A 113,987-nucleotide genomic window follows, 5' to 3' on the forward strand; every position below is an offset into this window, starting at 1 on the left:
CGGTCAGCGAGGTCAGCGGCTACGGCCGGCAGAAGGGCCACACCGAGGTCTACCGAGGCGCGGAGTACGACATCGCGCTGGTCCCCAAGATCCGGATCGAGATCGTCGTCGACGACGCCGACGCGGCCGACATCGTCGGGATCATCACCAAGACGGCCCACACCGGCCGGATCGGTGACGGCAAGGTCTGGGTGAGCCCGGTCGAGTCCGTGGTGCGGGTCCGCACCGGCGACACCGACACCGCCGCGCTCTGACTCCCAGCGCAACGTCATTCGTTCCGTGGGCGATCGCCCACGGAACGAATGACGTTGTGTTGCGGCACCGGCTTCACCCGCGCGTAACCGGTGCCGGGAGACGCGTTACACGTGCGAAACAAAGTCCCCGCACAGTGTCGGGGTGCCCGATCTGCTCCTCGTCACCGCCGCCGCACCTGCCTCGGCGGCCGGTGACACCGCCTGGCTCCTCGCCGCGGCCGCCCTGGTCCTGCTGATGGCGCCGGGCCTGGCCTTCTTCTACGGCGGCATGGTCCGCTCCAAGAGCGTCCTCAACATGATGATGATGGTCTTCGGGGCCCTCGCGGTCGTCATGGTGGTGTGGGTCCTCGTCGGGTACTCGGTGGCCTTCGGCGACGGCCTCGGCGGCGGGCTGGTCGGCGACCCGACCCAGTTCCTCGGGTTCAAGGGGATGCTCGAGGCCGACCCCGACGCGTCGTACCCGATCACCCTGTTCGCCGCCTTCCAGGGCCTGTTCGCGGTCATCACGGTGGGTCTGATCGCCGGCGCGATCGCCGACCGCACCCGGTTCGGGACCTGGCTGCTGTTCGCGGCGCTGTGGACCGTGCTGGTCTATGCCCCGGTCGCGCACTGGATCTTCGGCGGCGGCTGGATGGCCGGGCGGCTGGGCGCCCTCGACTTCGCCGGAGGTACGGCGGTCGAGATCAACTCCGGCGCCGCGGGACTCGCCGCGGCGCTCGTGCTGGGACGCCGGGTGGGCTTCGGGCGCGACCCGATGAAGCCGCACAACCTGACCCTGGTGATGGTCGGCGCGGGCCTGCTGTGGTTCGGTTGGTTCGGCTTCAACGCCGGCTCCGCGCTCGCGGCCGACAACACCGCGGCGATCGTCTTCGTCAACACGCTGCTCGCCGGCTGCACCGGGCTGCTGGCCTGGCTCGGCGTGGAGCGCTTCCGCGACGGCCACGCCACCTCCTTCGGCGCCGCGTCCGGCGTGGTGGCCGGTCTGGTCGCGATCACGCCGTCCTGCGGCTCGGTCACCCCGTTCGGCGCGATGCTCGTCGGCGTCGCGGCCGGCTCGATCTGCGCGCTGGCCGTCGGGCTCAAGTACACCTTCAAGTACGACGACTCCCTCGACGTCGTCGGCGTCCACCTCGTCGGCGGCCTGGTCGGCACGATCCTCATCGGCCTGCTGGCGTCGTCCTCGGTGACCGGCGTCGACGGCCTGCTCTACGGCGGGGGAGTCGACCAGCTCGGCAGGCAGCTGGTCGCGGCCGGCGTGACCCTCGTGTTCTCCTTCACCATGACCGCGCTGCTGGTGTGGGTGCTGGAGCGGACCGTCGGCTTCCGGGTCGACGCGGAGCACGAGGTGGCCGGCGTCGACCTGGCCATCCACGCCGAGACCGCCTACGACCTGCACACCGCCACCGGCGGTGCCCGCCCCCACTTCGGCCACGGCCAGGGATGACCGCAGCCGAGCGGGCCGCCCGGACCGAGGCGGCCGACGCCCTGTGCCTGGGTGCGTACGACGCCGCGGGCGGCCCTGACACCGGCGTCGCCCTGGTGGCGGTCGGCGGCTACGGGCGGGCCGAGCTGGCGCCCCACTCTGACCTGGACGTGGTGCTCGTGGCCGACGAGGGCGTCGACGAGGAGCGCTGGCACGAGCTGGCGAGCAAGGTCTGGTACCCGCTGTGGGACTCGGGGGAGAACCTCGACCACGCGGTCCGTACGCTGCCGGAGATGCTCGCGGCGGCCGAGGACGACGTGCGGGTGGCGTCCGGGCTGCTCGACGTGCGCCACATCGCCGGTGACCACAGCCTGGCACTGCGGCTGCGGACCACCACGCTCGCCCACTGGCGGCGCCAGGCCCGTGAGCGGCTGCCGGAGCTGCGTGAGCTGGTGCGCAGCCGGCACCGGCTGGTCGGCGAGCTCGCCCACCTCTCGCTGCCCGACCTCAAGGAGGCCGAGGGCGGGCTGCGCGACGCGACCGTGCTCAAGAGCCTCACCGCGACCTGGCTGGTCGACGTCCCGGCGGCCGACCTGGAGCGCTGCCGCCAGCAGCTGCTCGACGTCCGCGACCTGCTGCACGCCGCAGCCGGCCGGGCCTCCGACCGGATCGCCCCCGAGCACTGGGGTCCGCTCGCCGAGGCCCTCGGGCTGTCCGACGAGGCATCCGCGCAGCGCTACGTGCGCGAGCTCGGGCGACGGGTGACCCACCTGTCGCGGCTGGCCTGGCGCCGTGCCGACGACGCCGTACGACGCACCCCGGCGGCCCGGCCGCGGCGCCCGGAGCTGGAGCGGGTGGCGCCCGGCGTCGCGCTCTCGCGGGGCGAGATCGTGCTCCAGGCCGGCGTGAAGCCGGCCGCTGACCCGGTGCTGCTGCTCCGTGCGGCCGCGGAGGCGGCGGTGCGCGACGTCGTGCTCGCGCCGCCGACCGCGGCCCGGCTGGTCCGCGAGTGCCCGCCGCTGCCCGAGCCGTGGCCGGAGGAGGCACGCCGGCAGCTGGTGCGGCTGCTCGCGGCCGGGCCCGGGCTGCTGCCGGTGTGGGAGACGCTCGACGAGACCGGCGCCCTGGACCGGATCCTGCCGGAGTGGGAGCGGATCCGGCTGCTGCCGCACGCCTCGACCATCCACCGCTTCACCGTCGACCGGCATGTCATCGAGACCTGCGTCGAGGCGGCCGCGCTGATCCGCGACGTGTCGCGGCCCGACGTGCTCGTCGTGGCCGCGCTGCTCCACGACATCGGCAAGGGCGAGCTGACCGAGCACAGCGTGGCCGGCGCCCCGATCGCGCGCGCGATCGCCACCCGGATGGGCTTCGAGCCCCGCGAGGTCGAGCTGATCGCTCTGCTGGTGCGCTGGCACCTGCTGCTCGCCGACATCGCCACCACGCGCGACCCCGACGACCCGGCCACCATCGACACCCTCCTCGAGCACGTCGACGGCCCCGACGAGCTGGCCCTGCTGACCGCGCTCACCGAGGCCGACGCGAAGGCGGCCTCGCCCAAGGCCTGGTCGTCGTGGCGGGCCGGCCTGGTCCTCGACCTGTCCCGCCGGGCCCGGGCCGCTCTGGAGCGGGGGAGTGCGCCACCGGCGTTCACGGTCGAGGAGGTCCCGGTCCCGCCCGGCGTCGTCGACGGCGACGTCTCGATCGTCGTGGAGCCGGTGGTCGACGGCTCGCGGGTCACGGTCGTGGCCCAGGACCGGGTCGGCCTGCTCGCCGACGTCGCCGCGGTGTTCGCGCTGCGCCGGGTGACCGTGCGCGCCGCCCGGCTGTGGTCGCAGGGGGAGTTCGCCGTCTCGATCTGGGACGTCGCCGAGAGCAGCCTCGACCCCGGTGCCCTCGGCGACCAGCTGGACGCGGTGACCTCGCGTCGGGTGGACCCCGCCGCCCGGCTGGCGGCACGGCAGGTGCCCGGCGAGCTGGATCCGGCGGTCGTCGTTCGCCCGGAGGCGAGCGATCACGCGACCGTGATCGAGGTCCGGGCGGCCGACCGCCTCGGCGTGGTCCACCTCGTCAGCGCGGCGCTGGCGGCCCTCGACATGACGGTCCGTTCCGCGCACATCTCCACCCTGGGACCGCAGGCCGTGGACGTGTTCTACGTCCAGGAGGTCGCCGCGGGCGCACTGTCCGAGACCCGGGCGGCCGCGGCCGCCCATGCGGTACGCCGGGCGGTCGGCGGGGCCGGCGTACCTTCGCCACGCCCGCGCTGAGGTCGACCCGGACCGGTCATGCCCGTCGGCGAGTCATCTAGAGTGGAACCTGGCCGTTTTCCGTCTCCCTCGAGGACTCGCTCTTGTTCGCCACACTGTCCGACCGCCTCGCCGCGACCTTCAAGAACCTCCGCGGCAAGGGCCGGCTCTCCGAGGCCGACATCGACGCGACCGCCCGGGAGATCCGGATCGCGCTGCTCGAGGCCGATGTCGCGCTCCCGGTCGTCAAGGAGTTCGTCGCCGCGGTCAAGGAGCGCGCCCGGGGCGAGGAGGTCAGCCAGGCGCTGAACCCGGCCCAGCAGGTCGTCAAGATCGTCAACGACGAGCTGGTCGCGATCCTCGGTGGCGAGACCCGCCGGCTGCGCTACGCCAAGTCCGGCCCGACGGTCATCATGCTCGCCGGCCTGCAGGGCGCCGGCAAGACCACGCTCGCCGCCAAGCTCGCGCTGTGGCTCAAGGAGCAGGGCAAGACCCCGATGCTGGTGGCCTGCGACCTGCAGCGTCCCAACGCCGTCCAGCAGCTCCAGGTCAACGGCGAGAAGGTCGGCGTACCCGTCTATGCGCCCGAGCCGGGCAACGGCGTCGGCGACCCGGTCTCCGTGGCCAGGGCCTCGATCGAGGAGGCCAAGCGCAAGCTCCACGACGTCGTCATCGTCGACACCGCGGGTCGCCTCGGCGTCGACGCGGAGATGATGGGCCAGGCCGCCGCGATCCGCGACGTCGTGCAGCCCGACGAGGTGCTCTTCGTCGTCGACGCGATGATCGGTCAGGACGCGCTGATCACCGCGCAGGCCTTCCTCGACGGCGTCGGGTACGACGGCGTCGTCCTCACCAAGCTCGACGGCGACGCCCGCGGTGGCGCCGCGCTGTCCATCCGCCAGGTCACCGGCAAGCCGGTCATGTTCGCCTCCTCGGGCGAGAAGATGACCGACTTCGACGTCTTCCACCCCGATCGGATGGCCTCGCGCATCCTGGACATGGGCGACGTCCTCACCCTGATCGAGCAGGCCGAGAAGGCCTTCGACCAGGACGAGGCCCTCAAGGCCGCCGAGAAGCTCACCCAGGGCGACTTCACCCTCGACGACTTCCTCGCCCAGATGCAGCAGCTCAAGAAGCTGGGCTCGATGCAGAAGATCCTCGGGATGCTGCCCGGCATGGGCCAGATCCGCGAGCAGCTCGAGAACTTCGACGATCGCGAGATCGACCGGATCGAGGCGATCATCCGCTCGATGACGCCCGCCGAGCGCGCCAACCCCAAGCTGATCGACGGCTCGCGCCGGGCCCGCATCGCCAAGGGCTCGGGCCGCTCCGTCTCCGACGTCAACGGCCTCGTCGACCGCTTCTTCGAGGCGCGCAAGATGATGATGCAGATGGCCCGCGGTGGCGGGATGCCCGGGATGCCGGGCATGCCCGGCATGGGCGGCCCCGGGGGCGGGAAGCGGGTCAGCGCCAAGCAGAAGGCGAAGCAGGCCAAGGGCAAGGGCGCGCGCCGCTCCGGCAACCCGGCCAAGGCGGCGCAGGAGGCCGCGGCCGCCAAGGCCAAGGCCGCCGAGGCGAAGCCGAACCCGTTCGGCATCGGCCAGGACATCGACTACGAGGCGGCGGCCGAGAACCTGCAGCTGCCGAAGGACTTCTCCAAGTTCCTCAAGTGAGGGCCGGCGAGCCGAAACCGAGTAGGTCAGGAGACGAGATGTCCTCCACGCTCATCGTCGACGGGGCGAACGTCGTCGGCGCGCGTCCGGACGGCTGGTGGAAGGACCGGTCGGGCGCCGCGGCCCGCCTCCACGAGCAGCTCCTTGTCGCCGACATCGAGTACGACGTCGTGGTCCTGGTCCTCGAGGGTCAGGCCAAGGGAGGCGTACGCGCGGGCCGCGACGCCCATGTCCGCACCGTGCATGCGCCCAAGGACGGCGACGCCACGATCCTCGCGGAGGCCCGCAAGGCGGCCGAGAGCACCGGTCGGGTCGTGGTGGTCACGGCCGACCGGGCGCTCGACGCGCGCGTGCATGGGGTCGGGGCGACGACGCTCTCGCCGACCTGGCTGCTCTCGCGGCTCTGATGCGGCGCCCGGTAGCGTCGGCCACGTGAGTGCGCTGCGGTTCTCCGGTCCGGTCCTGCCCGACGGCGAGACGCGGGAGGTGTACGTCGTCGACGGCCGGATCAGCTACGAGCGCCCGGCCGGGCTGGCGGGTGCCGAGAGCGCCGGCGAGGGCTGGATCGTGCCGGGCCTGGTCGACGCCCACAACCATCTCGGCCTCGAGGACGGGGGAGCGGTCGACGACGCCGAGATCGAGCGGACGGCCATCGCGGACCGCGACAACGGCGTGCTGCTCACCCGCGACTGCGGCTCGCCGGCCGACACCCGCTGGGTCCACGAGCGCGAGGACCTGCCGCGGCTGATCCGCTGCGGGCGCCACGTCGCCCGCACCCGCCGCTACCTGCGCGGCTACGGCGTCGAGGTCGAGCCCGACGGCCTGGTCGCGACCGTGGCGGAGCAGGCGCTCGACGGCGACGGCTGGGTGAAGCTGGTCGGCGACTGGATCTCTCGCGAGGAGGGCGACCTGATGCCGTCCTTCCCCGCCGACGCGGTCATCGCCGCGATCGAGGTCGCCCACGCCCAGGGGGCGAAGGTGACCGCCCACTGCTTCGGGGCCGACTCGATCGCCCCGCTGCTGGCTGCCGGCATCGACTGCATCGAGCACGGCACCGGGCTCACGAGCGCGCACATCGAGCAGATGGTCGCCGGCGGTGTCGCGCTGGTCCCGACCGTGCTGCAGACCGACAAGTTCCCGGAGTTCGTCTCCGCCGCGCGGGACAGGTTCCCGGCGTACAGCACCACCATGGAGTCGCTGCACGCCCGCCGGCGCGCGGTCCTGATGGATGCGTACGACGCCGGGGTGGCGCTCTACGTCGGCAGCGACGGCGGCGGGTCGGCGCGCCACGGCGTGCTCCACGAGGAGATCCTGGCGATGGCGGCGATGGGCCTGCCCAACGAGTACGTCCTCGGCGCCGCCTCGTGGCGCGGCCGGGCCTGGCTCGGCTGGAACCCGGGCCTCGACGAGGGCGACCCGGCGGACTTCGTGATCTACCCGCGCAACCCGGTCGAGGATCTCTCGGTGCTCATCGAGCCGTCGCGCGTCGTCCTGCGAGGTCGGGTCGTGGCCTGATTTCGGTCCGGCCGCCGAGCCGTGGCAGACTGTCCGACTGAGTTCTGCGACGTCCGGTCCCTCTCAACCGGTGGTGGCAGGACCCGTCCGAGTCCGGGCGCCGGTGTTCCCCACCTGGCCGTCCTGGCTCACCCACCACCAGTTCTCAAGGAGACACCACAAACGTGGCCGTCAAGATTCGTCTGAAGCGCCTGGGCAAGGTCCGGGTCCCGCAGTACCGCATCGTCATCGTCGACTCGCGCAAGAAGCGCGACGGCGCGGTGATCGAGGAGATCGGCAAGTACCACCCCAAGGAGGACCCGTCGTACATCGACGTCGTCTCCGAGCGGGCGCAGTACTGGCTCGGCGTCGGCGCGCAGCCGTCCGAGGCCGTCGAGGCCATCCTCAAGATCACCGGTGACTGGCAGAAGTTCAAGGGCGTCGGCGGCGCCGAGGGCACCCTCAAGGTCAAGGAGCCCAAGCGCGACAAGCTCGAGATCTTCAACGAGGCCCTCAAGGAGGCCGCCAGCGAGCCGAAGGCCTCGGCGACCACCGCGAAGAAGAAGGCCGAGAAGAAGGCCGACAAGGTCGAGGAGAAGGTCGAGGAGGCGCCCGCCGCGGAGACCGCCGAGACCCCGGCCGCCGAGAACGCCGAGGCCTGAGCCGATGCTGGCCGACGCGCTGGAGCACCTCGTCCGCGGAGTGGTCGACCACCCCGACGACGTGGTCGTGCGCGACAAGCAGCTGCGCCGCGGCTCGGTGCTCGAGGTCCGGGTCCACCCCGACGACCTCGGCAAGGTGATCGGTCGCAGCGGTCGCACGGCGACCGCCTTCCGCACCGTGATCTCCGCGATCGCCGGGAACAGCGGCACTCGGATCGACTTCGTCGACACCGACCGCCGCTGAGCTGAACAGTCCGAGCGACCCCGCACCGATGTGCGGGGTCGCTCGCATCTCCGGGAGAATGCCCACATGGAATCGCTCGAGGTCGTCGTCGGCCGGATCGGCAAGCCGCACGGCATCCGCGGTGAGGTGACCGTCGACGTGCGCACCGACGAGCCCGAGCGCCGGTACGCCGACGGCGCGGTGCTCCAGGTCGAGGCGCCGCGCGGCTCCGCGTTCGCCGCCCGCACCCTCACCGTGAGCCGCACCCGCTGGCATCAGGGCGTGCTCCTCGCCAGCTTCGAGGAGCTGCCCGACCGCACGGCCGCGGAGTCGGCGCGCGGCGCGGTGCTGCGCGCCGTCGTACCCGCTCACGAGAGCCCGGAGGACCCCGACGAGTTCTACGACCACCAGCTGGTCGGCCTCGCCGCCTACGACCTCGCCGGCACGCACCTCGGCGAGGTGGTCGGCCTGACCCACGGCGCCCAGGACCTGCTCCGGATCTCGACCCCGGACCGCCGGGAGGCACTGGTGCCGTTCGTGAGCGCGCTGGTGCCCGAGGTCGACCTCGCCGGAGGCCGTGTCGTCATCGCCGACCGGCCCGGCCTGGTCACGCCCTTCCCCGACGACGGGGACGACGCGTGAGGCTCGACTACCTCACCATCTTCCCCGACTTCTTCGCGCCCCTGGAGCTCTCGCTGCCGGGCAAGGCGGCGGCGAGCGGGCTGCTGGAGCTCGGCGTCCACGACCTGCGGCGGTGGACCCACGACCGGCACCGCACCGTCGACGACACGCCGTACGGCGGCGGCGCCGGCATGGTGATGAGGCCCGAGCCGTGGGGTGAGGCGTTCGACGAGCTGCTCACGCCCGGCACGACCGTCGTCTTCACGACCCCGTCGGGGGAGCGGTTCGACCAGCGGCTGGCCGAGGAGCTCGCCACCCGCGAGCGCCTGGTCTTCGCGTGCGGGCGCTACGAGGGCATCGACCAGCGGGTGATCGACCACGCGCGCGAGGTCGCGGAGGTGCGCGAGATCAGCCTCGGCGACTACGTCCTCAACGGCGGCGAGGTGGCGGCCCTGGCGATCACCGAGGCCGTGGTCCGGCTGCTGCCGGGCTTCATGGGCAACGCCGCGTCGCTGGTGGAGGAGTCGCACGCCGAGGGTGGGCTGCTGGAGTACCCCGTCTACACCAAGCCGCCGCAGTGGCGCGGCCACGACGTGCCCGCCGTGCTGCGCTCGGGCGACCACGGCAAGATCGCGGCCTGGCGCCACGAGCAGGCCCTACGACGCACCGCCGAGCGCCGCCCCGACCTGCTCGCGCCGTGCGTGCTCGACGACGGGACCCCGATCGTGCGGGCCACCCCCGGCGACGCGGGGGAGATCCTCACCCTCCAGCGGGCCTGCTGGGTCCAGGAGGCCCAGGCCAACGACACCCTCGACATCCCCGCCCTGCAGGAGTCGCTCGACGACGTCCGTGCCTGGATCGGGGAGTGGGACACCTATGTCGTACGCCGCGCCGGGCGGCTCGTCGGCGCCGTGCGGGGCCGGCTCGAGGGCGAGCACACCTGGGACATCGGCCGGGTCATGGTGGCGCCCGACCTGCAGGGCAGCGGGCTGGGGCGGATCCTGCTCGAGCACATCCAGGCGGTGGCGCCGGCCGGGGTGAGGTCGTATCTGTTGTTCACGGGGGCCGCGAGTGCCCGCAACCAGCGGCTGTACAAGAAGGCGGGGTTCCGGCTGCGCGCCGGTCTGCCCGGACCCCCGCACACGGTCACGCTGACCAAGAAGGTGCCGACCGGGGACGCCCGCCGTCACCCGGCCGTCACGCAACCGGGCGACCTGTAACCGGTCCGAAACCTACGCCGCACCCCGGCGAAACTCCGCGCCGCGATGCTCTCCTCGGATGCCGGCAGCAGGGCTGCTGCCTCGCGCCACGTTTCCCGAGTAGAGCAGAGGTTCGCTTATGACTACCGATCTCGCATGGCAGCTGCTGTGCGCCGCCCTGGTGCTGTTCATGACCCCAGGCCTGGCGTTCTTCTACGGCGGCCTGGTCAAGCAGAAGTCCGTCGTGTCCATGATGATGCTGAGCTTCGGCTCGATCGCCGTGGTCGCCCTTCTCTACGTCCTGATCGGCGGTACCGGCATCGCCGGCAACGGGACCAGCGGCGGAAGCAAGCTGTTCGGCAACCCGTTCCAGGACTTCGGCATGAGCGACCTCATGTCCGGTGTCGGCGGCGGTGAGGCGGGCAACGCCTTCGGTGGGCACGCCTTCCTGGTGGCGTTCTGCATCATCACGGTCGCGCTGGTCTCCGGCGCTGTCGCCGACCGTGCCCGGTTCTGGCCCTGGATGCTGTTCGCGACGCTGTTCACCACGTTCGTCGTGTTCCCGACCTTCCGCTGGATCTGGGGCGTCGACGGCGAGGGCACGTTCTACGGCTGGCTCGCGAACGACGTGTGGGGGCTGGGCCAGGGCGCGCTCGACTGGGCAGGTGGCACCGTGATCCACCAGTCGGCGGGTGCGGCCGCGCTCGCCCTCGCGCTGGTCCTGGGCAAGCGCAAGATCGGCTTCTCCAAGGAGGAGACGGTCGCTCACAACGTCCCGCTGGTGCTCATCGGCGCCGCGATCCTGTGGTTCGGCTGGTACGGCTTCAACACCGGCGTCTACGGCGCCGACGAGGGCCAGACCTCGCTGATCTTCTTCAACACCCTGGTCGCCCCGGCTGCCGCGCTGCTCGGCTGGATCGCCGTCGAGGCGTTCAAGGACGGCAAGGCCACCGCGGTCGGCGCCGCGTCCGGCATCGTCACCGGCCTGGTCGCGATCACCCCGGCCTGCGCCTTCCTGACGCCCGTCTGGGCCATGGTGCTCGGTCTCGTCTCCGGCGCCATCTGCGCCTTCGCGGTCGATCTGAAGTTCAAGCTCGGCTTCGACGACACGCTCGACGTGGTGGGCATCCACCTGGTCGCCGGCTTCATCGGCTGCCTGTGGGTGGGCATCTTCGGCGCCGAGGCGCTGACCGGCGGCAGCCTGCTGTTCGGCGGCGAGGTCAAGCTCTTCCTCGCCCAGCTGCTCTCGTCGGTGACCGTCATCGCCTTCTCGTTCGTGGTCACCTTCGTGTTCGCCACGGCGATCGAGAGGACGATCGGCTTCCGCGTCAAGGAGGAGGACGAGATCGCCGGCATCGACCTCGTTCTGCACGGCGAGGGCTACGCGCTCGACTGAGAGCCGTCTGCGCGTCGCGGCAGGCCCGTCCCGGCTCCCGGGGCGGGCCTGCCGTCGCGCTATGACTCGCGCATCCGGCGCGACGACCCCTGGATCCGCGTGCTCAGGTCCGCCACCTCGTCGAGGACTGCGCCGGCCAGCCACACCGGAGCCCGGTGCGAACGCGGTGCCCGGCGCAGCACCCCGGCGCTCGTCAGCCTGTCGATCGCCGAGGCTGCCTCCGAGACGGGTACGTCGATGCGCTCGGCCACCGATGCGGCGTTCACGATCGGCGCCTCGGTCAGCAGGTCGAGCGCCCGGTGCAGGGTGGTGCCGGGGCGCGAGCCGCCCACGGTGTCGGCCCAGTCCTCGCGGATCGCGTGCAGGCGGGTCGCGGTCGCCCAGGACTCGGCCGTCGCGATCCGCACCGCCGAGGCGAGCATCGCGATCATCGTGGCGGCCGTGCCGCGGCGATAGTCGACGAGTGCCGCGAAGTACCGCTCGCGGTGCGCCACCAGGGCGGACGCGATCGGCACGGTGAGATGACGGGTGGCTCGCCGTCGGCGCAGCACCGCATGGATCAGGGCGCGTCCGATCCGGCCGTTGCCGTCGATGAACGGGTGGATCGACTCGAACTGCGCATGCACGATCGCGGCCTGGACCACCGGCGGCATGTCGTCGCGGTCGGCGTAGGCGACGAGGTCGTCGAGGTAGCCCGGCACCGCCTCCGGGGGCGGCGGCACGTGCAGCGCCCCGAGCGGGGACCAGTCGCTGCCGCCGACCCAGTTCTGCGTCGTACGGAACGTCCCGGCCCGGTGCGCCTCCGACGGGTTGCGCCGGAACAGGTCGTGATGGGCGCGCAGGATCGCCTCGGGCCGGATCGATCGGGTGGCGTCGGCATCCCGGATCATCCGGGTGAGCGCTGCCGTCGCCGACGCCATCGAGACCGCCGACGCGTTGGCCCCGACCCCCAGCAGCGCGCGGCCGTAGTCGGCGAGGCTCGCGTCGACGTTCTCGATCTTCGAGGAGTCGACCGCCTCGGTGCGCAGCTGGAGGTGGTTGAGGGCGCGCAGGGTGCGGCCATGCACGAGGTCGAGATGGCTCAGGTCGCCGACGCTCGCGGTGGTCATCGCGCTCAGCGACCGGTCCAGGGGCAGCTCGAGGTCGCGCACGTACGGCGGCAGGGCGACGTCGATCTCGCGCACCAGCCGGTCCGCACGCGGCCCCCGGGGCACCCGCTGCCGCCAGGGCCGTGGCTCGTACGTGTGCGGCGCCCAATCCATGGGGCCATCCTCTCCGGTCCGTGTCACGAGCGGATTTCGTCCCGCGCGTCGGGCTGTGGGAGGATTGCTGGTCGGTGTCACGGACGCTTCTGCCACAGGGGAATCGCCGACCGGGACGCCTGATCCGATCCATCACCGTCAACCGCGGCTGACCTGTGCGCATTCGCGAGGAGAGCAATGAGCAACCCCACCCCCGCCGTGGTCACCGACCTCGGCAACGCCGCCAAGCGCGACGACGTCCCGGCCTTCCGTGCCGGTGACACCGTCAAGGTCCACGTCAAGGTCATCGAGGGCAGCCGCTCGCGTGTCCAGGTGTTCCAGGGCGTCGTGATCCGCATGCACGGCTCCGGCATCGGCCGGACCTTCACCGTCCGCAAGGTCTCCTTCGGCGTCGGTGTCGAGCGGACCTTCCCGCTCCACTCGCCGATCTTCGAGTCCATCGAGGTCGTCACCCGCGGTGACGTGCGTCGCGCGAAGCTCTACTACCTGCGCAACCTCACCGGCAAGAAGGCCAAGATCAAGGAGCGTCGCGAGGTCTGACCTCCGCTCCAGCGCTACCACGAAGGCCCGACCGGCACGGTCGGGCCTTCGTGCGTTCGGTCTGGGACGTGCTCCTAGACTCCTACCTCGTGACGACCGACGACTCCGCCCCGGACTCCGCCGAGGTCCCTGACCCGAAGGCGACCGACGAGGCGGACTCCCGGTCCTCGTCCGCGCAGCGCAAGCACCTGCCCGTGTGGCAGGAGAGCATCCTGCTGCTCGCGGTGGCGCTGGGCCTGGCGATCGTGATCAAGGCGCTGTTCGTGCAGGCCTTCTACATCCCGTCGGAGTCGATGGAGCCGGGCCTGGTCAAGAACGACCGGATCCTGGTCCAGAAGGTGTCCTACTGGTTCGGCCGTACGCCGAAGCGCGGCGACGTCATCGTGTTCCGGGACCCTGGCGAGTGGCTCGGACCGAGCGACAGCCAGGGCCCGACCGGCGTCGCGAATCTGCTGTCCAAGGTCGGCCTCTACCCGACCGGCGGGCACCTCGTGAAGCGCGTCATCGGCACCGAGGGCGACGTCATCGAGTGCTGCGACGACCAGGGTCGGATCAAGGTCAACGGCAAGGCCATCGACGAGTCCGGCTACCTGGGCCCCGATCCGGGTCGGTGCAACGCCGAGATCGACGACTTCATCGGCGCCCGTGAGGGTGGTCAGTCGCAGCCGTGCGACTGGGTGATCGGGCCGATCCCGAAGGGCAAGCTGCTGGTCCTCGGCGACAACCGCGGCCACTCCGCGGACTCCCGGGCGCATCTGTGCAGCCGCGACGAGGACCCCTGCACCCAGAGCCCGTGGGTCGACACCGATCTGGTCGTCGGCAAGGTCTTCACCCTGATCTGGCCCCGCGACCGCTGGCGTTGGATCAGCCGCCCCGAGGTGTTCGAGGGCGTTCCCGACAACCCGTCGGCCGACCTGCTGGAGAAGGCGAAGAAGGCCGACGCCGTCCCCGGGACCTAGGAGGCGCCGGGCATGTCCACGCTGCCCAGGGGAGCGACGGTCCGGCGCGACGCCGGCATCTACGGCTACGAGCGTGCGCTGCGGCGCCACGGCTTCGAGCCGGTCGCCGGGGTCGACGAGGCCGGCCGCGGCGCCTGCGCCGGCCCACTGGTGGCCGGCGCGGCGATCCTGCCCGCCGGCAAGGCGGGGATCGTCCCCGGCCTCGCCGACTCCAAGCTGCTGACCGCCGCCGCCCGGGAGCGCTGCTACGACCAGATCGTGCGCCGGGCGCTGGCCTGGTCGGTCGTGGTGATCCCGCACGACGAGTGCGACCGACTCGGCATGCACGTCGCCAACGTCCAGGCGCTGCGGCAGGCGGTCGCCAAGCTGGACCTGCCGGCGTCGTACGTGCTGACCGACGGGTTCCCGGTCGACGGCCTCGGCGCCCCCGGCCTCGCCGTGTGGAAGGGCGACCGGGTCGCCGCCTGCGTCGCCGCCGCGTCGGTGCTCGCGAAGGTCACCCGCGACCGGATCATGCTCGAGCTCGACGAGCAGTGGCCGGCGTACGACTTCAAGACCCACAAGGGCTACATCACCGCCATCCACGCCGCGGCGCTGGAGGAGCACGGGCCTTCGCCGATCCACCGGATGAGGTTCGTCAACGTGCGACGCGCGGCGGGACTGGAGCCGCTGCCAGGGGGAGAGGGCTAGAGTCGATGCCGTGAGTGCCGAGGAGCTCGAGAAGTACGAGACCGAGCAGGAGCTGAACCTCTACCGGGAGTACCGCGACGTCGTCGGCATCTTCAAGTACGTCGTCGAGACCGACCGCCGCTTCTACCTGTGCAACTCGGTCGACGTGAAGGCCCGCTCCGAGGGCGGCGACGTGTTCTTCGAGGTCACCATCGCCGACGCGTGGGTGTGGGACATGTACCGGCCCGCGCGCTTCGCCAAGAACGTCAAGGTGCTCACCTTCAAGGACGTCAACGTCGAGGAGCTGGCGACCTCCGACCTGGAGCTGCCCAAGCCCTGACCGCGGCGGGACTTCGTCCTGATTCTCCGCGTTGTCCTCCGCTCGGCACGCCGTCCGCCGTACTTCTGGGACGGAGGGTCGAGCAGCTGCCCTCTGCGTGACGGCGCACTGGGGAGGACGCCTTGGGGCTGCGGGCATGGCGCAGGGGGCCGAACGGTCCGGACGAGCGCGGCGCGGTGACGCTGCTGGCGAGCCTGCTCGTCGTCGTACTGATGGTCAGCGCCGCGTTCGCGGTCGACCTCGGCGCGATGCGGGTGTCGCGCTCCGACGTCCAGGCCGTCGCCGACGTGGTGGCGCTGGACCTGGCCCGCGAGCTGGGCGGTCGCTCGGTGGCCGAGCTGACGCCCGTCATGACCGAGCGGTCACGGACCGCGCTCGCGCGCAACCGCGGCGTCCTGGGGCGCGACGTACGTCTGGCGGTCGAGCTCGGGGACGTGGGCGTCGGCGGCGGGTTCCACCCGGTCGCGACGGGCGTGCCCACCGCCGTCCGGGTGCGCGCCACGGCCACCGTCGACTTCGCCTTCGCCGGCGTCCTCGGTGACAGCTCGGGGACCGTGAGCCGCACCGCTGTCGCCAACGCGGTCCAGTCCGCCTGCTATTCGGTCGGCTCCTACGCCGCCGCCGTCGACACGCGCAGCTCCGCGGTCCTGGATCCGCTCATCGACAAGCTCGCCGAGCAGACCGGCGTCTTCTCCAACGGGTACGGCGTGGGCCAGGCGATCGGCTACCAGGGACTGGTCGGCGCCACCGTCGCGCTCGGGCCCGTGGCCACCGCGCTCGGCCTCGCCTCGGTCAGCCAGCTCGCCACCGCGACCGTCGACCTCGGGGCCTACTACAACGCGCTGAAGGTGGCCGTCGGCCCCGGCAACGCCGTCGCGTTCCAGATGCTCGCGACGATGGCGAGCCTCACCAACGCCGGGCGCACCGTACAGCTCGGCAGGATCCTCGGCATCGACTCCGGCTCGGGCGCGCTCGCCGCCCTGCGGGCCAACGTCTTGGATCTGGTCGTCGGCTCGCTGTACGCCGTCAACGGCACCAACGCCGTCGACCTGTACGTCAACAACGTGCTCGAGCGGCTCAGCTTCCTCGGCGTGAAGGTCAAGGTGATCCAGGGACCGCACCTGTACTGCGGGCGGCCGGGGTCGTCGTTCACGACCGGGTCCGCGGCCGACACCGAGCAGATCAACGTCTCCGGTCAGGGCATCTTGAACCCGGTCACCGTGACGACGCAGGTCCCCACGATCGCCGGTGTCACCCTCGCTCCCGCGACGTTGACCGCACCGATGTGGAGCAACATGCCGTTCACGCTCTCGGTCGCCTCGACGGAGAGCACGCTGACCTCGGTGCGCTGTGGGGAGAGCCCGGGCATCGGCCTCGACGTCAGCAACAAGCTGGCCAGCCTGACCCTGCGCGACGTCCAGTTCTCCGAGGCGGCGTTCGACTCGACGGTGCGGGTCAGCGTGGCCGGTATCGGGCTGCTCGACGTCGCCGTGCGAATCACCGTGCGCAACGCGAACGCCTCGACCATCGACGTGACCCTGGGGCGGACGGCGAAGGTGCCGTTCGCGATCGACGTACCGCCGCAGTCCTATGACACGCCGTACGCCACCCAGTCGGCCAGCCTGAGCGCGTCGACCACGCTGAAGACGGGTGTCTCGGTCAACGTCGCGGCCAAGGCCAGCATCCCGCTCGCCGGCATCTGGGCCGGCGCCGACCTCGGCCTCCTGGTGCCGGATGCCAGCCGCCTGCTGATCGCGAAGACCGTCGTCGACGCGGTCGTCAACGCCTCGTTCTCCCTCGCCGATCCCGCCAGTCTCACCCACAAGGTGTTCGCGCCACTGCTCTCGCTGGCGGGGCTGCGGCTCGCGGGTGCCGACGTGGTGCTCCTCAGCCAGCCTCCGATGGACTGCGGGCGGCCGGCGCTGCGGGGCTGATCCGGGCGTAGTCCGAACGAACTAGGACCCCTCCTCCGGGCGGCTCGAATGAACCCTGTTTCGTTCCCCCGCCGCCGCGGTTGCCACTACTGTGAGCCGCACGCCACTCGGGGGCGACATGGGAGGCGAGTCGGGGAGGCCGGCTGATGAGGCATTGTGTGCTGGGGACGGGTGCGTCTGCGCGCCGTGACCGGGGAGCGGCCGCGGTCGAGTTCGCGCTCATCTTGCCGATCCTGGCGGCCTTGGTGTTCGGCATCATCAACTTCGGCGACATCCTGAGTGCCCGTCAGTCGGTGAGCCAGGCCGCGGCCGAGGGCGCCCGTGCCGGTGCGGTGTCCCAGAAGTCCACGGACGCCGACAAGGTGGTCGACGCGCAGACGGCAGCCGAAGCCGCACTGCGTTCGCAGGGAGAGTTGAAGAACGGTCAGTCCTGCGGCTCCTGCGACATCAAGATCGGCACGACCTACCGGCCACCCGGCGCCAAGCCGACAGACCCGGACATGGAGTGCGGCCCCGGGGCCACGTGCGTGTGGGTCACCGTCATCGTCGATCATAAGGCGCTCGTCCCCGGGTTCACCTTCGGGTTCGGCGGCAAGCTTCGTTACACCGCCAGTGCGAGGGTGAGCTGAGATGCGGATCGGCGGCGGGCCCGGGGGGCCCGGCGACCCCGACGAGCGTGGAGCGACCGCCGTCCTGGTGGCGGCGCTGATGGCCGGTGTGCTCGCCGTGTCGGCCGCGTTCACGATCGACCTCGGTCAGCAGCGGGCCGTCCGCACCGACATGCAGTCGGTGGCGGACGTGGCCGCGCTCGACCTGGTCAGACTGCTCACGGACAAGCCGATCGGCGACTACGTCCTGAAGGACTTCACCGACGGACTGACCGCGTCGATCGAACGCAACAACACGACGCTCGGGGACGAGATCACGACGACGGGGTCCTGCTATCGCAGCCCGGGGAACGCCGGCAGCGGCAGCCTGGACCTCAAGTCGGTCGACGTCGGCGCCTGCTGGGAGTTCCTGGACGGCGACGGTGAGGTCACCTGGGACGCGGGCGTCGTACCGAAGAAGGTCAAGGTGTATGCGAAGTCGCGCACCGGCTTCGCCTTCTCCGGCGTCACCGGAGTCTCCGGGGGCGGCGGCATCCGGAGTGCGGTGGCTGAGCTGCCGGACCGGACGATGTGCTTCGAGATGGGCTCGTACGCCGCCGCACTGTCGCTCGGCGACAGCATCCTCGGCCCGCTGGCCAACTGGCTCGGCATCGCCACCGACCTCAAGGTGCTCAACTACAAGGGTCTGGCGACCGGGAGTGTCTCCCTGCTCGACCTGATCGAGGCCGATCCCAGCATCGGTACGCCTGAGGCGTTGCTCTCGCCGACCGGGATCAGCGTCGGAACCCTGCTGAACGCCACGCTAATCGCGCTGGAGAAGAAGCAGGGCAGCGGCTCCACCAACACTGCTGCCGCGATCTCGGTGCTGAAGGGTCTGCTCGACGTCGGCGCCGGACTGGCGCTCGATGCCACGGTGGTCATCTCCGACGTGATCAGCATCGACGCCGGCGATAGGGCGTCGCTGGCCACCGAGATCAACGTCCTCGAGCTGATCACGCCGTCGCTGGCCATCGCCAACGGCAAGAGCTTCGTGACCTCGGAGATCCCGTTCAACCTGGCGCCCGTCCTCCCGCTGGCCGGGAAGATCGAGCTCTCGGCGATCCAGGGGATGCAGAAGGCGTGTGGGCACCCCTGGCCGAACGCCACCGACGACTGCGCGGTCATCAACGACACCGCGAACCCCATGTACGGCGCCTGCATCAACCAGTCTCAGGTCCGCGTCACCCTGCGTCTCGACAAGACGACGCTGCCGGTCGTGAACGCGACCACGAACCCGCTCGTCCAGGGCCAGCTCAACGCCTCAGTCGGCCCGATCGTCTTGTCGGGTGGCGTCGGCAACGCGAAGGGCGTGCTGACGAGCATCGACCAGTGCGGTCCGCCCGACAAGACAACGGTGGACGCGGTGGCTGGCCTGCTCGGCATCGACCTCAGCGTGCCGTTGGGAGTGGACGGATCGTTGAGCGTGCCGATCCTGAACGACGTCCTCAACCTATTGAACGACGTGCTGCACCTGCCGATCCTGTCGAACGTGCTCGACATCCTCGGTGGCCTCCTCCTCGGGGGGAAGAAGTACGACACGAAGGACTACGCGCTGACGGTCACGCTCAACAACGTCCGCGCCGATCTCGTCTCGGACTCACCCGGCATGACGGGGCACGGCACGCCCCAGCTGGTCAGTCCGGCCAACGACCGCTCGACCGACCTGGCGACCGACAACCCGGTGAGCGTCCCGGACCCCGCGCAGCCGATCTCGCTCGGCAACCTCCCGCTCCCGTTGCCCAAGCTCAGCGGGAAGGCCCAGGTGTCGCTGACCTACAAGTCGCGGTGGCGCGACACGTTGTTGGGGTTGCCGACCGGGCCCTGGCATCCCAGCACGGGCTACGACACCGTCACGAGCCACCTTGTGGACCTGGACCTGAAGGATCTCGGGACGCTGCCGGGGCTGGGTGCCGTCGGCGGGGTTCTCCAGTCCGCGCTCAACGGCATCGTCTCGGGTCTGAACGCCAACCTCGTCACGCTGCTGAACAACCAGCTGGGTCAGCTGATGCCGCTGCTCGGGCTCTCTGGCGCCGGCGCCGACCTCTACAGCGTGAAGCGCGGGGCGGGCGTCGGCTGCGGCGGGATTCCCAAGCTCATCGGCTGACGCGGTCGTCATCAGCTGTCGTTGCCCCATCCGCCTCTCGGGTGGTGCAACGACGCGTCGTGCGTCCCCAGGCCCGGGCGGGACGCACCATCGTCCACAGCCTGCTCGCGCGTGCCGCGGCCTGCCGAGCCACCGTGGACCAGGCTGGGGCGATGACGACAGGACGAGCCCGCCGAGCGATCGGCGCGTACGGCGAGGACGTGGCCACACGCCACCTGACCGCGCTCGGCATGGTGCTCCTCGAGCGCAACTGGAGCTGCTCCGAGGGCGAGATCGACATCCTGCTGCGCGACGGTGTGACCCTGGTGGTGTGCGAGGTCAAGACCCGCACCTCCCTCGTCGCCGGCACCCCGCACGAGGCGATCACCGACGCCAAGCTCGAGCGGCTGCGACGACTGGGGGAGCGGTGGGTGCACGAGCGCGGCGTCCGCCCCGACGGCATCCGCATCGACCTGGTCGCCGTGCTGCGACCGGCGCGCGGCGCGGCGGTCGTCGACCATGTGCGAGGACTGTGCTGACCAGGTCGAGTCCTACCCTCCCGCGGACCACGCCGGGGAGCTCGACCACTTCCTCGCCGGGGCTCCGGCGACCGTGAGGCGGCCAGCCTTCTCCGCAAGCCCCGTGTGTCACCTGCATCCCAGGTGGTGACGTCGGCCGTCCACAGCCGGCAGGAACGACGCGTCCTTCCACAGCCACGCCGCCGTCAGCGACCCGGCGTCGGGGCTGCGAGGCATCGTGCCGGTCATGTCCACATCTGCAGCGCGATCCGCGTACGACGACCTCCGGCCTCACCGTGGGGGGTGGGTCTGATGCCCTTCGCGACCGCCAGGTGCGTGGCGCTCGACGGAGCGGTCGGCCACCTCATCGACGTGCAGACCGACGTCTCGGTCGGGCAGCCGACGACGGTCGTGGTCGGCCGGGCCGACACCTCGCTGCGCGAGGGCGTGGACCGGGTGCGGATGGCGTTGATCAACACCGACCTGCACTGGCCCGCGACCAAGCGCTGCACGTTCCTGTTCTCGCCTGCCGACCTGCGCAAGTCCGGCACCCACTTCGACCTTGCCATGGCGGTCAGCCTGCTGGCGGCGGACGGACAGCTGGAGCCGGGCTGGCTGGCGGAGCGGGCCTTCATCGGTGAGCTGACCCTCGCCGGTGGGTTGCGTCCCACGCTGGGTGTGCTGCCCATGACCCTGGCCGCGGCCGCCGCGGGGATCCGTCGGGTCTACGTTCCCGAGCCCCAGGTGGCCGAGGCGACCATGGTGCCCGGGATGGAGGTGGTCGGCGTGCGCTCGCTCGGACAGGTCGTCGCCGAGCTGGGTGGCGACGACCTGCCGCTCGCCCCGCCGGTCGCGGCCTCGACCGGTCTGCCGCTGATCGCCTGGCGCGGCGACGAGCGCCTCGACGACCTCGACTTCGCCGACCTGCGCGGGATGCGTGAGGAGAAGTACGCCGTCGAGGTCGCGGCCGCCGGCGGTCACCCCCTGCAGCTCTCGGGACCGAAGGGGTGCGGCAAGACCAGCCTGGCCGAGCGGATCCCGACGATCCTGCCGGACCTGACCCCCGACGAGTCGCTGGAGCTGACCGCGCTGCACTCGCTGGCCGGCGACCTCGAACCGGGGGCCGGCATGATCGTCCGTCCGCCCTTCGTGGCTCCGCACCACGACGCGAGCAAGGTCAGTGTGATCGGTGGCGGATCGGGCCGGGTGCAGCCCGGCGAGATCAGCCGCGCTCACGGTGGGGTGCTCTTCCTGGACGAGTTCCCGCACTTCCGCTCCGACATCATCGAGGCGCTGCGCCAGCCTCTCGAGAACGGCGACATCACCATCGCCCGTCGCGACGAGTCGGTGACCCTTCCCGCCCGGGGGTTGCTGGTCCTCGCGAGCAACCCGTGCCCGTGCGGCAACTGGTCGGCGCTCGCCCGGGCCAACCGATGCACCTGTGCGGAGACGGTCCGCCGGGCTTACCGGGCGCGGATATCGGGCCCGATCGTCGACCGCATCGACATCGTTCGCAACGTCCACCCGTCCGGGCCCTCCAGCCACGACCCCTTCCGCACCGTCGAGTCATCGGCCGAGGTGCGTCTGCGGGTGGCCGCGGCCCGGCGACGACAGCACGAGCGGTACGACGGCCGGGCCTGGCGCCTCAACGGCCAGGTTCCGAGTCCGCGGCTCAAGGACACCTGGCCGCTGCCGCCCGATGCCCAGCGGGTGATCGACGCCGAGCTGCTCGGCGGGCGGCTGAGCGCTCGCGGTGCGGTCCGCGTGCATCGCCTGGCCTGGACGGTCGCCGACCTCCGGTCAGTGCGCACGGGTCGCGACGTCACGCCCGGCGTCGACGAGGTCCGCACGGCCCTGCGGCTGCGCACCGGCCAGTCGCTCGACCTGGCCATGTTCCGCGCCGACGCGGGCGACGCGGGCGACGAGGGCGTCGCGTGAGCGACCTCGAGCGGGAGCGGCTCGCCCGCGCCACGATCAACCTGGTCACCGAGCCCGGCGACCTGCGCTGCCTGGGACTGACCCGCGAGCTCGGCGGCGCCCGGTTCCTCGAGGTGCTGCGCGAGCAGCCCGACCTGCGCCCCGAGCTGACCGCCGCGGCCGGCCGACTCTCGAGCGTGCAGCCCGAGCGGGTCCTCGAGCACGCCGCCCGCCGCGGCATCCGGTTCCTGATCCCCGGCGACGACGAGTGGCCGGCCTCGCTCGGCGACCTGGCGGGCGCCGGTGTGCTGCACGCCCGTGGCGAGGTCCCGGTCGGACTGTGGGTGCGGGGCCCGCTCCGGCTCGACCGGCTCGACGCCGCCGTGGCGGTCGTGGGCTCGCGCTCCTCGACCGGGTACGGCGACCAGGTGGCCGGTGAGCTGGCCGCCGTCCTCGGCCGAGCCGGGCGCCCGGTCGTGTCCGGCGCCGCGTACGGCGTCGACTACGCCGCCCACCGCGGCGCCGTCACCGCCGACGCGCCCACCGTGGCGGTGCTCGCCTGCGGGGTGGATCGTGCCTACCCCGTCGGCCACCGCCAGATGCTCGACCACCTCGCCGAGCACCACGCAGTCGTGTCCGAGGCTCCGCCCGGCGCCGCTCCGTTCCGGATTAGGTTCCTCTCGCGCAACCGGATCATCGCCGCCCTCACCCGCGGGACCGTCGTGGTCGAGGCCGCCATCCGCAGCGGCGCGCTCAACACCGCCTCCTGGGCCGACCAGCTCCATCGGATCGTGATGGGGGTCCCCGGCCCGGTCACCAGCACGGCCTCCGAAGGCGTCCACGAGCTGATCCGGGTCGGCGCCGCCTCGCTCGTCACTCGTGGGGAGGACGTGCTCGAGCTCCTCGGCGCGTCCGGTGAGGACCTCAGCGAGGTCGCCCGGGCTCCCGCCGGCCCCCGTGACCGGCTCTCCGTGCGCGCCCGCCAAGTCCTCGACGCGGTCCCGGTGGCGGCGCCGGCGCCGACGGCCTCGGTCGCGGTGGTCGCGGGGCTCGGCACGGAGGAGGTCGAGCGGCTCCTCGGTGCCCTGGCCGCCGACGGGCACGTCGAGCGGCTCCCGGCGGGTTGGCGTCTGGGAGGAGGTGATCGACCTACGATCGACCGGTGAGTGCTGACGCCGAGGAGGCGGCCGCGGACCAGGCGGCTGGAGACCAGGGGGACGCCCTGTCGGAGGCGTTCACCCGGGTGCTGGGCGACTACGAGCGCCACCTGGTCGCGGAGCGCGACCTGACCTCCCACAGCGTCCGGGCCTATCTCGGCGACATCGCCGGGCTGCTCGACCACGCCGGCCGGCTCGGCCTGGTCGGCGTCGACGAGCTCGACCTGCGGACCCTGCGCAGCTGGCTGGCCAAGCAGCAGACCCTCGGCCTGTCCCGTACGACGCTCGCTCGGCGAGCCACCGCCGCGCGCGTGTTCACCGGGTGGCTGGCCCGCACCGGCCGGACGCCCACCGACGTCGGTTCGGCGCTCGGGTCGCCGCGCCCGCACCGCACCCTGCCGGACGTGCTGCGCGTCGACGAGGCCGCGCGGCTGATCGGCGCGGCGACCGAGCTCGCCGACGACGGGAGTCCCGTCGGGCTGCGCGACGTGGCGATGCTCGAGCTGCTGTACGCCACGGGCATGCGTGTCGGTGAGCTCTGCGGGCTCGACGTCGACGACGTGGACCGTGACCGCAACGTCGTGCGGGTCTTCGGCAAGGGGCGCAAGGAGCGCACGGTGCCCTTCGGCCACCCCGCCGCCGGCGCTCTCGACCACTGGCTGGGTCGGGGTCGGCCGGGCCTGGCCCGGCCGGGGTCGGGGCCGGCCCTGTTCCTGGGGGCCCGCGGCGGCCGGATCGACCAGCGCGCGGTCCGCACGCTGGTCCATCGCCGGCTCGCCGACGTCCCCGGCGCCCCGGACCTGGGGCCGCACGGCCTGCGCCACACTGCCGCCACCCATCTCCTCGAGGGCGGCGCCGACCTGCGCTCGGTCCAGGAGCTGCTCGGGCACGCGTCGTTGGCGACCACCCAGCGCTACACCCACGTCACGACCGACCGACTGCGGCGGGCCTACCAGCAGGCGCACCCGCGAGCCTGATCGCGGGTCAAGCAGGCGAGGTGAAGGGTGAGCCCCTGCCGCTCGGCTGCTCCCGATCGTCGTCGCGCTCATCGGCTCGCTCCGAACTGCGTAGCAATCGTGGCAATCCCACGACGGGCGGGCATCGCGACCGATGCTCGTCCGGGAGCGGGAACGTCCCGCCACAGGGGGAGCAGGCGGACCGGGCCGGCGCCGACGAGACGGAGCGGATCGAGGTACGTCGAAGCGGCCAGCCAGCCCCAGTGCAGGCAGGCGCGGCGGAAGCAGTGCGACCCGGGCAGCTCGAGGGTGCCGATCGCCGCGCCGGCGGCGAGAGTGGCGCCGACGGCGACCGTGGCGGCCACCGGCTCGTAGGTGGTGCGGGTGGCGCCGTGGCCGACGACGACCACACCGCGACCGGCGATCCGGCCGGCGAAGACGACCGTGCCGGGCAGGGCGGTGCGGACCGGCTGGCCAACCTGCCCGGCGAGGTCGACGCCGCGGTGGCCGGCGCCGTAGGGCGTCTCGGGCGGGTCGAAGTAGCGCACGACGTCGGGGTCCGGCTGGAGCGGCCAGACCCCGACCGGGTCGTCGGCGCGGGCGGCGTGGGCGGCGCGGGCCGGGGCGGGAAGCAGGAGCAGGACGAGGAGGAGGGGGAGGAGCAGGGCGGAGGGCGAGCGGGTCATGGGGACAGGGTGCGGCGGAGATGCGACAGGGGTGGGGAGGGAGCGTGGGGCTGTGGAGAAGAGGTGGGGTGGGAGGGGGCTGTGGAGAGTCCAGGTCACGGATTGGTACGACGAGCGCCCGACGCCGTACGCTTGGAGGCACCGGTCCGCCCTGGACCGGAATTCGCTCGTCCGCAGACCACGACGGGGCCGCTCTCGCCAGAGACAGTGCCGCGATCGCCCGTGGGCGTCGATCCTCAGTCCGTCAGGCCTCCCGGTCCGGCGGTCGGATCGCGTGCAGACGACAGGACCAACTGAAAACAACAGCAACAGGAGAAATCATGGCTGTCGTGACCATGCGCCAGCTCCTCGAGAGCGGCGTCCACTTCGGACACCAGACCCGTCGTTGGAACCCGAAGATGAAGCGATTCATCCTCACGGACCGCAACGGCATCTACATCATCGACCTGCAGCAGTCGCTGGCCTACATCGACCGCAGCTACGCCTTCGTCAAGGAGACCGTGGCCAAGGGCGGCACGATCATGTTCATCGGCACCAAGAAGCAGGCCCAGGAGGCGATCGCCGAGCAGGCGACCCGCGTCGGCATGCCCTACGTCAACCAGCGCTGGCTGGGCGGCATGCTCACCAACTTCGCGACCATGAACCAGCGGATCAACCGCCTCAAGGAGCTGGACGACGTCGACTTCGACGACGTGGCCGGCTCGAACCGCACGAAGAAGGAGCTCCTGCAGATGAAGCGGGAGCACGCCAAGCTCGAGAAGACCCTCGGCGGCATTCGCGAGATGTCCCGGGTCCCGTCGGCCGTGTGGATCGTCGACACCAACAAGGAGCACCTCGCCGTCGAGGAGGCGCGCAAGCTGCGCATCCCGATCATCGCGATCCTCGACTCCAACTGCGACCCCGACGACGTCGACTTCCCGATCCCTGGCAACGACGACGCCATCCGCGCGGTGGGTCTGCTGACCCGCGTCATCGCGGACGCCGCGGCCGACGGCCTCATGTCCCGCTCGGGCGCCGGCTCGGCCTCCAGCCCCGCCGCCGAGGAGCCCCTCGCCGCGTGGGAGCGCGAGCTCCTCGAGGGTGACGCCGCCGCTCCGGCCGCCGAGGCTGCGACCGAGACCCCCGCTGAGGAGGCCCCGGTCGCTGTGGAGGCTGCGGTCGCCGACGAGGCCCCGGCCGCCGACGAGGCGCCCGCTGCCGCTGCCGAGGAGACCCCCGCGGCCGACGCTCCGGCCGAGGCCTGAGCCCCCCTCCCGTCCACCCCTTCGAGAAATCAACGAGGATCCATGGCATTCACTGCTGCTGACGTCAAGAAGCTCCGTGAGCTGACCAGCGCCGGCATGATGGACTGCAAGAAGGCGCTCGACGAGACCGACGGCGACTTCGACAAGGCCGTCGAGCTGCTGCGCGTCAAGGGTGCCGCCAAGGCGGCCGCCCGCGGCGCCGAGCGCGAGACCTCGGCCGGCCTGGTGGCCAACGCCGGTGGCGCGCTCATCGAGCTGAAGTCGGAGACCGACTTCGTCGCGAAGAACGAGGAGTTCATCAAGGCCGCTCAGCAGATCGTCGAGGCGATCGACGCCGGCAAGGCCACCGACACCGAGTCGGCCAAGGCGCTGCCGCTGGGCGACAGCACCGTCGGCGAGGTCGTCGAGGGTCTCGCGATCACCATCGGTGAGAAGATCGAGCTCGGCAACGTCGCGTACTTCGACGGTCCCGTCGCGGTCTACCTGCACAAGCGCGCGGCCGACCTCCCGCCGGCCGTCGGCGTCATCGTCGAGTACGACGGCGACGAGACCGCTGCCCGGGGCGCCGCCATGCAGGTGGCCGCCCTCAAGGCGCAGTACCTCACCCGCGACGAGGTCCCCGCGGACATCGTCGCGGCCGAGAAGGACGTGCTGACCAAGAAGACGATCGAGGAGGGCAAGCCCGAGGCTGCCGTCGCGAAGATCGTCGAGGGGCGTCTGGGTGGCTTCTTCAAGGAGCTCGTGCTCCTCGAGCAGGAGTCGGTCTCGGAGTCGAAGAAGACCGTCAAGGCCGTCCTCGACGCCGCCAACACCACCGTGAAGCGGTTCGCCCGCTTCGAGGTCGGCGCGTAGCCGATCGACAGACGGCCGGCGGTCACCCTCGGGTGACCGCCGGCCGTCTGCGATTTTTCACCTGTGCTGCCACGGACCACGCGGTAGGTTTGTGCCGCCCGGCCATCGGACATGTGTCGGACCTGCAGCGCTCGTACTCGCGGGCGCACCTCGATGTCAGAAGGAGACGTCAGTGGGACTCATCCAGGCTGCAATCGGTGCGATCGGCGGCACGCTCGCCGACCAGTGGGTCGACTTCTACGGCGTCCCGGACGGCGTCGGCTCGACGGTCGCGATCTTCCCGGCCGTCGTCAAGGGCCAGAACGCCGGCCGCGGCAGCAACACCCAGGGATCCGAGGGTGTGATCACCAACGGCTCCAAGATCGTCGTGCCCGAGGGCTACGGCCTGGTGCTGATGGAGGACGGCGCCTTCACCGGCTTCGCCGCCGAGCCGGGCGCCTACATCTGGAACTCCGAGGACCCGGCCTCGCAGTCGATCTTCACCGGCGGTGGCCTGGTCGACTCGCTGATCAAGCAGAGCTGGGAGCGCTTCAAGTTCGGCGGCCGCCCCTCGGCCCAGCAGAACGCGATCTTCGTGACGCTCAAGGAGCTGCCCAACAACAAGTTCGGCACCCAGTCGGAGATCTACTGGGACGACGCCTTCCTCAACACCCAGGTCGGCGCGATCACCCGCGGCACCTACACCCTCAAGATCACCGACCCGCTGACCTTCATCCGCAACTTCGTGCCCGCCGAGGTCATCGGCGGGCGCAGGCAGTTCGACTTCACCGACATGGACAACCCGGCCGGTGAGCAGCTGTTCAACGAGGTCGTCGGGTCGCTGGCGCCGGCGTTCTCGATGTACACCAACGACCCCGCCAAGGGGAACCGGATCTCCCGTCTCCAGCAGGACTCGATCGGGTTCGCCCAGTCGCTGTCCGCGGCGGTCGAGCAGAACTACCAGTGGCGCACCGACCGCGGTCTGGAGATCGTCAAGACCGCGATCATCTCGATCGAGTACGACGCCAACACGCGTGAGCTCCTCAAGAACGTCCAGCGTGCCGACGCGCTGTCCGGTTCGCGCGGCAACTCCAACCTGCAGGCGTCGGTCGCCGCCGGCTTCGAGGCCGCCGGTGAGAACGCCGGTCCCGGTGGGCTGATCGGCATGGGGATGGCGGCGGGTGGCGCGGGCCTCGGCGGCCTGCAGCAGCCGGTCCCGCCGGCCCAGGCTCCGGCTGCCCCGGCGGCGGCCGCGCCCCCGGCCGCGCCGGCAGCGCCGGCCGCTCCGGCAGCCCCCGCGGCGGACGACCCGATGGCGGTGCTCAAGCGGGCGAAGGAGATGCTCGACGCCGGGCTGATCACCCAGGAGGACTACGACGCGGCAAAGGCGAAGGCGCTCGGGCTCTGAGATGACCCAGGAGTCCGCTGAGCCGAAGCAGCCCACCTTCGACGGGCCGCCCCTGTCGCTGGAGGAGGAGCTTGCCGCGGCCAAGGCCGAGCCCGAGCCGGGCCCGAGCATCGAGACCGTCAACGAGTCGCTCAAGGACGGTCTCAACCGCTGCCCGAAGTGCGGCTCGACCGACGTCCAGCTGCGCGGCTCGACGGGCATGCTGGTGTGCCTGTTCTGCCGCAACGAGTGGCAGGAGGCGCGGGTCGAGGAGGAGTTCGGGCTCGGTGAGGGCATCGACCAGCTCCAGGGCACCGTCATCGCGAGCGGTGCCGGTGACATCCAGGCCGACGCGGCCGACCAGCTCACCTTCAAGTGCGAGGCGTGTGGTGCCGAGGTCGTCGTCGACACGGCTCATGCGCTCAACGCGCGCTGTCACTGGTGCCGGCACACGCTGAACGTCAACCAGCAGATCCCCAACGGCGCCGTGCCCGACGCGGTGCTGCCGTTCCGGTTGACCAAGGACGAGGCGGTCGAGAAGATCCGCGAGTTCGCCTCGAAGCGGCGGCTCTTCGCGCACAAGCGGTTCAAGAAGGAGTTCGTGCCGGAGAACGTCCTCGGCGTCTACCTGCCCTACCTCGTGATCGACGCGCGGGCGGAGTCCCAGTACTGGGGCAAGGGCGAGGTGCAGACCCGGCGCTGGACGGAGAAGCAGGGCGACAACAACGTCACCTACTACGCCGCCGACGTCTACCAGGTGGCTCGCCAGGTGTCGTTCACGGTCGACGACCTGACGGTGGAGGGCTCCTCGGAGCGCGCCCAGATCGGGCCGGCGAACACCAACAACATCATCAACACGATCCTGCCGTTCGACACGAAGAACGCGGTCAAGTGGAACGCCAGCTACCTCGTGGGCTTCACCAGCGAGAAGCGCGACCTCAACGTCGAGGCGGTCCGCCCACACCTCGAGGACCAGCTGCTCTCCATCGGTCGCTCGCAGGTCCGCTCGTCGCTGGGCCGGTTCGACCGGGGCGTGCGCTGGGAGCAGGAGAAGCTCGAGGTCGGCGGTTCGCGCTGGGTGTCGATGTACCTCCCGGTGTGGCTGTACTCCTACCGCCAGGAGAGCAACGGCATGCTCCACTACATCGCGGTCAACGCCCGCACGGGGGAGACCATGGGCAGCATCCCGGTCTCCCAGCCCAAGCTGCTCCTGGCGGCATTCACGGTCGGCACCTTCCTCGAGGGCATCGCCGGCGCGATCCTGGTGGCGATGGCATGACACTCGACCTGATCACGGCGCTCGTCCCGGCGCTCATCTCGATGGCCTCCGACGACGACGGCGCGGTCTGGCTGCTCGCGGCCGGGCCGGCGGGCGGCGCGGCGACGTACTGGGCCTTCTACCGCTACTACCGCAACACCGACAAGTCCCATCAGTTCGAGCGCGACACGATCATCGAGGCGCAGCCCGTCCAGGGGGGCGAGGAGAAGGTGGGGCACATCTCGAAGACGCGGAACTCCGACATCGACGGCGACAACAGCGGGAACTACCGCAAGCGGGTGCAGCGGGTGCAATGAGGGGGTGACGCGCCAACCCCGGTAAGGTCGCTTCGTGCCCGGTTACAAGCGCGTCCTCCTGAAGCTCTCCGGTGAGGTGTTCGGCGGTGGCAAGGTCGGGGTCGACCCCGATGTCGTGCAGGCCATCGCCCGCGAGGTGAAGGCGGTCGCGGACGCCGGCGTGCAGATCGCCGTCGTCACCGGTGGCGGCAACTTTTTCCGCGGCGCCGAGCTCCAACAGCGCGGCATGGACCGGGTCCGGGCCGACTACATGGGCATGCTCGGCATCGTGATGAACTGCCTCGCCCTCCAGGACTTCCTGGAGAAGCAGGGCGTCGAGACCCGCGTGCAGACCGCGATCACGATGGGCCAGGTCGCCGAGCCCTACATCCCGCGGCGCGCGATCCGGCACATGGAGAAGGGCCGCGTGGTCATCTTCGGCGCCGGCATGGGCCTGCCGTACTTCTCCACCGACACCGTCGCCGTGCAGCGCGCGCTGGAGAGCCGGTGCGACGTCGTGCTGGTCGCCAAGAGCGGAGTCGACGGCGTCTACAGCGCCGACCCGAACGTGGACCCGACCGCGACCAAGTACGACGAGCTGACCTACGACGACGCGATCGCCCAGGGCCTGCGGATCATGGACCAGACCGCGTTCGCGCTGTGCGGTGAGAACAAGCTTCCGATGATCGTCTTCGGCATGGCGCCCGAGGGCAACATCCTGCGGGTCGTGCAGGGTGAGAGGATCGGCACGCGGGTCAGCGCAGGCTGAGGTCTCGCCCGATCGGCACAGGCTCGACCAGCACCAGACGAAGGAGAACCGGTGATCAACGACACCCTCAACGAGGCCGACCAGAAGATGGGCAAGTCGGTCGACGCGACCCGTGAGGAGTTCGCGGCGATCCGCGCGGGCCGTGCGCACCCGAGCATGTTCAGCAAGATCATGGTCGAGTACTACGGCACCCCGACGCCGATCCAGCAGCTCGCCTCGTTCACGGCTCCCGAGCCGCGCATCATCATCGTCGCGCCGTTCGACGTGAGCGCGATCGGCAACGTCGAGCGGGCGATCCGTGACTCCGACCTGGGCATCAACCCGTCCAGCGACGGCAAGCAGCTGCGCTGCGTCTTCCCCGAGCTGACCGAGGAGCGCCGCAAGGAGTTCATCAAGCTCGCCAAGGAGAAGGCGGAGGGCGGCAAGGTCGCCGTACGCCAGGTGCGCCAGAAGGCCAAGCAGGGCCTGGAGAAGCTCGAGAAGGACGGCGAGGTCGGCAAGGACGACGTCACCGGTGCCGAGAAGCGTCTCGACGGTCTCACCAAGAAGCACACCGACGCGATCGACGAGCTGCTGAAGAACAAGGAAGCCGAGCTGCTCGAGGTCTGACCTCGACCACGCTCCCACCCTCGATGTCCTCGACAACGCCGTCGAACCCTGCCCCGCAGAAGGACCACGGTCGTGCCGGCCGGGACCTGAAGGCGGCGGTCGGGTCCGCGGTCGTGCTGCTGAGCGCGATCGCGGCCTCGCTGCTGTTCTGGAAGCCGGCGTTCATGGCGATCGTCGCGCTCGCCGTGGTCGTCGCGGTGTGGGAGCTGCGCAAGGGGCTGCTCGCCAAGGACATCGACCTGCCCGAGCAGCCGCTGATGATCGGCGGCGTCGTGATGGTCGTCGTCGCCTACCTGTGGGGCTCGGCCGCCCTGGTGACCGCGACCGCCGTGAGCGCGCTGGTCATCATGCTGTGGCTGTTGCGTCGTGGCATCGACGGCTACGTCAAGAACGCCACCGCCTCGGTCTTCGCGCTGGTCTACGTGCCCTTCCTGGGCTCGTTCGTGGCGCTGATGCTCGCCGAGGGCGGCCGTGACGGCGGCGGTCTCGACGACCCGGGCGTGAAGGGCATCATCACCTTCATCCTGGTCACGATCGCCTCCGACATCGGCGGGTACGTCGCCGGCGTGCTCTTCGGCAAGCACCCGATGGCGCCGGTCATCTCGCCCAAGAAGTCCTGGGAGGGCTTCGCGGGCTCGACGCTGGCCACCGTCGGCGCCGGCGTCGCACTGGTGGTCTACCTCCTCGACGGCGACTGGTGGATCGGCGTCGCTCTCGGCCTGATCGCCGTCGTGATGGCCACTCTCGGCGACCTGTGCGAGTCGGTCATGAAGCGCGACCTCGGCATCAAGGACATGAGCCAGGTCATCCCGGGCCACGGCGGTCTGATGGACCGCCTCGACTCGCTGCTCGCCACGATCGCCCCGATCTGGCTGCTGCTGCACTACGGCATCTTCACCTGACCGTCCCGGCCACCTCGCCGAGCACCGTCATCGCCGAGCCCAGCTGCTCGTCGCTGAGGTACGGCGCCGGCCCGAACCGCAGGTACGGCCCACGGCTGTCCGTCAGCACGCCGCGCTCGGCGAGGGCGGCCTGCAGCCGCGCCGCCTCGGGCGTGAACAGCGTGAGGAAGCCGCCGAACCGGTCGGCCGGCGTCTCCCGGTCGCGGGTGATGAGCTCGTCGGGCAGGTCGAGGCCGTCGAAGGCGGCGGCGAGCAGACCGCGCTGGTGCAGCGAGATCTCGCGCAGCCGTGGGGGAGTCAGGCCCTGCTCGGCGAAGAAGTCCAGGACGCGGGCGGCGCGGTAGTGGCTCGTCGGGTCGTACGTCGATCCGGCGAACCGGTCGCTGCCGCGGGCGTAGGCGATGAGGCCGGCGGGGGTGTCGCTGAGGTCGCCGAACTCGGCGTACCAGCCGGTGATCACCGGCCGCAGGTCCTCGGCGTGGGCGGGGAGGCGTAGGAAGCAGTTGCCCTCGCCGAGCTGGAGGTACTTGTAGCCGCCGCCGACGACCCAGGCGTCGCCGAGGCTCGCCTCGGCGAGCGAGAGGGGGACGACGCCGAGCTGGTGATAGGCGTCGACGAGCAGCTCGGTGCCGGTGCGGGCGCAGGTGGCGGCGACGAGGTCGAGACCGGGGACGCGCTGCGAGGTCTCGAAGAGCACCGAGGAGACCACGACGGCGGCGGTGCGGTCGTCGACGGCGGCGGCGATCCGCTCGGCCAAGGTGGCGACCGGCCGGGTGGGCACCTTGACGACCTCGAGCCCGGCCTCGGCGAGCCGGTCCAGCTGGCGGCGCGCGGAGTGGAACTCCCCGTCGGTCGTCACCAGCCGTGGCCGCGAGCGCAGGTCGAGGGCGGACAGGAAGCGGACGACCAGCTCGTGCGTATTGGCCCCGAGCGCGACCGCGGCGTCGGGGTCGCCGAGCAGCGAGCGCACCCCGGAGCGCAGCCGCTCGGCCCGTTCCTGCGCGCGCCCCCACTTCTCGTCGACCGCGAGCGCCGCGTCGTCGTACGCCTCGAGGACGGCGTCGCGGGCGACATCGGGCCAGGCCTGGTGGGAGTGCCCGGTGAGCAGCAGCCGGTCGGCGACCCGGAACCGGGTGTAGTGCTCGGCGAGGCTCACATCTCGCTCCGGTGCGGATCGGTCACCGACCCACTCTCACAGAGGGTCGACCTCGCTGCCAGTACGACGCGCTCGGCGTCGGTTGAGCGGCGGATATCCGATCGTTGGTGCCTGGCCGCTACGATCGCCCGGACATGAGTGACGCAGGTGAGGGCCGCGCGGGCGGCGAGACGGCCGCGCCGGACGAGAGGTCTCGGCGCCCCGACTGGTTCCACCGCGGGCACCCCGTCTTCTTCCCGCTCGCCGGGTTCTTCACCGGCATGGTCGCTGTCATCGTGGTTCCGGGGCTGTACGCCGCGATCATCAAGTGGGTCGCCGGCTACAAGCGGGTCGAGGAGCTGTTCCCGTTCGTGCTGCTGATGTTCGTCGTGCCGATGGGGATGCTGGTGCCCCAGCACACCCGGCGGTTCGGGCGCTACATGCTGCTCGGGATGCTCTCCACGCTGCTGGTCGTGGTGGGCGTCGGCGTCGCCGTCGTGTGGTTCCTGCTCAACAAGGACGCCTGAGCGGACCTCGGGGGATTGGGTCCCCGCGTGCGCGGGTGGGAGAATCGTCGCGATGTCCGACCAGCCCGACGCGCAGCCGCGCTCGCTTCCTCTCGTCCTCGCGGAGCCGCGCGGACGCAAGAAGCCACCTCGGCACCTGGCGGACCTGACTCCGGCCGAGCGCAAGGACCTCCTGGTCGAGATGGGGCTGCCCGGGTTCCGGGCCAAGCAGCTCGGCATGCACTACTTCGGCCGACTGATCCACGACCCTGCCGAGATGACCGACCTGCCGGCCGCCCAGCGCGCCGAGCTGGTCGGTGCTCTGCTGCCGGACCTGATGGACCCGATCCGAGAGCAGAGCGCGGACCGGGGCAAGACGGTCAAGACGCTGTGGAGGCTCTTCGACGGCGCCCTGGTCGAGTCGGTGCTGATGCGCTACCAGGACCGCGCCACGATCTGCATCTCGAGTCAGGCGGGCTGCGGGATGGCCTGCCCGTTCTGCGCGACCGGCCAGGGCGGCCTGCAGCGCAACATGTCGACCGCCGAGATCGTGCATCAGGTCGTCGTCGGCGCCCGCGCCATGGCCAACGGTGAGGTCGCGGGTGGACCGGGGCGGCTCTCGAACGTCGTCTTCATGGGCATGGGCGAGCCGCTCGCCAACTACAAGGCCACCGTGGGCGCCGTACGCCGTCTCACGGAGCCGGCACCCTCCGGGCTCGGCCTGTCGGCCCGCCACGTGACGGTCTCGACCGTCGGCCTGGTGCCCCGGATCAGGCAGCTCGCGGGCGAGGGCATCCCTGTCACGCTCGCGCTGTCCCTGCACGCCCCCGACGACGAGCTGCGCAACGACCTGGTCCCGATCAACACCCGCTTCTCCGTCGCCGAGACGGTCGACGCCGCCTACGAGTACTTCGCGAGGACCGGTCGGCGGGTGTCGATCGAGTACGCCCTGATGCGCGACATCAACGACCAGGGCTGGCGGGCCGACCTGCTCGCCGACGTGTTGTCCGCGGACGGCCGTGGCACGGGCTGGGTCCACATCAACCCGATCCCTCTCAACGAGGTGCCGGGGTCGCGCTTCACCCGGTCGCGCGAGGAGGACATGGACGAGTTCGTCCGCCGCCTCGAGGCCAAGGGCATCGCGACGACCATGCGGGACACCCGGGGCAGCGAGATCGACGCGGCCTGCGGGCAGTTGGCCGCCGCGGAGTAGCGCGGCGTCGATAGCCGGACATCTGGCCGATCGAGCATGATCGACGTCATGACAGATCCGGCTCCGCAACGGGTGCGAGCCGCGAGCGCGGCGTGGGTCTTCGTGCCCGCGGGAGCGCCGCGGGTCGAGACGGAGGAGTACCTGCTCGTCCGGCACCCCGACTGGAACGAGCGGCCGGTGCAGGTGGCCTGGACCCGGGCCGGGCGACCGGTGGCCGAGGTCGTCGACGACGTGCTCACGCGGGCCCGGGGCCTGGTGGACCCGGCGGTGCCGGCGACGGCTGAGGTGGCGTGGTGGGTGCGGCTGGACGCGCCGGAGGGGCTCGAGCGGGAGCTCGTCCGCCGGGGAGCAGTGCTCGACGAGACGGTCGACGTACTCGCGCTGGACCTCGCCGACGCCGACCCGGCGACACCCGCGGCCGGCGTCGAGCTGCGCTGGAGCGACGACGTGGAGGTGTTCGTCGACGCCGTCGGCCTGACCACCGAGGTCCTGGGCGGCACGCCGACCGACCACGCCTCGCTGGAGACGGTCTTCCCGGGCGAGCGGGCCAAGGTCCGCGGCGGGGGCGGCGGAGCGGTGGTGGCGTACGTCGAGGGCCGGCCGGTCGGGTCCGGCGGCCTCACCGTCGTCGGGGCGGACGGGCGGCTGTGGGGTGGGGCGGTGCTGCCCGAGTCGCGGGGGCGGGGCGTCTACCGGGCGCTGCTCGCCGCCCGACTGGGGTACGCCGCGGACCACGGCGCCGACCTCGCCCTCGTGAAGGGCCGGGTGCAGACGTCCGGACCGATCCTGCGCCGGGCGGGCTTCACCGCGCACGGGCAGGAGCGTTCCTGGCTGCTGCCGGTCCACTGACCGGCCGGGCAGCCGGGGCCGGGACGGGGTCACGCCAGCGGGTTGCCCACCACCAGCTCGACGTTGCGGTCCTCGGCGGTGCCGAGCCCCGCGCCGTGGTCGTGCCAGTCGTTGGCGGCGAGCTCGCGGGCCAGGCCGGCGAGCTGCTCGGCATCGGCGGTGCCGGCGCCGGCGGACGCGGGGCCGGCGTGGTCGACCATGGTGGTGAAGATCGACAGGGTGCCGTCGCGGTTGTCGGCGACCTCGATGATCCGGGCCTGCTGCGGCCAGTCGATGTGGGAGGCGGTGGTGATCTCCCACAGGCCGCCGCCGGCGGGCCGGGGACGCGGAGTGATCTTGTTGCGGTGGGTGTGGCCGTTGACCCAGGCGATGACCGACGGGGTGGCCAGCAGGGTGTCGAGGACCGTGGCCCCGGTGACCCGGGTCTCCAGCGAGCCGCCGGTGGCGACGAGCGGGTTGCCCATGGTCTCGGAGGTGTGGTGGCTGAACACCAGCACCACCTTGTCCGAGGACTGCGCGAGCAGGGTCTGCAGCCAGGCGAACTGGGCCTCGTCGAGCGAGCCGTCGGCGTACCCGTTGGGGTTGACGGTGTCGAGGACGACGAAGCGGAACCGGCCCTGGTCGAAGGAGTAGAACGCCGTGCCCTGCTGCCGGTTCGCGCTGGTGAAGCCGTGGCCGAGGGGCGCGCCGCCGAGCAGGAAGTGCTGCTCGACGATCTGCTGGCGGGTGAGCAGGCGCCGGTTCAGGTCGGGCGTGACGACCCGGACGCCGCCGTTGAGGACGCCGCCGAGCAGGCCGGTGAGCACGGCGCCGGGATCGGCGGTGAGGTCCTGGAGCAGCTGGCCCGGGTCGAGGCCGAGCGGCGGCGAGACGATCTTGAGGGCGCCGAGGGCGATCAGGTTGAGCTGCAGCGTGGAGGCGGGGAAGTTGCCCTGCGAGAGGCCGTCGTGGTTGCCGAACACGGAATACCACGGGAACCTCAGGCCCTCGGCGGTGAACGGGCGGCGGGCGGCGCCGAGCAGGCCGGGGACGACCGGGAAGCCGTACTCCGAGCGCGGACGGTCGACCGGCTTGCCGATGGGGTTGCCGTCGGGATGCCAGTACGCCGGGTCGTAGGTCGCGCGGCTGCTGTCGGCCACGCCCTCCCAGGTGCCGAGGTTGCCGGAGTCGAAGCGGACCTGCCCGCCGTTGAGGACGCTGATGTTCCAGCGGACCTCGTTGAGCTGGGAGTTGTCGGAGTTGTCGCCGGTCTGGATCGCGAGGGCGAACGGCCTGCCGGTCACCGGGCCGCTGCCGATCCGGTTGATCGCCTTGACCATCGAGTCGGCGACGTGACCGGTGAGCATCTCGTGGGGGCGGTACGACGACGTGAACAGTCCGGTGGAGGGCAGCGGGCTCGGGTCGTCGAGCCGGTCGGTCCACTCCAGGCGCAGCGGCGACTGCGCGTCGACGATGTGGACGTCGCTGAGCTGGACGAACGAGATCAGTCCCTGGCGGCGCGCGGCTCGCCCGGCGTCGCTGAGGACGCCGAGGGCGGTGCGGGCGACGTGCGGCTCGCCGGAGGCGGCGATCACGGTGCGGTAGCCGCGGGCGCCGGCGGGAGCGGTGGCGTAGGTCCGGCCGAGGGTCGCCGGTGCGAGCGGGTCCGCCGAGGCGGGGGAGCGGAGCACGCCCGGGAGCGTGGTGGCGGCGGCCGCGAGACCGCCGGCGGCGATGGCGTTGCGGATCAGGTTCCGACGAGAGATCTCCACGAAGCAGGCAACGACGCGGAGGCGAGCCGGGTCACGTCGTACCCCAGGCGTTCACGAACGGGTCGCCGGACACTCGCGCAAAACCCAACCTGCCGTTGACGGGCGGTGCCTAGCGTCGCTGCCATGAACGAGGTCATGGGGGAGCAGCGGAAGCTCCGCGTCCTGGTGGTCGCCGAGTCCTTCCTCCCGCAGGTCAACGGGGTGACCAACTCGGTGCGCCGGGTGCTCGAGCACCTCGCGGCCGAGGGGCACCATGCCGAGCTCGTGGCGCCGACCGGCCCGGACACGTACGCCGGCTTCCGGGTCCGTCGCGCCCGCGGCGCCAACCTGCCGTTCTACCCGGACTTCCGGCTCGGCCTGGAGCCCCGCCGGCGGCTGCGCCAGCGGATGCTCCGGTTCCGGCCGGACGTCGTCCACATCGCGTCGCCCGCGACGCTCGGCTACCAGGCCGCACGTGCCGCCGGGGAGCTGGGCATCCCGACCGTCGCGATCTACCAGACCGACCTGGTCGGCTTCGCGCAGCGATACGACGTCCCGGGGGGCGTGCGGGCGGCCGCCGGCCTCACCCGGCGCATCCACCAGCAGGTCGACCGCACCCTCGCCCCGTCGACCGCGAGCATCGACCAGCTCCGGGCCCTGGGCGTCCCCGAGGTGTACCGGTGGGGCCGGGGCGTCGACCTGGTGGCCTTCCACCCGCGGCACCGCGACGAGGCGTTGCGGAGCCGGATCGCGCCGGACGGCCGTCTCCTGGTCGGGTACGTCGGCCGGCTGGCCGCCGAGAAGGAGCTGGACCTGCTCGTCCACCTCGTCACCGACCGGCGCTACGCGCTCGTGGTCGTGGGCGGCGGCCCCGAGGAGCAGCGGCTGCGCGGCCTGCTCGGCGACCGGGCGAGCTTCCTCGGCCTGCTGCACGGCGACGAGCTGAGCCGGGCCTACGCCTCGCTCGACGTGTTCGTCCACACCGGCCGCTACGAGACCTACTGCCAGTCGGCGCAGGAGGCGCTGGCGTCCGGTGTCCCGGTGGTCGCCCCGGCCGCGGGGGGACCGGTCGACGTCGTCGCGCACGGCGCCACCGGCCTGCTCTACCGTCCCGGTGACGGGGCGGCGCTCGCGGCCTCGGTCGACCGGCTGGCCCGCGACGCCGGGCTGCGCGGCCGGATGGGGGCGACCGCGGTCCGGGCCGTGCAGGAGCGGTCGTGGCACGCGATCAGCGAGCAGCTCGTCGCGCACTACCGCGCGGTGGTCGGCGACCAGGTCAGCGCGCGGGCGGCCTGACGGTCACGAACAGCGCCGCGGCGTCCTCGACCGTGTCGACGAGATGGACGTGTTGCTCCATCGCGCGACCCCGGGAGAGCGCCTGCAGCAGTGGCCAGGCGGGCAGCTCCTCGGTCCAGTACCGCCGGCCGACGAGCACCATCGGCGCGACCGCGGCGTCGGTGGCGTAGTAGTTCTCGCACGCGTCCTGGAAGATCTCCTGGACCGTGCCGCCGGCGCCGGGCAGGAACACGATCCCGGCGTCGCACACCATCAGCAAGATGGCCTCGCGCAGCGCGTTGCGGAAGTACTTCGCGATCGCGGTCGCGAACAGGTTCGGCGGCTCGTGGCCGTAGTGCCAGGTCGGGACGCCGAGCGAGGGGCTCGGGTCCGCGACGAGGGCGAGCGCCGCGCGGGCCGCGGCGACCCAGTCGTCGACCGAGGGCCGGAAGGACGGTACGTCGGCCAGCCGGCGCAGTGCCTCGGCGAGCGTCTCCGGCGGTGCCGTCGCCATCCGGCAGCCGAGGTTGGCCGCCTCCATCGCGCCCGGCCCGCCACCGGTCGCCACGACATGGTCGCGGCCGAGGAGGGCGCCGAGACGGGCCGCTTCGTCGTACGCCGGGGTGCCGCGGTCGGCGGCGTGCCCGCCCATCACGCCGACCAGGCCGCGGCCGACGCCGGCGACCCAGGCGCCGAGCGCGGTGTCGATCGCCTGGTCGTGCAGCACTTCGGCGAGCGCCTCCGCGGGGCCCGAGGTCGCCAGCGCCCAGTGGTAGGCGCGGCCGTCGAGGGTGTCGGCGTAGCGCGGCGCGTCGTAGAGCTCGTCGGGGGTGTAGAGGTGGGTGCGGGTGATGTCGAGCCCGGCGACGTGGGTGCCGGCGACGGCTCCCGCGCCGGCCTCGAGGGTGTGGTCGTCGTCGGTGCGGCACTCGACGACGACGCTCCGGGCGCGGGTGCTCCTCACGGTGCGTGACGCTACCGTGCCGGTTCCGCGCTGCCTGTCTGCCTTGTGAGATGAGGTTTGTCTATCGATTAACTTGACTTTAACCTTGGTGAGACATCGCCCCGAGTGATCGAGGGGCCACCGACAGGAGCCACCGATGACCTACCGTCCCGAGACCCTCGCCGTCCACGCCGGCCAGGAGCAGGCCGACCCCGCCACCAACGCGCGCGCGGTGCCGATCTACCAGACGACGTCGTACGTCTTCAACGACACCGAGCACGCCGCGAACCTGTTCGCGCTCGCCGAGCCGGGCAACATCTACACGCGGATCATGAACCCGACGCAGTCGGTCTTCGAGGAGCGGCTGACCCAGCTCGAGGGCGGCGTGGGCGCGCTCGCCACCGCCTCCGGCTCCGCGGCGACGACCTACGCCGTGCTCAACCTGACCTACGCCGGCGACAACATCGTCGCGCTGTCCACCCTGTACGGCGGCACCTACGCGCTCTTCGCGCACACGCTGCCCCAGTTCGGCATCGAGGTCCGCTTCGTCGACCCCGAGAAGCCCGAGGACCTCGCCAAGCACGTCGACGAGAAGACCAAGCTGGTCTTCGCCGAGACGGTCGGCAACCCCAAGATCAACGTCGTCGACGTCCGGGCCTGGGCCGACGCGGCCCACGCGCAGGGCCTGCCGCTCATCATCGACAACACCGCGCCGACGCCGTACCTCGCCCGCGTCTTCGACCAGGGCGCCGACGTCGCGGTGCATGCCGCCACCAAGTACATCGGCGGACACGGCACCTCCATCGGCGGCATCATCGTCGACTCCGGCAACTTCGACTGGGCCGCCCACGCCGAGCGCTTCCCCGGCCTCACCCAGCCCGACGGTGCCTACCACGGCGTCGTGTGGACCGAGGCGGTCGGCAACCTCGCCTACATCATCCGGGCGCGCACCGTGCTGCTGCGCAACACCGGCGCCGCCGTCGCACCACTCAACTCCTGGCTCTTCCTGCAGGGACTGGAGACCCTCCACCTGCGCATGGAGCGGCACAGCGCCAACGCGCTCGCCGTCGCCGAGTACCTCCAGGCCCACGACGCGGTCTCCTGGGTGAGCTACCCCGGCCTCGCGGACAGCCCCTACAAGGCCGTCGCCGACCGCACCTTCACCGGCAAGGGGTACGGCGGCCTGGTCAGCTTCGGCGTGAAGTCCGGCCGCGACGGGGGCAAGCGCTTCGTCGAGGCGCTCGGCCTGTTCAGCCACCTCGCCAACATCGGCGACACCAAGTCGCTGGCGATCCACAACGCGACCACCACCCACTCCCAGCTCACCCCGGAGGAGCTCGAGGCGGCCGGCGTGCCGGAGGACATGGTCCGGCTCTCGATCGGCATCGAGAACGTGGACGACATCGTCGCCGACCTCGAGCAGGCCCTCGCCGCGTCGAAGTGAGGCGGAGGTAGGTTCATCGCCCGTGGGGACGATGGGATACGTCGAGACCCAGCGGGTCGTGCTCGCCACCGAGCACGACCCGCTGGTCCTGACGGGTGGTTCGGTGCTGGAGCACGTCGAGGTCGCCTACGAGACCTATGGCGAGCTGAACGCCGCGCGGGACAACGCCGTGATGGTGTGCCACGCCCTGACGGGCGACGCCCACGCGGCCGGCCTGCACCTCGGCGCCAAGCGGCGCGGCTGGTGGGACAACCTGATCGGCCCCGGCAAGGCCGTCGACACCGACCGCCTCTTCGTCGTCAGCGCCAACCTGCTCGGCGGCTGCTCCGGCACGACCGGTCCGTCCTCGACCGACCCGGCCACGGGGCGGGCCTACGGGCCGGACTTCCCGGCGCTCGACATGGCCGACCTCGTCGCCGTCCACCGGCGGCTGCTCGGCCATCTCGGCATCGACCGGCTGCACGCGGCGGTCGGTGGCTCGATGGGTGGGATGCAGATCCTCGAGTGGGCGCTGCGGGAGCCGGACCGGATCGACCGGGCCGTCCTGGTCGCGGCCAGCTCGCGACTGACCACCGAGAACATCGCGTTCTCCGCGGTCGCCCGGGCCGCGATCCTGGAGGACCCCGACTTCCACGGGGGCCGGTACGCCGAGCACGGCGTCACGCCGCGACACGGGCTCAAGATCGCCCGGATGATGGCTCACATCACCTATGTCTCCGGGACCTCGCTGGCCGAGAAGTTCGGCCACGCCCGCGACACCTCCGGGTCCGAGAAGCGGCTGGCCGCCGACTTCGAGGTCGAGCACTACCTGCAGCACCAGGGGGAGAGCTTCCTGGATCGCTTCGACGCGCTGTCGTACCTGCACCTGACCCGGCCGATGGACTACTTCGACCCGTTCGGCACCCACCCGGACGTCGTACCGTCGACCCGGTTCCGGCTGGTCTCCTTCGACTCCGACTGGCGCTTCCCGACCGCGCACTCGCTGCGGATCCGCGACCGGCTCGCCGCCCGCGGCGTCGCCGTGGACCACACCGAGGTGGCCTCGCGGTGGGGACACGACTCGTTCCTGCTGGAGCCACCCGGCTACCACGACCTGGTGCGCTCCTTCCTCGACTGAGGGCCGCCGCCCTACCATGGCGAGATGACGCCCCGGCCGGTGCTCGACAGGTTCTCGGTGGTCGACGCCGACGACCTCGACGAGTTCCGGGCGTCGGTGTCGCGGGCGCTCACGCCCCACCGGCTGGTCCCTCTGGAGCCGTCGGGCCGGGTCGCCCGGGCGTCGGTCGCCGTCGCGCCCCTCGGTTCCCTCTCCCTGGTCTACGGCGAGCACCGGGGCGCCGAGCTCGGCGCCACGCTGACCGAGCAGGTCGACTACTACGACGTGAACCTGTCGTGGGGCGGGCGCAACCTGATCGCCTGCGGTGACGACGAGGTGGTCGTCGACGACGTCACGGCTGGGATCATCTCGCCGCGGATGCAGGCCCGGATGAGGCTGAGTGCCGACTATCGCCAGCTGCACGTGCGCTTCGAGAGGTACGCGCTGGAGCGACACCTCGAGCGGATGCTGGGCCGGACCGTGGTCGCGCCGATCCGGTTCCGGATGGCCATGGACCTGCGGGGACCGGCCGCGGCGTCGTGGGCGCGGGCGGTGCGCCTGCTGGTCGACGACCTCGACGAGCCACTGGGGCTGGCGGGAGCCATCGACGAGTCCAACCCGTTCGCCGGCTTCCTGATGACCGGGCTGCTGCTCGCGCAGCCCCACAACTACAGCGACCAGCTCGCCGAGCGGCGCCACGGCGCGCACCGGCCGACCCCGGTCAAGCGGGTGGTCGACCTGATCGAGGCGCACCCCGACGAGGAGCTGAGCGTCGAGCGACTGGCCGAGGAGGCCGGCGTGAGCGAGACCGCGCGCGTGATCGCGTCGGTCGGCGACCTCGACCACGCCTTGCGCGACGCCCTGCCGCTCGACTACTACCGCTACTTCAGCGGCGCGGGCGAGCTGCTGGTCGAGCTGGACTGGCGCGGCACGTCCGCCGGCCACCCGGCGCACATCTCGATGTACCAGCCCGACATCGAGGACGCGGTCGACGCCGGCGCCCGCGGGAGCGGCAACGTCGAGGTCGACCAGGGCTGGTCGGTCGTCAACCTGCGGCCCCACGAGGGCGGCGTGGAGGTGACCGCCCGGCCGTGGAGCCAGTCGCGGACCGGTCAGTGGTCGCACGCCGGCGAGGAGCGGACCATCACCGCGTCGTATGTCATCGGGGCGGACGGCGCCAACAGCTTCGTCCGCGCCACGCTCGGCATCGAGCGCAGCGACAACGGCGTGGACGACCGCTGGCTCAACGTCGACACCGAGCGGCTGCGCGAGCTGCCGGAGCGCTTCGCCCGGACCACGCAGTTCTGCGACCCGGAGCGTGGCCACATGTTCATGCCGATCGGGCGCAGCCGCCAGCGCTTCGAGCTGGCGGTGCTGCCCGGCGAGGACGAGGCGGACTACGAGGACCCCGCCTTCGCCTGGCGATGGCTGGAGGAGACCCACGGGCTCGGCCCCGAGGACGTGCGGATCCTGCGCCAGGTCGTCTACACCTTCCAGGGCCGGATCGCCGAGCGGTGGCGCGAGGGTCGGGTGCTGCTCGTCGGCGACGCGGCGCACACGACGCCGCCGTACATGGGCCAGGGGGCATGCTCCGGCATGCGCGACGCCACCGCGATCACCGAGATCTCCACAGCGCTCGGCAAGGTCGCCAACACCCATGACCCGGTCGAGGCGGCCGCGCGCGACGAGGCGTTCTCGACCGGATCGCGCTGCGGCCGGAGGACCGGATCGCGGGTGCGGTGCTCGTCATGCACGGCGGCGAGGACCCGATCGTGTCGCGTGAGGAGCAGCAGCCCTTCCTGGACGCGGCCCTCGGCGTGGCCGACCTGCGCGAGTGGGACGACGGCGACCACACCGTCTACCGGCACGGCGAGGAGCGCAATGCCCTCGTCGCGGACTGGTTCGCCGACCACCTCCGGCCGGCCCGCCCCACCCTGCTGGACGAGGTCCGGGCGAGCTTCGCGGCGACCCCGGATCCCCGCACCCGGACGATCCTGGACGCGGTCACCCGCCATCTCCACGCCCTGGTGGGCGAGCTGCGGCCGACGCTGGTGGAGTGGGAGCAGGCGGTCGACTTCCTGACCGCGGTCGGGCACAAGTGCGACGACACCCGGCAGGAGTTCGTGCTGCTCTCCGACGTGCTGGGGGTCTCCATGCTGGTCGAGACGCTCAACGGCGGCGACCACGGGACCGAGAGCACCGTGCTCGGACCGTTCCACATGACCGAGTCGCCGCGCCGGGCGCTGGGGGACTCGATCAGCGAGGTCGGCCCGGACCGGCCCGCCGTCGTGACCGGCGTGGTCCTCGACCTCGCCGGCCGGCCGGCCCCCGGGGCGAGCGTGGACGTGTGGCAGTGCGACGAGGACGGCTACTACGACGTCCAGCGGCCCGACGTGCAGCCGCCGGGCAACGGGCGCGGGATGTTCACCGCCGACGGGGACGGCGGGTTCCGGTTCCGCACCGTGGTGCCCTCGCACTATCCGATCCCGACCGACGGTCCCGTGGGTGCGCTGCTGCGCGCCAGCGAGCGCCATCCGTACCGCCCCGCGCACGTGCATCTCATCGTCGACGCCGACGGCTTCGAGCCGCTGACCACGCACCTGTTCGTCGCCGACGGTCCGTACCTCGACAGCGACGCGGTGTTCGCGGTCAAGCAGAGCCTGGTTCGTGAGTTCGTGGTCGTCGAGGACCCGGCCGAGGCGGAGAGGTATGGCGTGCGCGCGCCCTTCCGTCGGGCACACTTCGAGGTGCGGCTGGCCGGCCGGCGAGATGAGGAGACAGTGTGAGCGGGTTCGTCCACGAGGCCCTGCTGATGCGGGTGGTCTTCGGCTCCGGGGCCGTCGACCGGGTCGCCGAGGAGGTCGACCGGCTCGGGCTGCGTCGGGTGCTGGTGCTGTCCACGCCCCGGCAGGGCGCGCTCGCTGCGCTGGTCAGCGACGTGTTGGGGGAGCGGGCCGCCGGGACCTTCGACGGGGCCCGGATGCACGTCCCGGTGGCGATCGTCGCGGCAGCCGTCGAGGTCGTCGAGGAGCTGGGTGCCGACGGCTGTCTCGCGATCGGCGGCGGCTCGACGATCGGCCTGGCCAAGGCGCTGTCGCTGCGGCTGGGCCTGCCGTCGGTGGCGGTGCCGACGACCTACGCCGGCTCCGAGATGACGCCGGTCTGGGGGCTCACCGAGGACGGCCGGAAGACGACCGGCCGCGACCCGGTCGTGCTGCCGCGCTCGGTCGTCTACGACCCCGACCTGACCCACGGGCTCCCGGCCGCGGTGTCGGGGCCGAGCGGCCTGAACGCGATCGCCCACGCTGTCGAGGCGCTCTACGCGCCCGACCGGACGCCGGTGGTGGAGGCGCTGGCCGAGCGCGGGGTGCGCGACCTCGCGGCCGCGCTGCCCCCGGTCGTCGTGAACGGTGCCGACGGTGCCGCGCGCGCCCTGGCCCTGGAGGGCGCCTGGCTGTGCGGCGCCTGCCTCGGCGCGACCACGATGGGCCTGCACCACAAGCTGTGCCACGCGCTCGGCGGCATGCTCGACCTTCCCCACGCCGAGACGCACGCGATCGTGCTGCCGCACGTCGCCGCCTTCAACCTGCCCGCCGTACCCGAGGCCGACGCCGCGCTGGGCCGGGCCCTCGGCGTCGAGGACGTCCCGGCCGCGCTGCGCTCCCTGGCCGAGCGGGTCGGGGTGCCCGACGGGCTGCGGGCGCTCGGGGTGCGCCACGAGGACCTGGCCCGGGTCGCGGACGAGGTCCTCGCGGCGCCGTACCGCAACCCGGTCGCGCCGACCCGGGCCGACCTCGAGACGATCCTGGAGGCGGCCTGGCGCGGCCGCTAGAAGGCCTGCGCCATCAGGTCGCCGAACAGCTCCTGCGGATCGACCTCGAGCCCGCGGCGCTGGAACCAGGTGCAGACGTTGGTGCAGTCGCGCAGCAGGAAGTCGAAGCCCTGGACGTTGCCGACCAGGTCGACCAGCTGGGGCAGGTCGATGACCACCAGCCGCTCGCCGGCGGCCAGGATGTTGTACGGCGACAGGTCGCCGTGGACCAGCCCGGCCCGCACCAGCGTCTGCATGGCCGCACGCAGCTGGTCGAAGTACGACGCCAGCAGCGCCGGCCCCGGGCGGGTCTGCGCCAGTCGCGGCGCGGTGTCGCGCCCGTCGGGCCCCTCGACGGTGATCCACTCCATCAGGATCTCGGTGCCGTCGATCTGCACCGGGTAGGGGACCGGCAGCCCGAGCGACCAGCAGCGGTGGAGCGCCGACCACTCCGAGATCGCCCACTCGCCGGCGGCGACCTCGCGGCCGAAGGTGCTCTTGCGCTTGAGCGCCCGCTCGTCGCGGGAGCGCTTCATGCTGCGACCCTCGGTGTAGGTGGCCGAGCGGTGGAAGCTGCGGTGATCGGGCGAGCGGTAGCGCTTGGCCGCCATCACGACGCTCTGCGCCGGGTCGTGCGGGTCGGTGCGGTCGACCAGGTTGACGTCGGCCTCCTTGCCGCTCTTCAAGATGCCCAGGTCGGTGTCGACCGCGCCCTGGGACGTGACGACCCAGTCGGGGCGCGGCTCGGGGCCGCGGGACAGCGGCTCGACGTCGAGCCAGGTGGACCAGCGCTGGCCGGGGCCGAGCTCGTCGTACGCCTCGAAGTCGAAGACGAAGCGCGGGTCGATGTCGGCGACATCAGGGGTGGAGGGGTGCTCCTGGGTCACGGTGGTTCCTCGGGGTCGAGAGGGTGCGGACTGAGGGCAGGCCGACGACAGCGATCGACATGTCACGCTCCTCTCGACGGGTCCGCGGGGCTCGCGGACGGACGGGCCCACCCTGCCGTGCCCGCGTCGGGAGTCGCAACCGATTTCCGCGGCGTAGATTGACCGGGTGCGCCGACTCGCTGCCCCGTTGGGCCTCCTGCTCGCCCTCCTGCTGTGTCTGCCCGGTCTCACCGCGGCCGCCGCCCTCCCGGGCCTCGAGGCGAGGAGCGACGGCAGCGGGTCCGCGCAGGGCACGGATCCGTACTGGCCGCTCGACGGCAACGGCGGCACCGACGCGCAGCACTACGACGTCCGGGTGCGCTACGACTTCGCGAGCGGCCGGCTCCGGGGTCGCACCGCGATCACGATGACCGCGACCGCCGACCTGCGCAGCTTCTCCCTCGACCTGCTGCTGCCGGCCACCAAGGTCAAGGTCGACGGCCGCAAGGCCCGCTTCCGCAAGGCCGGCAAGCACGAGCTGCGGGTGAGGCCGTCGACCCCGATCGCCGCGGGCGCGTCCTTCCGCGTGGTGGTGCGCTACGCCGGTCGACCGGCCGCCTACCGCTACGCCGGCGAGCGCAACTGGCTCGCCAGCCGTACCGAGGTGGTCGCGATGAACCAGCCGCACATGGCGTCGTGGTGGTTCCCGTCCAACGACCACCCCAGCGACAAGGCCACCTTCGACGTGCGGGTCACCGTGCCGAAGGGCAAGCAGGTCGTCGGCAACGGGGTCCGCGTCGGCCGCACGGTCAAGCGCGGACTGGCCACCACCCACTGGCGGATGAGCGACCCGATGGCGACCTACCTCGCCTTCTTCGCCGCCGGGCGCTACGCGATCGACAAGGGCACGACCGCCGCCGGCATCCCCTACTACAACGCCGTCTCGCGCGGCCTCGACCCGAAGCTGCGCGGCTACGTGCGGGGCGTCCTGCGTCGTACCGGCGCCATCACCGACTGGCTGCAGGCCCAGCTGGGGCCGTACCCGTTCGCCACCACCGGCGGCCTGGTGACCGGGCTCGACGTCGGGTTCGCGCTGGAGAACCAGACCCGGCCGACGTACGGCAGCTGGATCTATCCCGGCGTCATCGTCCACGAGCTGGCCCACCAGTGGTTCGGCGACAGCGTCGCCGTGCAGCGCTGGCGCGACATCTGGCTCAACGAGGGCTTCGCGACCTACCTGGAGGCCGCGTACGCCGCCGCGCACGGAGGACCGTCCGTCGAGGTCTACCTCGACCGGATGTACGACAAGTACTGCACCACGCCGACCTCGGAGTTCTGGCGCCTCGACATCGCGAACCCCGGCGCCGACCACATCTTCGACGAGGCGGTCTACGACAGGGGCGCGATGGCACTGGCCGCGCTGGGCAACCGGATCGGCGCCGACGACCTCGGCACCGTGCTGCGGACCTGGGTCGCCACCCACCACGACGGCAACGCCACGGTCGAGCAGTTCCAGGCGCTCGCGTCGAGCGTCTCCGGTGAGGATCTGACCGGGTTCTTCAACGCCTGGCTGCGCGATGGGAAGGTCCCGGCGCCGGGGCTCGCCAACGGCCTGCAGGACGTCACCTGCGGTTGACCACCGCAGCGAACCTCGAAACTCCCTAGATCAAGGGCGAAAGTCCTCAGGTGCCATGGCACAAGACATCACGCACGAAAGTCCTCGAACCGGTGGAGGGGGTCTCAGGTAGGGTCCGCCTGTCATGTCTCAGGACATAGGTGACAGTTCTGCATCACGACATCGGTGACACTTCTCGCGGATCAGGTGGTGACACCTCGTCGTGAATCTGAGCGCAGCGGCCAAGCAAGAACGCCACTTGTACGCGGCATGACAGGTCGGATCATTCGGCGATCAGAGTGGCGACGGCCTCCAACAGTTGCTCGATTTCAGGTCCGTGTCCGAACAGCATTCGGCTACCACCGATGTCGAGCAACCTTCTGATCGAATCTGTTTCGCGAGCGGTGTCTTCGCTGAAGCCTTCGGGAGCACGAGTGAGCTTCCCGAACGCCGTGCCGACGAGGTCGCCGGCCAAGAGGGTCCCGTCGTTGACGAGGAGCGAGAGGTGGCCGGCGGTATGGCCCGGGGTTTCGAGTATCCGCAAGCCGCGAAGGTTCGCCCCGTCCGCAACGGGAATGAAAGCGAAGTCGGGTTGGTCGGCACCGTGCGCGTGAACTTTCGCATGCGGCGCGGCAGCCTGGATCGCCCGCAGGGGAGCGTGATCTGAGCCGGCTCCGGCGGGAGTCGGACCTGCGGCAGCGGCTGACCGCGCGCCGGTGACGGTCTATCGTCGGGAACATGACCGCTCGACTGAACCCCTACCTCAGTTTCACGGGTGATGCCTCGGACGCCCTGGCGTTCTACCAGGACGTGTTCGGCGGCGATCTCACGATCAACCACTTCGGCGACTTCGGCACCGACGACCACGGCATAGGCGACCAGGTCATGCACGGCCAGTTGGAGACAGCGTCTGGCCTCACGCTGATGGCCGCCGACATGCTGCCGGGCGAGACGTTGCGGCCCGGAAACAACCTCGCGGTCAGCCTCGGCGGGAACGACACCGAGGAACTGCGCGGCTACTGGCAGGCGCTGTCGGACGGAGGGACCGTGACGGTCGACCTGGCCACCCAGCCGTGGGGCGACGAGTTCGGGATGTGCATCGACCGGTTCGGGACCTCGTGGGTGGTCAACATCGCCGGGGGCGCCTGACCTACCGGATCCGCGCTGCGCCCGGTCGGTCAGGATGTCCGTCGGTACCGGAGGTCGGCGATGCCGCGGCCGGCGGCAGTCCCCTTGCGCTCGAACCTCGTCACCGGCCGCTCGGCCCAGCGATCGACCACGCCACCCTTGGTCGACCGCGCGAACACTCTCGAGTTCTTCGATCACGAAGGCACGCTCATCGCGGAAGCGGACTGGCCCGCCCCCGGCGTTCGGCTACGTGGGAGCGGATCGACTTCGCAGACCCGAACCGTCACCGATGTCCTGAGACATCACACAGGTAGGGTCCGCCGACCGGTTGACTTCGAACATGTGTTCGAATAGAATCGGGGCATGATCTCGGACCTCTCTCACGCCACGGCGGAGCAACTGCTCCACGCGGCCGAAGACAGTGTCCGGACGACCCGTCAGGTCGAGGTCGACAAGCTCGAGGTCCTGCTCGCGTGGGCCGATCTGCACTCCGGGGACCCGCAGGACCAGCCCAACGCGGTACCGGTCAAGCGTGGCGGGCCACGCCTGATCACGCTGGGTGGGGACGGGACACCCCAGGTCGCGGACCTGGCGTTGGTCGAGATGGCGATCGCCCGTCACGAGAGCGTGATGGCGACCCGCAGTGCGCTCGCCGACGCGTTCGACCTACGCCACCGACTCCCGACAGTGTGGGCCGGTGTCCGCGACGGACGCTGCGAGCTGTGGGTGGTCCGCAAGATCGCCCGGATGTCACGACGCCTGGATCGCCACCAGGTCCACATCGTCGACACCGCCCTCGCCGCCGCCCTGGACGAGGCGCCGGGTCGGATCCTGACCATCGCCGAGGCCAAGATCATCGAAGCCGACACCGTCGCCCACCTCGAGCGGATCCAGGCCAACCAGGCCAAGAAGGGCGTGTGGTACCCGACACCCCGCCCCGGCTCCCAGATCGACGACCGGCTCGACGGTGCTGACAACACCGCGGGCCTGGGGACCGTGTTCGCGCGGATCGACGAAGCCGACGCACGCGCGCACCAACAGATGGTCGAGGACCTCGCCACCGCCCTGGCCGAACACGCCGAGGTCCCCGACGGAGCCGAACCACTGGGCGTGGACCACTGGCGAGCCGAGGCGTTCGCGATGCTCGCCGACCCCGCCGCCGCCCTCGCGTTCCTCCAAACAACTCACCAGACATCTCGGGACGGTTGCAGCACAACCTCCTCGATGACCGGAGACCCGGAGGACGCGGAGGTCGAGGAGGTCGTGGAGGTCGTGGAGGTCGAGGAGCGAGCCTCACGAGAGGCCCCCAGCACGACCGCGGACCTGGTCGTCCACCTCACCATGGACCAGGGCGGGGTCTTCGGGCCCGTCGCCCGCGTCGAAGGCATCGGACCGAGACTCCTGGCCCAGGTCCGCGACCTGTTCGCCCGTCACGCCCACGTCACCCTCACCCCGGTCATCGACCTGCACACCGGCAGGTCGGTCAACGGCTACGAACACCCCACCGACGTCAAACACCGCACCCAGCTCCGCACGATCGGGGAGCCCTTCCCCCACGCCACCAGCCTCTTCACGAAGCACGGCCGCCCACACGACCACGACCACACCGTCGCCTACCACCCACACGGGCCACCCGGGCAGACCGGTGACCACAACGACACCCCACTGACCCGACACCACCACAGAGCCAAGACGCATGTCCGCGGGTACACCGTGCTGCAACTCGGACCCAATACGTGGATCTGGGGCACACCCCACGGCCTCTACCGCCTCGTCACCGGCGGCGGCACCCGACCCATCACCCAAGCCGAGTACCACCTCCACACCCAGCAGGCGATCACCCTCGCCGCCGACTACGCCGCCTGGGCCTCCGCGCGCCTCCCGTGTGACCCCTGGTGCGTTTGGTACCAATGTGCTGATCTGTGCCCTCGGGCGCACCCGCACACGGACGGAGACACCCGCACATGGACGCCAAGAAGCTGATCGCGCTCGTGGTGATCGTCTTCCTCGGGTTCTGGATGTTCACCGACCCGAGCGGACTCGCCGACACCTCGAAGGCCGCCGCCAGCAGCGGGTGGGACCTGACGACCCAGGCGTTCAACGGGGTCATCGACTTCGTCGGCGCGATGGACTGACCGACGGCGCCGAGTCGATGGTGCTGTCGTTCGTCTCCGGCGTCGTGGGCCGGATGGGTGACCCGAAGATCGCCAAGCACCTGCTGCGCGACGAGGGCGAGGTCGTCGTCGACGAGGTGACCCACCACTGGTTCGCCTACGTGCGGCCCGCGCTGGAGACGGGGCTGGCGCTGGTGCTGCTCGTCGGCAGCTGGTTCGTGTCCGTCCACGTCGCGTGGGCGCTCATCATCGTGGCCGTGGTGTTCCTGCTCCGCGCCGGCTGGGTCGCGCTCGGCGTGCTCCGGGATCGGTTCGTGATCACCAACATGCGCGTCTTCCGGGTCCACGGCGTGCTCTCCCAGAGTCTGGCGACCATGCCGCTGAGCCGGATCCTCGACATCTCGGTGCAAAAGCCGCTGCACGGCCGGCTGCTCGGCTTCGGGCACTTCTGCTTCGAGTCGGCGGCCCAGGAGCAGGGCCTGCGCGACATCCGGTACGTCGGCCGCCCTGACGAGCGCGACCTCGCCATCCAGCGCGTGGTCCAGCGGGCGGGACTCCGGGGACCCCGCGTCCCGAACTGAGCGCCGTCCGTAGGATTGCGCCCATGACGCAGCAGCCGTTCTCCCGCCCTGGAGCGATCGACCTGTCCGCGCTGAAGCGCACCCCGCCCGCCGGTGGCGCGCCGGGGGCGCCCGCGGGTGGCTCCGGCTCCGGCGGCTCGACCTCGGCGTACTCCGTCGCGGTGGACGAGGCCAACTTCCAGAGCGTGCTCGAGGCGTCGATGACCGCTCCGGTCGTGCTGGTCTTCGCCTCGCCGTCGCAGTCGCCCGAGAGCGCGCAGCTCGCGCTCGACGTGGCCACCGTCGCCGACGAGTACGACGGCCGCTTCCTGGCGGCGAGCATCGACGTCGACGCGGTGCCGCAGCTGGCAAGTGTCGTTGGGCAGGCGATGCAGATCCCCCAACTGCCGGTGCCGCTGATGCTGGTGCTCCTCGACGGCCGCCCGGCCACCCAGCCGATCCCGGGCGCCGCGCCGATCGACGACATCCGGGCGCTGTTCAACCAGCTCGCCCAGCAGCTCACCGCCCAGGGCATCACCGGACGGCACCAGCCCAACGCCTTCGGCGCCGCCGGCGGCACCGAAGTCGCCGAGGGCGAGGAGCCGGAGATCGATCCGCGCTACGTCCCGGCGCAGGACGCGCTGGCGGCCGGTGACATCGACGCCGCGGTCGCGGAGTACCAGAAGCTGGTCGACGCCAACCCCGTCGACCACGAGGCCGCCGCCGGGCTGGCGATGGCGAAGGTGCTGCAGCGCACCCAGGGGGTCGACCTCAACGCGGCCCGGGCCGCGGCGGCCGCGGCCCCCGACGACGTCGACGCGCAGACCATGGTCGCCGACCTCGACATGCTCGGGGGCCACGTGGAGGACGCCTTCGCGCGGCTCGTCGAGCTGGTCCGTCGTACGGCGGGCAAGGAGCGCGACCAGGCCCGCGAGCACCTCGTCGGCCTCTTCGGGGCCGTCGGCAACGACGACCCGCGGGTCCTCAAGGGCCGCCAGGCGCTCGCCTCCGCGTTGTTCTGATGGGCTTCGGGCGCGGCGCGGGGTACCTCCTGCGCGGGCTCCGTCTCTGGCGCGAGCGCCCTGCGCTGATGCTCCTCGGCATCCTGCCCGCAGTGCTCGTCGCCGCGCTGGTGGCCGTGCTCCTCGTCGTGCTCGTGGTGTACGCCGACGACCTGGTCGGCTGGGCGACGCCGTTCGCCGACGGATGGGACGGCGCCGTGCGCGGGCTGTTCCGCGGCGCGCTCTACCTGCTGGTGCTGGCCGGCGCGGTGATGCTGGCGATCGTCACCTTCACCGGGCTCACCCTCGCCGTCGGCGACCCCTTCTACGAGCGGATCTGGAAGGAGGTCGAGCTGTCGCTGGGCGGCGAGGTGCCCGACCGTGGCGTCGGCTGGGTCCGGGGCGCGCTCGACGGCCTGGTGCTCGTCGTGCTCGGCATCGTCACCACGATCGGGGTCTTCCTGCTCGGGCTGGTGCCCGTCGTCGGCACCGTGGTCGGCGCCGCGCTCGGTCTGGTCGTCTCCGGCCGGCTGCTCGCCGGCGAGCTGGTCTCCCGCCCGCTCGAGGCGCGCGGCATGGACCGCGCGGCCCGCGCGGCGCTGATGCGCCGGCACCGCGGCGCGATGCTCGGCTTCGGGGTCTGCGTGCAGGCCTGCTTCCTGGTGCCGCTCGGCGCGATCCTGGTGATGCCCGCGGCGGTGGCGGGTGCGACCTACCTCGCCCGCGAGGCGCTGGAGCTCAGCCCGCGCTGACCCCGTCGAAGGCCGCCAGGACCGCCCGCACGGCCGGCGAGTCGGCCATCGTCCGGCGGTGCAGCGCGTCGATGAGGCGCACCGGCTCCGGCTCCGCCACGGGTACGGCGACCAGGTCGTCGCCGAGCGCCGCGCGGCCCATGCGGGGGATCAGCGCGACGCCGAGCCCGGCGCGGACCAGGGCGAGATGGGACTCGAACTCCGCGGAGACGTGGGCGATCCGCGGCGGACGGCCGGTGCCGTCGTACATCCGCGAGAGCCACTGGCGGCAGATGGTGCCCTCGGGGGTGGCGATCCAGCCGACGCCGAGCAGGTCGTGGGGCGTGACCCCGGGCCGGGCCGCCAGCGGGTCGTCGCGGTGGACAATGAGGTCGGCGACGTCGCCGTGCAGAGCGGTGGCGGCGACATGGTCGGGGATCGCGAGCGGGACGCCGCCCCAACGATGCACGATCCCGAGCTCGACCTGCCCGCTCGCGACCAGCTCGACGACGTCCCACGGCTCGGCCTCGCGCAACGTCAGGGTCAGGCCGGGGTGGGCGTCGCGCAGGCTGCGGGCGATCGGCGCGACCAGCCCGCGCATCGCGGTGGAGAAGGCGGCCAGCCGGATCCGGCCCGCGACGACGCCGGCGCGCTGCTGCAGGCTCGTCTCGAGCTGCTCGAGGTCGGCGAGGACCTGCTCGCCGGCGTCGACGAGGTGCTGGCCGTGGCTGGTCAGCATCACGCCGCGGCCGACCCGCTCGAGCAGGGGGACCCCGGTCTGCCTCTCCAACCGCTTGACCTGCTGGGAGATGGCGCTCGGGGTGTACCCGGTCGCAGCGGCCGCGCCGACCACCGAGCCGTGGGTGGCGACGGCGCGCAGGCCGGCCAGCGCGTCCAGATCGATCATGCAGCGACGCTACATCTTTCGCGGCAGATCTGTTTGCTGGTACTTCAACGTTCAGACCGGAATGCTGGACGACGTGAGTCGCCGTGACCAGTCCCTCGCCGCTCTCGTGGCCGTCATCTGGGGCTTCAACTTCGTCGTCATCGACTGGGGCATGGGCGAGGTCCCGCCGCTGCTCTTCCTCGCCGCGCGCTTCCTCGCCGTGGTGGTCCCGGCCGTGTTCCTGCTCGACCCGCCGCCGGTGCCGTGGCGGACGGTGGTCGCGGTCGGGACCTTCATGTCGCTGGGCCAGTTCGCCTTCCTCTACGTCGCCATGGACGCCGGGATGCCGCCCGGGCTGGCCGGACTGGTGCTCCAGGCCCAGGTGGTGCTGACCATCGTGCTCGCCGCGGGTGTACTGCGTGAGCGGCCCACCCGACCGCAAGCACTCGGCGTGGTGCTGGGCGCGGTCGGGCTGGTCGTCGTCGGCCTCGGCCGCGGCGGTCACGTCCCCGCGGTCGCGCTGCTGCTGTGCCTGCTGGCGGCCCTCATGTGGGCGATCGGCAATGTCGTCTCCCGCGCCTCGGGTGCCACCGGTGGGCTGTCCCTGACCGTGTGGTCGGCGCTCGTCGTCCCCGTCCCGCTGGTCCTGCTCTCCCTCGTCGTCGACGGCCCGGCGGCGGTCGCGGACGGCGTCGGCGCCTTCGGCTGGCGGGCCGCGGTCTCCACGCTCTACACCGCGGGCCTGGCCTCGCTGGTCGGCTACGGGATCTTCAACACGCTGCTCTCGCGCAACCCGTCGGCGGCGGTGGTGCCGTGGATCCTGCTCGTCCCGCCCGTCGCGATCGGCTCCGCGTGGGCACTGCTCGACGAGGTGCCGTCGGCCGGTGAGCTGGCCGGGGGAGCGGTGCTCGTGCTCGGGGTGCTGGTCGCCCAGCGACGGCCGATCAGCGCCCCGACTCCGTATAGGCCGGACCCGCCCCGGCCAGGCTCGCCAGAGCGGCCCGCACCCGCCGCGCGGTGAAGTCGGCCGCCCGCTCGTCGATCTCGACGAGGGTGAGGAAGTCGGCGGTCTTGATCTCGCGGGCCTGCGGCACGATCTGCTGCACGATCGAGGCCGGATGCACGCCGCCGTCGAAGACCAGGCACAGCGCGTCGTCCCAGCCGCCCCACGGCGGCAGCCAGTCGGTCAGCACCAGCGGCCCGGCCTCGATGGTGAGGTCGAGCTCCTCCTCGACCTCCCGGCTGACCGCGACTCGAGGCGACTCGCCGACCTCGACCACGCCGCCGGGCAGGTCCCAGTCGCTCTTGTAGGTCAGGTTGCACATGAGCACCCGCGGCTCGGCCCCGTCGGACCCGTCGGCGTCGCGCACCAGCATCTGGCCGATCCCGCGCTTGCGGGGGAGGAACGAGTTGAGCAGGGCCCGGAACCCGCCCGGCTCGTGGACCGGGACGTCGTCGACCAGCCGCGCGTAGACGACCACGTCGCCGGCCCGGCCGCGCTGCACCCCCTCGCGGCGCAGGCCCGACCAGGTCGCGATCCGCTGTGCCTCGGCGTCGTCGATCGCGACCTTCACCTCGACCCGGTCGTGGTCGGTCAGGGCGGAGGCCACCTGGCGGCGGACCACGTCGACGGCTGCCTGCCAGCCGCGCTCGGTCAGGTCCGAGGTCCAGGTCAGCCGGGCGATGCCGTCGTCGACGGTGGCGTGGCTGATCTGTGGCTGCTCGGACACGAGGTCACCCTATGGGTGAGCGCAACCAGAGTGTCGCGAGAGGGGGCACCACGAGGTCGGCGTACGCGGGGCTGCCGCCGGGCGCGCCCGACTCCAACGGCCCGGCCGGGTGGGCGTGGACCACGCCGAGGTTGCCGACCCCGCTGCCGCCGTACGTCGTCGCGTCGGTGTTGAGCAGCTCGACCCAGTCGCCGGCGGCCGGGAGGCCGAGGCGGTAGTCGTGGGGGACCGCGGCGAGGTTGGTGACGCAGACCAGGTCCGGGCTGCCGGCGTCCCCGGCGCGGCGGACGAACGAGAAGACGTTGTGGCCGGCGTCCTGGGCGTCGATCCAGGCGAAGCCCGCCGGGTCGTTGTCGAGGCGCCACAGGGCCGGCTCCGCGCGGTAGCGGGCGTTGAGGTCGCGCACGAAGTCGCGGACGCCGGCGTGGTCCGGCTTGGCGAGCAGCCACCAGTCCAGCTCGCGCGCCTCGGCCCACTCGGTCTCCTGGGCCAGCTCGGTGCCCATCATCACCAGCTGCTTGCCGGGGTGGGCCCACATGTAGGCGAGGTAGGCGCGCAGGGTGGCGAGCTGCTGCCAGCGGTCGCCGGGCATCTTGCGCACCAGTGAGCCCTTGCCGTGGACGACCTCGTCGTGACTGAGCGGGAGCACGTAGTTCTCGGAGAAGGCGTAGACCAGCGAGAAGGCCATCTCGCCGTGGTGGTAGGAGCGATGCACCGGGTCGTGCGCGAGGTAGCGCAGGCTGTCGTGCATCCAGCCCATGTTCCACTTGAACCCGAAGCCGAGCCCGCCACCGGACGTCGCCCCCGTGACCCCCGGCCAGGCGGTCGACTCCTCCGCGATCGTCACGATCCCCGGGACCCGCTTGTAGGCCGTGGCGTTGAGCTCCTGCAGGAACCGCACGGCCTCGAGATGCTCGTGGCCGCCGTGCTCGTTGGGCGTCCACTCGCCGTCCTTGCGGCCGTAGTCGAGGTAGAGCATCGAGGCGACGCCGTCGACGCGCAGGCCGTCGACGTGGAACTCCTCGAGCCAGTACAGCGCGTTGGCCACGAGGAAGTTGCGGACCTCGGGGCGGCCGAAGTCGAAGATGTGCGAGCCCCACTCGGGGTGCCAGCCGCGCCGCGGGTCGGGGTGCTCGTAGAGCGGCGTGCCGTCGAAGCGGACCAGCGCCCAGTCGTCGGTCGCGAAGTGGCCGGGCACCCAGTCCAGGATCACGGCGATGCCGGCGCCGTGCAGGGCGTCGACGAGCCGGCGGAAGCCGTCGGGGTCGCCGAAGCGGGCGTCGGGGGCGAAGTAGCCGGTGACGTGGTAGCCCCAGGAGCCGCCGAACGGGTGTTGCATGACCGGCATCAGCTCGACGTGGGTGAACCCGAGATCGGCCAGGTACGCCGGGAGGTCGGCCGCCAGCTCGTCGTACGACCAGAAGGAGCCGTCGGGGTGCCGCTTCCAGGAGCCGAGATGGAGCTCGTAGGTCGCCATCGGCTCGGCCACCGGCTGCCTGGTGGCCCGGGCGGCGAGCCAGGCGTCGTCCTGCCAGGCATGGGTGCTGGTGAAGACGCGGGACGCGGTCGCGGGCGGCACCTCGGCGTAGCCGGCCATCGGGTCGGCCTTGTGGCGCCACAGACCGTCGGCACCCTCGATGACGTACTTGTACGAGGCCCCGGACCCGACGCCGGGGACGAACGCCTCCCACAGGCCCGAGCCGATCGGGCTCAGCCGGTGGGCGTTGCCGTCCCAGCCGTTGAAGTCGCCGACCACGCTCACGTTGCGGGCGTTGGGGGCCCAGACGACGAAGCTGACACCTGGCTCCGGCTCCTCGCGGACGTGGGCGCCGAGGACGTGCCACAAGAGCTCGTGCCGACCCTCCCCGATCAGGTGGAGGTCGATCTCACCGAGGGTGCTTGCGGAGGTGCTGCGCTCAGCGGGCGGCATCTCCCCGAGTCTAGCCGGGTGCGGGTCATCGGGAATGATGCGTGCGTGAGCGAACGCATCGGCCGGCGGTACACCGTCCTCGTCCCCGCGGTCCTGGCGATGCTGTCGATGATCGGTCCGTTCAGCATCGACACGCCGTTCCCGGCGTTCCCGCAGATGGGGCGCGACCTCGACGTCGACACCGGCGCGCTGCAGCTCATCGTCACCGTCTACCTCGGCTCGTTCGCGCTGATGAGCGTGTTCCACGGCCCGCTCTCCGACGCCGTCGGCCGGCGCCCGGTGATGATCGGCGGGATCCTGGTCTACGTCCTCGCGTCGCTGGGCTGCGTGGTGGCCGGCAGCCTGCCGGTGCTGCTGCTGTTCCGCGCCCTGCAGGGGTTCAGCGCCGGTGGCGCGACCATCGTCAGCCGCACCGTGATCCGCGACCTCTTCGACGGGCCGCAGGCGCAACGGCTGATGAGCCGGGTCTCGGTCATCTTCGGCCTCGCGCCCGCCGTAGGGCCGCTGCTCGGCGGGGCACTGCTGCAGCTGGGGCCGTGGGAGCTGATCTTCGCCTTCCAGGCCGGCCTCGGCGTGCTGCTGATCTTGTCGGTGCTCTTCCTCCTGCCCGAGACCCACCCGCGCGAGCGCCGGGTCGCGCTGCGGGTCGGCGCCGTGCTCGGCGGCCTGGTCGAGGTCGGCCGGGTCGGCGCCTTCCACCGCCTCGGCTGGGCCACCGCCCTCATCTTCGGCGCGCAGTTCCTCTACATCGGCGGCGCCGCCATCTTCGTCGTCGACGTCCTCGGCCAGGGTGAGCTCGACTTCTGGAAGCTGTTCGTGCCGATGATCGGCTCGATGATGCTCGGCTCCTGGCTCTGCGGCCGCGCCGCCGGTCGGATCTCCGCACGCCGCGTCGTCTCCTGGGGCTGCACGACGTCCTTCGCCGGCGGCGTGGTCGGGGTGGTCGTCGCCGGCGTCGGTGCCGGCGATCGGCTGCCGTGGGCGGTCGTGGGTGTCTCGCTCATCGCCCTCGGCAACGGGATCACCTATCCCACCCTGCAGCTCATGCTCCTCGACCGCTTCCCGAGCCGCCGCGGCGCCGTCGTCTCGCTGGCCACCTTCGTGGCGCTGGTCCTCAACGCGGTCACGGCCGTCGCCGTCGTACCCGTCATCGGCGGCTCGGCCCTCGGCTTCGCCGTCGCCGCCCTCGTCGGAGTCAGCGCCGGCCAGCTGCTGTGGGCGTGGCACTGCGCCCTCGAGGACCGCGATTTCGCGGTCTCCGGGGACGTGGGCGAGCGGGAGCCGGTGGAGCTGCTGTAGGTGCGAGGTGCGCGCGGCCGGCTCGGCAACGCCGGTTACCGCGGCTGGGGCCGCCCTGCCGACCTCCGGTCGCGCAGCATCGCTGACGCCGAGCTGCGGGCACGCCGCGCCGAGACGCTGGCGCTGGCCAGGGCCGCCGATCCGATCCCGATCACCGAAGCGGTCATGGTGGCGTGGGCGTGGATCGTGGCGGACTGCAAGAAGGCGGGGGTCCACCGCGCTGTCCGGCTCACGGACTCACTGATCGCCGCCACGGCCATCGAGCACGGCATCCCGGTGGTGACCCAGGACGACGACTTCGAGGTCCTGGCCCGCGCGCATCCGCGTCTCGAGGTCTGCCGGGTCTGAGGTCTCAGCCGGCGGTGAGCCGAGCCACGCCCGCGAGCGGGATCGGCAGCCAGGTGGGCCGGTTCCGCGCCTCGTAGACGCACTCGTAGACCGCCTTGTCGACGACGTACGCCGTCAGCAGCGCCCGCTCGACGTCCCCGAGTCCGCCCTCCCCGCCGTACGCCGCCAGGAACGCCTTGCGGTTGCGCCGGGCCCACTCGTCGGCCCGGACGCCGCGCTGGTGGAGCACGTCGGGGTCCTCCTCGGGCATCGACTCGGCGACGGCATGGGGTGCGTAGTCGAACGAGCGGAGCATGCCGGCGACGTCGCGCCAAGGGGAGTCGGGCAGGACCCGCTCGGCGAGGGGCTTGGCGGGCTCGCCCTCGAAGTCGACCAGCTTCCAGCCGAGCACGGTGCGCAGGGTCTGGCCGAGGTGGAGGTCGCCGTGGACCCGCTGGACCGGTACCTCGCCCAGCCCGGCGACGGCGGCGAACACCTCCCGCGCGGCGCCGGCGTACTCCGCCAGCTCCGGCACCACCTCGGTCGCTGCCGCCAGTCGGTCGCCCATGGCGGTGGCCAGCTCGGCGCCGGCGAGCGTCACGGTCGGGAAGGAGGCGCGCAGCTGCGCATGCACCTCGGCGAGGGCGGCCCCGAGGCGGGCGGCCTCGCTGGCGAAGTCACCGCCGACCTCCTCGGCGTGCAGGTCGGCCTCGGCGAACAGGTCGCGCACGCTGGCCAGGGCCAGGTCCCAGCCGTCGCTGGCGGTGCGCAGGAACTGCTGGAGCATCCCGAGCTGCAGGTCCTCGACCTCGATCCAGCCGTAGAGCTGGGCGACGTGGGGCGACCCGGCCTCGGTGAGCACCCGGTGGGTGGTGATGTCGGGGTTCTCGCCGGGCGTCACCTTGCGGAACAGCTTGAGCACCGAGTCCTCGCCGAACAGCACCGAGGAGTTCGACTGCTCGCCGCTGAACAGCGATCCGGGGGCGTCCAGGTCGAGATCGTGCCCGGGCAGCCGCACGAAGCCGGGCCGGGTGCCGAACGCCGCCAGCAGGTGGGCCGTCGCGGACCGGTCGGCCGGGGCGTCGTACGCGAATCGGCCGTCCTCGGCGGGCCAGCGCCCGACCAGCGCGTGCTCGAGCCGATCCTGCGGCTCGTCGTACAGCGCGAGGGGGACCTGGTAGAGCTCCCGGTCGCCGCCGTCGTAGCTCACCTCGGCCAGCAGCAGCGCCACCTCCGGCGCGGCGCCGAGGCGGAGCAGCTCGCGGGTGCCGGTGACCGTGAACGCGCGTCCCTTGCCGCCGAACCAGCGGCTGCGCTCGAGGAACGGCGCAAGGAGCGAGGCAGTCACAGCACCGGCCTCCCCGTCGTCTCCGGATCCGTCAACCGGAACCAGTAGAAGCCGTGCCCGCTCAGCGTCAGGAGATACGGGAGCTCGCCGATCCGGGGGAACGGAACCCCGCCCAGCAGCTCGACCGGCACCCGCCCCTCGAAGCGGCGCAGGTCCAGCTCGACGGGCTGCGGGAAGCGGGAGAGGTTGTTGACGCAGAGGATGACGTCGTCCTCGGCATGCACGCGGACGTACGACAGCACGGTCGGGTTGGAGCCGCCGAGGTCGGTGAAGGTGCCCAGGCCGAAGGCGTCGTGCTGGCGCCGGATGTGGATCATCCGGCGGGTCCAGTGCAGCAGCGAGGAGGGGTTCTCCAGCTGCGCCTCGACGTTGACGCTCTGGTAGCCGTAGACGGGGTCCTGGATCGCCGGCAGGTGCAGCTTGCCGGGAGTGGCGGAGGAGAAGCCCGCGTTGCGGTCGGGGGTCCACTGCATCGGCGTACGGACGCCGTCGCGGTCGCCGAGCCAGATGTTGTCGCCCATCCCGATCTCGTCGCCGTAGTAGAGGACGGGGGAGCCGGGCAGCGAGAGCAGCAGCGCGGTGAACAGCTCGATCTGGTTGGTGTCGTTGTCGAGCAGGGGAGCGAGCCGGCGGCGGATGCCGATGTTGGCCTTCATGCGGGGGTCCTTGGCGTACTCGCCCCACATGTAGTCGCGGTCCTCGTCGGTGACCATCTCGAGCGTCAGCTCGTCGTGGTTGCGCAGGAAGATCCCCCACTGGCAGCCCGACGGGATGTCCGGCGTCTGCTCCATGATCTCCGAGATCGGGAACCGGGACTCGCGGCGCACCGCCATGAAGATGCGCGGCATCACCGGGAAGTGGAAGGCCATGTGGCACTCGTCGCCACCCACGTCCGGGTTGCCGAAGTACTCCACGACGTCGGTCGGCCACTGGTTGGCCTCGCACAGCAGCACCCGGCCGGGGTAGTTGTCGTCGACGAAGCGGCGCACCTTGCGCAGGAACTCGTGGGTCTCCGGCAGGTTCTCGCCGTTGGTGCCCGGGCGCTCGTAGAGGTACGGCACCGCGTCGAGCCGGAAGCCGTCGAGCCCCATGTCGAGCCAGAAGGCCATCGCCTCCAGCATCGCGTCATGCACGGCCGGGTTGTCGAAGTTGAGGTCCGGCTGGTGGTGGAAGAAGCGGTGCCAGTAGTACTGGTTGCGGGTCTGGTCCCAGGTCCAGTTCGACGGCTCGGTGTCGACGAAGATGATCCGCGCGTCCTGGTAGAGCTCATCGGTGTCGGACCACACGTAGAAGTCGCCGTACGGCCCGTCGGGGTCGTTGCGCGAGGCCTGGAACCACGGGTGCGCGTCACTGGTGTGGTTCATGACGAAGTCGATGATCACCCGGATGCCGCGCTCGTGGGCGGCGTCGAGGAAGGCGTGGAAGTCGTCGGTGGTGCCGCACTCCGGGAGGATGTCGGTGTAGTCGGCGACGTCGTACCCGCCGTCGCGCAGCGGCGAGGTGAAGAACGGCGGCACCCACAGGCAGTCGACGCCCAGCCACTGCAGGTAGTCGAGCTTCTCGGTGAGCCCACGGAAGTCGCCGGTGCCGTCGGCGTTGGAGTCGCGGAACGAGCGGACCAGCACCTCGTAGAAGACCGCGGTCCGGAACCACTCCGGCTCCTCGTTCAAGACGATGGACTCGGCCGTGGTCATGCGCGCCCCCTCACGGTCAGGATGTGCGCCGGCTGCGCGGGATCGAGCCGGACGTAGCTGTTCTCGGTCCAGGTCCACTCGCTGCCGCTGAGCTCGTCGTGGACCGTGAACGAGGTGCCGGGCTCGAGGCCGAGCGCGGCCAGGTCGAGGTGGACCATCGACTCGCGGACCTGGTGGGGGTCGAGGCTGAGCACCACGAGCACGGTGTCGTCGCCCGCGGTCTTGGACCAGCAGACGACGTGGTCGTCCTCGGTCTGGTGCAGGCGCAGGTTGCGCAGCAGCTGGAGCGCGGGGTGGGCGCGCCGGATCTCGTTGAGCCGGGTCACGTACGACGCCAACGGGCTCGGCGCCGCCCAGTCGCGGACCCGGATCTGGTACTTCTCCGAGTCGAGGTACTCCTCGCTGCCCGGCTTGACCGCGACGTGCTCGCCGAGCTCGTACCCGGCGTACATGCCCCACGACGGCGAGGACATCGACGCCAGCACCGCGCGGATGCGGAAGGCGCCCGGTCCGCCGTACTGCAGGAACTCGTGGAGGATGTCGGGGGTGTTGACGAAGAAGTTCGGCCGGATCCGATGGGCCGACTCCTGGGAGACCTCGCGCAGGTAGTCCTCGACGTCGACCTTCTCGGTGCGCCAGGTGAAGTACGTGTAGGACTGGTGGAACCCGATCGCGCCGAGGGTCTGCAGCATCGGCGGCTTGGTGAACGCCTCGGCGAGGAAGAGCACGTCGGGGTCGGTACGTCGGACCTCGGCCAGCAGCCACTGCCAGAACGCGACCGGCTTGGTATGCGGGTTGTCGACCCGGAAGATCCGCACGCCGTGGTCCATCCAGTGCCGTACGACGCGCAGCACCTCCGCGGAGATGCCGGCCGGGTCGTTGTCGAAGTTGACCGGGTAGATGTCCTGGTACTTCTTCGGCGGGTTCTCGGCGTACGCGATCGTCCCGTCGGCGCGGGTGGTGAACCACTCCGGGTGCGCTGCGGCCCACGGGTGGTCCGGGGCGCACTGCAGCGCCAGGTCGAGCGCGACCTCCAGGTCGAGCGCCCTGGCCGCGGCGACGAAGGCGTCGAAGTCCGCGATCGTGCCCAGGTCGGGGTGGACGGCGTCGTGGCCGCCGTCCCTGCTCCCGATCGCCCACGGGGAGCCCTTCCAGTCCGCCGGCGTGGGCTCGCCGTCGGGCAGCACCGTGTTGTTGGGGCCCTTGCGGTTGACCGCGCCGATCGGGTGGATCGGCGGCAGGTAGACCACGTCGAAGCCCATCGCGGCGACCGCGGGGAGCCGCTCGGCCGCCGTACGGAAGGTGCCGCTGACGACCTCGCCGGTCACCGGGTCGTAGGTGGCGCCCTCGGAGCGGGGGAACAGCTCGTACCAGCTGCCGAACAGCGCGCGGGGGCGGTCGACGAAGACCGGGAACGGGCCCTCGACGGTGAGCAGGTCGCGCAGCGGGTGCGCCTCGAGCGCGGTGATCACCTCGGGGGACTCGAGCTGGGCGAGGCGGGCCTCGACCGGCCGGGCGGTGTCGCCGGCGGCGGCGATCGCGGCCCGGACGGTCTTCTGCTCGGCTTTGGTGAGCCCGCCGCCGGCGAGCACCCGCTCGAACAGCAGCCGGCCCTCGGCGAACATCAGCTCGACGTCCACTCCGGCGCGGATCTTGACGCCCGCGTCGTGGAACCAGGTGCCGAGCGGGCTCGACCAGGCGTGGATCTCGAAGGACCAGGCACCTTCGGTGTCGGCGCTCACCCACGCCTCGTAGCGGTCCACGCTGAACCGGTCGCGGGTCGGCAGCGCCTGCATCCGCACCGGTGGTCGTCGTACGCCGTCGGGGCCGGTCAGCACCACCTCGGCTCCGAGGCGGTCGTGTCCCTCGCGGAACACGGTCGCGCTGACCGGGAAAGGCTCACCCAGGGCGGCCTTGACCGGCAGGCGGCCGTTCTCGGTGGGGTTGTTGGTGCCGGCCTCGAGGACCGGCTCGACGTCGATCACGGGGATGCGTCCGACCATGACTCGAACCTATCGAGTCGCTAGTCAGACGTCAGGTCCCAGGCGTCGATCTGGTCGCCGGCCGAGAGCGCCGCGCCGTCGGCGGGCAGGTCGATGAGCGCGTCGGCGCCGGCGAACCAGCCGAGGAAGCCCGAGCCCGGCGGACCCCACGGTGCGACCGTCCCGGTGGTCCGGTCGAGGCGGGCGCGGCGCAGCTGGCGCTTGCCCCGGAGCGGCTGGAGCGGCTCGGTGAGGGTGGCCCGGACGACGGCGCGGTACGGGCGCGGGTGCCCGAGGGCGAGGCGCAGCGCCGGCCGCACGAACACCTCCCACGAGGTCAGCGCGCTGACCGGGTTGCCGGGCAGACAGACCACCGGGGTCGTCTCGTCCAGGAGGCCCGATCCCTGAGGCATGCCGGGCTGCATCGCCACCTTCACGAACTCGACCCCGCGCGGCCCCAGGCCGTCCTTGACCACCTCGTAGGCCCCGGCGCTCACGCCGCCGCTGGTGAGCACCAGGTCCACGTCGCCCCCGGCGAGCTCGCCGTCGAGCAGCGCCAGGAAGGTCGGCACGTCGTCCTCGACCCACAGCCGGCGCACCGCCACCCCGCCGGCGTCCTCGACCGCGGCCGCCAGCAGCACGCCGTTGGCGTCGCGGATCTGCCCGGAGCCGGGCGCCGGGTCCTCGGCGAGCTCGGACCCGGTCGAGACGACCAGGACGCGCGGGCGTCGTCGTACGACGACCTGGTGGACGCCGAAGGCCGCCAGCACCCCCAGCTGGGCCGGCCCGAGCGTGCTTCCCGCCGCGAGGACCTCCTGGCCCACCGCCAGGTCGGACCCGGCGGTGCGCACGAAGCTGCCGGCGGGGCGGGCCGCGCGGATCTCGACCGTCCCGGTCCCGCCGTCGGTCACCTCCACCTCGACCACCGCATCGGCGCCCCGGGGGACGGCCGCGCCGGTCATGATCCGGCGTACGGTCCCCGGCGCGAGCTCGCCGACCGGCGCACCGGCGGGGATGTCGTCGCCCACGGGGAGGCGGACGGGGGAGTCCGGGGTCGCCGACGCGACCTCGGCGGCACGGACGGCGTACCCGTCCATGCCGGAGTTGTCGAACGCCGGCAGCGGCTCGGGCGCCGTCACCGTCGCTGCGAGCACCCGCCCGCGCGCCTGGTCCAGCGGGACCGTCTCGGTCGGCCAGGGCCGGCCCGGACCGTGGGCCGCCGCGAGGAGCGCGGCGACGTGACGCTGGTGATCGGGGACCGGGCGGAGGGGCGCTGGCGTGCTCATCGCGATCAGCCTAGGCCCCGGCCGAGCCAGTGAACGACGGGCGAGGCGGCCCCCATGACTCCACCCCGCCCGTCTGCACCACCACAACGGCGGTGGGCACCCCCGCGTTACGCGGAACCCGGTGTCACATCAACCGACTTCGGGTGGACGCGTATTGGATCGTTCAAGTCCGATTGGCTACCGTCGGTCCATGCGTGCGATCCGGAGGTTCACGGTCCGCCCCGTCCTGCCCGACGCGCTCGCCTCGCTGGGCGAGCTCGCGGCCAACCTGCGCTGGTCGTGGCACCCGCCCACCCAGGCGCTGTTCGAGACCATCGACGCCCGGCTGTGGCAGGAGTCGGGGCGCGACCCGCTGCGGATGCTCGGCGAGGTGAGCGCGGAGCGGTGGGCCGAGCTGGTGGCCGACGAGGACTACGTGCGACGGGTGGCCGACGCGCGGGCCGACCTGGCGGCGTACCTCTCCGAGGACCGGTGGTACCAGCGGGCCCGGGCCGCCGAGCCCGACCGCACCTGGCCGAGGTCGATCGCGTACTTCTCGCCGGAGTACGGCATCACCGCCGTGCTGCCGCAGTACTCCGGCGGCCTCGGCATCCTCGCCGGCGACCACCTCAAGGCCGCCAGCGACCTGGGCGCGCCGATCGTCGGCGTCGGGCTGCTCTACCGCCACGGCTACTTCAAGCAGGCGCTCTCGCGCGACGGCTGGCAGCAGGAGAGCTACCCGGTCCTCGACCCCGACGGGCTGCCGCTCTCGCTGCTCCACGAGCACGACGGCAGCCGTACGACGATCGCCATCCGGATGCCCGACGGGCCGGACCTGCTCGCCCGGGTGTTCGTGGCGACCGTGGGCCGGGTGCCGCTGCTGCTGCTCGACACCGACGTCGAGGAGAACCCGGAGTCCTACCGGCTGGTCACCGACCGGCTCTACGGCGGCAACACCGAGCACCGGCTGCGCCAGGAGCTGCTCCTCGGGGTCGGTGGCGTGCGGGCGCTGCGGGCCTTCTCCCGGATCACCGGCGCCCCCGAGCCGGAGGTGTTCCACACCAACGAGGGCCACGCCGGCTTCCTCGGCGTCGAGCGGATCCGCGAGCTGACCGCCGAGGGCTCGGTGGACTTCGCCACCGCTCTGGAGGCGGGCCGCGCGTCCACCGTCTTCACCACCCACACCCCGGTGCCCGCGGGCATCGACCGGTTCCCGCGCACGCTGGTCGAGCAGTACCTCGGCGAGCACGGCGCCACCCCAGGCGTCCCCGTCGACCAGGTGCTCGCGCTGGGCGCCGAGGACTACGACGGCGGCGACCCCGGCGTGTTCAACATGGCGGTGATGGGCTTCCGGCTCGCCCAGCGCGCCAACGGCGTCTCCCAGCTCCACGGGCACGTCAGCCGCGGCATGTTCAACGGCCTGTGGCCGACCTTCGACGAGGCCGAGGTGCCGATCACCTCGATCACCAACGGCGTCCACGCCCCCACCTGGGTCGCCCCTGAGGTCGTCGCCCTGGCGGCGGCGCAGGGCGCCGATCCCGAGGGCGACGACGCGGCCGCGTTCTGGGCGGCCTTCGACAAGGTGCCCGGCGTCGACGTGTGGCGCACCAAGCGGCTGCTGCGCGAGCGGCTCGTCGACGACGCCCGCCGCCGGGTGCGCAAGTCGTGGGAGAAGCGGGGCGCCTCGCCGGCCGAGCTCGGCTGGATCGACGACGCCCTGGACCCCGACGTGCTGACGATCGGCTTCGCGCGGCGGGTGCCGTCGTACAAGCGGCTGACGCTGATGCTGCGCGACCCCGAGCGGCTCAAGGCGCTGCTGCTGCACCCCGAGCGCCCGGTCCAGCTGGTGGTCGCCGGCAAGGCCCATCCCGCCGACGACGGCGGCAAGCGACTGATCCAGGAGCTGGTCCGCTTCGCCGACGCCGAGGACGTGCGGCACCGGATCGTCTTCCTGCCCAACTACGACATCGCGCTCGCGCAGCCGCTCTACCCCGGCTGCGACGTGTGGCTCAACAACCCGCTGCGCCCCTACGAGGCCTGCGGCACCTCCGGCATGAAGGCCGCACTCAACGGCGGCCTCAACCTGTCCATCCTCGACGGCTGGTGGGACGAGTGGTACGAGCCGGAGTTCGGCTGGCCGATCCCGTCCGCCGATGGTCTGGAGGACTACTCGGACCAGCGCGACGACCTCGAGGCGGCCGCCCTCTACGACCTGATCGAGAACGAGGTGGCGCCGCGGTTCTACGACCACGACCACGAGGGCGTGCCCGCCGGCTGGGTCGAGATGCTGCGCGCCACCTGGGCGAACCTCGGGCCCAAGGTGCTCGCCACCCGGATGGTCCGCGACTACGTCGAGATGCTCTACGCGCCCGCCGCCGCCAACGCCCGCGCCCTGGCCGCGGTCGAGAACGGCGCCCGCGACCTGGCTCGGTGGAAGTCCCGGGTCCGCTCGGCGTGGGAGGGCGTGCGCGTCGAGCACGTCGAGGCCGAGGGCATCGGCGACGTCGCCGAGGTCGGCGCCGTTCTCCACGTCCGCTCCTACGTCGCCCTCGGCGAGCTGTCGCCCCAGGACGTCGAGGTGCAGCTGGTCCACGGGCGGGTCGACGCTGAGGACGACATCGTCGCCGCGGCCGTCGTACCGCTGTCCCTGGTCGAGTCGTACGACGGCGGCCGGCACCGCTTCGACGGCGACGTCGTCCTCGGCCGCTCCGGCCCCTTCGGCTACACCGTCCGGGTGCTGCCTGCCCACCCGCTCCTCGTCGCGCCCGCCGAGCTCGGGGTCGTCGCGTTCGCCTGACCCGGCGCAAGCTGACGTTCAGGCAGCGCCGACCCGGCGCAAGATGCTCTCCGGGCTGACCGGCTCGGCCCGATTCTCGCGTTGTTTTGCGCCGGGTCGGCCGAAAACCAGAGCCACTTTGCGCCGGGTCGGCGTCAGACCTCACTCTCCTGCATCACGACCACGCTCCGCGCCCCGATCGTCAGCACCGACCCCACCGCCACCCGGGTCCCGGCGGGAAGGCCCAGGTCCGTCGAGAGCACCACGGACCCGGCATGCACCCAGTCGTTGTCGGGCAGATGCACCTCGACGGCGTCGGCGTCGGCGTGGAACCAGATCAGGAACGAGGTGTCGATCTGCTGCTCGCCGCGCGGCCCGGGCTCGCGCAGCGGCCGGCCGGACACGAACATCCCGATGGTCCGCAACGAGGGGTCGTACCAGTCCTCGTCGGTCATCTCGCGGCCCGACGGGTGCAGCCAGGCCAGGTCCTTGGGGCCGCCGACGATGGCGGGCCGGCCCTCGAACCAGTGCCGTTGCCGCAGCGCGTGGTGCTCACGCCGTAGCGTGAGCGCGGCGCGGGTGACCTCGTACACGTCGAGCCAGGCGTCGTCGGCACGCCAGTCGACCCAGGAGATCTCGTTGTCCTGGCAGTAGGCGTTGTTGTTGCCGCGCTGGGTGCGGCCGCGCTCGTCGCCGGCGGTCAGCATCGGCACGCCGTTCGACAGGCACAAGGTGGCCATCAGGTTCGCGGCCTGCCGCCGCCGCAACGCCACCACCGAGGGATCGGCGGTCTCGCCCTCGACCCCATGGTTCCACGACCGGTTGTTGTCGGTGCCGTCGCGGTTGTCCTCGCCGTTGGCCTCGTTGTGCTTGGCGTCGTAGGACACCAGGTCGCGCACCGTGAACCCGTCGTGGGCGGTGACGAAGTTGACCGAGTTGTACGCCGAGCGCCCGTCGTCGGCGTACAGGTCCGAGGAGCCGGCGAGGCGGGTGGCGACGGCGTGGGTGCCGTCGGACCGCCCGCGCCAGAAGTCGCGGATCGTGTCGCGGTACTGGTCGTTCCACTCCACCCACGGCGGCGGCATCTTGCCGACGAGGTAGCCGTCCATGGAGGTGTCCCACGGCTCGGCGATCAGCTTGACGTGCCGCAGCACCGGGTCCTGGCCGATCGCGATGAGCAGCTTGCAGGCCATGTCGACCGGGATCCCGTCGCTGCCGGCGGTGCGGGTGAGCGCCGACATCAGGTCGAACCGGAAGCCGTCGACGTGCATCTCGGTGACCCAGTAGCGCAGCGAGTCGAGGATCAGCCGCAGCGCCAGCGGGTCCTCGGTGTTCACGGTGTTGCCGCAGCCGGTCACGTCCCAGTACGTGTCGTCGTACCCCTCGGCCGACGGCACCCGCCGGTAGAACCCGCGGTCGTCCAGGCCCCGGAAGGAGTACGTCGGCCCCTCGGCCCCGGCCTCGGCGGTGTGGTTGTAGACCACGTCGAGGATCACCTCGATGCCGGCGGCGTGCAGGGCGCGCACCATCTCCTTGAACTCGGTGACCTGCCCGCCCCGGTCGCCGGTGGAGGAGTACGACGCGTCGGGGGCGAAGTAGCTGATCGGGTTGTAGCCCCAGTAGTTGACGGTCCCGCGCTCCAGCAACGCCTGCTCGGAGAAGAACTGCTGGACGGGCAGCAGCTCCACGGCGGTGATCCCGAGGTCTCGCAGGTAGTCGGTGACGACCGGGTGCCCGAGCCCGGCGTAGCTGCCCCGCAGCGACGGCGGGATCCGGTCGTGCAGCTTGGTGAACCCCTTGACGTGCAGCTCGTAGATGACCGTGTCGCGCCAGCGCCGCCGCATCGGGGTGTCGTCGCCCCAGTCGAACGCCGGGTCGACGACCACGCTCTGGGCGTCGCCCTCGACGCCGGCGACGGCCAGGGCGTACGGGTCGAGCAGCAGCGTGTCGGGATCGAAGCGCAGACCCTCCTCGGGTTCCCAGGGGCCCTCGACCCGGAAGCCGTAGCGGGTGCCGGGCGCGACGTCGGGGACCGCGCCGTGCCAGATGCCGAGGGACTGCTCGGTCAGCGGCAGCCGGCGCTCCCCGGACTCGTCGTCGAACAGGCACAGCCACACCTCGGTGGCCGCGGGGGAGTGGACGGCGAAGTTGGTGGCCTCGGGTGACCAGGTCGCGCCCAACGGCCAGTTGCGACCGGGCCACACGGGGGCCCGCTCTCCGAGGGTGCGCCAGAGGCCGGGAGTCACCCGGCCCATTGTGCCCGCGTCCACCACCGGGGCCGCGACGCGCCCGGGCGGCACGCCCAGCTGGCGGGTTCAGGTGACCCGACCGGTCGGGACGCGGCAGAATGCGGACGGGACCGGGTCCCCACCTCAGAAGGAGGCCCCGGTACGCCGCGATGAGAGGGAGCTGATGACTGTGGAGTTCGTGCGCCTGGAGGTTGCCGACGGCGTCGGGACGATTCGGCTCGACCGGGCCAAGGCGATGAACGCCATCAGCATCCAGGTGCAGGACGAGCTGACGCTCGCCGCGGCCGAGGCGACCGACCGCGGCGACGTGCGCGCGGTCGTGGTCTGGGGCGGCGAGAAGGTGTTCGCCGCGGGCAACGACGTCAAGGAGATGGCCGACATGTCCTACCCGGACATGGTCGACCGCGTGCAGAAGCTGCAGGACGCCGTCAACGCGATCGCCCGGATCCCCAAGCCCGTGGTGGCGGCCGTCAACGGCTACGCCCTCGGCGGTGGCTGCGAGCTGGCGATGGCCGCCGACATCCGCATCGCCGCCGACAACGCCGTGCTCGGCCAGCCCGAGGTCCTCCTCGGCATCATCCCCGGTGCCGGCGGCACCCAGCGGCTCCCGCGCCTGGTCGGGCCCAGCAAGGCCAAGGACCTGCTCTACTCCGGTCGGTTCGTGAAGGCCGAGGAGGCGCTCGCGATCGGCCTGGTCGACCGCCTCGTCCCCGCCGCCGACGTGTACGCCGAGGCCCTCGCCTGGGCGTCGCGGTTCGCCACGGCCGCGCCGTACGCGCTGCGGGCGATCAAGGAGAGCGTGGACCGCGGCCTGGAGGTCGACCTCGAGACCGGCCTGCAGATCGAGCGCCACAGCTTCGCGGCGATCTTCGCCACCGAGGACAGCCGCACCGGCATGCGCTCCTTCGTCGAGAACGGGCCCGGCAAGGCCATCTTCGAGGGACGGTGACACAGGTGAGTGGCAGCGACGACCACACGACGGCAGACGGGGCCACCGAGTCGCAGGGCGGTACGCCGTCCCCCAGCCGCTCGCTGACCACGGCCCGGGTGCGCGACAACGTGGCTCGCGTCGTGTGGATCGTGTGCATGGCGCTGGCGCTGGTGCTCGCCGTCGCGGCCTTCACGTACGCGCTTGAGGCCAACGAGGACAACAGCCTGGTCAAGCTGGTCCGCGACCTCGCCGACGTCTTCGACCTGGGCTTCTTCGATCTCGACAACCCGGTGAAGGCGTTCGACGGCGACAACGCCGTGGTCAAGACCGCGCTGTTCAACTACGGCCTCGCCTCGGTGGTCTACCTCGTGGTCGGCCGGGTGCTCGAGCGGGTCATCCGCCCCTGAGCCCACGTGTGCGCGTGTGGCCGACGCCACGTGGACGAGGTTCCCGTCGTTGGTGACCGGGCGGTAGCCTGCGAGACGCTGTCCTCAGCGGACCAGAGCTGTTCCCTGCCCGATCACGCGGCAGGGCTCACGTTGCACAGGAAGGGGCCGGTCCGGCCACAACCATGACTCTCTCCAACATTGTCGTCCTTGTGAAGTACGTCCCCGACGCCACGGGTGACCGGAAGTTCGAGGCGGACAACACTGTCGACCGCGTCGGCGTCGACGGTCTTCTCTCCGAGCTCGACGAGTACGCCGTCGAGCAGGCTCTCCAGATCAAGGAGAAGCGCGCCGACGAGGAGATCACCGTCACCGCGCTGACCGTCGGTCCGGCCGAGGCCGAGGCCGCTGTGCGCAAGGCGCTGCAGATGGGTGCCGACAAGGCCGTCCACGTGCAGGACGACGCGATCGCCGGCTCCGATGCCGTCGCGACCTCGCTGGTGCTGGCCAAGGCGATCGAGAAGATCGGCGTACCGGAGCTGATCGTCGGTGGCCTCGCGTCGACCGACGGTGGCCTGAGCGTGGTCCCGGCGATGCTCGCCGAGCGTCTCAACCTGCCGCAGGTCACCCTGGCGGCCGTCGTCGAGACCCAGGGCGACCAGGTCCGGATCAAGCGCGACGGCGACACCGCCACCGAGGTCATCGGCGGCACCCTGCCGCTCGTCCTCTCGGTCACCGACCAGTCGGGCGAGGCGCGCTACCCGTCGTTCAAGGGCATCATGGCGGCGAAGAAGAAGCCGCTGGAGGCCCTCACCCTCGCCGACATCGGCGTGGACGCCTCCGAGGTCGGCCTCGACGCCGCGTGGACGAAGGTCGACAACGTGACCGCTCGTCCGCCGCGGACCGCCGGCGAGATCGTCAAGGACGAGGACGGATCGGGCGCCACGGCGCTGGTCGAGTTCCTCGCGTCGAAGAAGTTCATCTGAGAAGCCAGAAGGGATCGAATAGTCATGTCTGAAGTCCTCGTTCTGGTCGACCACGTCGACGGCGCGGTCCGCAAGCCCACCTACGAGCTGCTCGCGATCGCCAAGCGCATCGGCTCCCCGTCGGCCGTGTTCATCGGTGGTGCCGACAAGGCGGCTGCGGCCGCCGACGCGGCCAAGGCGTACGGCGCTGACAAGGTCTACGTCGTCGACGACGCCGAGATCAAGGGCTACCTCGTGGCTCCCAAGGCCGAGGTGCTCCAGCAGCTCGCGGAGAAGACCTCGCCCGCCGCGATCTTGATCCCGGCCTCGGCCGAGGGCAAGGAGATCGCCGGCCGTCTCGCGATCAAGCTCTCCTCGGGCCTGATCACCGACGCCGTCGACGTGCAGGTGAACGGTGAGGAGATCGTCACCACCCAGTCGGTCTTCGCCGGCAACTTCACCGTCGACGCCAAGGTCGTCAAGGGCACCCCGATCATCGCGGTCAAGCCCAACGCCGCTGCTCCCGAGGAGGGCGCGGGCGCGGGTGCGGTCGAGCAGTTCGCCGCGACGATCTCCGACGGCGCCAAGACGGCCCAGATCGTGGCCGCGCAGCCGCGTCAGGCCACCGGTCGTCCCGAGCTCACCGAGGCCGCGATCGTGGTCTCCGGTGGTCGTGGCACCGGCGGTGACTTCACCGCGGTCGAGGGCCTCGCCGACGCGCTCGGCGCGGCCGTGGGTGCCTCGCGTGCCGCGGTCGACTCGGGCTGGAAGCCGCACACCTTCCAGGTCGGCCAGACCGGCAAGGTCGTCTCGCCGCAGCTCTACGTCGCCAACGGCATCTCGGGTGCGATCCAGCACCGCGCCGGCATGCAGACCTCGAAGACCATCGTGGCCGTCAACAAGGACGAGGAGGCCCCGATCTTCGAGCTCGTCGACTTCGGTGTCGTGGGCGACCTCCACACCGTCCTCCCGGCCGTGACCGCGGAGGTAGAGAAGCGCAAGGGCTGAGCCACTCGCTCGCCCGGTCGCGGGACGTCGTACTCCGGTACGGCGTCCCGCGGTGTTTCGGGCGGTCGGCGCGAGCGGGACTCGCTCGCCCACCTGCCAGTTAGGCCCACTAAATCCAGTGGCTTAATGTTCTTCGCGTGAAGACCGTCGCCGCCGCCCTGCTGATGCTGGCCACCTTCCTCGTGGGTCCCACCCCGAGCGCCGCGGCCGACGACACCTGGCAGCCCACCACCGGGCCGACGTTCAACAACCCGATGGGCGGGGTCAAGGCGCGCACCAAGGTGGTCCGGCGGGTCCACGCCGCGATCCGGCACGCGCCTGCGGGCTCGACGATCCGGATCGCGACGTACAACATCGACCGCAGGGACACCGCCCGGCTGCTGGTCAAGGCGCACCGGCGCGGGGTCCACGTGCAGATCGTCGTCAACGACAACATCGTCGGGAAGACCATCCGCGGCCTCCAGGCGCGCCTGGGCGGCAACCGCAAGGCGGAGAGCTTCCTCTACATCTGCAAGAGCGCCTGCCGCAACGGCTCGCGCGTCGGCAACCTGCACATGAAGGTCTACTCCTTCAGCCAGGCAGGCGCCGCCCGCTCTGTCGTGATCAGCAGCTCCAGCAACCTCGGGTACGGCGCGGCGGCGGGCCAGTGGAACGACGCGCTCACCATCATCAACGACGACGCGCTCTTCGCGGCATGGACCGAGGTGTTCGAGCAGCTCAAGCGCGACAAGACGGCGAAGCCCCGGCACCTGGAGTACTCCAGCGAGACCGTCGGCGCCGACTTCCAGCGGGTCCGCCTGGAGCGGCGCGCGACCCGCGACCCGCAGCTCAAGCGGCTGCGCCGGGTCGGCTGCGCGGCGCCGGGCGGCTTCGGCGACGGCCAGGGGCACAGCGTGGTCCGGGTCAACATGTACGCCTGGTACGCCGGCCGCGGCGAGGCGCTGGCCCGTGAGCTCGCCTCGATGCGGGCCGAGGGCTGCGACATCGCCGTCGTGGGCTCGGTCGTCAGCGCGCAGGTCGTCCGGATCCTGAGGAAGGCCCAGATCCCGGTCCGGATCGCCGACTGGGACTGGGGCCGCAAGCTGTCGACGGCCGGCGACGAGATGGTGTTCGGCGCCCGGTGCTACTCGCACCTGAAGTACGTCACGGTGAACGGCACCTTCCGCGGCGCCGCCACGCGCGTGGTGTGGACCGGCTCCGAGAACTGGTCGCCGCCCGGGCTGAGCAGCGACGAGGTCACCTTCGAGATGCACGACCCCGCCGTCGTGGCGGCGTACGACGCCCAGTGGCGCAAGATGTTCGCCAGCAAGCGGATCACCCACAAGCCCGGCGTCAAGCCCACGTCGCGCCCCTGCGCGTAGTCCTCACTATCCTTGACCTCATGACTGCCGAGGTCGAGGTCCGCGAGGTCGCCCAGCGCGCCCGGGTCGCCAGCCGCTCGCTGGCGCTCGCCACCCGCGCCCAGAAGGACGCCACCCTGCACGCCATGGCCGACGCCCTGCTGGCGCGCGCCGAGGAGATCCTCGCCGGCAACGCCGAGGACGTCGCCCGCGCCGAGGCCGACGGCACGCCGCCCAACATCATCGACCGGCTGCGGCTGACCACCGAGCGGCTCGAGGGCATGGCCCAGGGGCTGCGCGACGTCGCCGGGCTGGCCGACCCGGTCGGCGAGGTGGTGCGCGGCAGCGTGCTGGCCAACGGCCTCGAGCTGCGCCAGGTCCGGGTCCCGTTCGGCGTCGTCGGGATGATCTACGAGGCGCGGCCCAATGTGACCGCCGACGCCGCGGGCATCTGCCTGAAGTCCGGCAACGCCGTGCTGCTGCGCGGCAGCTCCTCTGCCCGGTCGAGCAACGCCGCCATCGTCGCCGTGCTGCGCGACGCCGTTGCTGCCTCCGGCCTCGAGGCCGACGTCGTCCAGCTGGTCCCCGGCGACACCCACGACAGCGTCAAGGCGCTGATGCGCGCCCGCGGCCAGGTCGACGTGCTGATCCCGCGCGGGGGAGCGGGCCTGATCCAGTCGGTCGTCAACGAGTCCACGGTCCCCGTCATCGAGACCGGCGTCGGCAACTGCCATGTGTACGTCGACCGCGCGGCCGACCTCGACAAGGCGCTCGCGATCGTGGTCAACGCCAAGACCCACCGCAGCAGCGTCTGCAACGCCGCCGAGTCGCTCCTGGTGCATGCCGACGTCGCCGAGGCCTTCGTGCCCCGCGTGGTCGCGGCGCTGCAGGAGGCCGAGGTGACGATCCACGGTGACGACGCGTTCGGCGGGTACGACGGCGTGATCGCGGCCACCGACGAGGACTGGGGCAGCGAGTACCTCTCGCTCGACATCGCCGCCCGCGTCGTACCGGACCTCGACGGTGCGCTCGACCACATCCGCACCTGGTCGAGCGGTCACTCCGACGCGATCGTCACCGAGGACCTCGCCGCCTCGCGCCGGTTCGTGGCGGAGGTCGACTCAGCCGCGGTGCTCGTCAACGCGTCGACCCGGTTCACCGACGGCGGCGAGTTCGGCTTCGGCGCCGAGATCGGCATCAGCACCCAGAAGCTGCACGCCCGCGGCCCGATGGGGCTGCCGGAGATGACCTCGACCAAGTACGTCGTCATCGGCGAGGGCCACATCCGCTGAGGCGAGCCGCCACCGCCCTCACGCCATCGCGGCCACGGCGAGCACCGACACCGCGGCCGAGGCCGGGGTCCGGTGGGGCACCTCGCCGAGGACCAGATGCGCGAAGCCGAGCGTGAGCAGGCAGTTCACGTGGCGAACCCAGGAGCACGAGGTGGACGGCCGATGAATCCCCGCGAGTCGCAAGGGGTCTGGCGTCCGGACACTTCCGGCAACCGGGTAGGTTTCGCGGCATGGCAGGCTCCCCGGACCGGATCTACGCCGACCCGTCGGTCGAGCGACTCTTCACCGGGGCGACCGTCATCACGTTCGTGCGCACGGTCATCACCCTCGCGATCGCGGTATGGGCGGCGTACGACCACAGCCTGACCCTGATCGTCGTCGGCCTGGTCACCTACTGGGTCGGGGACAGCATCGACGGGGAGTGGGCGCGCTGGCGCGACTGCGAGACCCGGATGGGCGCGGTCGTCGACATGATGTGCGACCGGCTCAGCTGCGGGGCGCTGTACGTCGGCCTGGTCTGGCTGCAGCCCGGTGGCTGGATCAGCGATGAGCCGATGCAGTGGATCGGGATCCCGATCGCGATCTATCTCTTCGAGTTCATGGTGATCGACATGTACCTGTCGCTCGCCTTCCTCGCCTGGCCGATCCGCAGCCCCAACTACTTCCACGTCATCGACCGGCGGATCTACCTGTGGAACTGGTCGCGGATCGGCAAGGCCGCCAACTCCGGCGCCTTCGCCGTGATCCTGCTGGTCAGCGGCTGGGTGTGGCTCGGCACGATCATCGCGATCGGCCTGCTCGTGCTCAAGTGCGTCTCGTTGCGCTGGCTGCTCCAGCTCGGCGTGCCGGTGCCGACGCGCGAGGACAGCCCCGAAGGGTCCCCGGCAGCATGATCCTGTGGCTGACGACGTTCGCCTTCAGCATCGCGTCCGCCCTGCTCCCGTTCCTGCCCATCGAGGTCTACATCCTCGGCGCCGGCGCCGCCGAGGCCGGTACGGTGACCGCGATCTCCCTCGGCATCGCCGCCGGTGCGGGCGCCACCATCGGCAAGATCATCTGGTACGAGCTCGCCCGGCGCGGCGCGGAGTCCGCCTGGGCCCAGAAGAAGCTCTCGAAGCCCAAGATCAAGGCGTCGTACGAGAAATGGGTGGCCCGGATGCAGGGCCGGCCCTGGTACGCCGCCGGGATCATGTTCGTCGCGGCCTCGGCCGGCATCCCGCCGCTGCTGGCGATGGCGGCGGTCGGCGGGCTGCTCAAGATGCCGATGTGGGTGTTCGTCCCGACCGTCTTCGTGGGCCGCAGCATCCGGTTCTCGCTGCTCTTCTTGGGCGTCGACTTCGCGATCCACTGATCCCCGGAGGTCGAGGAGCTCGCGCAGCGAGCGTCACCAGACCCCCGCAATGGTCGTCCGCGGCCGTCCTTTCGATAGCATGCCGCCATGCTCAGCCAGATCAGCCAGGCCGCCGTCCTTGTCGCCCGCGCCGCGGAGGAGCACGGCGAGCCCGCCGTGAACCCGTGGTTCATCGGTGGCGGTGTGCTGGCATTCCTCCTCTTCCTGCTCGTCGGCCTGGTCTGGTTCGGCGGCGGCCGCGACCACAGCTGAGGGCGGGGCAGACAGTGGTGGACCGGTGACGGACGCGCCGCGCCGTACCCGGATCGGCGTGATGGGCGGCACCTTCGACCCCATCCACCACGGTCACCTCGTCGCCGCCTCGGAGGTCCAGGGCTGGTTCGACCTCGACGAGGTCGTGTTCGTGCCCACCGGCCAGCCCTGGCAGAAGGCGGACCGGCAGGTCGCGCCCGCCGAGCACCGCTACCTGATGACGGTCATCGCGACCGCCGCGAACCCCCGGTTCACGGTCAGCCGGGTCGACATCGACCGCGACGGACCGACGTACACCACCGACACGCTGCGCGACCTGCGCGCCCAGCGTCCCGACGCCGACCTGTACTTCATCACCGGCGCCGACGCGCTGACCGACATCTTCAGCTGGCGCGACGTGGACGAGCTCTTCGAGCTGGCCCACTTCGTCGGCTGCACCCGGCCCGGAGCGGAGATGGACCCGGCCACCCTGGCCCGGATCCCGCACGACCGGGTCACCATGGTCGAGATCCCCGCGCTCGCGATCTCGTCCACCGACTGCCGCGAGCGACAGCGGGCCGGCCAGCCGGTCTGGTACCTCGTCCCCGACGGCGTCGTCCAGTACATCACCAAGCACGGCCTCTACCTGGCCGCATCCGGAACGGAAACCCCATGACCGCCACCGACCACGCCGTCCGGCTCGTCCACGCGGCGGCGCTCGCCGCCGCCGACAAGCTCGCGACCGACCAGCTGGCCTTCGACGTCAGCGAGCAGCTCGCCATCACCGACGCCTTCCTGCTCGCCAGCGGCGCCAACGACCGCCAGGTCCGCGCCATCGTCGAGGAGATCGAGGACAAGCTCCGCGAGCTCGAGGCCAAGCCGATCCGCCGCGAGGGCCACCGCGACGGCCGCTGGGTGCTGCTCGACTACGGCGACGTGGTCATCCACGTCCAGCACTCCGAGGAGCGCGAGTTCTACGCCCTCGAGCGGCTCTGGCGCGACTGCCCGACCATCGACCTGCCCGCCGAGGTCCACGGTCCGGTGCCCCCGGTCGCCGAGTGACCGGCCGCCGCATCGTCCTGGTCCGCCACGGCCGGACCGCCTGGAACGCCGAGCGCCGGATCCAGGGCCACCTCGACGTCGAGCTCGACGCCACCGGCCGCGAGCAGGCCCGCACCATCGCCCCGCTCATCGCCGCTCTCGACCCCACCTTGGTCTGGTCCAGCGACCTGGCCCGCGCCCGGCAGACCGCCGAGACGATCGCCAAGGAGGCCGGGCTGGTGCCGTCGTACGACGAGCGGCTGCGTGAGTTCCATCTCGGCGACTACGAGGGCCTCACCCACGCCGAGCTCGACGCCCGCGACCCCGACGCGTTCGCGCGCTTCCAGCGCGGCGAGTGGGACGCCATCCCCGGCGCCGAGACCCCCCGCGAGGTCGCCGACCGCTTCGCCGCCGCCATCCACGACCTCGCCGCCGCCCTCGCCCCCGGCGAGACCGGCATCGCCGTCTCCCACGGCGCCGCCACCCGCTCGGGCCTGGTCACCTTCCTCGGCTGGCCCTTCGAGCTCGCCCGTGACCTGCGCGCCCTGCGCAACTGCGCCCGCGTGGTGCTCGAGCAGCGCTCGACCGGGCGGTGGGCGCTCGCGTCGTACAACGGGTGACCCCCGATTTCACCCTGGCTGGCGGGTGTGGCTAGTATTTCCGTCGTTGCCCCGCCCTCGGGTGGAGCGATGACCCCGGGGGTGTGGCGCAGCTGGTAGCGCACCTGCATGGCATGCAGGGGGTCAGGGGTTCGAGTCCCCTCACCTCCACCGGTGGAAGTCCGCAGGTCAGAGAACTGTCTCTGACCTGCGGACTTCATCGTTTTGGCCAGTGCTGGAGTTCCGAGCCCTCACGAAGGGTCGAACCGCCTTGAACAGGCTCCGGCACCACAAAAGGACGCAGCACCAGCCGCGACCTCGGACTCTGAGGACCCGACGGCCCGGCCGCACCAGCGAACTGAGCAACGACATGTAGGTATTCGATCGGATACCGTAGGAGCATGGCCGGGCACACCCTCTTCGAAACAGCCCGCCGGGCGGCGGGTCTGACGCAGGCTGCGCTCGCGGCACGCTCGGGCACGTCCCGCCCGACGCTGTCCGCGTACGAGAACGGCCGGAAGTCACCCAGCCTCGACACTGCAGAGCGGATCCTCGCCGCGGCAGGGTTCGAGCTGGCCGCGGTACCGGCCGTTGAGTTCCGGGAGGTAGCAGGGGAGCGCGGCCGACCCGTCTCGGTGCCCACCCGACTGCCGCGACTGCCGTTGGAGCAGGCGGTCGCGACGGTGGAACTCCCGCTGCATCTGAACTGGTCCGACCGAGGTCGGCGCTACGACCTACGGAAGCGCCGTCAGCGCGCTCGGGTCTACGAACTCGTCCTGCGTGAGGGAGGGCCGGACGATGTCCTTGCATACATCGATGGGGCGTTGCTGGTCGACCTGTGGGACGAGCTCGTGCTACCTGCAACGGTCCGGCAGGCGTGGGAGTCCGTCGTGACCGGCCATGGCGCTGAGCAGGTGGCCTCGTGACCGGAGCCGAGCACCTGACGGCTCTCCATGTTGAGGTTGCCGAGACCTTCTTCGCGCTCGAGGAAGCGGAGGGCTACCTCGTCGCCGGCGGCGCTGCGCTGGTTGCGTCCGATCTGGTCGCGCGACCTACCGAGGACATCGACCTCTTCGCCTCGGCACCGATCACCTCGGTGATCGCCGCCCGGGACGCGCTCGTCGAGGCGTTGCGCGCCCGAGGGTACGACGTCGCCGTCCGCCAGACCGGGACCACGTTCTGCCGGATGGTTGTCACCGGGGGAGCGGGGGAGCTCTTGGTGGATCTGGCGATCGACTCTCCGCCGGTCGCGGCTCCGACGATGACGATCCTCGGGCCCACCCTGGCACCGCTCGAGCTCGCGGGCCGCAAGTTGCTCGCGCTGTTCGGCAGGGCCGAGGCCCGTGACTTCGCTGACGTGTACATGCTCGCGCAACGCTTCGGCCAAGCCGCGCTCCTGGAGGAGGCGGCTTCAATCGACGCAGGTTTCGACACCGCCGTGCTCGCGCAGATGATGCGCACCATCAGCCGTTTCGACGACGACGAGATCCCACTTGCCGCCGGCGACGTTACCGCCGCACGCGGGTACTTCCGGGGCTGGGCGCTCGACCTCGGTGAGACCCCCACGTGATGGTGAACGCGGACGCATTTCCGGTCCCAGGTCGTCATGCTGCTGCGTGGCCGCTACTACGGGCGGATGACCCCACCGGACTCCCCGACTTGGCCCGCGCCCGCCAGGCCCGCGCCCACCACGCTCGTGCTCGACCCCGTCGAGCTCGCCCGCATCGCCGCCGCTCTCGAGGCCGACATCGCCCCGTCCACGCGGAAGATCTACCGGATCACATGGAGCCTGTGGAGTCGCTGGTGCGATGCCCGAGGCATCCAGGCCCTGCCCGCCGACCCCGGCGCCATCGCCGTCTACCTCACCGAACGCGCCGCCGCCGGGATCTGCTACGCACCTTCGAGGTGGCCTGCTCGGCGATCGCCTACGAACACCGCAGCGCCGGACTGGCCAACCCCACCGCCGACCCGACCCTGCGCCGCGTCCTGCGCGGTCTGCGGCGCACCCTCGGCTGCGGCACCCAGCGGCGTGCGCACCCGCTCACGCCGGCCGAGATCCGTCGCATCGTCACGAGACTGGACCCATCCCAGCCGATGGCTGCCCGCGACCGTGCCCTCATCCTGCTCGGCTACGCCTCGGCGCTGCGGCCCAGCGAGTTGTCCGCGCTCGCCTCCGCCGACATCACCCCAGCCGCCGGTGGTGTGCTGCTGACCGTGCGTCGGTCCAAGACCGACCAGGACGGCCACGGCGAGGTCGTCGGCGTCGCCCACGGCCGGCATCCCGCCACCGACTCGGTCGCCGCCCTGTCACAGTGGGCCCGCCTGAGTTCTCGCGACTCCGGGTCCCACGATCACCGACCGGCCGGCTGCGGGTTCGTCTTCCTGCAGATGACCTCGGCCGGCACCGTTCTCGACCGACAACTCTCCCCGAGCGGTGTCAGCAAGGTCGTCCAGCGTCGCGCCGCTGAAGCCGGGCTCGGTCACCTGCAGGTCTCCGGGCACTCGCTGCGCGCCGGGCACGCCACCACCTCCGCCCGCAACGGAGCCGCACTGGACCGCATCGCGGCACAGACCCGGCACCGCCGACTCGCGACCCTGCTCGACCACTACATCCGCCCCGCCGAAGCGCTCGACCGTAGCACCAGTCGCGACCTCGGCCTGTGACCGTGGTGCCACGAGCAGCGACACTCGAGAGGCTCGGGATGCTCGTCGGGGCATAGGACGTTGGTCCGCGGAGATCGGCGCGCGCACCTGTATCCACGGGTTAAACTCCTGTGTTAGGAGGTGCTCGCCATGGCTGCCCGGAACGTCCCGCTCACCGACCACGGTCAAGAGTTCGTTGACGCGGTAGTGAAGCGCGGCGACCACGAGAACGCCGCCGAGGTCGTTGACCTCGCATTGCGCCAGATGGAGCAGAAGCAGCGCGCACACGACACCAAGGTCGAGGTCTTCCGCCACGCAGCCCGCGTCGGCTTGGACGACTTGGACAACGGCAGGTACACGAGGGTGCCGCTGGGCGAGTTGGACGACCTCATCGCAGATGTGGGTCGGCGAGCCGCCGAGCGGGCTTCGCGGGTTGATGGCGACTGAGGCTCGGCTCAGCCAGTCCGCACTGTCCGATATCGAAGGCATCTTGGCGTGGTCACACGCGGAGTTCGGGCAGGAGGCCCGACAGCGGTACGAGGCACTGATCTCAGCCGCGATACGCCACGCCGCCCAGAGCTACGGCAGCGTGCTGTTCAAGCCCCGCGCCGAACTGGAGACCGCGGTCCTCAGTTGGCACCTCTCCAACAGCGCCTCACGCAGCACCGGTGGACCAGTGAGAAAGCCCCGCCACCTCCTGCTGTGCCGATGGGAGAAAGACACCCTCGCAGTGGCGCGCGTGCTGCACGAACGCCAGGACCCGACACTCCACTACACGCCGGACAGCGACTGGGCGTAGAACGCGACTCGGCAGGATTGAGCCCGTGAACGATCGGCAAATCGAACTGGATGGTCTACGGGCCGAGAACGCGCGTCTGCGAAAGCTCCTCAAGCTCACCGACACCGAGGTCGCTCCTGCTCGCGGCACCCAGTCCGCGTGGTTCGACAAGGCACCGGGGCCGGTGGACGCAGGTTCGTCGTCCCAGGCGAAGGTCGAGTTCTACGCCGCGTTGTTCGGTGCGAGGCGCGACGTCTACGCCGTTCGCTGGGAGAACGCCCGCACCGGCAAGTCGGGATGGGTGCCTGCAGTCGCCGGTGGATGGCGAAAGGGTCGACCCGCGTCTGACATCCGGCACCTGCCGCTGACACCCGACGTGCTCGCCGCGCACCTGACCGGCGACATCCACATCGGCCTCTATCCGATGCTCCCGCGCGACCAGGCCTGCTGGCTTGCCGCCGACTTCGACGGGCAGGCTGCGATGCTCGACGCACTCGCCTACCTCAAAGCCGCGCGGGCGGTCGGGGCCCCGGCGGCCTTGGAAGTCTCCCGGTCCGGGGTCGGCGCGCACGTGTGGATCTTCTTCACCGATCCCGTGCCAGCGGCCATTGCCCGCCAACTCGGGATGGCGCTGGTCCGCGAGGCGATCGCGATCCGTGGCCGGATGGACCTGCGCTGCTACGACCGGCTGTTTCCGTCCCAGGATGTCCTTCCTGGTCAAGGGCCCGGCAACCTGATCGCGGCGCCGCTGCACGGCAAGTCACGCAAGTTCGGCACCACGGTGTTCCTCGACCTGCGCACGCTGGAGCCGTTCGAGGACCAGTGGGACTACCTCTCCACGCTGGAGCGGCTCACTCCGAAGCATGTCGCGAGACTCGCTTCGGCGCTCCAGGAACCCACCGTCGGAGCACGGGTCACCCGGGCCCAACCAGCCCGGTCGACCAAGACCCAGCCGAACCCGGCGCCGATCGTGCATCTCCATCTCGATGGGACTGTCAGGATTCCCGGCTCGGAGTTGACGCCCTCGCTGTACGCGACGCTGAAGCACGCGGCATCGACCTACAACCCGGAGTTCTACGACCGCCAGCGTCGCCGTCAGTCGACCTGGAACGTCCCGCGGATCATCACCTCCTACGACGAGACACTCGATGACCACCTCGTCCTTCCCCGTGGTCTACTCGCCACGGCCACCAGGCTGATCGATGAGGCCGGCAGCAAGCTCGAGGTCAACGACGAGCGGACTACGGGGGAGAGGTTGGAGCTCGCGGCTGCCGTCGAGCTGAGGTCACAGCAACAGGCAGCTGTGGAGGCCGTGGCTCCGCACGAGTTGGGCCTGCTGGTTGCGCCACCAGGATCAGGCAAGACCGTCATGGCTTGCGCGGTCATCGCTCAGCGTGCGGTTCCCACACTCGTTCTGGTGGACCGCAAGACACTCGCCGACCAATGGCGCCGCCAGATCACCGACCTCCTCGGCCACAAGCCCGGCCAGCTCGGCGGCGGCCGCTCCAAGCTCACCGGCATCATCGACATCGCCACCTTGCAGACCCTCGCCCGCCGGACCGATCTCGCCGACAAGCTGAGCGCCTACGGCCAAGTCATCGTCGACGAGTGCCACCACGTCCCGGCTGCCGCGTTCGAGAACGCCGTCCGCGCGATTCCTGCTCGCTACTGGGTCGGGCTCACCGCCACCCCCTACCGCCGCGACGGTCTCGACGACCTCATCGGCTTCCAGCTCGGCCCCGTCCGGCATACATTCGCCCACGCCGATCCCGACACCCTCGAAGGCGCCACCGCCGAGCGGCCGCAGCCCGTGCTCGTGGTCCACCCCACGTCCTTCCAGTTGGAGGAGCCGGTCGACTTCTCCGTCCCAGGCGCGATCGCGGGCGTCCATCGGGCTCTGGCGGAGGACGAGGCCCACAATGAGCAGATCCTCAGCGATGCCGTCGAGGCCCTCGGGCGAGGCCGGCACTGCCTGATCCTCGCCCAGCGCACCAGCCACGTCGACCACCTCGCCGCTGCCCTCGTCGACCGAGGACACGACCCGGTCGTCCTCAAGGGCGGCATGGGCGCCAAGCAACGCGTCGCTGCCCACGAGCGACTCAAGCCATCCAACGATGGGCCACCACTGCTCGTTGTTGCCACCGGACACTTCGTCGGCGAGGGCTTCGACTGCCCCGCCCTCGACACCTTGTTCCTCGCCGGGCCGGTCTCGTTCAAGGGGCGTCTGGTCCAGTACGCCGGCCGCGTCCTGCGTGCCCACCCCGGCAAGCAGACCGCCGAGGTCCACGACTACGTCGACATCGACGTTCCCGTTCTCGCCGCAGCACTCACCAAACGCGCGCCCGGGTACGTCAGTCTCGGATTCCCCGATCCCCGAAGGACCCCGAGGTCAACTTGACGAGCTGGCCTCGCGGCCAAACGGCACCAGATTTGTCCCAGTTCGTCCTCACGAAACCTCCGAGCCGGCCCCAGACCGGCCGAGCTGCGACGTACAATCAGTCCAGATCGGCGGCCCACTTGATCACGGCGTGGTTGAGGAACTCGCTGCCGTTGTCGAAGTCCAGACCGGTCACTGCGAACGGCACCTGCGTGACGCCGGCCTTCAACGCGCCGAGGATGTGGACGTGGGCGTTGTTCCTGACGCTGCGGGTGAACACCCAGCCAGTGTGGACATCGGTGAGGTTCAAAGTGCGGGCGAACTCGCCCTTCAACGTCGGTCCGCAGTGCGCGACGGTGTCGCCTTCGAAGAACCCGGGCTCGGTCTCGACCTCATCACCGGCCTTGCGGACCTTGATCGAAGAACGCAGTAACGGTGAGGGTTTCGTCGTCGAGACGCCCCGGATCGCATCGGTTGCCTTCGCGCCCTTCAGGTACCGGTCGATCGTCGCCGCCGACATGGACAACAACTCGCGACGCACGGCGTCGCTGTAGCGGTCCGCGCCATCGACGAGCTCCCCGTGGCGTTCCAGGCCGGCGAGTTGGAGTTGCATCGAGACCACCAGGTACTTCCCGCACTGCCCACCGGAGGCCGCCCACACCTTCTGCAGCACCTTCACCGCGTCGTAGGAGTACTTCGGTGCCCGAGGCTTCCTGGGCTGCACGGCGACCGTCCGGCCCGCGCCAGGAGTCCGGTCCGCGGCCGCGACCAGCCGACGACGTGCGTTGTCACGCGACCACCCCGTCACCGAGACCACGTCGTCGAGGACCCGGCCCTTGTCCTTCTTCGAAGCCTTCGCGTACGCCTTGGCGTACTTCGTGGTGACCTCGGCACGAGACGTCATCGACAACTCACTCCTCATACCCGAACACGCTCACCGCTTCGCGGGCATTCCTACGTGAGGCACGGACAGCGTTTCGCGGGCAGTTTTCGTGAGTCTGTCGACCCCTTGCACCTTGGATCGCGCACGACAACACTGAGCGCTACCACAGCGCACTCGGAGACCGGCCACCGATCGGCCGCGTGCCGACCTGATGGCCGGACGCATCTAAAGCCGCCGAGTATTTGTTACTCATGACCTCGACAGGCTTGGGCTGGCAAGGTTCGGGGCCTCACCGGAACCACCTGGAGGTCGTCCATGTCGATCATCGTGAACCGCCGCCGCCGGCGGCTCGGCGCCGCAGGGTCGGTCGTGGTCCTAGTCGTGTCGTTGTCGTTGTCGTTGTCGTTGTCGCTGACGGGCTGCGGGGGAGCGGGGTCTCCCTCGGTGGGAGAGGTGCTCGACGTCGCTGACGGTGGGGGAGCCGTGGACACCGACGGCGATGGTGAGGACGACCTGTCGATCGAGCGCGACGGGGAGGACATCTCCTTCGACGACGGCGAGAACCAGCTGGCCGTCACGCAGGATCTACCCGCTGACTTCCCCAGCGACATCCCGCTGGTGGACGGCCGCGTGAGCCAAGGCACGGCGATCACGACGGGGGGCTCGGCCGGCTGGGTCGTCGTGATCCTCCACGAGGCGTCCGTGAAGGAGGCCGTGGACCGGGTCGCTGCGGATCTCGACGGCGCCGGTCTGACGGAGACCAGTCGGTTCGGCGCCGACGATGGCGCGGTCCTCGGCTACACCGGCGACACCTACGTGGTGCAGGTGGTGTTCTCGGTCGATGACGGTGACACGCTCGTGTCCTACACGGTGGCCGAGGTCAGTTCGACGCCATGACACGTCTACACGGTCGGGGGCCACTGCTGCGCAGTGTGGAGGAGATGCTCGGCACGAGACGGGCTAGTTGTCTGATCGGGTCGAGGGGCAGTGGCAGGACCGGCCTCCTTGACGCGGTGGCCGACCGCATCGACGGCTCGGTACGGCGGGTGAGCGGTGGTCTCCTGGCCCCGGTCAGCGCTCAGCTCGGGTACGACGCCGGCGGCATCACCGCCTACACCCGCATCCCCGGTGACCTGGTCGCCAGGGGTGCGGTCGTGCTGGTCGATGACGCCGATGGGGTGGATCGCGCCGGCGGCGTGCTGCTTGCCCAGCTTGGCCGGGCCGGTGTACCCCTCGTTGTGGCGGCGTCCGAGACCCACCATCTGCCCACGCCGCTCGGCGACGAGGCGGTCCGCGCGGGTTGGCCGGTGCATCGGCTTACGCCGCTGTCCGATGACGCCATCCTCGCCATCGCCGCTGACCTGCTGGGTGATGACCTCTCAGCCGAGTCGGCCGCGTACCTGCTTGATCGCTGTCAGGGAGTGCCCGGGATCGCGGTCGAGCTTCTCGGCAGCGCCGCTGCGACAGTGTGTCACGGCCAGGGTGGGGTGGAGATCGGGCATCCTGGAGTCACTGCGCGGCTGGTCGAGCTGCATGCGCCGGCGATCCGTGGCCTCGGGCCTGCCGACCATGAGTGGCTGGTCCGGCTCTCGCTTGCCGAGCAGCTGCCCGCGGCGATGTTGCCGCCCGTGGTACTCGATCATCTCGTCGCCGCCGGAATCGCGGCTCGCGCCGGCGATCGGGTCGCGGTCGCCGGTCGGCTGCTTGCCGATGTCGTTCTTGATGAGTTGACGGTCGATTCATGGCGGCTCGCTTGCTCCTCCCTCGCCGAGGAGCTCGCCGACAAGTTCGCTGACCGCGATCCGGAGTGGTCTGATCTCGCCTGCCTGCTTCGCGTGCGCGCGGGAGAGGCGCTCGAGTGTCGCGTTGGCGTCGTCGCAGTACAGCGTGCCGTGAATGTTCAGCGATGGGCCGATGCCTCTGACCTGCTCGCCGGCATCTCGCCCGGGTCCATCACCCCTGAGGACGAGACGACCCTCGCGCTGCTGCGTGGTGCGACCTTGTCTGGTACTGGGGAGCACGAAGCGGCCAACCGTCATCTCCAGGCAGCGGCACAGGACCCCCGGGCCACACCGGAGGTGCTGATCCGGGCTGGCGCCGAACTCGGATTGCTGCACGCCGTACGACGTGCGGACCCCGGTGCCGCGATCACGGCCGTCGAAGTGGTGGCAGACAGGCTGACCGGCGCCGACCGGGCCGCCCTCGACGCGGACCTCGTCAAGTGGCATCTGATGGCAGGGCGAGAGCCGCCGCCCCTTCCCGGCGCCGAGCGCGCCGCCGATCTCGACGGTCGGCTGGGCGTCGCGGTGATCTCGGCGATGATCTCCTCGCTCGACGGGCGCCCTGAGGTCGCCCTGCAGCATGTCGCTGACGGGATCGCGCTCGCGGAGCAGGTCGACGCACCCGGGCATTCCGTCGACCTTCTGGGGCTCTCCCACTACCTCGCGCTGGCCTTTGACGGTCAGCTGACCGTCGCCGAGGAATGGGCTGTTACCCGGAGGGACCAGGCAGCGCGTGCCGCGGCCCCGTCGCTCGGGATGTGGGAGTTCGCGGCGGCGGAGCTGGGCCTGCACGCGGGGCGACTGGACTGGGCCCAGACGATGGCCGGCCGAGCCGGGCGTCACCTCGCCTGGCAGGACTTCACCGGGTTGCGCACGCCGGCGAATGCCCTCCGCGCCGCGCTCGATGCTCGTCGCGGAGCGCTCGACGCGGCCCTGCGGGCTCTCGACGACCTGCCGGCCGAGGCCGGTGCCGACATCAAGGTCGATCTTCACGTCGCCCGGGTGCATGCCGAGCGGCACAAGCTCGCAGCTAGGCCGGGCGAGGCGGCCGCGGTCCTGGCGGCCGCGGGACACCGCGCCATCTCCGAGTCGCACCGCCACCTCGGTGTCCTGGCCCTCGACGAGGCGTGGATGCTATGCCCCGATCCCACGCTGGTCGATGCGCTCGACACCCACGCGCCGACCAGCCCACTGGCTAGCCTCTTCGCCCAGCGGGCGCGCGCGTGGCACCGCCGGGATCCGGCCGGTGTCGAGGAGACGGCCCGGGCCTTCGCGAGCACTGGATTCCCGTCCCGTGCCGCCCAGGCCTGGACCTTGGCCGCGGCCCTGCACAGCGAGCGCGGCGACCCGGATGCTGCCGGGCGTGCCCGTCGCGCTGGCGCTGTCATCGTGGCAGACGCCGGATGCAGCTCGTGGCCCGGCGACGGCGACGCCGCCGCCCTCACCGCACGAGAGGTCGAGATCGCGCGGCTCGTCGCAGCACGCATGCGCAGCCGGGAGATCGCGGTGCGGCTCGGACTGTCGGTGCGGACCGTCGACAATCATGTCGGCCGGATCCTGCGCAAGCTCGGCTTGGCCCGCAGGTCAGAGGTCGAGCATGTCTTCCCCGATGTCGATCGGAGCCACTGAGGCGTCCAGCACCCCGCCCAGCTCGTCGCGACGGATGACTCCTAGCTTGCGGAAGCACGCGGACAGGTGGTTGTCGACCGTGCGTGCCGAGAGACCGAGCTCCTCGGCGATCTCGCGACTCCGCATCCGGTTCGCGGCGCGACGGGCCACCTGCCATTCGCGCCGGGTCAGCCGTTCCGCCGAGACGGGTGCGGGCTCGGGCCAGATCGGCAGGCCCCACTGCGTCATCAGCGTCTCGGCGCGGCGTAGGGATGCCCGGCTCGCCGCCTCGCGGCCCTCTTCGCGCTGGAGCCGCGCCGCGGTCCGCCACAGGTGCGCCGCCCGCCCGGGCATCGGCAGTGCCTCCAACCGCTCGGCTGCCGTCGTGACCGCGGGCAGGTCGCCCGCGAGGATCGCCTCGGCCCGCTCCGCGCAGAGGGTGAGCAGCTGTGAGCGATCTGCGTACGCCGCCAGGTCGGCCGCGACATCGGCACGCGGATCCAGCATGAACGCCTCGTCGAGGGCGAGGACGCCTGAGTACGCCTCACCGTCGGCGATCGCCTGGCGACCGACCCGGGCCATCTCGTCGGCTGCCGCGGCTCGCAGCCCCGCCCACCGGTGGCGCTCCGCCTCCACTCGGGCGATGCCGACCGCGATGCGTGGCAGGCCCCGCTCCTCGGTACTGAACCGCGCGACCAGCGCATCGGCCTCCGCGAGCCGCCCTACACGAGCCAGGCCGGCCACGTGGAGGGCCAGGCACGGCATCGCCAGACCGGTTCCATCGCGCCAGGCCAGGTGCTTGCCTGCGGCGACGGCCAATTCGACGGTGTGGTGATACTGCCCGGAGTGCAGCGAGATCTTGGCCCGGTTGTAGCTCCACAGACCGGCTCCGGAGCCTCCCTCACCGCGTGCGCGGCGGTACTCCTCCTCGGCAATCGACCGGGCCAGCGCCATCTGGCCGTCGTAGACCACGGGGAGGAACTCGACCAGCACCCGCATCGTCCGCTCGAACTCCGGATCAGCGCCCACCGGCTCCTCGGGTGCGTCGGCGACGATCTGCCGGGCGCGGCGCAGCTCGCCGGCCATGACGGTGCTCAGCGCGCGGGTGCTCGCGTCGTGGCGTTCCAGGTCGCCGCCCTCGCCTTGTGGTTCGCCGACGAAGGCCCGTCGGCGTTCGATCACGGCCCGCACCTGGTCCCGCGCCGGACCGTCGGGCAGCCGGTCGGCGACCACGGCGATGCGCTCGCGCAGAGCAGCCTGGTCAGACATCCGTTCCCGCAGCAGCATGCCCCATTCCTGCGCGATCGAGGTGAGCAGGTCGGGGTCGTCAGTGGTGGCCGCTGCACGATCCAGGTCGGCGAGCGCGTCAGCCGGGTCGTCCCCCGCGGCAGCGCCGGCTCGGGCGCGCAGAAGCAGCGAGACAGGTTCGGTCCGTTCGGCGACCAGGTGACGGCACAGATCAGGTCGACCCCACCGCAGGAACCAGGTGCCTGTCTCCAGAGTGGTCTGAGCGTCGTCCTCCTGGCCGGCGAGGAGAGTCAGGCGACGTCGTACGTCCTCCCAGGAGCGGGTGCCGGGTAGCCCGGCCAGCCCCACTCCCGCTAGGTGCGGCCACCGATCCGGGACCAGCTGTGGCAGGACCACGTCGATCACCAGGTCGCCTCCCGGCGACAGCGACCCGTTGTCGACGCGGGCGAGACCGCGACCGACCAGATCAGCGACCACCGAGCCCGGCGTCGCCGGCGGAAGTGGCAGGCGGCCGGCGAGAACCAGCGCGGCGAGGAACTCGGCCCCGTCCGGTGCCAGCGCTTCGAACTGGTGACCGCGCAGCGCCAGTGATCGCGGTCCCGGTCGGAACCTCCCGAGGTCGACGCCGTGGTCGAGCGCCTGCGCGACCAGATCCGCGGCGACGGCGGGCAGACCCGCCGCGCGGGTGAGCAGACCGGCGACCCAGACCGGATCCAGGTCGGCGCCGAGCCGGTCCGTCGCCAGGCTGAGCAGGGCGTCGTGGTCCAGCGGAACGACCTCGTCACGGTCCCAGGTCGTGGTCAGGTCGAGAAAGGCCGGCGCCACGGCAGCCAGGTCGCTCACCCCGGCGACCACCGTCGCTCCGGCGCGGACAGCGTGGCTGAGCAGGACGCTGGAGGCGAGGTCGAGGCGCTCCGTGTCGTCCACCACGATGCTGCGATCAGCCAGCCACGGCGCGAGGTGGGTGTACACCGTCCGGGCGTTGGTGGCGTCGATGCTGGAGGACGCGAGAAGCTCGGCGAACGGGACGAATGGAACTCCCTCGACGGCATCGCCGCCATGCACCACGGACGTGCCGACTGCTGCGGCGACCGCGGCTAGCACCGAGGACCCGCCGGCACCGGGGACGGTGACCAGCAGCGTCGAACGGTGGTCCCGAGTCCGAGCGACGATCCTCTCCAGCAGCACCTCACGTCCGAACAGCACCCGCCGACTCTAGTGAGCGACGACTCCGACGGTGGCCGGTTCGGGCATTGTTCCCCGAACCGGCCACCGCACGGCGCCTACGACATGCTCCGACGGCTCACCTCACCTTGAACTTCGCCACGCCGCCGTGACCGCTCGCGACCCCGATCGCCGTGACCCGCCACCTTCCCTTCGCGGCGCGCCTGAGCTTCAGGTTGGCCTTGATGGCGCCGGAGGCGTTCGCGTAGACGACCTTCGTGAAGAGCCTGATGCCCTTACCTTTCGAGGTCCTCGCCTTGACAATGACCGCCTCTCCCGGTGCGAAGCCGGAGCCGCCGAGCTTGACCTTCTTGCCCGAGCGAACCTTCTTGGCCGCCACCTTGAGCTTCGCCTGGTTGTCGACGACGTCGCCTTGTGCGTGGGGGTGCCAGGTGGCCGGATTGTTGACGTCCACGCCACTGGGCCCGGTCCCGCCGGTGGAGAGCTGAAGCATCTGGCTGGCCGACTTCGCGCCGTTGCTCACCCGCACCTCGACGGTGCCGCCGAGCCCGGCCGGCACCGTGAGGCTGCCCTGGACGGCGCCGGAGTCGTCGACCTGGACGGTGCCAGCCGGGATGCCGCCCACCGTCACACTCGCCTGCGCGCGTGGCATCGCGGGTGCAGTCGCCAGCAGATTCGTGCCGGTGAACGCCACCGACTGACCGACCTGTGCGGTGGCCCGATCGAGGACCAGCTCGGGCGTCGCGGTGAGGTCGTAGACCGCCGTGGCCAGGATCGGTTGCGGATTGACGACCTGGTCGCACTCGAAGGAGTACTCCGCGAAGTCGCCGTTCGTGTCCTTGCCGTTGAACAAGAGCTCGACGCTCTTCACCCGGTGGTGGTAGACGCCCGGATCGACGTAGTCCGTCTCATACTCCAACGCGGGGAACGCGAGCGGCAGGTCCTTGTCCAGGTTGGCCACGTAGAACTCGTCGTAGAAGTTCAGCGGGTACAGATGCTCGCTGACGAACTGCAGCTTCCAGACGGAGACCCAGACGTCGGTCATGTCCTCCGGGAGAACATTCGCCGGCAGATCGCCCAGCGTCACGTCCACGGTGATCTCGTCGCGCGAGGCGATCGGGGTCGGCATGGCGAAGGTGAGGCTCGGGCTCCACGTCCGCTCCGGACCGATCTGGGTGTTGTGGCCGAACGGGGTGTCCCGGACTTCGCAGCCGGCGAACTGCACGGTCGTGGTCACCGTCGCGGCCTGCGCCTGGCCGGGGACCACGGCGAGCATCGGGGCCACTATCGCGGCGAGTGCGATCCCGCCGCCGACCGCGACACGGCGCAGGCGGGGGTGACGAGGGAGGGAGGCGGTCATGAGAAGTCCTCACAGTTCACTGTCGTGTCGTCGTACCTGATGGAGAGAGGGGCATCGGAGCCGACGCCCTTGAGCACCAGCCCGGCCTGCAGGCACTGCGCCTCGGCCTGGTCCTGGGCCTGCTCGGAGACCATCACCAGCCGGCCATCGTCGATCTCGTAGTCCGTGAGGCCGAAGACGCCCACCAACTGCTTGGCGGTGATCTCCAGGACGCCGTCCTCGCCGACGGCGTCGAGAGCGTCCTCGATGTCCTCGCCGATGTCCTCGCCGATGTCCTCACCGGTGTCCTGGCCGCCGTCCGAGCTTCCCGTGGCGGTGCCGGTGGAGCCTGCCTCCGTGGGCGGATCTTCGTCGGAGCCACAGCCGGCCAGGCAAGCGAGCCCGGCAACCAGGACCGCGGTGGCCGCCAGTGACGGAAGTCGGGTGCGTGTCATGGCGGAGACCATGGCACCAGCGGTGGGGGGCGGTCTCTGAGCAACTACTACTCAACCGGCCCCATGGTGTCCGCCGCCCCATTCGCCGGCGATCCCACGCCGTCCTGGTCGTGACCCGGGACCACGACGGTGTGGGTGCTCCCCGCGGGTTCACCGTGCAGGTGATGTGCTGATCCCGCTCGTCCTCATCTGGCCCGGAGCTTGATGGTCGTGCGTACCGGTTGGAGGATCGTGGTCGCCGAGACCTGGCCGCTGTAGCTGGCACGGACCTTGAAGGTCGCCTGCCCGTGTCCGCGTACCTTGGCGCCCTTCACCTTCACCTTCGTCGCCATCAGACACTGCGCGTCCACCGGCACCGATCTGCGCGCGACGACGCGCTTGCCCTGCTTGATCGTGAGGTCCACCGTGCCGCCGCACACCTCGGGTCCGGGGGAGAAGGGCCCCGTCACTCGCCCCTTCAGCCGGTACTTGTACGGCGCGGACCGGTCGCGCTTCGGCTTGGCCTTCAACGTGAGCGTCGGTGTCAACTGGGTCGGCGGGTCGACGCGGACGATCCCCAGGCTGTGGGCGCCTCCGGCGCCGATGGCGACATATCTTGAACCCGCCGGCGGCGCCGTGAGCGCCCCCTGGCCGACGTCGTCCTTGCCCCAATGCACCACGACGCCGTCGCTGCGCAGGGCGATCCCGAACTGTCCGCCCGCACTGGTCGCTGTGAACCGCGTGCCCGGTGGGGGCTGCGGCAGATCGGTCACGACCCCGAAGACGTCGGCGCCCCAGGCGACGAGGTGTCCGTCCGTGGTCAGCGCGAGTGACCATGCGTCACCGGCCGAGATCGCCGCGTAGCTGCCTGGCGGCATCAGCGGTACGACGGTCTGGCCGCTGCCGTTCGCGCCGAAGGCGACGATCTGGCCATCCGAGCGCAGCGCGAGCGAGTGGTGATCGCCCGCGGCGAGTGCCGTGTAGGCCAGGCCGACCGGGAGCGCGGGCGGGCTCGCCTGGCCGTCGGCGTTCAGCCCGTAGCCCTGTGCGGTGCCGTCGGAACGCAGCACCAGGGAGTGGAAGCCGCCCGCGGCGACGGCCGTGTAGGTGGTACCACCGCCGGGTGCCGGGATGGTGGCCTGTCCCTCGACGTTGCGGCCGACGGCCACGACGGATCCGTCCGACACCAGTGCGAGGGTGTGCTCGCCGCCGGCTGCGATCGCGGTGTACCGGTCGCCGACCGCGGCGGGCAGGTCACGCTGGCCCCAGAAGTCGTAGCCGGCGGTGTCGACCTTCCCGTCCGAGCGCAGCGCGAGCGAGTGGGCGGCACCGGCCTCCACCGCCGTGTAGGTGACTCCTGCGGGAAGTGCGGGGAACACCAGCCGGCCGAGGCTGGGGTCGCCAGCGGTCCGGAGCAGGCTTCCGCCCTGGGTGACGGGGACGCCGGGCGGCTCCGCGCTCGCGAGCCGTCCGTCTGCGATGCCCAGCAGCGTCAGGGCGAGGCCGACCATGATCGTGAGGGCGACCCGTGCTGAGCGGGGGCGGGTGGACAGGTCGGGCATGGCGGTCCTCCGGTTGGTGACGACGGGCCGCGACGGCCGGCCGGTGCCCGAGGCTGCCACCGCCGCGGCTCACGGTCGTCAGGGTGGCGACCCGGACATTAGGAACCACCTACGCTGTCGCGGGTGCAGGAGCGCACGGAGCAGATGGCAGCGGTCACCGACTGGCTGCGCGACGGGCGCGCTGTGCTGATGGTGGTCGGGGAGCCCGGCGTCGGCAAGACCGCCCTCCTCGACGCCACGATGCCGACCACCGCCCGGCGATGCTGCGCGAGGTACGCTGACGGCGTCGTCCCGTTCGGAACGGTCCGTGCCGTGCTGGCAGCTCTCGGCATTCCGCAGCCCGCCGACCTCCGCGACCTGACGGCCCGCCCGGCAGGACCCGGTCTCGAGCAGCGCTTCATCGGCGCCGCGGCCGGCCTCGGCGAGCTCCTGGCCGGGCACCTCGTCGTGCTGGACGACGCCCACTGGGCGGATCCCGCCAGCCTTCGGCTCCTCGGTCACGCGATGCGGGGGGCGACCGACCCCACCCTCGCGGTCACCACCCGGCCGTGGAACGCCGAGCACCATCGCGGTGTCGCGGATCTGTTCCGCAACGCCGGTCCGGTCACGGTGACAGTGCCGCCCCTGACCCCCGCCGGCGTGCGCAGCATGCTCGACGCGGCGGCGGGGTCGTCGTGGTCGGAGGCCGAGATCGCCGAGATCCACCACCGTACCGGCGGACTGCCGCTCCTGGTCGAGGCTCTCGCCGGCACCAGCAGCGAGACCGACCTCGCGTCGTACGTCGCGCGCGAGCTCGCGGGCCTCGGGCCGGCCGCGGCCAGCGTCGCGCGTGCGGTCGCCGTGCTCGGCGGGACTGGCAGCCTCGCCGACGTGGCGGCGGTCAGCGGCACCGACCCGGCCGTCGTGGCCGACCTGGTCGACGCGATCGCGGCCGCCGGCCTGCTCGGCAGCGGTCCCCAGCTCCGGATCCGGCATCCGTTGATCGAGGAGCTCGTCGCCGCACACGGAGGCCCTGGGTCCGCCCGCTCCGCCTACGCGCGCGCCGCCCGGCATGCCCACGCCACCGGCCGCGACCCGGCACGAGTCGCCGCGCTGCTCATGCACTCCTGGCCTCTCGGTGAGGCGTGGGCGACCGAGGCCCTGCTGGAGTCGGCCCGCGCGGCACGGCGTACCGCGGACGCCCGTCTCGCGCGAGTCCTGGTGGATCGGGCCCGCGCCGAGCATGCAGGCGACCCGAGTGGCGCGGACGATCGGGGCGAGCTCGCCACCATCGAGGCCTGGACCGCCCTTCAGCTGGACCCCGCTCCAGGGGCGGTGCTCCTGGCGGAGGAGATCCTCGCCGTCCAGGAGCGGTCCGGAGCCCAGGGATGGGCAGAGCGGACCCGCGCGGACCTGGTGGAGTTCGCCATGCTGACCGGTGACGCCGACCTGGCAGGCACCCACTCACGAGCCCTGCTCGCCGCGGCCGGCGACGACCTGGCGCGCCAGGTGCGCGGTCTGCGCGCCTTCCTGGGTGCGACGTACCTGGACCCGACCACCGACTCCGAGCGGGTCTCGGCGCTCCGCGGCTCTCGGCAGCTCTTCGTGTCCGACCGGGTCGACGCCCTGCCTGTGCTCGCCCACGCGGCGGTCACTTTCGCAACCGCCGGCCTGGACATGGAGGCGGAGCGCGCCGTGGAGCGGCTCGGCCGGGTGCGGTTCGAGCACCACCCCCAACTGCTGGTCGAGCTCGGGCTCGCCGGCGTGGCGCTGGCGCAGCTCGAACGCCTCGACGACGCTGCCCGCGTCTTCGCCGACATCGGCCGTGCCGCGGTTCGGTACCGGATCGACGACATCGCCGCCAACGCCCGCACCTGGACCGCCCGGATCGCCGCATGGCGGGGGGACGCCGATACCGCCCGTACCGCTGCCCGGGAGCTGGGGGCGGGCTCGGTGTGGCCGGTGCTGCGCCCCGTCGCCGCGGCAGCCGCGCTCGCCGGAGCGTTGCTGAACGGTACCGGAACCGACCTTGCGGCCGCGCTCGCCGCCGGCCGAGCGGAGCTCGATGAGCTGGCCGTGCCACACGGCCCAGGCGTCGCCGACCTGCTCCTGGTCTGTGCCAAGGCTGAGCACGCGCTCGGCCACCCCGCGTCGGCCGCTCAGCTCGTGACCGATGCGGCCGCCGCGTATCCCGTCGGTGACTGGCTGGCCCCGTGGCCGCTGGTCGCCCTCCAGGTCGACGCTGGACCCACCCTCCAGGCCGACATGTCGGTCGTTCACCGATGGGCGACGCTGGCCCGACCACTGACCGGGTCCCTGGCCACGTCGTGGCCGACGCCGTGGGCAGACCTGGACACGTCGTCCCCGAACGCCGCCGGCACTCCGCCTCCGCTGCGCACCGAACTGCTCCTCCTGCACGGACGCACCCTGCGCCGTGCAGGACGTCACGGCGCTGCCCGGCTCGTGCTCCACCACTCCCTGGGAGCAGCTCTCGCCGCCGGACACCACCGGCTCGCGGAGGCGGCCCGCGACGAGTTGCACCTCGCCGGTGGACGCGCACGCAACCAACCACGTCCCTACGGCCTGACCCCGGCCGAGCAACGGGTCGCCGTCCTGGCCGCCGAGGGTCGCAGCAACCGCGACATCAGCCAGATCCTGGTGATCTCGGTGAAGACCGTCGAGACGCACATGGCCAGACTGCTCGCCAAGACCGGCCGCCGACGTATCGACCTCGCGGCCGTGGCTGCCGAGATCGCCCGTTCGTCCAGCTCACCTGGAGACTCCGCCCCTGACCCCTGACGACCCGGTTCGAGGCCATCGATCAGCGCCGATCAGTGCCGCCCGCGGGTGCGCCACTTGCGGTCGGGCTGACCCTGGTCCGTCAGGCGCGTGATCACCACTCGGTCACTGCGTGAGCCCTTCGCCGTGGCCAGGCCGGCGATCCAGATCCGGCCGCGGGGGTCGATGGCCACGTCGGTCGCGGTCGTGGCAGGGGTGCCCTTCAGCTTCCCGGCGCGGTACACGCCGTTGCTCGCGAAGCCGAGGTCGAGGCTGCCGTCGCTGAGATAACGCACCGCCGCCAGCCTCGGGTAGGAGTCCCCGACGCTCACGACCCGGCCGCCGACGTCCACCGCCATGGCGTTGCCACCCTCCAGGTAGCCACTGGTCACGTCCGTCAGCACCGGCGTGCCGTCGAGAAGGCCATCGGCGTCGAAGCGCTGCAGGAAGAACTGCCCGTGCGTCGTCCCCGTCACGGTGTAGCCGCCGCTCGTCCCTGCCGCGAGCCCGCGACTCAGCGCTCCTGTCACCGGAAGGTCGAGCGTGCCGGAGGTGTAGCCGCCGGCGTCACCGAACGACGAGTCGAGTACCCCGGAGGGGCCGAACCGGGCGAGCCCGGTCTCCGAGGGCTGCCCGATCCCGCGGAACACGCGGAGCTCGACGACGAGCCTGCCGGCCGCATCGATCACGGTCTCGCCCGCGGCAGTGCCGACGTACGCGCTCTCCTGGGACCCGTACACCGAGAGCCGGACGATGCCCTGACTGCCGAAGCCGGCGTCCAGCTGTCCGGCATCGTCGAGCCGAGCCACGAGCGCGGCCGACGGGCTCGTGCTCCGTCCTGACACGACGAGGCGGCCCGCGGTGTCGATCGTGACCGCTGAGCCGGATGCGTGGGCGATCGACACCATGCCGCGTCGACCGAAGGACTTGTCGAGCTTCCCCTTCTTGGTCAGGCGCAGCACGACCAGCCGGGCACGATCGCCGCTGCTCCCGTTCGACGACCCGACGACGACGATCCGGCGTCGGGAGTCGATCGCGATGTCCGAGACGGAGAGGTTCTTGCGGACCTTCAGGCGGGCGATCCCGTCGCCGGAGAACGACTTGTCGAGTCGGCCCTTCTTGGTGTATTTGACGAGTGCGAGGGTCTTGCCGGAGGTCGTGGCGACCACGGGACGCTGCCGGTCGTCGACCGCGATCACGGGACCGCTGCCGACCGAGGTCGTACCACGACCGTACGACGTGGTCACCGGCGTCGACACCGTGCCCGCGGGGTCCTTCGCCGCCTCAGCCGGCCACCAGCCGGCGAGGGCGAAGGCGAGCGCGAGTACGCCGACTGACACGGCTCGTCGTCGCGAGCCGTAGAGCGGCCGCCTCCAGAGGTCGGTCGCTCGTGCAGAGCTCGTCGGCGCGGATGATGTCGTGGCGTACGCAACCATGGATCCACCGTAGGACGGCTCACGCGTCCTTGCTGGCGTTCAGGGATGCCCACGGTTCTCCACGTCGAAGTCCTCACCGGGCCGGACCGCGACGAGCCCGACCTCGACCGGCAGACCATCGACCAGAACCCCTGGCAGCACGCCCACACGCCCCCTGTAGACAAAAAGACACGTTGAGTCCAAACTGGGACTCGATGTCTGAGAAGTCCTCTGAGCGAGCGCACCGAGCAGTCCTCGCCTCCATTGAGGTGTTTGCTCGGTATGGCTACGCGAAGTCCACCATGCAGGATGTAGCGACGGCAGCCGGGCTTTCGCGTGCATCGCTGTATCACTACTTCGACAACAAGGAGGCGCTGGCGAGGGAGGGGGCTCGCGTTGTGCTGTCGCAGGCGTTGAACCGCGCGCAGGCCGCCCTCTCGCAATCAGATCGCGACGTTGTATCTCGTTTGGACGCCGCGATGAATGCCTACATCCGCGCCTTGCAGGAGCACAGCGAGTCGGGTCGGCACGGGGTCGACTTGTTGGATGAGACTCGGGCGATGGTCCAGGACGTGGTCCAGGACGCGGACGATCAACTGCGGAGGATGCTCGTCGAATCGATCGATCAGGCTGTGGGGCAAGGGGCGCTCGATCTCGCCCGGGTTGCCGTCACACCCCCCGAACTCGTGAGCTTCCTCATCGGAGCGGCCGATGCGATCAAGCGCACCGACACCGAGCCCCAGGGCAATCAAGGACTCCGTGCGACGCTGTTCCGAGTGCTGAGGGCGGCGGTCATCGCCGAGCCTCCGAATGCAACGCCGGACGGGAGCGGCTTGCCATGAGCATCGCAACGACCCGCTCCGGGCCGATTCGAGGCACGGCTTCCCGCGGCATTGCCGCCTTCCTCGGCATCCCATACGCCGCCGCACCCACAGGTGAGCTGCGTTTCGCCGCACCCTCACACCCGCCCCGTTGGGATCAGATCCGGGAGTGCATGACGTTCGGTCCTGTCGCACCGCAAGCGGCACCTGCCCCTGGGGTTCCGTCTCCGTGGCAGCCCAGCGACGGACTCGACTGCTTGAGCCTCAACGTATGGGCGCCAGATGACCCTGGCTCGGATTCGCCTGTCATGGTCTGGATTCACGGCGGGATGTGGTCCCATGGCGCGGCGCGACTGCCCCAATACGACGGCGGGCGACTCGCCCGATCGGGCGTGGTCGTCGTCACCTTGAACTACAGGGTCGGAGTCGAGGGCTTCGGCCACATCGAAGGCTGCCCGGACAATCGTGGGCTCCTCGATCAGATAGCGGCGCTCCGCTGGGTCAACGAGAACATCGCAGCCTTCGGTGGCGACCCTCGCAATGTCACGGTGTTCGGCCAGTCGGCCGGAGCGGGATCGATCGCCCACCTCATGTCCTCACCTCGGGCCGAGGGCCTGTTCCATCGTGCGATCGCACAGAGTATCCCCGGCGGGGTCTGGACTCGCGCCGAGGCGCAAGCCACGACAGAAGAGCTTGCCGCACTACTCAACATCAGCCCGACGCGACGCGGTCTGTCCGCCTTGCCGAGCCGGACTTGCCTGGTGAACTGGATTCTGGAGCCACCCTCTCGCCGCGTTGTGAACTGTTTCAGGTCCATGTACGGGACGTGGTGGGCAGTGCCCAAGGCATGAATGCGCTCCTCACTGAGTGCGCCTTGTCAGAGCTGCGTCTAGAGCAGCTCGACATCAGCGGCGCTGCGCTGGTCGACGTGAGCATCGCTGACATTCATGCCACCCAAGTCGTCGCACCGAGAGTGCGGATGCGCCGCGTCCGGATTGCGGGAGGCCGCGTAGGAAGCCTCGATCTCAGTGGCGCCGAGGTCGACAGCCTCGAACTACGAGACCTCCATATCAACTACGTGAATCTCGCAGGAGCGCGCCTTGAGGACGTGCTTGTCGCTGGCTGCACATTCGGAGCCATGGACGTTCCTGATGGGAACGTGCGCCGTGTCCGCTTCACTGGATCCTCCGTTGATGAGGTCGATACACGCGAACTCCACGCGACCGACCTCGACCTGCGGGGCGCCGGCGTGCCGATGTTCACGAGCGTCGCCGACCTACGCGGAGTCACTCTCAGCGAGCCGCAGCTTGCCGCCATGCTCGCGCAGTTGGCGGCTCATGTCGGGATCGACGTCGGCGACACGCAGCCGTAGCGCTGAGTCCGGCCACGTCAGGCGATCTGTGCGGTGAGCGCCGCTCCCTCGATGCCCGCGACGCACGCCGCCTCGTCGGCGTCGGAGGCGTCGCCGGAGATCCCGACCGCCCCGATGAGGGTGCCCTCGCTCGTCCGGATGAGTACGCCGCCCGGCACGGGAACCAGATGGCCGCCGATCGCGCTGGTGGCGGCCGCGATGAAGTACGCCTGCGTCTCGGCCCGTTCCATGAGCGCTCGGGAGCCGACGCCGAGGGCGAGGGCGCCGTGGGCCTTGCCGTAGGCGATCTCGAACCTCTTGTTCGCGGCGCCGTCCTCACGGGCGACGGCCTTGACGTGGCCTCCGGCGTCCAGGACGACGACCGTCAGCGGGGCGAGACGCTCCCGCGCGGCGTACCCCCGCGCGCCGCTGACGATGCGCTCCGCAGTCTCCAGGGAAATGCTCATGCGTGGCTCCTCGTGTTCTTGACGGTGGTGCGGCGACGATGAAGGACGGGCTCGGTGTAGCCCCGCGGTTGGGCTGCGCCGTCGAGCAGCAGCTCTCGTGCTGCGAGGAAGGCCTCTCCGTCGTACGACGGGGCCATCGGACGGTAGCCGGGGTCACTGGCGTTCTGCTTGTCCACCAGAAGCGCCATCCTGCGCAGGCTCTCCTCGACCTCGGCGGCGTCGACCACCCCGTGGAGGAGCCAGTTGGCGACGTGCTGGGACGAGATCCGGCAGGTCGCGCGGTCCTCCATGAGTGGGGTCCCGGACAGGTCGGGGACCTTGGAGCAGCCGACGCCCGCGTCGACCCAGCGCACGACGTACCCGAGGGTGCTCTGCACGTTGTTGTCCAGCTCGCGGAGGCGGTCCTCGGCGGACCAGTGCGACGGATCGGCCAGGGGGATCTGGAGCATGTCGCTGCGCTGGGTGCGCGGTCCCTGGGCGGCGAGCTCGCGTTGGCGGCCGGCCACGTCGATCTCGTGATAGTGGAGCGCGTGCAGGGTCGCGGCGGTCGGCGACGGGACCCAGGCACAGGACGCCCCGGCCGCGGGGTGTCCCACCTTCTGCTCGAGCATGGCGTGCATCGCGTCGGGTGCGGCCCACATGCCCTTGCCGATCTGCGCCTTCCCGGCGAGGCCACAGGCCAGTCCGACGTCGACGTTGGAGCTCTCGTACGCCGCGATCCAGGGCAGCGACCGCATGTCGTCCTTGCGGGCCATCGGACCGGCCAGCAGGGACGTGTGGATCTCGTCGCCGGTCCGGTCCAGGAAGCCGGTGTTGATGAAGGCGACCCGGTCCGATGCCGCGGCGATGCAGGCCGCCAGGTTCAGCGAGGTGCGTCGCTCCTCGTCCATGATGCCCAGCTTGATGGTCGAGGACCCGAGACCCAGCGTCTCCTCGACTGCTGCGAAGAGCTCGCAGGTGAGACCGACCTCGTCGGGGCCGTGCATCTTGGGCTTCACGACGTACATCGAGCCGGCGCGGGAGTTGGTGGCCCGCTCGCCGCGTCGCAGGTCGTGACAGCTGCACAAGGCGGTGACGAACGCGTCCAGGATCCCCTCGAAGACGGGCGTGCCGGACGGGTCCAGCACCGCGTCGGTCGTCATGAGATGACCGACCTGGCGGATGAACATGAGGGAGCGACCCCGGAGCTCGACGGGCTGCCCGGAGGCCGTCGTGAGGTGGCGGTCCGGGTTGAGCCTGCGCTGAACGGTCTCCCCGCCCTTGACGACCTCCTCGGTGAGGGTGCCCTTCATCAGCCCGAGCCAGTTGCGGTAGGCCCCCACCTTGTCGTCGGCGTCGACGGCCGCGACGGAGTCCTCGAGGTCCATGATCGTGGTCAGCGCGGCCTCGACGAGGAGGTCGCTGACCCCCGCGGGGTCGCTCGCCCCGATCGGGTGGGTGTGGTCGATCTGGATCTCGACGTGCAGGCCGTGGTGCACGAGCGCCACCGCCTCCGGAGCCTGCGCCGGGCCGCGGCGTCCGACGAAGGCCGAGGGGGTCTCGAGGCGGACCTCTCGGCCCGCGACGGTGGCCACGAGGCCGTGCTCGTCCACGGCGTAGCGGGTCACGTCCGCGTGACTGACCCCGGCCAGGGGGGCCACCTGGTCGAGGAGGTCGCGTCCGCGCCGGATGACCTCGGCGCCGCGGGCCGCGTTGTACGTCGCCCCCGGAGCGAGGGCCCCGGTGACCGGGACGGCGTCGGTGCCGTAGAGCGCGTCGTACAGCGATCCCCACCTGGCGTTCGCCGCGTTCAGGGCGTAGCGCGCGTTGCTCACCGGTACGACGAGCTGAGGCCCCGCCGTCGCCGCGATCTCGGGATCCACGCCGGAGGTGGTGACCTCGACGCCGGTCGGAACCGGCAGCAGGTAGCCGATCTCGTCGAGGAAGCGCTCGTACGCCGCGGGGTCCAGGTCGGCGTGCGTGCGGTGGTAGTCGTCGATCGCGACCTGGAGCTCCTCCCGGCGATCGAGCAGGCGCTGCTGCCTGGCGCCGAGCTCGACCACAGCCCGCTCGAGGCCCGCCCAGAAGTCGTCGGGACCGACGCCCGATCCGGGGAGTGCCTCGCTCTCGACGAACCGATGGAGACTGCCGTCGACGTCGAGAGCTCCCACTCTCACCCGGTTGCCCATGAGGACCTCTTCCAGCTCGGAACGTGAACAAGGCACGCCATGCTGACAGCGCGGATGCGGGGACGAGAAGGCCTTCAGGACGCAAGCCGCAGAGCGTCAGCGCCAGAGCAACTGATCGTCTAGGGTCAGCCCATCCGCAATGGTGAGTAGCTCAGGAGGCAGCGTGGGACAGGTCTTCAGCGTGACGAACGTCGTCCAGTTGCGCACGCTCGTCGCCGTGGTGCGGCACGGCTCCTTCTCCGGCGCCGCGAAGGACCTCGGGTACTCGCCGTCCGCGGTGTCCCAGCAGATCGCGGCCCTCGAGCGCACCTGCAAGGTCGAGCTCTTCGAGCGACGGGCGCACAGCGTGCATCCGACGCCGATCGCGCGCCAGATCGCCGAGCGCTCCAACGAGGTGCTGATGGCGCTGGACCGGCTGCGCGACCAGATTCGCGCCATCTCGCAGGGCTGGGCCGGGAACATCCGGGTCGGCGCCTTCGGCACCGCCAGCCAGCATCTGCTGCCGCCGGCGGTGAGCAGCTTCGTCAAGGACTTCCCAGGCAGCGAGGTCGTGCTCGAGGAGGGCCTCCCCACCGAGCTGCTGCGTGCGCTGGCCGCACGAGACCTGGACGTCGCGCTCGTCTACTCGCACGGTCCCTCCCAGCGGAAGTGGAGCCAGGAGGTCACCTTCGTCGAGCTGCTCAAGGAACGCATGGTGCTGGTCCTCCCCGAGGCGCACCGGTTCGCGGACTCCGGGCCGGTGTCGATGGCCGACCTGAGCGACGAGAAGTGGATCGCCAGCCACGAGGGCACCCCTGGCGCCGAGCTGCTCGAGGAGCTGGGCGCGGCCGCGGGCATGGTGCCGAACGTCGGCTTCCGCACCAACGACCCGGACGTCATCGAACGGCTGGTAGGCCAGGGCGTCGGGGTGGCCCTGCTGCCCGCGCTCGGCTTCGTGCCGATGGAGGGGATCAAGGGGGTTCCTCTCGCCGATGCCAACGCGATGCGGATCGTCTATGCCGCGTTCTCGGCCGATGGCGCCACGCCCCTGGTGGAGGCCTTCGTCGGCTCGCTGCGCGACATCGCCGCGTCCCTGGAGGGCATGCTCCCCTGATCCGGACCGGGCTCTCGTGCGTCGAGAGCCGGTTCGTACGCGACGACCATGGGTCGTCGTGTGCTGTGCTGCGCCCTGTCGAGGCAGGCATCACGGTTCCTGATGCTGACGCATGGTGGCTTGCGCCCTCGGACCCTTTCTTTCCCCACGGGCAAAAGGAAGCATTCCGGCATGACGACAGCAGACGTCAACGAGGCGCGATAAGTGCGCGAGCTCGATTACCAAAGGAGCCCGATTAGATGAGTCGAGAAGTGCAGGTTGCTGCAATCCAGTTCACCCGTCGATTTCGTGACGTCGAGTACAACGTCGACCGCGCGGAGGAAATGGTCCGGAAGTCCGCTGCTGAAGGCGCCAAGATCATTTCGCTTCCGGAGCTTTTCTCGACCGGTTACCTTCCGGGATACATCGAGGACATCGACGTCGACGACACCTCGGTGAAGAGCCTCTGGGATCTCGCCGAGCAGATCCCGGACGGCCCCACCACGCAGCGGATGATGGCGCTGGCCAAGGAGCTCGACGTCTACCTGATCTCGCCGATCTGGGAGATCGACGCCGCCTTCCACACCTACTACAACACCGCGGCGGTCATCGGCCCGGAGGGCCTGCTGGGCCGCTACCGCAAGCGTCACATCCCGTCGATCCCCGGCATGCAGGAGCGTCACTACTTCACGCCGGGCAACATCCCGTACCCGGTCTTCGACACCCCGTACGGCAAGATCGGCGTCGCCATCTGCTTCGACCGCCATTACCCCGAGGTGTTCCGCATCCTCACGCTCAAGGGCGCCGAGATGGTGTTCGTGGTCAACAACACGCCGACCGCCTTCGGAAACCGGAACTGGATTCCCGAGATCCACGTCAATGCCGTGGCCAACTCGATCTACATCATCCAGAACAACGTGTGTGGCCAAGAAGACCATTTCAACTGGTTCGGCGGCACCGCGATCATGGGCCCGAAGGCCGACCTGCTGGTCCAGCTCGGTGCCGAGGAGGGGATCGCGTCGTACAACATCGACCTCGACATGATCCGCAAGTCGCGCGAGCACTACGGCAGCATCCGTGACACCCGCTGGGAGGACTTCGGGATGAGCCCCGACGAGTCCGGCCACTACGACCCCGCCACCGGCTGGGTCTGAGGAGGAGGACGACATGCCACTGGGTGCACGAATTCTCCCGCCGGCGCCGGCGCCGGACGAGGCTCTGGTCAAGGAGCTCGCACAGATCAGGACCACCGACCTGTCCGACGTGATGGGCGGCTCCTACACGATGAGCGCGCAGATCGCGCCGGTGCATCGTCCGGTGACGCGCATCGCCGGACCTGCTCTCACCGTGTCGGTTCCGACCAACTCGGAGTTCCTCATCAAGTACGCGCTCAACACGGCGCGCGCCGGGGACATCGTCGTGGTCAACGCGGTCAGCAACATGACCTCGGTGCTGGCCGGCTCCAACATGATGCGCGGCCTGCTCCACCGCGGCGGCGCCGCCGCCATCTTCGACGGCATCGTGCGCGACGTCGACGAGATCGCCGAGGACGGACTGCCGGTCTTCGCTCGTGGCATCGGCTGCGCCGAAGGTCCCTGCGGCCCCGACCAGGGCGAGGTCAACGTGCCGATCGCCTGTGGCGGCATCGTCGTGTCGCCGGGCGACATCGTCGTCTGCGACGAGGAGGGCATCGCGGTCGTGCCCGTCGCGTTCGCCACGGAGGTGATCGCCGCTGCCCGCAAGCTCGAGGCCAGGCACGATGCCGCCCAGGCGTCCCTGCTCAAGGGCACCCAGGCGAACATCGAGAAGATCGAGGCGACCCTGCGCGAGGCCGGGATCGACTTCCCCGGCGCGAGCTAGCAGGAGTGCCGGGCGGTCTCTGATGAAGATGCGTGGCCCCTTGGGGCTTCTGACGGCGACCCACGTCGTCAACGACTTCTACGTCGGGGCCGTCCCGGCGCTGCTGCCCTACTTCGCGACGGAGCGGGACTACGGCTACGCCGCGGTCGGGGGCGTGCTCCTCGCGGCGACCCTGCTGTCATGCGTCCTGCTGCCGAGCTTCGGCATGCTCAGCGACCGGCACCGGCTCCGGTGGATGGTCCCGGGAGGCATGCTGACCGCCGGTCTCGGCGTCGGGCTGTCGGGGCTGGGGGACAGCTATCTGTTCACCTGCCTCGCGCTGGTCCTGTCGGGCGTCGGCGTCGCGGCCTACCACCCGGAGGCGGCCAAGGCCGCCCGGTCGGCAGTCGGTCAGTCGGCCAAGGGGATGAGCATCTTCTCCGTCGGAGGCAACATCGGGCTCGCGCTCGGACCCTTCGCGGTGGCTCTCGTCATCGGCATCACCGGGCTGGCGGGCACCTTCATCCTCGCGCTCCCGGCGGTGGTGATGGCCCTGGTGTACGCCGGCGCGCGGCCACGTGGAGCCACGGCACCCAGCCGCGCCACCCGAGCGAGCGCCACCGGGGTCCGGGCCACCGACGACTGGCGCAGCTTCGGTCTCCTGGTCGCGGTGATCATCGCGCGCGCGGTCGGATCGGTGGGGACCGGGTCGTTCGTCGCCCTCTACCTCATCGAGGAGTTCGACCGGTCGCCGACCGAGGGCGGCCTGGTGATCGGCGTGTTCAGCGGCTTCGGCGTCGCCGGCACGCTGTTTGGCGGATGGCTGGCGGACCGGGTCGGCCGGGTGGCCGCCCTGCGGGCGACGTACGTCCTCGCCCCGGTGGCCATGGTCGGCGTGATCCTGCTGCCGGCGTACCCGCTCGCGCTGGCCGCCACCGCCCTGCTGGGCTTCAGCTGGTTCATGCCGTTCGCGGTGCAACTGGTCCTCGGGCAGGACTACCTGCCCAACCGCCATGGGACGGCGAGTGGCGTCACGCTCGGGTTCAGCATCACCGCCGCGGGCCTGTTCACGCCGGTGCTCGGCTCGATCGCCGATGCGCACGGACTCACCGTCGCGCTCTGGGTGGGCGGGGCCGCGCTGGTGGCGGGCCTCGTCTTCGCCCTCATGCTCCCCACGGATTCGCATCAACCGACAGAACAGAAAGTTGGAGGAAGAACATGACCAAGCAGGCCTTCGGCCCCGTCTCCGCGGCCCCCTACTCGAGCGGCATCACGACCGGAGACCTCGTCTTCGTGTCGGGCCAGGTGGGTCAGGGGGAGACCGTCGCGGAGCAGACCGCTGCCGCGCTGGCCAACCTGACCACCGTGCTCGCCGACGCCGGGCTCGACCTGAGCGACGTGGTCAAGACGACGGTGTTCCTGACCGATGTCACGACCATCGCGGAGATGAACGAGGTCTACCGGGCCACCTTCCCCGAGCCGCTTCCGTGTCGCTCCACCATCGGGGTGAGCGGGCTGCCGGCGCCCGAGTTCAAGGTCGAGATCGAGGCCGTCGCCGCCGTACGTCCCTGAGAGATCCCGCAGGCAGGCGCCGCCTGCCTGCGGAGTCTCCGAGAGTTAGCGTCGGTGGTGATCTTGATCACCACCGACGTGGCTCAAGCGGTTGTGGCCCCCGGTTCGGCCTCCATACGCTGATCGAGATCTGATCCCTCCGGGCCCGCCGGCTCTGCTACAGACGAGTGAGGAACCGATGAATGGCACAGACCTGCTGAAGGTCGTAGACCTGGAGGCGCAGTTCAACACCAGACGAGGGGCGGTACGCGCCGTCGACGGGGTGTCCTTCACCGTCGCCGAAGGCGAGACTCTCGGCATCGTCGGCGAGTCGGGGTGCGGCAAGAGCGTCACCTCCCTGTCGTTGATGCGGCTGATCCCGAAGTCGGCCGGGGAGATCGTGGGTGGCCAGATCCTCTTCGAGGGCGAGGACATCCTGCAGATGAGCGAGCGGGAGGTCCGGCGGATCCGCGGCGACAAGATCGCGATGATCTTCCAGGACCCGATGACGTCGCTGAACCCGGTGCTGACGGTCGGCAAGCAGCTCATGGAGACCCTCCAGCTGCACCTGGGGATGAACCGGAGCGCGGCTCGCGCCCGGGCCACCGAGCTCCTCGAGCTGGTCGGCATCCCGGGCGCGGCCCAGCGTCTGGACGACTACCCACACCAGTTCTCCGGAGGAATGCGCCAGCGCGTCATGATCGCGCTCGCGCTCTCCTGCGACCCGAAGCTGATCTTGGCCGACGAGCCCACCACGGGTCTCGACGTCACCATCCAGGCGCAGATCCTCAGGCTGCTCAGCAAGCTCGCCACCGAGACCAAGACGGCCTGCATCCTGATCACCCACGACCTCGGTGTGGTCGCCGGCATGACCCAGCGGATCCATGTGATGTACGCCGGTCAGATCGTGGAGAAGGCTGACACCGGGGAGCTCTTCGCCAACCCGAAGATGCCCTACACCTGGGGGCTCCTGCGGTCGATCCCTCGGCTCGAGGGCGAGCGCGAGCGGCTCCGGCCCATCCAGGGCTCTCCTCCCGACCTGGCCGGCTCCCGCACCGGCTGCATGTTCGCTCCCCGGTGCCAGTACCGCAGGGACATCTGCCTGGAGCAGGTACCGCCGCTGGCGGCGGTCCCGGGCGCCAAGCCCGACCATGAGGCGCGATGCTGGGGGACCCAGGCCGGGGGCTGGCTCACCGACCTCGACTGGACCAATGACGTACTCGACCGGCCCCTGGCGGAGGCAGACCTACCGTGATCACGACCAAGGGCGAGGAAGAACTGTTGGCGGCGCCGAAGAGCACCCCCCCGAAGCTCCTCGAGGTCAACGACCTCAAGGTGCATTTCCCCATCACGTCCAGCGGCCTGCTGCGCCGTCAGATCGGCGCCATCCGTGCGGTGGACGGGGTCAGCTTCTCCGTTGACCGCGGTGAGACGCTCGGCCTGGTCGGCGAGTCGGGCTGCGGCAAGTCCACGACCGGTCGCGCCGTGCTCCAGATCTACCGTCCGACCGCAGGCTCGGTGAGCTTCGACGGGGTCGACCTGGCAACCCTCCAGGGCGAGCAGCTGCGCCGCATGCGCCGGCGCAGCCAGATGATCTTCCAGGACCCCTATGCGTCGCTCAACCCACGCATGACGGTCGCCGAGATCGTGGGCGAGCCGCTCAAGGTGCATCGGCTGGCCGCGGGCAAGGAGAAGGCCAAGCGCATCGACGAGCTGCTCCAGATCGTGGGGCTGAGCTCCAAGGTCGCCGACCGCTATCCGCACGAGTTCTCCGGCGGCCAGCGGCAACGGGTGGGCATCGCCCGGGCGCTGGCGGTCAAGCCGGACTTCATCGTGGCCGACGAGCCGATCTCGGCGCTCGACGTCTCCGTGCAGGCCCAGGTGGTGAACCTTCTCGAGGACCTGCAGAAGGAGTTCAACCTCGCCTACCTCTTCGTCGCCCACGACCTCTCCGTGGTGCGCCACCTCAGCGACCGGGTCGCGGTGATGTACCTCGGGAAGGTGGTGGAGATGGCGGATCGTGACGACTTCTACGATCGCCCGCTGCATCCCTACAGCCAGGCCCTGCTGTCGGCGGTCCCGGTGCCTGACCCCGTGGCGGAGGCCACGCGCGAGCAGATCATCCTCACCGGGGATGTCGCCAGTCCGGCGAACCCACCCTCGGGCTGTCGGTTCCGCACCCGTTGCTGGAAGGCGCAGGAGATCTGCGCCGAGGTCGAGCCGATGCTCATCGAGCACGAGCCGACGCACTGGATGGCCTGTCACTTCCCGGCCGCCACCTGACGCGCCGGCAGACCCACGGACCACGAGAGCCGCCACCCGGAGGGTGGCGGCTCTCGCTGGCTGTGCGGGAGGGGTGTCAGGACCGGCAGAGGTCGCGGGCTGCCCGGACGATGGTGTCCTCATCCAGCAGCACCGTGTTCGCTGCCGGACCCAGCGGGATGAAGGAGTCCTCGCTGTTCACCCGAGCGGCCCGACCCTGGAAACCGACATCGTGGAGAACAGCGAGGACAGACTCGGCGACCCCGCCCGAGCGACGGGTCTCGTCGACGACGAGCACGCGCTCGAAGCCGTCCGCCAGGCGCACGATGTCCTGGACGGGCAGCGGCGTGAGCCAGCGCAGGTCGACGACGGTCGTGGCGACGGACTCCTGGGAGAGACGGTCCGCCACACGCAGGCTCATCGGCAGGCCGTTGCCGAAGGTGATCATCAGCAGGTCCCGGCCGGCGCCGTACACCCGCGCCCGGCCGAACGAGTCACGTCGTGACCCGGCCTCGCCGATCTCGTGCGGTCGGGCCAGCCAGGCGCGATCGCCGTCGTGGTGCAGGTCCTTGGAGTGGTAGAGCGCGATGGGCTCGAGGAACACGCAGACGCGGCCCTCGTCACGGGCCAGGGCGATGCAGGTCGACAGCAGCTCGGGCGCGTCTGCCGGATGGCTCGGTACGGCGAGGACCAGGCCGGGGATGTCCCGGAGCACGGCGACGGAGTTGTCGTTGTGGAAGTGACCGCCGAACCCGCGCTGATAGGCCAGCCCGGCGATGCGGACCACCATGCCGTTGCGGTACTGGCCGTCGGAGAAGAAGGCCAGCGTCGCGGCCTCGCCCCGGAGCTGGTCCTCGGCGTTGTGCAGGTAGGCGAGGTACTGGATCTCGGGGATCGGCAGCAGCCCGGACAGCGCCGCGCCCAGCGCGGTTCCCAGGATGCTCTGCTCGTCGAGGAGCGTGTCGAAGACCCGGCCGGCGCCGAAGGCCTTGCGCAGTCCGCGCGTGACGCCGTAGACGCCGCCCTTGACGGCCACGTCCTCGCCGAAGACGGTTGCCTCGGGTCTGGCCCGGAGCTCGTCGGCGAGGGTGGCGTTGATCGCCTGAGCGAGGGTGAGGCCGGGCTCGCTCGTCGGCTGGAGGTCGCGCCGGGGGAGCGGGAGGTCGGTGCTCACCGGCGGGTAGGCGATCGGCGCCATCACCCGGGCCGCCGAGTCCAGACGCTTGGCGTCCAGCATCGTCTCCGCCGCCGCGCTCACCTCGCGCCGGACGAGCTCGTACCGCTCCAGCACGGCCTCGGGCGTGATCGCGCCGCGCGCGACCAGGGCACGAACGGTCGCCAGAACGGGATCGCGGTCGTAGTCGGCCAGGATCTCGGTCCGGGAGCGATAGGCCAGCTCGGCATCGGAGCCGGCGTGGCCCATGAACCGCACGGTCCGCAGGTGCAGCAGTGCCGGGCGGCGTTCCCTGCGCACCCGGTCGGCCAGCTCACGGACCGTGGCCAGGGCATCCTCGGGACTGCTCCCGTCGGCGTACGCGTAGTCGATCGCCGGCAGGCTCGACATCGAGCGGGCCGTCCACCCGCTGGGCGTCTTGGTGGAGATGCCGATGCCGTTGTCCTCGCAGACGAACAGCAGCGGCAGCG

General features: G+C 71.1%; 107 protein-coding genes, 1 tRNA gene and 3 pseudogenes (2 of these 111 cut by a window edge). 87 read left to right on the plus strand and 24 right to left on the minus strand.

The genetic code is table 11. The features are described 5' to 3' along the window. The 12 genes and pseudogenes from ACUP6Y_RS07720 to ACUP6Y_RS07775 form a co-directional block, all read left to right on the plus strand. Positions 1-254 carry the 3' portion of a P-II family nitrogen regulator gene (locus ACUP6Y_RS07720; protein ID WP_141799615.1) on the plus strand. The gene continues 85 nt to the left of window position 1, outside the view, so only the last 254 of its 339 coding nucleotides appear in the window; its start codon lies off the left edge, out of view; its stop codon occupies positions 252-254. Between the two features lie 142 nt (positions 255-396). Beyond that, the gene (locus tag ACUP6Y_RS07725; protein WP_462555208.1) at positions 397-1,698 is read left to right on the plus strand and encodes an ammonium transporter; all 1,302 of its coding nucleotides are present in this window, start codon (positions 397-399) and stop codon (positions 1,696-1,698) included. Next, positions 1,695-3,944, plus strand: a complete 2,250-nt coding sequence (locus ACUP6Y_RS07730) for a [protein-PII] uridylyltransferase (protein ID WP_462555209.1) — start codon at positions 1,695-1,697, stop codon at positions 3,942-3,944. The genes ACUP6Y_RS07725 and ACUP6Y_RS07730 overlap by 4 nt, the downstream gene beginning before the upstream one ends. Before the next feature lie 83 nt (positions 3,945-4,027). Beyond that, positions 4,028-5,596, plus strand: a complete 1,569-nt coding sequence (gene ffh, locus ACUP6Y_RS07735; RefSeq protein WP_462555210.1) for a signal recognition particle protein — start codon at positions 4,028-4,030, stop codon at positions 5,594-5,596. 38 nt (positions 5,597-5,634) lie between these two features. Then, positions 5,635-6,003: an NYN domain-containing protein gene (locus tag ACUP6Y_RS07740; protein ID WP_462555211.1), complete on the plus strand. Its 369-nt coding sequence runs from the start codon at positions 5,635-5,637 to the stop codon at positions 6,001-6,003. Between the two features lie 25 nt (positions 6,004-6,028). Further along, the gene (locus ACUP6Y_RS07745) at positions 6,029-7,111 is read left to right on the plus strand and encodes an amidohydrolase family protein (RefSeq protein WP_462555212.1); all 1,083 of its coding nucleotides are present in this window, start codon (positions 6,029-6,031) and stop codon (positions 7,109-7,111) included. A 164-nt stretch (positions 7,112-7,275) separates the two neighbouring features. After that, the gene (rpsP, locus tag ACUP6Y_RS07750) at positions 7,276-7,752 is read left to right on the plus strand and encodes a 30S ribosomal protein S16 (protein WP_462555213.1); all 477 of its coding nucleotides are present in this window, start codon (positions 7,276-7,278) and stop codon (positions 7,750-7,752) included. A 4-nt stretch (positions 7,753-7,756) separates the two neighbouring features. Further along, positions 7,757-7,996 (plus strand): RNA-binding protein, encoded by a 240-nt coding sequence (locus ACUP6Y_RS07755; RefSeq protein WP_308086155.1) that lies wholly within the window; start codon positions 7,757-7,759, stop codon positions 7,994-7,996. A gap of 66 nt (positions 7,997-8,062) precedes the next feature. Continuing rightward, positions 8,063-8,617, plus strand: a complete 555-nt coding sequence (gene rimM / locus ACUP6Y_RS07760; protein ID WP_462555214.1) for a ribosome maturation factor RimM — start codon at positions 8,063-8,065, stop codon at positions 8,615-8,617. Continuing rightward, a pseudogene (gene trmD, locus ACUP6Y_RS07765) lies at positions 8,614-9,285 on the plus strand (tRNA (guanosine(37)-N1)-methyltransferase TrmD); the annotation flags it as partial. The gene rimM and the pseudogene trmD, both read left to right, overlap by 4 nt. 36 nt (positions 9,286-9,321) lie before the next feature. Continuing rightward, complete coding sequence (locus tag ACUP6Y_RS07770) at positions 9,322-9,816, plus strand: GNAT family N-acetyltransferase (RefSeq protein WP_462556659.1); 495 nt, start codon at positions 9,322-9,324, stop codon at positions 9,814-9,816. 118 nt (positions 9,817-9,934) lie between these two features. Next, positions 9,935-11,191 (plus strand): ammonium transporter, encoded by a 1,257-nt coding sequence (locus tag ACUP6Y_RS07775; protein ID WP_462555215.1) that lies wholly within the window; start codon positions 9,935-9,937, stop codon positions 11,189-11,191. 59 nt (positions 11,192-11,250) lie between these two features. Here the strand turns inward: ACUP6Y_RS07775 and ACUP6Y_RS07780 are convergent, their stop codons facing one another. Further along, positions 11,251-12,453 (minus strand): Fic family protein, encoded by a 1,203-nt coding sequence (locus tag ACUP6Y_RS07780; protein WP_462555216.1) that lies wholly within the window; start codon positions 12,451-12,453, stop codon positions 11,251-11,253. 177 nt (positions 12,454-12,630) lie between these two features. Between ACUP6Y_RS07780 and rplS the strand changes: the two genes are divergently transcribed. The 11 genes from rplS (at position 12,631) to ACUP6Y_RS07835 (ending at position 24,194) form a co-directional block, all read left to right on the plus strand. Beyond that, positions 12,631-12,993: a 50S ribosomal protein L19 gene (rplS, locus tag ACUP6Y_RS07785; protein ID WP_462555217.1), complete on the plus strand. Its 363-nt coding sequence runs from the start codon at positions 12,631-12,633 to the stop codon at positions 12,991-12,993. A gap of 89 nt (positions 12,994-13,082) precedes the next feature. Continuing rightward, positions 13,083-13,952: a signal peptidase I gene (gene lepB / locus ACUP6Y_RS07790; protein WP_462555218.1), complete on the plus strand. Its 870-nt coding sequence runs from the start codon at positions 13,083-13,085 to the stop codon at positions 13,950-13,952. A 12-nt stretch (positions 13,953-13,964) separates the two neighbouring features. Then, positions 13,965-14,642: a ribonuclease HII gene (locus ACUP6Y_RS07795; protein WP_462555219.1), complete on the plus strand. Its 678-nt coding sequence runs from the start codon at positions 13,965-13,967 to the stop codon at positions 14,640-14,642. A gap of 10 nt (positions 14,643-14,652) precedes the next feature. Continuing rightward, positions 14,653-14,961, plus strand: a complete 309-nt coding sequence (locus ACUP6Y_RS07800; protein WP_141799600.1) for a DUF2469 domain-containing protein — start codon at positions 14,653-14,655, stop codon at positions 14,959-14,961. Between the two features lie 122 nt (positions 14,962-15,083). Continuing rightward, positions 15,084-16,895 carry a TadG family pilus assembly protein gene (locus ACUP6Y_RS07805; RefSeq protein WP_462555220.1) on the plus strand — a complete coding sequence of 604 codons (1,812 nt, stop codon included), beginning with the start codon at positions 15,084-15,086 and terminating at the stop codon, positions 16,893-16,895. Between the two features lie 146 nt (positions 16,896-17,041). Then, a complete protein-coding gene (locus tag ACUP6Y_RS07810; protein WP_462555221.1) occupies positions 17,042-17,524 on the plus strand; it encodes a TadE/TadG family type IV pilus assembly protein in 483 nt (160 codons plus the stop codon). A gap of 1 nt (position 17,525) precedes the next feature. Then, a complete protein-coding gene (locus tag ACUP6Y_RS07815) occupies positions 17,526-19,646 on the plus strand; it encodes a hypothetical protein (RefSeq protein WP_462555222.1) in 2,121 nt (706 codons plus the stop codon). Positions 19,647-19,798: 152 nt separating this feature from the next. Continuing rightward, positions 19,799-20,164, plus strand: coding sequence for a YraN family protein (locus ACUP6Y_RS07820; protein ID WP_462555223.1), 366 nt, complete (start codon positions 19,799-19,801; stop codon positions 20,162-20,164). Between the two features lie 291 nt (positions 20,165-20,455). Continuing rightward, positions 20,456-22,081, plus strand: a complete 1,626-nt coding sequence (locus tag ACUP6Y_RS07825; protein ID WP_462555224.1) for a YifB family Mg chelatase-like AAA ATPase — start codon at positions 20,456-20,458, stop codon at positions 22,079-22,081. Further along, positions 22,078-23,226, plus strand: a complete 1,149-nt coding sequence (dprA, locus tag ACUP6Y_RS07830) for a DNA-processing protein DprA (RefSeq protein WP_462555225.1) — start codon at positions 22,078-22,080, stop codon at positions 23,224-23,226. Before ACUP6Y_RS07825 ends, dprA begins: the two co-directional genes overlap by 4 nt. Beyond that, complete coding sequence (locus ACUP6Y_RS07835; protein WP_462555226.1) at positions 23,223-24,194, plus strand: tyrosine recombinase XerC; 972 nt, start codon at positions 23,223-23,225, stop codon at positions 24,192-24,194. The genes dprA and ACUP6Y_RS07835 overlap by 4 nt, the downstream gene beginning before the upstream one ends. A 68-nt stretch (positions 24,195-24,262) precedes the next feature. Here ACUP6Y_RS07835 and ACUP6Y_RS07840 read toward each other — a convergent pair whose 3' ends face one another. Beyond that, positions 24,263-24,859 (minus strand): peptidoglycan DD-metalloendopeptidase family protein, encoded by a 597-nt coding sequence (locus ACUP6Y_RS07840; RefSeq protein ID WP_462555227.1) that lies wholly within the window; start codon positions 24,857-24,859, stop codon positions 24,263-24,265. Positions 24,860-25,179: 320 nt separating this feature from the next. Between ACUP6Y_RS07840 and rpsB the strand changes: the two genes are divergently transcribed. The 8 genes from rpsB to ACUP6Y_RS07880 all read left to right on the plus strand — a co-directional run bounded on the left by rpsB (position 25,180) and on the right by ACUP6Y_RS07880 (position 32,155). Continuing rightward, a complete protein-coding gene (gene rpsB / locus ACUP6Y_RS07845) occupies positions 25,180-26,103 on the plus strand; it encodes a 30S ribosomal protein S2 (protein WP_462555228.1) in 924 nt (307 codons plus the stop codon). A gap of 42 nt (positions 26,104-26,145) precedes the next feature. Continuing rightward, a complete protein-coding gene (gene tsf / locus ACUP6Y_RS07850; protein WP_462555229.1) occupies positions 26,146-26,955 on the plus strand; it encodes a translation elongation factor Ts in 810 nt (269 codons plus the stop codon). A 172-nt stretch (positions 26,956-27,127) separates the two neighbouring features. Then, on the plus strand, positions 27,128-28,342 hold the full coding sequence (locus ACUP6Y_RS07855) for an SHOCT domain-containing protein (protein ID WP_462555230.1): 1,215 nt from the start codon (positions 27,128-27,130) through the stop codon (positions 28,340-28,342). Position 28,343: 1 nt separating this feature from the next. Further along, entirely contained in the window at positions 28,344-29,600 is a 1,257-nt protein-coding gene (locus ACUP6Y_RS07860; protein ID WP_462555231.1) for a TFIIB-type zinc ribbon-containing protein, read from the plus strand. After that, positions 29,597-29,896, plus strand: a complete 300-nt coding sequence (locus ACUP6Y_RS07865; RefSeq protein WP_462555232.1) for a hypothetical protein — start codon at positions 29,597-29,599, stop codon at positions 29,894-29,896. The genes ACUP6Y_RS07860 and ACUP6Y_RS07865 overlap by 4 nt, the downstream gene beginning before the upstream one ends. 34 nt (positions 29,897-29,930) lie before the next feature. Further along, positions 29,931-30,644 (plus strand): UMP kinase, encoded by a 714-nt coding sequence (gene pyrH, locus ACUP6Y_RS07870; protein WP_462555233.1) that lies wholly within the window; start codon positions 29,931-29,933, stop codon positions 30,642-30,644. Positions 30,645-30,698: 54 nt separating this feature from the next. Beyond that, positions 30,699-31,253 carry a ribosome recycling factor gene (frr, locus tag ACUP6Y_RS07875; protein ID WP_462556662.1) on the plus strand — a complete coding sequence of 185 codons (555 nt, stop codon included), beginning with the start codon at positions 30,699-30,701 and terminating at the stop codon, positions 31,251-31,253. Positions 31,254-31,276: 23 nt separating this feature from the next. Continuing rightward, positions 31,277-32,155 (plus strand): phosphatidate cytidylyltransferase, encoded by an 879-nt coding sequence (locus ACUP6Y_RS07880; protein WP_462555234.1) that lies wholly within the window; start codon positions 31,277-31,279, stop codon positions 32,153-32,155. On the opposite strand, the gene ACUP6Y_RS07885 is transcribed toward ACUP6Y_RS07880, so the two are convergent. Beyond that, positions 32,148-33,311, minus strand: a complete 1,164-nt coding sequence (locus ACUP6Y_RS07885; RefSeq protein ID WP_462555235.1) for a kynureninase/PvdN C-terminal domain-containing protein — start codon at positions 33,309-33,311, stop codon at positions 32,148-32,150. The two genes, ACUP6Y_RS07880 and ACUP6Y_RS07885, sit on opposite strands and share 8 nt — an antisense overlap. 134 nt (positions 33,312-33,445) lie before the next feature. Here ACUP6Y_RS07885 and ACUP6Y_RS07890 point away from each other — a divergent pair, with 134 nt between their 5' ends. Genes ACUP6Y_RS07890 through ACUP6Y_RS07900 form a run of 3 tightly spaced genes read left to right on the plus strand, consistent with a single transcriptional unit; the run spans position 33,446 to position 35,858 of the window. After that, positions 33,446-33,817: a hypothetical protein gene (locus ACUP6Y_RS07890; protein WP_462555236.1), complete on the plus strand. Its 372-nt coding sequence runs from the start codon at positions 33,446-33,448 to the stop codon at positions 33,815-33,817. A 52-nt stretch (positions 33,818-33,869) separates the two neighbouring features. After that, on the plus strand, positions 33,870-35,009 hold the full coding sequence (rlmN, locus tag ACUP6Y_RS07895) for a dual-specificity RNA methyltransferase RlmN (RefSeq protein WP_462555237.1): 1,140 nt from the start codon (positions 33,870-33,872) through the stop codon (positions 35,007-35,009). 48 nt (positions 35,010-35,057) lie between these two features. Continuing rightward, positions 35,058-35,858, plus strand: a complete 801-nt coding sequence (locus ACUP6Y_RS07900) for a GNAT family N-acetyltransferase (protein WP_462555238.1) — start codon at positions 35,058-35,060, stop codon at positions 35,856-35,858. 29 nt (positions 35,859-35,887) lie between these two features. On the opposite strand, the gene ACUP6Y_RS07905 is transcribed toward ACUP6Y_RS07900, so the two are convergent. After that, positions 35,888-37,609, minus strand: coding sequence for a TIGR03767 family metallophosphoesterase (locus ACUP6Y_RS07905; RefSeq protein WP_462555239.1), 1,722 nt, complete (start codon positions 37,607-37,609; stop codon positions 35,888-35,890). Positions 37,610-37,732: 123 nt separating this feature from the next. Here ACUP6Y_RS07905 and ACUP6Y_RS07910 point away from each other — a divergent pair, with 123 nt between their 5' ends. Next, on the plus strand, positions 37,733-38,884 hold the full coding sequence (locus ACUP6Y_RS07910) for a glycosyltransferase family 4 protein (RefSeq protein ID WP_462555240.1): 1,152 nt from the start codon (positions 37,733-37,735) through the stop codon (positions 38,882-38,884). Here ACUP6Y_RS07910 and ACUP6Y_RS07915 read toward each other — a convergent pair. Continuing rightward, complete coding sequence (locus ACUP6Y_RS07915; protein ID WP_462555241.1) at positions 38,865-39,827, minus strand: LOG family protein; 963 nt, start codon at positions 39,825-39,827, stop codon at positions 38,865-38,867. The genes ACUP6Y_RS07910 and ACUP6Y_RS07915 overlap by 20 nt on opposite strands. Positions 39,828-39,963: 136 nt before the next feature. Here ACUP6Y_RS07915 and ACUP6Y_RS07920 point away from each other — a divergent pair, with 136 nt between their 5' ends. From ACUP6Y_RS07920 to ACUP6Y_RS07940, 5 genes are read left to right on the plus strand one after another with little or no spacing between them, the layout of a single operon-like run. Then, positions 39,964-41,250 (plus strand): O-acetylhomoserine aminocarboxypropyltransferase/cysteine synthase family protein, encoded by a 1,287-nt coding sequence (locus tag ACUP6Y_RS07920; protein WP_462555242.1) that lies wholly within the window; start codon positions 39,964-39,966, stop codon positions 41,248-41,250. A gap of 31 nt (positions 41,251-41,281) precedes the next feature. Continuing rightward, the gene (gene metX, locus ACUP6Y_RS07925) at positions 41,282-42,367 is read left to right on the plus strand and encodes a homoserine O-acetyltransferase MetX (RefSeq protein ID WP_462556664.1); all 1,086 of its coding nucleotides are present in this window, start codon (positions 41,282-41,284) and stop codon (positions 42,365-42,367) included. A 24-nt stretch (positions 42,368-42,391) separates the two neighbouring features. Further along, positions 42,392-44,428, plus strand: a complete 2,037-nt coding sequence (locus ACUP6Y_RS07930; RefSeq protein WP_462555243.1) for an FAD-dependent monooxygenase — start codon at positions 42,392-42,394, stop codon at positions 44,426-44,428. Then, positions 44,374-45,132: a dioxygenase family protein gene (locus ACUP6Y_RS07935; protein ID WP_462555244.1), complete on the plus strand. Its 759-nt coding sequence runs from the start codon at positions 44,374-44,376 to the stop codon at positions 45,130-45,132. Before ACUP6Y_RS07930 ends, ACUP6Y_RS07935 begins: the two co-directional genes overlap by 55 nt. After that, the gene (locus ACUP6Y_RS07940; RefSeq protein ID WP_462555245.1) at positions 45,129-46,178 is read left to right on the plus strand and encodes a maleylacetate reductase; all 1,050 of its coding nucleotides are present in this window, start codon (positions 45,129-45,131) and stop codon (positions 46,176-46,178) included. Before ACUP6Y_RS07935 ends, ACUP6Y_RS07940 begins: the two co-directional genes overlap by 4 nt. Here the strand turns inward: ACUP6Y_RS07940 and ACUP6Y_RS07945 are convergent. Further along, complete coding sequence (locus ACUP6Y_RS07945) at positions 46,175-47,044, minus strand: serine protein kinase RIO (RefSeq protein ID WP_462555246.1); 870 nt, start codon at positions 47,042-47,044, stop codon at positions 46,175-46,177. The two genes, ACUP6Y_RS07940 and ACUP6Y_RS07945, sit on opposite strands and share 4 nt — an antisense overlap. 166 nt (positions 47,045-47,210) lie before the next feature. On the opposite strand from ACUP6Y_RS07945, the gene ACUP6Y_RS07950 reads away from it, so the two are divergent. After that, on the plus strand, positions 47,211-48,659 hold the full coding sequence (locus tag ACUP6Y_RS07950; RefSeq protein ID WP_462555247.1) for a M1 family metallopeptidase: 1,449 nt from the start codon (positions 47,211-47,213) through the stop codon (positions 48,657-48,659). Positions 48,660-48,921: 262 nt separating this feature from the next. Here the strand turns inward: ACUP6Y_RS07950 and ACUP6Y_RS07955 are convergent, their stop codons facing one another. Next, positions 48,922-49,113 (minus strand): hypothetical protein, encoded by a 192-nt coding sequence (locus ACUP6Y_RS07955; protein WP_462555248.1) that lies wholly within the window; start codon positions 49,111-49,113, stop codon positions 48,922-48,924. Between the two features lie 30 nt (positions 49,114-49,143). Here ACUP6Y_RS07955 and ACUP6Y_RS07960 point away from each other — a divergent pair, with 30 nt between their 5' ends. The 7 genes from ACUP6Y_RS07960 (at position 49,144) to ACUP6Y_RS07990 (ending at position 54,193) form a co-directional block, all read left to right on the plus strand. Next, positions 49,144-49,305, plus strand: a complete 162-nt coding sequence (locus ACUP6Y_RS07960) for a hypothetical protein (protein ID WP_462555249.1) — start codon at positions 49,144-49,146, stop codon at positions 49,303-49,305. Between the two features lie 71 nt (positions 49,306-49,376). Further along, complete coding sequence (locus ACUP6Y_RS07965; RefSeq protein ID WP_462555250.1) at positions 49,377-49,787, plus strand: VOC family protein; 411 nt, start codon at positions 49,377-49,379, stop codon at positions 49,785-49,787. A gap of 342 nt (positions 49,788-50,129) precedes the next feature. Beyond that, the gene (locus tag ACUP6Y_RS07970; RefSeq protein WP_462555251.1) at positions 50,130-51,749 is read left to right on the plus strand and encodes a hypothetical protein; all 1,620 of its coding nucleotides are present in this window, start codon (positions 50,130-50,132) and stop codon (positions 51,747-51,749) included. Next, positions 51,731-51,901: a hypothetical protein gene (locus ACUP6Y_RS07975; protein ID WP_462555252.1), complete on the plus strand. Its 171-nt coding sequence runs from the start codon at positions 51,731-51,733 to the stop codon at positions 51,899-51,901. Before ACUP6Y_RS07970 ends, ACUP6Y_RS07975 begins: the two co-directional genes overlap by 19 nt. A gap of 17 nt (positions 51,902-51,918) precedes the next feature. Next, positions 51,919-52,461, plus strand: coding sequence for a PH domain-containing protein (locus tag ACUP6Y_RS07980; RefSeq protein ID WP_462555253.1), 543 nt, complete (start codon positions 51,919-51,921; stop codon positions 52,459-52,461). Between the two features lie 23 nt (positions 52,462-52,484). Beyond that, positions 52,485-53,462, plus strand: a complete 978-nt coding sequence (locus ACUP6Y_RS07985; protein WP_462555254.1) for a co-chaperone YbbN — start codon at positions 52,485-52,487, stop codon at positions 53,460-53,462. Then, complete coding sequence (locus ACUP6Y_RS07990; protein ID WP_462555255.1) at positions 53,462-54,193, plus strand: EI24 domain-containing protein; 732 nt, start codon at positions 53,462-53,464, stop codon at positions 54,191-54,193. The genes ACUP6Y_RS07985 and ACUP6Y_RS07990 overlap by 1 nt, the downstream gene beginning before the upstream one ends. Here ACUP6Y_RS07990 and ACUP6Y_RS07995 read toward each other — a convergent pair. Beyond that, positions 54,180-55,079: a LysR family transcriptional regulator gene (locus ACUP6Y_RS07995; protein ID WP_462555256.1), complete on the minus strand. Its 900-nt coding sequence runs from the start codon at positions 55,077-55,079 to the stop codon at positions 54,180-54,182. The genes ACUP6Y_RS07990 and ACUP6Y_RS07995 overlap by 14 nt on opposite strands. 73 nt (positions 55,080-55,152) lie before the next feature. Between ACUP6Y_RS07995 and ACUP6Y_RS08000 the strand changes: the two genes are divergently transcribed. Then, entirely contained in the window at positions 55,153-56,079 is a 927-nt protein-coding gene (locus ACUP6Y_RS08000) for an EamA family transporter (RefSeq protein WP_462555257.1), read from the plus strand. Here ACUP6Y_RS08000 and ACUP6Y_RS08005 read toward each other — a convergent pair. Together ACUP6Y_RS08005 and glgB are read right to left on the minus strand one after the other, a co-directional pair. Beyond that, on the minus strand, positions 56,003-56,788 hold the full coding sequence (locus tag ACUP6Y_RS08005) for an NUDIX domain-containing protein (RefSeq protein WP_462555258.1): 786 nt from the start codon (positions 56,786-56,788) through the stop codon (positions 56,003-56,005). The genes ACUP6Y_RS08000 and ACUP6Y_RS08005 overlap by 77 nt on opposite strands. A gap of 4 nt (positions 56,789-56,792) precedes the next feature. Continuing rightward, positions 56,793-58,718, minus strand: coding sequence for a 1,4-alpha-glucan branching protein GlgB (gene glgB / locus ACUP6Y_RS08010; protein WP_462555259.1), 1,926 nt, complete (start codon positions 58,716-58,718; stop codon positions 56,793-56,795). Positions 58,719-58,763: 45 nt separating this feature from the next. Here glgB and ACUP6Y_RS08015 point away from each other — a divergent pair, with 45 nt between their 5' ends. After that, complete coding sequence (locus ACUP6Y_RS08015) at positions 58,764-60,017, plus strand: multidrug effflux MFS transporter (protein WP_462555260.1); 1,254 nt, start codon at positions 58,764-58,766, stop codon at positions 60,015-60,017. Next, complete coding sequence (locus ACUP6Y_RS08020) at positions 60,018-60,365, plus strand: PIN domain-containing protein (protein ID WP_462555261.1); 348 nt, start codon at positions 60,018-60,020, stop codon at positions 60,363-60,365. A 4-nt stretch (positions 60,366-60,369) separates the two neighbouring features. Here ACUP6Y_RS08020 and ACUP6Y_RS08025 read toward each other — a convergent pair whose 3' ends face one another. Genes ACUP6Y_RS08025 through ACUP6Y_RS08040 form a run of 4 tightly spaced genes read right to left on the minus strand, consistent with a single transcriptional unit; the run spans position 60,370 to position 66,654 of the window. Further along, entirely contained in the window at positions 60,370-61,692 is a 1,323-nt protein-coding gene (locus ACUP6Y_RS08025; RefSeq protein ID WP_462555262.1) for a maltokinase N-terminal cap-like domain-containing protein, read from the minus strand. Beyond that, positions 61,689-63,386, minus strand: a complete 1,698-nt coding sequence (treS, locus tag ACUP6Y_RS08030; RefSeq protein WP_462555263.1) for a maltose alpha-D-glucosyltransferase — start codon at positions 63,384-63,386, stop codon at positions 61,689-61,691. The genes ACUP6Y_RS08025 and treS overlap by 4 nt, the downstream gene beginning before the upstream one ends. Next, positions 63,383-65,389: a maltotransferase domain-containing protein gene (locus ACUP6Y_RS08035; protein WP_462555264.1), complete on the minus strand. Its 2,007-nt coding sequence runs from the start codon at positions 65,387-65,389 to the stop codon at positions 63,383-63,385. Before ACUP6Y_RS08035 ends, treS begins: the two co-directional genes overlap by 4 nt. A 20-nt stretch (positions 65,390-65,409) precedes the next feature. Further along, positions 65,410-66,654 carry a molybdopterin molybdotransferase MoeA gene (locus ACUP6Y_RS08040; protein ID WP_462555265.1) on the minus strand — a complete coding sequence of 415 codons (1,245 nt, stop codon included), beginning with the start codon at positions 66,652-66,654 and terminating at the stop codon, positions 65,410-65,412. 190 nt (positions 66,655-66,844) lie between these two features. Here ACUP6Y_RS08040 and glgP point away from each other — a divergent pair, with 190 nt between their 5' ends. Next, positions 66,845-69,430: an alpha-glucan family phosphorylase gene (gene glgP / locus ACUP6Y_RS08045; protein ID WP_462555266.1), complete on the plus strand. Its 2,586-nt coding sequence runs from the start codon at positions 66,845-66,847 to the stop codon at positions 69,428-69,430. Positions 69,431-69,564: 134 nt separating this feature from the next. Here glgP and glgX read toward each other — a convergent pair whose 3' ends face one another. After that, positions 69,565-71,655 carry a glycogen debranching protein GlgX gene (gene glgX, locus ACUP6Y_RS08050; RefSeq protein ID WP_462555267.1) on the minus strand — a complete coding sequence of 697 codons (2,091 nt, stop codon included), beginning with the start codon at positions 71,653-71,655 and terminating at the stop codon, positions 69,565-69,567. A gap of 166 nt (positions 71,656-71,821) precedes the next feature. Between glgX and ACUP6Y_RS08055 the strand changes: the two genes are divergently transcribed. The 21 genes and pseudogenes from ACUP6Y_RS08055 to ACUP6Y_RS08155 all read left to right on the plus strand — a co-directional run bounded on the left by ACUP6Y_RS08055 (position 71,822) and on the right by ACUP6Y_RS08155 (position 86,621). Then, a complete protein-coding gene (locus tag ACUP6Y_RS08055) occupies positions 71,822-72,607 on the plus strand; it encodes an enoyl-CoA hydratase/isomerase family protein (RefSeq protein WP_462555268.1) in 786 nt (261 codons plus the stop codon). Between the two features lie 5 nt (positions 72,608-72,612). Further along, positions 72,613-72,996, plus strand: a complete 384-nt coding sequence (locus ACUP6Y_RS08060) for a hypothetical protein (protein ID WP_462555269.1) — start codon at positions 72,613-72,615, stop codon at positions 72,994-72,996. A gap of 164 nt (positions 72,997-73,160) precedes the next feature. Then, positions 73,161-73,961 carry an electron transfer flavoprotein subunit beta/FixA family protein gene (locus ACUP6Y_RS08065; protein ID WP_462555270.1) on the plus strand — a complete coding sequence of 267 codons (801 nt, stop codon included), beginning with the start codon at positions 73,161-73,163 and terminating at the stop codon, positions 73,959-73,961. Between the two features lie 24 nt (positions 73,962-73,985). Further along, entirely contained in the window at positions 73,986-74,948 is a 963-nt protein-coding gene (locus tag ACUP6Y_RS08070) for an electron transfer flavoprotein subunit alpha/FixB family protein (RefSeq protein ID WP_462555271.1), read from the plus strand. A gap of 137 nt (positions 74,949-75,085) precedes the next feature. Next, the gene (locus ACUP6Y_RS08075; RefSeq protein WP_462555272.1) at positions 75,086-76,309 is read left to right on the plus strand and encodes a phospholipase D-like domain-containing protein; all 1,224 of its coding nucleotides are present in this window, start codon (positions 75,086-75,088) and stop codon (positions 76,307-76,309) included. Positions 76,310-76,329: 20 nt separating this feature from the next. Then, a complete protein-coding gene (locus ACUP6Y_RS08080; RefSeq protein ID WP_462555273.1) occupies positions 76,330-77,580 on the plus strand; it encodes a glutamate-5-semialdehyde dehydrogenase in 1,251 nt (416 codons plus the stop codon). A 230-nt stretch (positions 77,581-77,810) separates the two neighbouring features. Beyond that, positions 77,811-78,473, plus strand: a complete 663-nt coding sequence (locus ACUP6Y_RS08085) for a CDP-alcohol phosphatidyltransferase family protein (RefSeq protein WP_462555274.1) — start codon at positions 77,811-77,813, stop codon at positions 78,471-78,473. Next, positions 78,470-78,931 carry a hypothetical protein gene (locus tag ACUP6Y_RS08090; RefSeq protein WP_462555275.1) on the plus strand — a complete coding sequence of 154 codons (462 nt, stop codon included), beginning with the start codon at positions 78,470-78,472 and terminating at the stop codon, positions 78,929-78,931. The genes ACUP6Y_RS08085 and ACUP6Y_RS08090 overlap by 4 nt, the downstream gene beginning before the upstream one ends. 87 nt (positions 78,932-79,018) lie before the next feature. After that, the gene (locus tag ACUP6Y_RS08095; protein WP_462555276.1) at positions 79,019-79,183 is read left to right on the plus strand and encodes a hypothetical protein; all 165 of its coding nucleotides are present in this window, start codon (positions 79,019-79,021) and stop codon (positions 79,181-79,183) included. A gap of 25 nt (positions 79,184-79,208) precedes the next feature. After that, the gene (gene nadD, locus ACUP6Y_RS08100; RefSeq protein WP_462555277.1) at positions 79,209-79,838 is read left to right on the plus strand and encodes a nicotinate-nucleotide adenylyltransferase; all 630 of its coding nucleotides are present in this window, start codon (positions 79,209-79,211) and stop codon (positions 79,836-79,838) included. Then, entirely contained in the window at positions 79,835-80,224 is a 390-nt protein-coding gene (rsfS, locus tag ACUP6Y_RS08105; protein WP_462555278.1) for a ribosome silencing factor, read from the plus strand. Before nadD ends, rsfS begins: the two co-directional genes overlap by 4 nt. Beyond that, the gene (locus tag ACUP6Y_RS08110; protein ID WP_462555279.1) at positions 80,221-80,823 is read left to right on the plus strand and encodes a histidine phosphatase family protein; all 603 of its coding nucleotides are present in this window, start codon (positions 80,221-80,223) and stop codon (positions 80,821-80,823) included. Before rsfS ends, ACUP6Y_RS08110 begins: the two co-directional genes overlap by 4 nt. A 77-nt stretch (positions 80,824-80,900) precedes the next feature. Beyond that, positions 80,901-80,973, plus strand: a tRNA-Ala gene (locus ACUP6Y_RS08115). Positions 80,974-81,203: 230 nt separating this feature from the next. Continuing rightward, the gene (locus ACUP6Y_RS08120; protein ID WP_462555280.1) at positions 81,204-81,728 is read left to right on the plus strand and encodes a helix-turn-helix transcriptional regulator; all 525 of its coding nucleotides are present in this window, start codon (positions 81,204-81,206) and stop codon (positions 81,726-81,728) included. Continuing rightward, the gene (locus tag ACUP6Y_RS08125; RefSeq protein ID WP_462555281.1) at positions 81,725-82,372 is read left to right on the plus strand and encodes a nucleotidyl transferase AbiEii/AbiGii toxin family protein; all 648 of its coding nucleotides are present in this window, start codon (positions 81,725-81,727) and stop codon (positions 82,370-82,372) included. Before ACUP6Y_RS08120 ends, ACUP6Y_RS08125 begins: the two co-directional genes overlap by 4 nt. Positions 82,373-82,707: 335 nt before the next feature. Continuing rightward, positions 82,708-83,466 (plus strand): tyrosine-type recombinase/integrase, encoded by a 759-nt coding sequence (locus ACUP6Y_RS08130; RefSeq protein WP_462555282.1) that lies wholly within the window; start codon positions 82,708-82,710, stop codon positions 83,464-83,466. Between the two features lie 129 nt (positions 83,467-83,595). After that, positions 83,596-83,892: a ribbon-helix-helix domain-containing protein gene (locus ACUP6Y_RS08135; protein ID WP_462555283.1), complete on the plus strand. Its 297-nt coding sequence runs from the start codon at positions 83,596-83,598 to the stop codon at positions 83,890-83,892. Continuing rightward, complete coding sequence (locus tag ACUP6Y_RS08140) at positions 83,882-84,244, plus strand: type II toxin-antitoxin system RelE/ParE family toxin (protein WP_462555284.1); 363 nt, start codon at positions 83,882-83,884, stop codon at positions 84,242-84,244. Before ACUP6Y_RS08135 ends, ACUP6Y_RS08140 begins: the two co-directional genes overlap by 11 nt. Before the next feature lie 163 nt (positions 84,245-84,407). After that, positions 84,408-85,085: pseudogene (locus ACUP6Y_RS08145) on the plus strand (TOTE conflict system archaeo-eukaryotic primase domain-containing protein); the annotation flags it as partial. A 399-nt stretch (positions 85,086-85,484) separates the two neighbouring features. Continuing rightward, positions 85,485-85,910 (plus strand): annotated as a pseudogene (locus ACUP6Y_RS08150) (DEAD/DEAH box helicase); the annotation flags it as partial. 129 nt (positions 85,911-86,039) lie between these two features. Continuing rightward, on the plus strand, positions 86,040-86,621 hold the full coding sequence (locus tag ACUP6Y_RS08155; protein WP_462556666.1) for a DEAD/DEAH box helicase: 582 nt from the start codon (positions 86,040-86,042) through the stop codon (positions 86,619-86,621). Between the two features lie 97 nt (positions 86,622-86,718). On the opposite strand, the gene ACUP6Y_RS08160 is transcribed toward ACUP6Y_RS08155, so the two are convergent. Further along, positions 86,719-87,504 (minus strand): transposase, encoded by a 786-nt coding sequence (locus ACUP6Y_RS08160; protein ID WP_462555285.1) that lies wholly within the window; start codon positions 87,502-87,504, stop codon positions 86,719-86,721. A gap of 432 nt (positions 87,505-87,936) precedes the next feature. Between ACUP6Y_RS08160 and ACUP6Y_RS08165 the strand changes: the two genes are divergently transcribed. Continuing rightward, the gene (locus tag ACUP6Y_RS08165; RefSeq protein WP_462555286.1) at positions 87,937-88,380 is read left to right on the plus strand and encodes a hypothetical protein; all 444 of its coding nucleotides are present in this window, start codon (positions 87,937-87,939) and stop codon (positions 88,378-88,380) included. A gap of 116 nt (positions 88,381-88,496) precedes the next feature. Next, a complete protein-coding gene (locus tag ACUP6Y_RS08170; RefSeq protein ID WP_462555287.1) occupies positions 88,497-90,893 on the plus strand; it encodes a helix-turn-helix transcriptional regulator in 2,397 nt (798 codons plus the stop codon). Here ACUP6Y_RS08170 and ACUP6Y_RS08175 read toward each other — a convergent pair. From ACUP6Y_RS08175 to ACUP6Y_RS08190, 4 genes are all read right to left on the minus strand, one after another. Continuing rightward, positions 90,849-93,326, minus strand: a complete 2,478-nt coding sequence (locus tag ACUP6Y_RS08175) for a helix-turn-helix transcriptional regulator (protein WP_462555288.1) — start codon at positions 93,324-93,326, stop codon at positions 90,849-90,851. The genes ACUP6Y_RS08170 and ACUP6Y_RS08175 overlap by 45 nt on opposite strands. Before the next feature lie 97 nt (positions 93,327-93,423). Then, on the minus strand, positions 93,424-94,665 hold the full coding sequence (locus tag ACUP6Y_RS08180) for a hypothetical protein (protein WP_462555289.1): 1,242 nt from the start codon (positions 94,663-94,665) through the stop codon (positions 93,424-93,426). Further along, complete coding sequence (locus tag ACUP6Y_RS08185) at positions 94,662-95,099, minus strand: hypothetical protein (protein ID WP_462555290.1); 438 nt, start codon at positions 95,097-95,099, stop codon at positions 94,662-94,664. Before ACUP6Y_RS08185 ends, ACUP6Y_RS08180 begins: the two co-directional genes overlap by 4 nt. A 185-nt stretch (positions 95,100-95,284) precedes the next feature. Continuing rightward, entirely contained in the window at positions 95,285-96,640 is a 1,356-nt protein-coding gene (locus ACUP6Y_RS08190; RefSeq protein ID WP_462555291.1) for an RCC1 domain-containing protein, read from the minus strand. A gap of 123 nt (positions 96,641-96,763) precedes the next feature. On the opposite strand from ACUP6Y_RS08190, the gene ACUP6Y_RS08195 reads away from it, so the two are divergent. After that, complete coding sequence (locus tag ACUP6Y_RS08195; protein ID WP_462555292.1) at positions 96,764-99,418, plus strand: AAA family ATPase; 2,655 nt, start codon at positions 96,764-96,766, stop codon at positions 99,416-99,418. A gap of 32 nt (positions 99,419-99,450) precedes the next feature. Here ACUP6Y_RS08195 and ACUP6Y_RS08200 read toward each other — a convergent pair whose 3' ends face one another. Then, entirely contained in the window at positions 99,451-100,737 is a 1,287-nt protein-coding gene (locus tag ACUP6Y_RS08200) for an NHL repeat-containing protein (protein WP_462555293.1), read from the minus strand. Between the two features lie 141 nt (positions 100,738-100,878). On the opposite strand from ACUP6Y_RS08200, the gene ACUP6Y_RS08205 reads away from it, so the two are divergent. The 4 genes from ACUP6Y_RS08205 to ACUP6Y_RS08220 are packed head-to-tail and all read left to right on the plus strand — an operon-like array spanning position 100,879 to position 103,005. After that, entirely contained in the window at positions 100,879-101,010 is a 132-nt protein-coding gene (locus ACUP6Y_RS08205; RefSeq protein WP_462555294.1) for a hypothetical protein, read from the plus strand. Positions 101,011-101,027: 17 nt separating this feature from the next. Beyond that, positions 101,028-101,654 carry a TetR/AcrR family transcriptional regulator gene (locus tag ACUP6Y_RS08210; protein WP_462555295.1) on the plus strand — a complete coding sequence of 209 codons (627 nt, stop codon included), beginning with the start codon at positions 101,028-101,030 and terminating at the stop codon, positions 101,652-101,654. After that, positions 101,651-102,484 carry a carboxylesterase family protein gene (locus ACUP6Y_RS08215; RefSeq protein WP_462555296.1) on the plus strand — a complete coding sequence of 278 codons (834 nt, stop codon included), beginning with the start codon at positions 101,651-101,653 and terminating at the stop codon, positions 102,482-102,484. Before ACUP6Y_RS08210 ends, ACUP6Y_RS08215 begins: the two co-directional genes overlap by 4 nt. Then, complete coding sequence (locus ACUP6Y_RS08220; RefSeq protein ID WP_462555297.1) at positions 102,481-103,005, plus strand: pentapeptide repeat-containing protein; 525 nt, start codon at positions 102,481-102,483, stop codon at positions 103,003-103,005. Before ACUP6Y_RS08215 ends, ACUP6Y_RS08220 begins: the two co-directional genes overlap by 4 nt. 17 nt (positions 103,006-103,022) lie before the next feature. Here the strand turns inward: ACUP6Y_RS08220 and ACUP6Y_RS08225 are convergent, their stop codons facing one another. Beyond that, positions 103,023-103,451 (minus strand): GlcG/HbpS family heme-binding protein, encoded by a 429-nt coding sequence (locus tag ACUP6Y_RS08225; protein ID WP_462555298.1) that lies wholly within the window; start codon positions 103,449-103,451, stop codon positions 103,023-103,025. After that, on the minus strand, positions 103,448-105,607 hold the full coding sequence (locus ACUP6Y_RS08230) for a malate synthase G (protein WP_462555299.1): 2,160 nt from the start codon (positions 105,605-105,607) through the stop codon (positions 103,448-103,450). The genes ACUP6Y_RS08225 and ACUP6Y_RS08230 overlap by 4 nt, the downstream gene beginning before the upstream one ends. A 175-nt stretch (positions 105,608-105,782) precedes the next feature. Between ACUP6Y_RS08230 and ACUP6Y_RS08235 the strand changes: the two genes are divergently transcribed. The 7 genes from ACUP6Y_RS08235 (at position 105,783) to ACUP6Y_RS08265 (ending at position 112,364) form a co-directional block, all read left to right on the plus strand. Further along, positions 105,783-106,712, plus strand: coding sequence for a LysR family transcriptional regulator (locus ACUP6Y_RS08235; RefSeq protein ID WP_462555300.1), 930 nt, complete (start codon positions 105,783-105,785; stop codon positions 106,710-106,712). 239 nt (positions 106,713-106,951) lie between these two features. Then, positions 106,952-107,845 (plus strand): nitrilase-related carbon-nitrogen hydrolase, encoded by an 894-nt coding sequence (locus tag ACUP6Y_RS08240; protein ID WP_462555301.1) that lies wholly within the window; start codon positions 106,952-106,954, stop codon positions 107,843-107,845. 13 nt (positions 107,846-107,858) lie between these two features. After that, positions 107,859-108,551 carry an RraA family protein gene (locus ACUP6Y_RS08245; RefSeq protein ID WP_462555302.1) on the plus strand — a complete coding sequence of 231 codons (693 nt, stop codon included), beginning with the start codon at positions 107,859-107,861 and terminating at the stop codon, positions 108,549-108,551. Positions 108,552-108,591: 40 nt separating this feature from the next. Then, positions 108,592-109,752 carry an MFS transporter gene (locus ACUP6Y_RS08250; protein ID WP_462555303.1) on the plus strand — a complete coding sequence of 387 codons (1,161 nt, stop codon included), beginning with the start codon at positions 108,592-108,594 and terminating at the stop codon, positions 109,750-109,752. Then, entirely contained in the window at positions 109,749-110,102 is a 354-nt protein-coding gene (locus tag ACUP6Y_RS08255; RefSeq protein ID WP_462555304.1) for a RidA family protein, read from the plus strand. The genes ACUP6Y_RS08250 and ACUP6Y_RS08255 overlap by 4 nt, the downstream gene beginning before the upstream one ends. A gap of 178 nt (positions 110,103-110,280) precedes the next feature. Then, positions 110,281-111,336: an ABC transporter ATP-binding protein gene (locus ACUP6Y_RS08260; protein WP_462555305.1), complete on the plus strand. Its 1,056-nt coding sequence runs from the start codon at positions 110,281-110,283 to the stop codon at positions 111,334-111,336. Beyond that, positions 111,333-112,364, plus strand: coding sequence for an ABC transporter ATP-binding protein (locus tag ACUP6Y_RS08265; protein ID WP_462555306.1), 1,032 nt, complete (start codon positions 111,333-111,335; stop codon positions 112,362-112,364). The genes ACUP6Y_RS08260 and ACUP6Y_RS08265 overlap by 4 nt, the downstream gene beginning before the upstream one ends. Before the next feature lie 76 nt (positions 112,365-112,440). Here ACUP6Y_RS08265 and ACUP6Y_RS08270 read toward each other — a convergent pair whose 3' ends face one another. Beyond that, positions 112,441-113,987 carry the 3' portion of a thiamine pyrophosphate-dependent enzyme gene (locus tag ACUP6Y_RS08270; RefSeq protein WP_462555307.1) on the minus strand. The gene runs 619 nt beyond the window's last position, so the window shows 1,547 of its 2,166 coding nt (coding positions 620-2,166); the start codon falls outside the window, past its right edge; its stop codon occupies positions 112,441-112,443.

The organism is Nocardioides sp. S5-5 (assembly GCF_054954065.1).

Excerpts from the sequence above, each read along its gene's own strand:
- ACUP6Y_RS07730 (WP_462555209.1), top strand. The coding sequence starts at position 1,695 with ATGACCGCAGCCGAGCGGGCCGCCCGGACCGAGGCGGCCGACGCCCTG.
- ACUP6Y_RS07740 (WP_462555211.1), top strand. The coding sequence starts at position 5,635 with ATGTCCTCCACGCTCATCGTCGACGGGGCGAACGTCGTCGGCGCGCGT.
- ACUP6Y_RS07755 (WP_308086155.1), top strand. The coding sequence starts at position 7,757 with ATGCTGGCCGACGCGCTGGAGCACCTCGTCCGCGGAGTGGTCGACCAC.
- rimM (WP_462555214.1), top strand. The coding sequence starts at position 8,063 with ATGGAATCGCTCGAGGTCGTCGTCGGCCGGATCGGCAAGCCGCACGGC.
- ACUP6Y_RS07775 (WP_462555215.1), top strand. The coding sequence starts at position 9,935 with ATGACTACCGATCTCGCATGGCAGCTGCTGTGCGCCGCCCTGGTGCTG.
- ACUP6Y_RS07780 (WP_462555216.1), bottom strand. The coding sequence starts at position 12,453 with ATGGATTGGGCGCCGCACACGTACGAGCCACGGCCCTGGCGGCAGCGG.
- rplS (WP_462555217.1), top strand. The coding sequence starts at position 12,631 with ATGAGCAACCCCACCCCCGCCGTGGTCACCGACCTCGGCAACGCCGCC.
- ACUP6Y_RS07795 (WP_462555219.1), top strand. The coding sequence starts at position 13,965 with ATGTCCACGCTGCCCAGGGGAGCGACGGTCCGGCGCGACGCCGGCATC.
- ACUP6Y_RS07810 (WP_462555221.1), top strand. The coding sequence starts at position 17,042 with ATGAGGCATTGTGTGCTGGGGACGGGTGCGTCTGCGCGCCGTGACCGG.
- ACUP6Y_RS07815 (WP_462555222.1), top strand. The coding sequence starts at position 17,526 with ATGCGGATCGGCGGCGGGCCCGGGGGGCCCGGCGACCCCGACGAGCGT.
- ACUP6Y_RS07820 (WP_462555223.1), top strand. The coding sequence starts at position 19,799 with ATGACGACAGGACGAGCCCGCCGAGCGATCGGCGCGTACGGCGAGGAC.
- ACUP6Y_RS07825 (WP_462555224.1), top strand. The coding sequence starts at position 20,456 with ATGCCCTTCGCGACCGCCAGGTGCGTGGCGCTCGACGGAGCGGTCGGC.
- ACUP6Y_RS07840 (WP_462555227.1), bottom strand. The coding sequence starts at position 24,859 with ATGACCCGCTCGCCCTCCGCCCTGCTCCTCCCCCTCCTCCTCGTCCTG.
- rpsB (WP_462555228.1), top strand. The coding sequence starts at position 25,180 with ATGGCTGTCGTGACCATGCGCCAGCTCCTCGAGAGCGGCGTCCACTTC.
- tsf (WP_462555229.1), top strand. The coding sequence starts at position 26,146 with ATGGCATTCACTGCTGCTGACGTCAAGAAGCTCCGTGAGCTGACCAGC.
- ACUP6Y_RS07860 (WP_462555231.1), top strand. The coding sequence starts at position 28,344 with ATGACCCAGGAGTCCGCTGAGCCGAAGCAGCCCACCTTCGACGGGCCG.
- ACUP6Y_RS07865 (WP_462555232.1), top strand. The coding sequence starts at position 29,597 with ATGACACTCGACCTGATCACGGCGCTCGTCCCGGCGCTCATCTCGATG.
- ACUP6Y_RS07880 (WP_462555234.1), top strand. The coding sequence starts at position 31,277 with ATGTCCTCGACAACGCCGTCGAACCCTGCCCCGCAGAAGGACCACGGT.
- ACUP6Y_RS07890 (WP_462555236.1), top strand. The coding sequence starts at position 33,446 with ATGAGTGACGCAGGTGAGGGCCGCGCGGGCGGCGAGACGGCCGCGCCG.
- rlmN (WP_462555237.1), top strand. The coding sequence starts at position 33,870 with ATGTCCGACCAGCCCGACGCGCAGCCGCGCTCGCTTCCTCTCGTCCTC.
- ACUP6Y_RS07900 (WP_462555238.1), top strand. The coding sequence starts at position 35,058 with ATGACAGATCCGGCTCCGCAACGGGTGCGAGCCGCGAGCGCGGCGTGG.
- ACUP6Y_RS07910 (WP_462555240.1), top strand. The coding sequence starts at position 37,733 with ATGAACGAGGTCATGGGGGAGCAGCGGAAGCTCCGCGTCCTGGTGGTC.
- ACUP6Y_RS07920 (WP_462555242.1), top strand. The coding sequence starts at position 39,964 with ATGACCTACCGTCCCGAGACCCTCGCCGTCCACGCCGGCCAGGAGCAG.
- metX (WP_462556664.1), top strand. The coding sequence starts at position 41,282 with ATGGGATACGTCGAGACCCAGCGGGTCGTGCTCGCCACCGAGCACGAC.
- ACUP6Y_RS07930 (WP_462555243.1), top strand. The coding sequence starts at position 42,392 with ATGACGCCCCGGCCGGTGCTCGACAGGTTCTCGGTGGTCGACGCCGAC.
- ACUP6Y_RS07965 (WP_462555250.1), top strand. The coding sequence starts at position 49,377 with ATGACCGCTCGACTGAACCCCTACCTCAGTTTCACGGGTGATGCCTCG.
- ACUP6Y_RS07970 (WP_462555251.1), top strand. The coding sequence starts at position 50,130 with ATGATCTCGGACCTCTCTCACGCCACGGCGGAGCAACTGCTCCACGCG.
- ACUP6Y_RS07975 (WP_462555252.1), top strand. The coding sequence starts at position 51,731 with ATGGACGCCAAGAAGCTGATCGCGCTCGTGGTGATCGTCTTCCTCGGG.
- ACUP6Y_RS07980 (WP_462555253.1), top strand. The coding sequence starts at position 51,919 with ATGGTGCTGTCGTTCGTCTCCGGCGTCGTGGGCCGGATGGGTGACCCG.
- ACUP6Y_RS07985 (WP_462555254.1), top strand. The coding sequence starts at position 52,485 with ATGACGCAGCAGCCGTTCTCCCGCCCTGGAGCGATCGACCTGTCCGCG.
- ACUP6Y_RS07990 (WP_462555255.1), top strand. The coding sequence starts at position 53,462 with ATGGGCTTCGGGCGCGGCGCGGGGTACCTCCTGCGCGGGCTCCGTCTC.
- ACUP6Y_RS07995 (WP_462555256.1), bottom strand. The coding sequence starts at position 55,079 with ATGATCGATCTGGACGCGCTGGCCGGCCTGCGCGCCGTCGCCACCCAC.
- glgB (WP_462555259.1), bottom strand. The coding sequence starts at position 58,718 with ATGCCGCCCGCTGAGCGCAGCACCTCCGCAAGCACCCTCGGTGAGATC.
- treS (WP_462555263.1), bottom strand. The coding sequence starts at position 63,386 with ATGACCACGGCCGAGTCCATCGTCTTGAACGAGGAGCCGGAGTGGTTC.
- ACUP6Y_RS08035 (WP_462555264.1), bottom strand. The coding sequence starts at position 65,389 with ATGGTCGGACGCATCCCCGTGATCGACGTCGAGCCGGTCCTCGAGGCC.
- ACUP6Y_RS08040 (WP_462555265.1), bottom strand. The coding sequence starts at position 66,654 with ATGAGCACGCCAGCGCCCCTCCGCCCGGTCCCCGATCACCAGCGTCAC.
- glgP (WP_462555266.1), top strand. The coding sequence starts at position 66,845 with ATGCGTGCGATCCGGAGGTTCACGGTCCGCCCCGTCCTGCCCGACGCG.
- ACUP6Y_RS08055 (WP_462555268.1), top strand. The coding sequence starts at position 71,822 with ATGACTGTGGAGTTCGTGCGCCTGGAGGTTGCCGACGGCGTCGGGACG.
- ACUP6Y_RS08065 (WP_462555270.1), top strand. The coding sequence starts at position 73,161 with ATGACTCTCTCCAACATTGTCGTCCTTGTGAAGTACGTCCCCGACGCC.
- ACUP6Y_RS08070 (WP_462555271.1), top strand. The coding sequence starts at position 73,986 with ATGTCTGAAGTCCTCGTTCTGGTCGACCACGTCGACGGCGCGGTCCGC.
- ACUP6Y_RS08080 (WP_462555273.1), top strand. The coding sequence starts at position 76,330 with ATGACTGCCGAGGTCGAGGTCCGCGAGGTCGCCCAGCGCGCCCGGGTC.
- ACUP6Y_RS08085 (WP_462555274.1), top strand. The coding sequence starts at position 77,811 with ATGGCAGGCTCCCCGGACCGGATCTACGCCGACCCGTCGGTCGAGCGA.
- ACUP6Y_RS08090 (WP_462555275.1), top strand. The coding sequence starts at position 78,470 with ATGATCCTGTGGCTGACGACGTTCGCCTTCAGCATCGCGTCCGCCCTG.
- ACUP6Y_RS08095 (WP_462555276.1), top strand. The coding sequence starts at position 79,019 with ATGCTCAGCCAGATCAGCCAGGCCGCCGTCCTTGTCGCCCGCGCCGCG.
- rsfS (WP_462555278.1), top strand. The coding sequence starts at position 79,835 with ATGACCGCCACCGACCACGCCGTCCGGCTCGTCCACGCGGCGGCGCTC.
- ACUP6Y_RS08120 (WP_462555280.1), top strand. The coding sequence starts at position 81,204 with ATGGCCGGGCACACCCTCTTCGAAACAGCCCGCCGGGCGGCGGGTCTG.
- ACUP6Y_RS08135 (WP_462555283.1), top strand. The coding sequence starts at position 83,596 with ATGGCTGCCCGGAACGTCCCGCTCACCGACCACGGTCAAGAGTTCGTT.
- ACUP6Y_RS08140 (WP_462555284.1), top strand. The coding sequence starts at position 83,882 with ATGGCGACTGAGGCTCGGCTCAGCCAGTCCGCACTGTCCGATATCGAA.
- ACUP6Y_RS08160 (WP_462555285.1), bottom strand. The coding sequence starts at position 87,504 with ATGACGTCTCGTGCCGAGGTCACCACGAAGTACGCCAAGGCGTACGCG.
- ACUP6Y_RS08180 (WP_462555289.1), bottom strand. The coding sequence starts at position 94,665 with ATGACCGCCTCCCTCCCTCGTCACCCCCGCCTGCGCCGTGTCGCGGTC.
- ACUP6Y_RS08185 (WP_462555290.1), bottom strand. The coding sequence starts at position 95,099 with ATGACACGCACCCGACTTCCGTCACTGGCGGCCACCGCGGTCCTGGTT.
- ACUP6Y_RS08190 (WP_462555291.1), bottom strand. The coding sequence starts at position 96,640 with ATGCCCGACCTGTCCACCCGCCCCCGCTCAGCACGGGTCGCCCTCACG.
- ACUP6Y_RS08205 (WP_462555294.1), top strand. The coding sequence starts at position 100,879 with ATGCCCACGGTTCTCCACGTCGAAGTCCTCACCGGGCCGGACCGCGAC.
- ACUP6Y_RS08210 (WP_462555295.1), top strand. The coding sequence starts at position 101,028 with ATGTCTGAGAAGTCCTCTGAGCGAGCGCACCGAGCAGTCCTCGCCTCC.
- ACUP6Y_RS08215 (WP_462555296.1), top strand. The coding sequence starts at position 101,651 with ATGAGCATCGCAACGACCCGCTCCGGGCCGATTCGAGGCACGGCTTCC.
- ACUP6Y_RS08220 (WP_462555297.1), top strand. The coding sequence starts at position 102,481 with ATGAATGCGCTCCTCACTGAGTGCGCCTTGTCAGAGCTGCGTCTAGAG.
- ACUP6Y_RS08225 (WP_462555298.1), bottom strand. The coding sequence starts at position 103,451 with ATGAGCATTTCCCTGGAGACTGCGGAGCGCATCGTCAGCGGCGCGCGG.
- ACUP6Y_RS08240 (WP_462555301.1), top strand. The coding sequence starts at position 106,952 with ATGAGTCGAGAAGTGCAGGTTGCTGCAATCCAGTTCACCCGTCGATTT.
- ACUP6Y_RS08245 (WP_462555302.1), top strand. The coding sequence starts at position 107,859 with ATGCCACTGGGTGCACGAATTCTCCCGCCGGCGCCGGCGCCGGACGAG.
- ACUP6Y_RS08255 (WP_462555304.1), top strand. The coding sequence starts at position 109,749 with ATGACCAAGCAGGCCTTCGGCCCCGTCTCCGCGGCCCCCTACTCGAGC.
- ACUP6Y_RS08260 (WP_462555305.1), top strand. The coding sequence starts at position 110,281 with ATGAATGGCACAGACCTGCTGAAGGTCGTAGACCTGGAGGCGCAGTTC.